The 115,343-nt window shown below is 68.8% G+C and carries 91 protein-coding genes, 3 rRNA genes and 5 pseudogenes (1 of these 99 running past the window's edge); 55 read left to right on the forward strand and 44 right to left on the reverse strand.

Going from position 1 to position 115,343, the window contains the following annotated elements:
- Positions 1–5: 5 nt before the first annotated feature.
- From rrf to RPX00_RS00015, 3 genes are all read right to left on the reverse strand, one after another.
- A 5S ribosomal RNA gene (gene rrf, locus RPX00_RS00005) occupies positions 6–122 on the reverse strand.
- Between the two features lie 86 nt (positions 123–208).
- Positions 209–3,326, reverse strand: a 23S ribosomal RNA gene (locus RPX00_RS00010).
- A 286-nt stretch (positions 3,327–3,612) separates the two neighbouring features.
- Positions 3,613–5,132 (reverse strand): 16S ribosomal RNA (locus RPX00_RS00015).
- Together the 16S, 23S and 5S rRNA genes form the textbook arrangement of a ribosomal RNA operon.
- Before the next feature lie 622 nt (positions 5,133–5,754).
- Between RPX00_RS00015 and RPX00_RS00020 the strand changes: the two genes are divergently transcribed.
- The 5 genes from RPX00_RS00020 to RPX00_RS00040 all read left to right on the forward strand — a co-directional run bounded on the left by RPX00_RS00020 (position 5,755) and on the right by RPX00_RS00040 (position 10,117).
- On the forward strand, positions 5,755–6,147 hold the full coding sequence (locus tag RPX00_RS00020; RefSeq protein ID WP_406636171.1) for a YciI family protein: 393 nt from the start codon (positions 5,755–5,757) through the stop codon (positions 6,145–6,147).
- A gap of 4 nt (positions 6,148–6,151) precedes the next feature.
- The gene (locus tag RPX00_RS00025; protein ID WP_406636173.1) at positions 6,152–7,372 is read left to right on the forward strand and encodes an RNA polymerase sigma factor; all 1,221 of its coding nucleotides are present in this window, start codon (positions 6,152–6,154) and stop codon (positions 7,370–7,372) included.
- A complete protein-coding gene (locus RPX00_RS00030; RefSeq protein ID WP_406636175.1) occupies positions 7,365–8,480 on the forward strand; it encodes an epoxide hydrolase family protein in 1,116 nt (371 codons plus the stop codon). The genes RPX00_RS00025 and RPX00_RS00030 overlap by 8 nt, the downstream gene beginning before the upstream one ends.
- Positions 8,481–8,546: 66 nt before the next feature.
- The gene (locus RPX00_RS00035) at positions 8,547–9,356 is read left to right on the forward strand and encodes an alpha/beta fold hydrolase (RefSeq protein ID WP_406636177.1); all 810 of its coding nucleotides are present in this window, start codon (positions 8,547–8,549) and stop codon (positions 9,354–9,356) included.
- Positions 9,357–9,364: 8 nt separating this feature from the next.
- On the forward strand, positions 9,365–10,117 hold the full coding sequence (locus tag RPX00_RS00040) for an SDR family NAD(P)-dependent oxidoreductase (protein WP_406636179.1): 753 nt from the start codon (positions 9,365–9,367) through the stop codon (positions 10,115–10,117).
- 64 nt (positions 10,118–10,181) lie between these two features.
- On the opposite strand, the gene RPX00_RS00045 is transcribed toward RPX00_RS00040, so the two are convergent.
- Entirely contained in the window at positions 10,182–11,786 is a 1,605-nt protein-coding gene (locus RPX00_RS00045) for a transposase (RefSeq protein WP_406636181.1), read from the reverse strand.
- 144 nt (positions 11,787–11,930) lie between these two features.
- Here RPX00_RS00045 and RPX00_RS00050 point away from each other — a divergent pair, with 144 nt between their 5' ends.
- Positions 11,931–14,528 (forward strand): bifunctional FO biosynthesis protein CofGH, encoded by a 2,598-nt coding sequence (locus RPX00_RS00050; RefSeq protein ID WP_406636182.1) that lies wholly within the window; start codon positions 11,931–11,933, stop codon positions 14,526–14,528.
- On the opposite strand, the gene RPX00_RS00055 is transcribed toward RPX00_RS00050, so the two are convergent.
- The 3 genes from RPX00_RS00055 to RPX00_RS00065 form a co-directional block, all read right to left on the reverse strand.
- On the reverse strand, positions 14,529–15,494 hold the full coding sequence (locus tag RPX00_RS00055; RefSeq protein ID WP_406636184.1) for a helix-turn-helix domain-containing protein: 966 nt from the start codon (positions 15,492–15,494) through the stop codon (positions 14,529–14,531).
- Between the two features lie 23 nt (positions 15,495–15,517).
- Positions 15,518–16,483, reverse strand: a complete 966-nt coding sequence (locus tag RPX00_RS00060) for an alpha/beta hydrolase fold domain-containing protein (RefSeq protein WP_406636186.1) — start codon at positions 16,481–16,483, stop codon at positions 15,518–15,520.
- A 98-nt stretch (positions 16,484–16,581) separates the two neighbouring features.
- The gene (locus RPX00_RS00065) at positions 16,582–17,643 is read right to left on the reverse strand and encodes an FAD-dependent oxidoreductase (protein ID WP_406636188.1); all 1,062 of its coding nucleotides are present in this window, start codon (positions 17,641–17,643) and stop codon (positions 16,582–16,584) included.
- A gap of 111 nt (positions 17,644–17,754) precedes the next feature.
- Between RPX00_RS00065 and RPX00_RS00070 the strand changes: the two genes are divergently transcribed.
- Complete coding sequence (locus RPX00_RS00070; protein ID WP_406636190.1) at positions 17,755–18,687, forward strand: TetR/AcrR family transcriptional regulator C-terminal domain-containing protein; 933 nt, start codon at positions 17,755–17,757, stop codon at positions 18,685–18,687.
- 178 nt (positions 18,688–18,865) lie between these two features.
- On the opposite strand, the gene RPX00_RS00075 is transcribed toward RPX00_RS00070, so the two are convergent.
- Positions 18,866–20,164, reverse strand: coding sequence for an LVIVD repeat-containing protein (locus tag RPX00_RS00075; protein ID WP_406642712.1), 1,299 nt, complete (start codon positions 20,162–20,164; stop codon positions 18,866–18,868).
- A gap of 134 nt (positions 20,165–20,298) precedes the next feature.
- On the opposite strand from RPX00_RS00075, the gene RPX00_RS00080 reads away from it, so the two are divergent.
- On the forward strand, positions 20,299–21,768 hold the full coding sequence (locus RPX00_RS00080; protein ID WP_406636192.1) for an ABC transporter substrate-binding protein: 1,470 nt from the start codon (positions 20,299–20,301) through the stop codon (positions 21,766–21,768).
- Here RPX00_RS00080 and RPX00_RS00085 read toward each other — a convergent pair.
- Entirely contained in the window at positions 21,765–22,643 is an 879-nt protein-coding gene (locus tag RPX00_RS00085; RefSeq protein WP_406636194.1) for a LysR substrate-binding domain-containing protein, read from the reverse strand. The two genes, RPX00_RS00080 and RPX00_RS00085, sit on opposite strands and share 4 nt — an antisense overlap.
- Positions 22,644–22,714: 71 nt before the next feature.
- Between RPX00_RS00085 and RPX00_RS00090 the strand changes: the two genes are divergently transcribed.
- Positions 22,715–23,746, forward strand: coding sequence for an SDR family oxidoreductase (locus tag RPX00_RS00090; protein WP_406636195.1), 1,032 nt, complete (start codon positions 22,715–22,717; stop codon positions 23,744–23,746).
- Here RPX00_RS00090 and RPX00_RS00095 read toward each other — a convergent pair.
- Positions 23,730–24,467 (reverse strand): SDR family oxidoreductase, encoded by a 738-nt coding sequence (locus RPX00_RS00095; RefSeq protein WP_406636197.1) that lies wholly within the window; start codon positions 24,465–24,467, stop codon positions 23,730–23,732. The two genes, RPX00_RS00090 and RPX00_RS00095, sit on opposite strands and share 17 nt — an antisense overlap.
- A 58-nt stretch (positions 24,468–24,525) precedes the next feature.
- Between RPX00_RS00095 and RPX00_RS00100 the strand changes: the two genes are divergently transcribed.
- The gene (locus tag RPX00_RS00100; RefSeq protein ID WP_406636199.1) at positions 24,526–25,158 is read left to right on the forward strand and encodes a class I SAM-dependent methyltransferase; all 633 of its coding nucleotides are present in this window, start codon (positions 24,526–24,528) and stop codon (positions 25,156–25,158) included.
- A gap of 49 nt (positions 25,159–25,207) precedes the next feature.
- Here RPX00_RS00100 and RPX00_RS00105 read toward each other — a convergent pair whose 3' ends face one another.
- Positions 25,208–27,109 carry a S8 family peptidase gene (locus tag RPX00_RS00105; protein ID WP_406636201.1) on the reverse strand — a complete coding sequence of 634 codons (1,902 nt, stop codon included), beginning with the start codon at positions 27,107–27,109 and terminating at the stop codon, positions 25,208–25,210.
- A gap of 162 nt (positions 27,110–27,271) precedes the next feature.
- Here RPX00_RS00105 and RPX00_RS00110 point away from each other — a divergent pair, with 162 nt between their 5' ends.
- Together RPX00_RS00110 and RPX00_RS00115 are read left to right on the forward strand one after the other, a co-directional pair.
- The gene (locus RPX00_RS00110; RefSeq protein WP_406636203.1) at positions 27,272–28,465 is read left to right on the forward strand and encodes an MFS transporter; all 1,194 of its coding nucleotides are present in this window, start codon (positions 27,272–27,274) and stop codon (positions 28,463–28,465) included.
- A 37-nt stretch (positions 28,466–28,502) separates the two neighbouring features.
- Positions 28,503–29,003, forward strand: a complete 501-nt coding sequence (locus RPX00_RS00115) for a GNAT family N-acetyltransferase (RefSeq protein WP_406636205.1) — start codon at positions 28,503–28,505, stop codon at positions 29,001–29,003.
- Here the strand turns inward: RPX00_RS00115 and lpdA are convergent.
- The 3 genes from lpdA to pip all read right to left on the reverse strand — a co-directional run bounded on the left by lpdA (position 28,993) and on the right by pip (position 32,847).
- Complete coding sequence (gene lpdA / locus RPX00_RS00120; RefSeq protein WP_406636207.1) at positions 28,993–30,378, reverse strand: dihydrolipoyl dehydrogenase; 1,386 nt, start codon at positions 30,376–30,378, stop codon at positions 28,993–28,995. The genes RPX00_RS00115 and lpdA overlap by 11 nt on opposite strands.
- A 215-nt stretch (positions 30,379–30,593) precedes the next feature.
- Positions 30,594–31,373: a lysophospholipid acyltransferase family protein gene (locus tag RPX00_RS00125; RefSeq protein WP_406636209.1), complete on the reverse strand. Its 780-nt coding sequence runs from the start codon at positions 31,371–31,373 to the stop codon at positions 30,594–30,596.
- A 55-nt stretch (positions 31,374–31,428) separates the two neighbouring features.
- On the reverse strand, positions 31,429–32,847 hold the full coding sequence (gene pip / locus RPX00_RS00130) for a prolyl aminopeptidase (protein ID WP_406636211.1): 1,419 nt from the start codon (positions 32,845–32,847) through the stop codon (positions 31,429–31,431).
- Between the two features lie 91 nt (positions 32,848–32,938).
- Between pip and RPX00_RS00135 the strand changes: the two genes are divergently transcribed.
- From RPX00_RS00135 to RPX00_RS00160, 6 genes and pseudogenes are all read left to right on the forward strand, one after another.
- Positions 32,939–33,625: a response regulator transcription factor gene (locus tag RPX00_RS00135; RefSeq protein WP_406636213.1), complete on the forward strand. Its 687-nt coding sequence runs from the start codon at positions 32,939–32,941 to the stop codon at positions 33,623–33,625.
- Between the two features lie 5 nt (positions 33,626–33,630).
- Positions 33,631–34,895, forward strand: a pseudogene (locus RPX00_RS00140) (sensor histidine kinase).
- Positions 34,896–35,800: 905 nt separating this feature from the next.
- Positions 35,801–37,183, forward strand: coding sequence for an amino acid permease (locus tag RPX00_RS00145; RefSeq protein WP_406642713.1), 1,383 nt, complete (start codon positions 35,801–35,803; stop codon positions 37,181–37,183).
- Positions 37,180–37,956: a carbon-nitrogen hydrolase family protein gene (locus RPX00_RS00150; RefSeq protein WP_406636215.1), complete on the forward strand. Its 777-nt coding sequence runs from the start codon at positions 37,180–37,182 to the stop codon at positions 37,954–37,956. Before RPX00_RS00145 ends, RPX00_RS00150 begins: the two co-directional genes overlap by 4 nt.
- A complete protein-coding gene (locus tag RPX00_RS00155) occupies positions 37,953–39,677 on the forward strand; it encodes a flavin monoamine oxidase family protein (RefSeq protein WP_406636217.1) in 1,725 nt (574 codons plus the stop codon). The genes RPX00_RS00150 and RPX00_RS00155 overlap by 4 nt, the downstream gene beginning before the upstream one ends.
- A 76-nt stretch (positions 39,678–39,753) precedes the next feature.
- Positions 39,754–40,383, forward strand: a complete 630-nt coding sequence (locus tag RPX00_RS00160) for a TetR/AcrR family transcriptional regulator (protein WP_406636219.1) — start codon at positions 39,754–39,756, stop codon at positions 40,381–40,383.
- A 204-nt stretch (positions 40,384–40,587) separates the two neighbouring features.
- On the opposite strand, the gene RPX00_RS00165 is transcribed toward RPX00_RS00160, so the two are convergent.
- On the reverse strand, positions 40,588–41,298 hold the full coding sequence (locus RPX00_RS00165; protein ID WP_406636221.1) for a TetR/AcrR family transcriptional regulator: 711 nt from the start codon (positions 41,296–41,298) through the stop codon (positions 40,588–40,590).
- A 69-nt stretch (positions 41,299–41,367) separates the two neighbouring features.
- On the opposite strand from RPX00_RS00165, the gene RPX00_RS00170 reads away from it, so the two are divergent.
- The 3 genes from RPX00_RS00170 to RPX00_RS00180 all read left to right on the forward strand — a co-directional run bounded on the left by RPX00_RS00170 (position 41,368) and on the right by RPX00_RS00180 (position 43,004).
- Positions 41,368–42,234, forward strand: a complete 867-nt coding sequence (locus tag RPX00_RS00170) for an alpha/beta fold hydrolase (RefSeq protein ID WP_406636223.1) — start codon at positions 41,368–41,370, stop codon at positions 42,232–42,234.
- Positions 42,235–42,327: 93 nt separating this feature from the next.
- Positions 42,328–42,747 carry a hypothetical protein gene (locus RPX00_RS00175; protein WP_406636225.1) on the forward strand — a complete coding sequence of 140 codons (420 nt, stop codon included), beginning with the start codon at positions 42,328–42,330 and terminating at the stop codon, positions 42,745–42,747.
- A 71-nt stretch (positions 42,748–42,818) separates the two neighbouring features.
- Positions 42,819–43,004, forward strand: a complete 186-nt coding sequence (locus tag RPX00_RS00180; RefSeq protein ID WP_101433981.1) for a DUF5302 domain-containing protein — start codon at positions 42,819–42,821, stop codon at positions 43,002–43,004.
- Positions 43,005–43,243: 239 nt separating this feature from the next.
- On the opposite strand, the gene RPX00_RS00185 is transcribed toward RPX00_RS00180, so the two are convergent.
- The 4 genes from RPX00_RS00185 to RPX00_RS00200 all read right to left on the reverse strand — a co-directional run bounded on the left by RPX00_RS00185 (position 43,244) and on the right by RPX00_RS00200 (position 47,234).
- Positions 43,244–44,317 carry a Glu/Leu/Phe/Val dehydrogenase dimerization domain-containing protein gene (locus RPX00_RS00185; protein ID WP_406636227.1) on the reverse strand — a complete coding sequence of 358 codons (1,074 nt, stop codon included), beginning with the start codon at positions 44,315–44,317 and terminating at the stop codon, positions 43,244–43,246.
- Positions 44,318–44,464: 147 nt separating this feature from the next.
- Positions 44,465–45,664, reverse strand: a complete 1,200-nt coding sequence (locus RPX00_RS00190) for a kynureninase (protein ID WP_406636229.1) — start codon at positions 45,662–45,664, stop codon at positions 44,465–44,467.
- On the reverse strand, positions 45,661–46,452 hold the full coding sequence (locus tag RPX00_RS00195) for a tryptophan 2,3-dioxygenase (RefSeq protein WP_406636231.1): 792 nt from the start codon (positions 46,450–46,452) through the stop codon (positions 45,661–45,663). Before RPX00_RS00195 ends, RPX00_RS00190 begins: the two co-directional genes overlap by 4 nt.
- An 8-nt stretch (positions 46,453–46,460) precedes the next feature.
- Positions 46,461–47,234, reverse strand: coding sequence for a PaaX family transcriptional regulator C-terminal domain-containing protein (locus RPX00_RS00200; protein WP_406642715.1), 774 nt, complete (start codon positions 47,232–47,234; stop codon positions 46,461–46,463).
- An 88-nt stretch (positions 47,235–47,322) separates the two neighbouring features.
- Here RPX00_RS00200 and RPX00_RS00205 point away from each other — a divergent pair.
- Together RPX00_RS00205 and RPX00_RS00210 are read left to right on the forward strand one after the other, a co-directional pair.
- Positions 47,323–48,026: pseudogene (locus RPX00_RS00205) on the forward strand (SDR family NAD(P)-dependent oxidoreductase).
- Positions 48,023–48,850, forward strand: a complete 828-nt coding sequence (locus RPX00_RS00210) for an enoyl-CoA hydratase family protein (RefSeq protein WP_406636233.1) — start codon at positions 48,023–48,025, stop codon at positions 48,848–48,850. Before RPX00_RS00205 ends, RPX00_RS00210 begins: the two are co-directional and overlap by 4 nt.
- Here RPX00_RS00210 and RPX00_RS00215 read toward each other — a convergent pair whose 3' ends face one another.
- From RPX00_RS00215 to RPX00_RS00230, 4 genes are read right to left on the reverse strand one after another with little or no spacing between them, the layout of a single operon-like run.
- Complete coding sequence (locus tag RPX00_RS00215) at positions 48,851–49,672, reverse strand: MerR family transcriptional regulator (protein WP_406636235.1); 822 nt, start codon at positions 49,670–49,672, stop codon at positions 48,851–48,853. It abuts the gene before it with no gap.
- Between the two features lie 49 nt (positions 49,673–49,721).
- Positions 49,722–50,642, reverse strand: coding sequence for an SMP-30/gluconolactonase/LRE family protein (locus tag RPX00_RS00220; protein WP_406636237.1), 921 nt, complete (start codon positions 50,640–50,642; stop codon positions 49,722–49,724).
- A 9-nt stretch (positions 50,643–50,651) separates the two neighbouring features.
- The gene (locus RPX00_RS00225; protein WP_406636239.1) at positions 50,652–51,308 is read right to left on the reverse strand and encodes a histidine phosphatase family protein; all 657 of its coding nucleotides are present in this window, start codon (positions 51,306–51,308) and stop codon (positions 50,652–50,654) included.
- A gap of 14 nt (positions 51,309–51,322) precedes the next feature.
- Positions 51,323–52,078, reverse strand: coding sequence for an SDR family oxidoreductase (locus RPX00_RS00230; RefSeq protein ID WP_406636241.1), 756 nt, complete (start codon positions 52,076–52,078; stop codon positions 51,323–51,325).
- Between the two features lie 475 nt (positions 52,079–52,553).
- Between RPX00_RS00230 and RPX00_RS00235 the strand changes: the two genes are divergently transcribed.
- Together RPX00_RS00235 and RPX00_RS00240 are read left to right on the forward strand one after the other, a co-directional pair.
- On the forward strand, positions 52,554–53,495 hold the full coding sequence (locus tag RPX00_RS00235; RefSeq protein ID WP_406636243.1) for a hypothetical protein: 942 nt from the start codon (positions 52,554–52,556) through the stop codon (positions 53,493–53,495).
- Positions 53,492–54,160, forward strand: a complete 669-nt coding sequence (locus tag RPX00_RS00240; protein ID WP_406636245.1) for an ATP-binding cassette domain-containing protein — start codon at positions 53,492–53,494, stop codon at positions 54,158–54,160. Before RPX00_RS00235 ends, RPX00_RS00240 begins: the two co-directional genes overlap by 4 nt.
- Positions 54,161–54,166: 6 nt before the next feature.
- Here RPX00_RS00240 and RPX00_RS00245 read toward each other — a convergent pair whose 3' ends face one another.
- Entirely contained in the window at positions 54,167–55,792 is a 1,626-nt protein-coding gene (locus RPX00_RS00245; RefSeq protein WP_406636247.1) for an acyl-CoA synthetase, read from the reverse strand.
- Between the two features lie 198 nt (positions 55,793–55,990).
- Between RPX00_RS00245 and RPX00_RS00250 the strand changes: the two genes are divergently transcribed.
- Both RPX00_RS00250 and RPX00_RS00255 read left to right on the forward strand, forming a co-directional pair.
- Positions 55,991–57,685: a bifunctional 3'-5' exonuclease/DNA polymerase gene (locus RPX00_RS00250; protein WP_406636249.1), complete on the forward strand. Its 1,695-nt coding sequence runs from the start codon at positions 55,991–55,993 to the stop codon at positions 57,683–57,685.
- A gap of 152 nt (positions 57,686–57,837) precedes the next feature.
- Positions 57,838–58,236 (forward strand): hypothetical protein, encoded by a 399-nt coding sequence (locus RPX00_RS00255; RefSeq protein WP_406636251.1) that lies wholly within the window; start codon positions 57,838–57,840, stop codon positions 58,234–58,236.
- 3 nt (positions 58,237–58,239) lie between these two features.
- On the opposite strand, the gene hrpA is transcribed toward RPX00_RS00255, so the two are convergent.
- The 3 genes and pseudogenes from hrpA to RPX00_RS00270 form a co-directional block, all read right to left on the reverse strand.
- The gene (gene hrpA / locus RPX00_RS00260; protein ID WP_406636253.1) at positions 58,240–62,115 is read right to left on the reverse strand and encodes an ATP-dependent RNA helicase HrpA; all 3,876 of its coding nucleotides are present in this window, start codon (positions 62,113–62,115) and stop codon (positions 58,240–58,242) included.
- A 75-nt stretch (positions 62,116–62,190) separates the two neighbouring features.
- Positions 62,191–63,383: pseudogene (locus tag RPX00_RS00265) on the reverse strand (cation:proton antiporter).
- Between the two features lie 40 nt (positions 63,384–63,423).
- The gene (locus tag RPX00_RS00270; protein ID WP_406636255.1) at positions 63,424–63,741 is read right to left on the reverse strand and encodes a hypothetical protein; all 318 of its coding nucleotides are present in this window, start codon (positions 63,739–63,741) and stop codon (positions 63,424–63,426) included.
- A gap of 288 nt (positions 63,742–64,029) precedes the next feature.
- On the opposite strand from RPX00_RS00270, the gene RPX00_RS00275 reads away from it, so the two are divergent.
- Positions 64,030–64,878: a chitosanase gene (locus RPX00_RS00275; RefSeq protein WP_406636257.1), complete on the forward strand. Its 849-nt coding sequence runs from the start codon at positions 64,030–64,032 to the stop codon at positions 64,876–64,878.
- Between the two features lie 24 nt (positions 64,879–64,902).
- Here RPX00_RS00275 and RPX00_RS00280 read toward each other — a convergent pair whose 3' ends face one another.
- From RPX00_RS00280 to RPX00_RS00290, 3 genes are read right to left on the reverse strand one after another with little or no spacing between them, the layout of a single operon-like run.
- Entirely contained in the window at positions 64,903–65,898 is a 996-nt protein-coding gene (locus tag RPX00_RS00280) for a PHP domain-containing protein (protein ID WP_406636259.1), read from the reverse strand.
- An 18-nt stretch (positions 65,899–65,916) separates the two neighbouring features.
- The gene (locus RPX00_RS00285) at positions 65,917–66,420 is read right to left on the reverse strand and encodes a metallophosphoesterase family protein (protein ID WP_406636261.1); all 504 of its coding nucleotides are present in this window, start codon (positions 66,418–66,420) and stop codon (positions 65,917–65,919) included.
- Positions 66,421–66,424: 4 nt separating this feature from the next.
- Entirely contained in the window at positions 66,425–67,078 is a 654-nt protein-coding gene (locus RPX00_RS00290; protein WP_406636263.1) for a GntR family transcriptional regulator, read from the reverse strand.
- 119 nt (positions 67,079–67,197) lie between these two features.
- On the opposite strand from RPX00_RS00290, the gene araD reads away from it, so the two are divergent.
- Positions 67,198–68,916, forward strand: a complete 1,719-nt coding sequence (araD, locus tag RPX00_RS00295; RefSeq protein WP_406642717.1) for an L-arabinonate dehydratase — start codon at positions 67,198–67,200, stop codon at positions 68,914–68,916.
- 124 nt (positions 68,917–69,040) lie between these two features.
- Entirely contained in the window at positions 69,041–70,819 is a 1,779-nt protein-coding gene (locus RPX00_RS00300) for a VanW family protein (RefSeq protein WP_406636264.1), read from the forward strand.
- Here the strand turns inward: RPX00_RS00300 and RPX00_RS00305 are convergent.
- Positions 70,800–71,477, reverse strand: coding sequence for a TetR/AcrR family transcriptional regulator C-terminal domain-containing protein (locus RPX00_RS00305; protein WP_406636266.1), 678 nt, complete (start codon positions 71,475–71,477; stop codon positions 70,800–70,802). The genes RPX00_RS00300 and RPX00_RS00305 overlap by 20 nt on opposite strands.
- Positions 71,478–71,556: 79 nt before the next feature.
- Between RPX00_RS00305 and RPX00_RS00310 the strand changes: the two genes are divergently transcribed.
- From RPX00_RS00310 to RPX00_RS00335, 6 genes are all read left to right on the forward strand, one after another.
- Positions 71,557–72,114, forward strand: a complete 558-nt coding sequence (locus RPX00_RS00310; RefSeq protein WP_406636267.1) for an ester cyclase — start codon at positions 71,557–71,559, stop codon at positions 72,112–72,114.
- Between the two features lie 42 nt (positions 72,115–72,156).
- A complete protein-coding gene (locus RPX00_RS00315; RefSeq protein WP_067582806.1) occupies positions 72,157–72,927 on the forward strand; it encodes an ABC transporter ATP-binding protein in 771 nt (256 codons plus the stop codon).
- Complete coding sequence (locus RPX00_RS00320; RefSeq protein WP_406636270.1) at positions 72,903–74,267, forward strand: hypothetical protein; 1,365 nt, start codon at positions 72,903–72,905, stop codon at positions 74,265–74,267. Before RPX00_RS00315 ends, RPX00_RS00320 begins: the two co-directional genes overlap by 25 nt.
- Complete coding sequence (locus RPX00_RS00325; RefSeq protein WP_406636273.1) at positions 74,267–74,485, forward strand: hypothetical protein; 219 nt, start codon at positions 74,267–74,269, stop codon at positions 74,483–74,485. The genes RPX00_RS00320 and RPX00_RS00325 overlap by 1 nt, the downstream gene beginning before the upstream one ends.
- Positions 74,486–74,729: 244 nt before the next feature.
- Entirely contained in the window at positions 74,730–74,927 is a 198-nt protein-coding gene (locus tag RPX00_RS00330; protein ID WP_406636275.1) for a YciI family protein, read from the forward strand.
- Entirely contained in the window at positions 74,924–76,114 is a 1,191-nt protein-coding gene (locus RPX00_RS00335) for an RNA polymerase sigma factor (protein ID WP_406636277.1), read from the forward strand. The genes RPX00_RS00330 and RPX00_RS00335 overlap by 4 nt, the downstream gene beginning before the upstream one ends.
- A 772-nt stretch (positions 76,115–76,886) precedes the next feature.
- Here the strand turns inward: RPX00_RS00335 and RPX00_RS00340 are convergent.
- On the reverse strand, positions 76,887–78,239 hold the full coding sequence (locus tag RPX00_RS00340) for a TrpB-like pyridoxal phosphate-dependent enzyme (RefSeq protein ID WP_406636279.1): 1,353 nt from the start codon (positions 78,237–78,239) through the stop codon (positions 76,887–76,889).
- 208 nt (positions 78,240–78,447) lie between these two features.
- Here RPX00_RS00340 and RPX00_RS00345 point away from each other — a divergent pair, with 208 nt between their 5' ends.
- The gene (locus RPX00_RS00345) at positions 78,448–79,227 is read left to right on the forward strand and encodes a PIG-L family deacetylase (protein ID WP_406636281.1); all 780 of its coding nucleotides are present in this window, start codon (positions 78,448–78,450) and stop codon (positions 79,225–79,227) included.
- 905 nt (positions 79,228–80,132) lie between these two features.
- Here RPX00_RS00345 and RPX00_RS00350 read toward each other — a convergent pair.
- From RPX00_RS00350 to pucD, 3 genes and pseudogenes are all read right to left on the reverse strand, one after another.
- Positions 80,133–80,615: a (2Fe-2S)-binding protein gene (locus tag RPX00_RS00350; protein WP_406636283.1), complete on the reverse strand. Its 483-nt coding sequence runs from the start codon at positions 80,613–80,615 to the stop codon at positions 80,133–80,135.
- Positions 80,606–81,484 carry an FAD binding domain-containing protein gene (locus RPX00_RS00355; protein WP_406636285.1) on the reverse strand — a complete coding sequence of 293 codons (879 nt, stop codon included), beginning with the start codon at positions 81,482–81,484 and terminating at the stop codon, positions 80,606–80,608. The genes RPX00_RS00350 and RPX00_RS00355 overlap by 10 nt, the downstream gene beginning before the upstream one ends.
- Before the next feature lie 83 nt (positions 81,485–81,567).
- A pseudogene (gene pucD, locus RPX00_RS00360) lies at positions 81,568–83,867 on the reverse strand (xanthine dehydrogenase subunit D).
- 92 nt (positions 83,868–83,959) lie between these two features.
- Here pucD and RPX00_RS00365 point away from each other — a divergent pair.
- Complete coding sequence (locus RPX00_RS00365) at positions 83,960–84,955, forward strand: LacI family DNA-binding transcriptional regulator (protein WP_406636287.1); 996 nt, start codon at positions 83,960–83,962, stop codon at positions 84,953–84,955.
- Positions 84,956–84,979: 24 nt separating this feature from the next.
- On the opposite strand, the gene RPX00_RS00370 is transcribed toward RPX00_RS00365, so the two are convergent.
- Positions 84,980–85,963, reverse strand: coding sequence for an amidohydrolase family protein (locus RPX00_RS00370; RefSeq protein ID WP_354747751.1), 984 nt, complete (start codon positions 85,961–85,963; stop codon positions 84,980–84,982).
- Positions 85,964–86,302: 339 nt separating this feature from the next.
- Here RPX00_RS00370 and RPX00_RS00375 point away from each other — a divergent pair, with 339 nt between their 5' ends.
- The 6 genes from RPX00_RS00375 (at position 86,303) to RPX00_RS00400 (ending at position 93,639) form a co-directional block, all read left to right on the forward strand.
- Positions 86,303–87,703 carry an amidohydrolase family protein gene (locus RPX00_RS00375; RefSeq protein ID WP_406636289.1) on the forward strand — a complete coding sequence of 467 codons (1,401 nt, stop codon included), beginning with the start codon at positions 86,303–86,305 and terminating at the stop codon, positions 87,701–87,703.
- Between the two features lie 31 nt (positions 87,704–87,734).
- Entirely contained in the window at positions 87,735–89,093 is a 1,359-nt protein-coding gene (locus RPX00_RS00380; RefSeq protein ID WP_406636291.1) for a nucleobase:cation symporter-2 family protein, read from the forward strand.
- A gap of 211 nt (positions 89,094–89,304) precedes the next feature.
- On the forward strand, positions 89,305–90,657 hold the full coding sequence (locus tag RPX00_RS00385) for a nucleobase:cation symporter-2 family protein (protein WP_406636293.1): 1,353 nt from the start codon (positions 89,305–89,307) through the stop codon (positions 90,655–90,657).
- A 9-nt stretch (positions 90,658–90,666) separates the two neighbouring features.
- Entirely contained in the window at positions 90,667–91,272 is a 606-nt protein-coding gene (locus RPX00_RS00390) for a UbiX family flavin prenyltransferase (RefSeq protein WP_406636295.1), read from the forward strand.
- Positions 91,269–92,630, forward strand: coding sequence for a UbiD family decarboxylase (locus tag RPX00_RS00395; protein WP_406636297.1), 1,362 nt, complete (start codon positions 91,269–91,271; stop codon positions 92,628–92,630). The genes RPX00_RS00390 and RPX00_RS00395 overlap by 4 nt, the downstream gene beginning before the upstream one ends.
- Before the next feature lie 13 nt (positions 92,631–92,643).
- The gene (locus tag RPX00_RS00400) at positions 92,644–93,639 is read left to right on the forward strand and encodes a CobW family GTP-binding protein (protein WP_406636299.1); all 996 of its coding nucleotides are present in this window, start codon (positions 92,644–92,646) and stop codon (positions 93,637–93,639) included.
- Here RPX00_RS00400 and RPX00_RS00405 read toward each other — a convergent pair.
- Positions 93,600–93,998 carry a RidA family protein gene (locus RPX00_RS00405; RefSeq protein WP_406636301.1) on the reverse strand — a complete coding sequence of 133 codons (399 nt, stop codon included), beginning with the start codon at positions 93,996–93,998 and terminating at the stop codon, positions 93,600–93,602. The two genes, RPX00_RS00400 and RPX00_RS00405, sit on opposite strands and share 40 nt — an antisense overlap.
- A 61-nt stretch (positions 93,999–94,059) precedes the next feature.
- On the opposite strand from RPX00_RS00405, the pseudogene mtnA reads away from it, so the two are divergent.
- A pseudogene (gene mtnA / locus RPX00_RS00410) lies at positions 94,060–95,009 on the forward strand (S-methyl-5-thioribose-1-phosphate isomerase).
- Between the two features lie 228 nt (positions 95,010–95,237).
- On the opposite strand, the gene RPX00_RS00415 reads toward mtnA, so the two are convergent.
- Both RPX00_RS00415 and RPX00_RS00420 read right to left on the reverse strand, forming a co-directional pair.
- Entirely contained in the window at positions 95,238–95,453 is a 216-nt protein-coding gene (locus tag RPX00_RS00415) for a ferredoxin (protein ID WP_406636303.1), read from the reverse strand.
- A 4-nt stretch (positions 95,454–95,457) separates the two neighbouring features.
- Positions 95,458–96,648: a cytochrome P450 gene (locus RPX00_RS00420; protein WP_406636305.1), complete on the reverse strand. Its 1,191-nt coding sequence runs from the start codon at positions 96,646–96,648 to the stop codon at positions 95,458–95,460.
- Positions 96,649–96,771: 123 nt separating this feature from the next.
- Between RPX00_RS00420 and RPX00_RS00425 the strand changes: the two genes are divergently transcribed.
- Both RPX00_RS00425 and RPX00_RS00430 read left to right on the forward strand, forming a co-directional pair.
- The gene (locus RPX00_RS00425; protein ID WP_406636307.1) at positions 96,772–97,503 is read left to right on the forward strand and encodes a class I SAM-dependent methyltransferase; all 732 of its coding nucleotides are present in this window, start codon (positions 96,772–96,774) and stop codon (positions 97,501–97,503) included.
- Between the two features lie 51 nt (positions 97,504–97,554).
- Positions 97,555–98,307, forward strand: a complete 753-nt coding sequence (locus RPX00_RS00430; protein ID WP_406636309.1) for a maleylpyruvate isomerase family mycothiol-dependent enzyme — start codon at positions 97,555–97,557, stop codon at positions 98,305–98,307.
- Positions 98,308–98,310: 3 nt separating this feature from the next.
- Here RPX00_RS00430 and RPX00_RS00435 read toward each other — a convergent pair whose 3' ends face one another.
- Positions 98,311–98,709, reverse strand: coding sequence for a hypothetical protein (locus RPX00_RS00435; RefSeq protein WP_406636311.1), 399 nt, complete (start codon positions 98,707–98,709; stop codon positions 98,311–98,313).
- A complete protein-coding gene (locus RPX00_RS00440) occupies positions 98,706–99,218 on the reverse strand; it encodes a MarR family winged helix-turn-helix transcriptional regulator (protein WP_406636313.1) in 513 nt (170 codons plus the stop codon). The genes RPX00_RS00435 and RPX00_RS00440 overlap by 4 nt, the downstream gene beginning before the upstream one ends.
- Positions 99,219–99,305: 87 nt before the next feature.
- On the opposite strand from RPX00_RS00440, the gene RPX00_RS00445 reads away from it, so the two are divergent.
- From RPX00_RS00445 to RPX00_RS00470, 6 genes are all read left to right on the forward strand, one after another.
- Entirely contained in the window at positions 99,306–100,745 is a 1,440-nt protein-coding gene (locus RPX00_RS00445; protein ID WP_406636315.1) for an FAD-dependent monooxygenase, read from the forward strand.
- Positions 100,746–102,164 carry an MFS transporter gene (locus tag RPX00_RS00450; protein WP_406636317.1) on the forward strand — a complete coding sequence of 473 codons (1,419 nt, stop codon included), beginning with the start codon at positions 100,746–100,748 and terminating at the stop codon, positions 102,162–102,164.
- A gap of 127 nt (positions 102,165–102,291) precedes the next feature.
- A complete protein-coding gene (locus RPX00_RS00455; RefSeq protein WP_406636319.1) occupies positions 102,292–103,518 on the forward strand; it encodes a cytochrome P450 in 1,227 nt (408 codons plus the stop codon).
- Positions 103,519–103,590: 72 nt separating this feature from the next.
- A complete protein-coding gene (locus RPX00_RS00460; protein WP_406636321.1) occupies positions 103,591–104,157 on the forward strand; it encodes a TetR family transcriptional regulator in 567 nt (188 codons plus the stop codon).
- A gap of 40 nt (positions 104,158–104,197) precedes the next feature.
- Positions 104,198–105,124 carry an aminoglycoside phosphotransferase family protein gene (locus RPX00_RS00465; RefSeq protein ID WP_406636323.1) on the forward strand — a complete coding sequence of 309 codons (927 nt, stop codon included), beginning with the start codon at positions 104,198–104,200 and terminating at the stop codon, positions 105,122–105,124.
- 131 nt (positions 105,125–105,255) lie between these two features.
- Entirely contained in the window at positions 105,256–105,510 is a 255-nt protein-coding gene (locus RPX00_RS00470) for a hypothetical protein (RefSeq protein ID WP_406636325.1), read from the forward strand.
- A gap of 15 nt (positions 105,511–105,525) precedes the next feature.
- On the opposite strand, the gene RPX00_RS00475 is transcribed toward RPX00_RS00470, so the two are convergent.
- On the reverse strand, positions 105,526–106,152 hold the full coding sequence (locus RPX00_RS00475) for a YigZ family protein (protein ID WP_406636327.1): 627 nt from the start codon (positions 106,150–106,152) through the stop codon (positions 105,526–105,528).
- A 559-nt stretch (positions 106,153–106,711) separates the two neighbouring features.
- Here RPX00_RS00475 and gltB point away from each other — a divergent pair.
- Positions 106,712–111,244, forward strand: a complete 4,533-nt coding sequence (gltB, locus tag RPX00_RS00480) for a glutamate synthase large subunit (protein ID WP_406636329.1) — start codon at positions 106,712–106,714, stop codon at positions 111,242–111,244.
- A complete protein-coding gene (locus RPX00_RS00485; RefSeq protein WP_406636331.1) occupies positions 111,237–112,688 on the forward strand; it encodes a glutamate synthase subunit beta in 1,452 nt (483 codons plus the stop codon). Before gltB ends, RPX00_RS00485 begins: the two co-directional genes overlap by 8 nt.
- A 464-nt stretch (positions 112,689–113,152) precedes the next feature.
- Here RPX00_RS00485 and RPX00_RS00490 read toward each other — a convergent pair whose 3' ends face one another.
- On the reverse strand, positions 113,153–114,817 hold the full coding sequence (locus RPX00_RS00490; RefSeq protein WP_406636333.1) for an amidohydrolase: 1,665 nt from the start codon (positions 114,815–114,817) through the stop codon (positions 113,153–113,155).
- Positions 114,814–115,343 carry the end of an MFS transporter gene (locus RPX00_RS00495; RefSeq protein WP_406636335.1) on the reverse strand. 781 nt of this gene lie beyond the right edge of the window, so only the last 530 of its 1,311 coding nucleotides appear in the window; the start codon falls outside the window, past its right edge; it ends in the stop codon at positions 114,814–114,816. The genes RPX00_RS00490 and RPX00_RS00495 overlap by 4 nt, the downstream gene beginning before the upstream one ends.

Here is a 115,343-nt window from a genome sequence, read left to right on the forward strand (position 1 = left end):
GTTGAGTTCGGCGGTGTCCTACTCTCCCACAACCCTTCGGTTGCAGTACCATCGGCGCAGTCAGGCTTAGCTTCCGGGTTCGGAATGGGACCGGGCGTTTCCCTGACGCTAAAACCACCGAAACACTCCGAAACAACACACACCCCGTCACTTGTCGTGACAGCCGGTGTGGTGTTTCAGAACCGTAGAGTGGATGCGTAACATCTTCGTGGGCAAGTCCTCGGCCTATTAGTACCAGTCAACTCGACAACACATTACTGTGCTTCCATTTCTGGCCTATCAACCCAATCGTCTCTTGGGGGCCTTAACCCACAAAGGGGTGGGATACCTCATCTTGGAACAGGCTTCCCGCTTAGATGCCTTCAGCGGTTATCCCTTCCGAACATAGCCAACCAGCCATGCCACTGGCGTGACAACTGGCACACCAGAGGTCCGTCCGTCCCGGTCCTCTCGTACTAGGGACAGCCTTCCTCAAGTATCCTGCGCGCGCGGCGGATAGGGACCGAACTGTCTCACGACGTTCTAAACCCAGCTCGCGTGCCGCTTTAATGGGCGAACAGCCCAACCCTTGGGACCTACTCCGGCCCCAGGATGCGACGAGCCGACATCGAGGTGCCAAACCATGCCGTCGATATGGACTCTTGGGCAAGATCAGCCTGTTATCCCCGGGGTACCTTTTATCCGTTGAGCGACACCCCTTCCACCAGGAGGTGCCGGATCACTAGTCCCGACTTTCGTCCCTGCTCGACATGTCTGTCTCACAGTCAAGCTCCCTTGTGCACTTGCACTCGACACCTGATTGCCAACCAGGCTGAGGGAACCTTTGGGCGCCTCCGTTACCCTTTAGGAGGCAACCGCCCCAGTTAAACTACCCATCAGGCACTGTCCCTGAACCAGATCATGGTCCGAGGTTCAGATTCCCAATCCGACCAGAGTGGTATTTCAACAACGACTCCACCCGAACTAGCGTCCGAGCTTCACAGTCTCCCACCTATCCTACACAAGCCGAACCGAAAACCAATACCAAACTATAGTAAAGGTCCCGGGGTCTTTCCGTCCTGCCGCGCGTAACGAGCATCTTTACTCGTAATGCAATTTCGCCGGGCCTGTGGTCGAGACAGCCGGAAAGTCGTTACGCCATTCGTGCAGGTCGGAACTTACCCGACAAGGAATTTCGCTACCTTAGGATGGTTATAGTTACCACCGCCGTTTACTGGCGCTTAAATTCTCAGCTTCACCCCCGAAAGGAGTTAACCGGTCCTCTTAACGTTCCAGCACCGGGCAGGCGTCAGTCCATATACATCGTCTTGCGACTTCGCATGGACCTGTGTTTTTAGTAAACAGTCGCTTTCCGCTGGTCTCTGCGGCCAACCACCGCTCCACCCGCAAGGGGTATCACAGCGCTTGGCCCCCTTCTCCCGAAGTTACGGGGGCATTTTGCCGAGTTCCTTAACCACAGTTCACCCGATCGCCTTGGTATTCTCTACCTGACCACCTGTGTTGGTTTGGGGTACGGGCCGTGCATGCACTCACTAGAGGCTTTTCTCGACAGCATAGGATCACCCGCTTCGCCTCAAACGGCTACGCATCACGTCTCAGCCTGTATGGAACACGGATTTGCCTATGTTCCGGCCTACGCGCTTGCACCAGGACAACCATCGCCTGGCGGAGCTACCTTCCTGCGTCACCCCATCGCTTGACTACTACGGAATCAGGTCCCACGCTCCACACACAGACTCCGTCCGAAGACATTGCCTGCGGCTTCGGGTGGTTAGTGTCAACCGCCTCGCCATGGGCGCACATGCTCGGGTACGGGAATATCAACCCGTTGTCCATCGACTACGCCTGTCGGCCTCGCCTTAGGTCCCGACTTACCCTGGGCGGATTAGCCTGGCCCAGGAACCCTTGGTCATCCGGCGGCAGAGTTTCTCACTCTGCATTCGCTACTCATGCCTGCATTCTCACTCCCGCACCCTCCACGACTCGCTTCCGCGGCCGCTTCCCTGGATGCAGGACGCTCCCCTACCCATCCACACCACTGGACTGCCTCCGAAGAAACAGTCGATGTATATGTGTGAATGACACAGCTTCGGCGGTGTGCTTAAGCCCCGCTACATTGTCGGCGCAGGACCACTTGACCAGTGAGCTATTACGCACTCTTTCAAGGGTGGCTGCTTCTAAGCCAACCTCCTGGTTGTCTGGGCAATCCCACATCCTTTCCCACTGAGCACACACTTAGGGGCCTTAGCTGGTGTTCTGGGCTGTTTCCCTCTCGACGACGAAGCTTATCCCCCGCCGTCTCACTGCCGCGCTCTCACTAACCGGTATTCGGAGTTTGGTTGATTTCGGTAACCCGGTAAGGCCCCTAGACCATCCAGTAGCTCTACCCCCGGCAAGAAACACGCGACGCTGCACCTAAATGCATTTCGGGGAGAACCAGCTATCACGGAGTTTGATTGGCCTTTCACCCCTACCCACAGCTCATCCCCTCAGTTTTCAACCTAAGTGGGTTCGGGCCTCCACGACGTCTTACCGTCGCTTCACCCTGGCCATGGGTAGATCACTCCGCTTCGGGTCTAGACCACGCGACTCATTCGCCCTCTTCAGACTCGCTTTCGCTACGGCTACCCCACCCGGGTTAACCTCGCCACGCAGCACTAACTCGCAGGCTCATTCTTCAAAAGGCACGCCATCACCCCAAAGGGCTCTGACGGCTTGTAGGCACACGGTTTCAGGTACTCTTTCACTCCCCTCCCGGGGTACTTTTCATCTTTCCCTCACGGTACTCGTCCGCTATCGGTCTCCAGGAAGTATTTAGGCTTACCGGGTGGTCCCGGCAGATTCACAGCAAATTCCACGAGCTCGCTGCTACTCGGGAACACCAGACAAACACACACAACGTGTTTTCGCGTACGGGACTCTCACCCACTCCGGTCCGCCATCCCAAGCGGTTCCACTAACACGCGCGCACATTCCGAGGACTGTCAGATCCTCGACGCTGGGTCCCACAACACCGCCCGCACAACGCCTGACAGCTTGACATGCAAACGGTTTAGCCTCTTCCGCTTTCGCTCGCCACTACTCACGGAATCACTTTTGTTTTCTCTTCCTGCGGGTACTGAGATGTTTCACTTCCCCGCGTTCCCTCCACGCCGGCTATATATTCACCGGCGGGTAACACCACATCACTGGTGCTGGGTTTCCCCATTCGGAAATCCTCGGATCACAGCTCGGTTGACAGCTCCCCGAGGCATATCGCAGCCTCCCACGTCCTTCATCGGCTCCTGAAGCCAAGACATCCACCATGTGCCCTTAACAACTTGACCACAAAGATGCTCGCATCCACTCTACAGTTCTCAAACACCACACCAGAAACAACGTGTGTTGCCTCAGGACCCAACAGTGCGCAGCGAACAATCCGCGACCCGGCTCCGCGACCGGCGTTCCACGCAGAGACCCGAAAGCCCCGCAGTACTGACCGGCGGCATCACCACCGCCGCGAACCCTAACCAGTAGTTCCACAATTCCTTGAGCAACCGTCGCAGAGATACAGTCGACCTCTAAGTGACGGCCACTCCCAGCACGATGACCGGGATGTGTTGTGCTCCTTAGAAAGGAGGTGATCCAGCCGCACCTTCCGGTACGGCTACCTTGTTACGACTTCGTCCCAATCGCCAGTCCCACCTTCGACCACTCCCTCCCTTGCGGGTTGGGCCATGGGCTTCGGGTGTTACCGACTTTCATGACGTGACGGGCGGTGTGTACAAGGCCCGGGAACGTATTCACCGCAGCGTTGCTGATCTGCGATTACTAGCGACTCCGACTTCACGCAGTCGAGTTGCAGACTGCGATCCGAACTGAGACCGGCTTTAAGGGATTCGCTCCACCTCGCGGTATCGCAGCCCTCTGTACCAGCCATTGTAGCATGTGTGAAGCCCTGGACATAAGGGGCATGATGACTTGACGTCATCCCCACCTTCCTCCGAGTTGACCCCGGCAGTCTCCCACGAGTCCCCGCCATGACGCGCTGGCAACGTAGGATAAGGGTTGCGCTCGTTGCGGGACTTAACCCAACATCTCACGACACGAGCTGACGACAGCCATGCACCACCTGTACACCAACCACAAGGGAAGCCCCATCTCTGGGGATGTCTGGCGCATGTCAAGCCCAGGTAAGGTTCTTCGCGTTGCATCGAATTAATCCACATGCTCCGCCGCTTGTGCGGGCCCCCGTCAATTCCTTTGAGTTTTAGCCTTGCGGCCGTACTCCCCAGGCGGGGCGCTTAATGCGTTAGCTACGGCACGGACAACGTGGAATGTCGCCCACACCTAGCGCCCAACGTTTACAGCGTGGACTACCAGGGTATCTAATCCTGTTCGCTCCCCACGCTTTCGCTCCTCAGCGTCAGTATCGGCCCAGAGACCCGCCTTCGCCACCGGTGTTCCTCCTGATATCTGCGCATTTCACCGCTACACCAGGAATTCCAGTCTCCCCTGCCGAACTCAAGTCTGCCCGTATCGACCGCACGCTCCACGTTAAGCGTGGAGATTTCACGGCCGACGCGACAAACCGCCTACGAGCTCTTTACGCCCAATAATTCCGGACAACGCTCGCACCCTACGTATTACCGCGGCTGCTGGCACGTAGTTAGCCGGTGCTTCTTATCCAGGTACCGTCACTCTCGCTTCGTCCCTGGCGAAAGAGGTTTACAACCCGAAGGCCGTCATCCCTCACGCGGCGTCGCTGCATCAGGCTTGCGCCCATTGTGCAATATTCCCCACTGCTGCCTCCCGTAGGAGTCTGGGCCGTGTCTCAGTCCCAGTGTGGCCGGTCACCCTCTCAGGCCGGCTACCCGTCGTCGCCTTGGTAGGCCATTACCCCACCAACAAGCTGATAGGCCGCGGGTTCATCCTGCACCGCCAGAACTTTCAACACCCCTGGATGCCCAAGAGTGTGATATCCGGTATTAGACCCCGTTTCCAAGGCTTATCCCAGAGTGCAGGGCAGATTACCCACGTGTTACTCACCCGTTCGCCACTCATCCCCGGCCGAAACCGGTTCAGCGTTCGACTTGCATGTGTTAAGCACGCCGCCAGCGTTCGTCCTGAGCCAGGATCAAACTCTCCAACAATGTCTTCAAGTTCGATCGAGACTACTCTCAATCAATCATTCTCAAAGGAAACCCCGACGAGGGGGTTTCATATAAGCTCTACTGGCTTAGTTCACTAGCACACTGTTGAGTTCTCAAGCAACACACCCCGCATCAACCTCCACCCCCACAAGGGCGAGCCTGACCGAAGCGGTCATTCCTAGCAGTTTTTGGTGGGACACCCACTCAATCACCCTAGAGGCGAGAGCTTGGTTCGCGTCCCGGCGGCCGCCCGGTTTCCCTGGCGACCTGGAGAACATTACACGGCTCAAAACGGCCTCAAACAGGGGGGTCCCTTAAAGCGATCTTCGCAGGTCAACCCCCCGAATGGGCCAGTAGCGGCCGATCCGGCCGGGAGTCGGCGGACCGAGCGCCCGGGGAATCCCGGCGGGGGAAGACGCAATCCGGGGACATGGGTACCGCGCAATACCGGGGAATGGCGGGAGCAGCCCGGCAACAGAGAGAGCAGGACAGTTCCGCCAGGAGCATCATGACCGCCTAGCCGGTGACCCGGGTCACCCGATCAGGCACCGAGGCGATGTCCGGTCCGGCGGGGCAGCTTCGTTCTCTTCGCGACTGATGGCCAAGCAACTGGGAGGACCCCATGAAGTACCTGATCCTGGCGTACGGGAACCAGCAGGACTACGACCACCTCGGCGGCAAGGACGGCGCGGCGACCGCGGCGGAGATGGCGGCCGTCGAGGAGTTCCTCACCGGGTTCACCGGCGCGCTGGCCGAATCGGGCGAGCTGGTCGAGACGCAGGGGCTCGCCGCTCCGGTGCTCGCCCGCCGCCTCGATCTGCGGGACGGGGTCCCGGTCGTCACCGACGGGCCGTTCGGCGAGACCGAGGAGGTCATCGCCGGGTACTGGATGGTCGACTGCGCCAGTTTCGACCGGGCGACCGAGATCGCGGCGGGGCTGCTCACCGCCCCGGGGCGGTTGTCCGAGGCCGGGGTGGTGGTCCGGCCGGTGATGGGCGGGGAAAGCGACGTCTGAGCCGGTGAGCCGAGAAGAGACCGAGCCGGTCAGCGACACTTTGCGCAGGCTCGCGCCGCAGGTGCTGGGTGCGCTGGTCCGGCGCTACGGGCGGTTCGACCCGGCCGAGGACGCGGTGCAGGAGGCCCTGCTCAAAGCCGCCCGGCAGTGGCCGGACACCGGGATCCCGGAGCGCCCGTTCGGCTGGCTGCTGCAGGTCGCGAGCCGGAAGCTGATCGATCTGCTCCGGGCGGACCAGGCGAGACGGGAGCGCGAGGTCCGGGCAGCCCGCGAGGACGTCGGCGGGCCGGTGGGCGACGCCGATGACACGTTGATCCTGCTCTTGCTCTGCTGCCATCCGTCGTTGTCGGCGGCGTCGCAGATCGCGCTTACGTTGCGGGCCGTCGGCGGGCTCACGACCAAGGAGATCGCGCGGATGTTCCTCACTTCCGAGGACTCGATGACGCGCCGGATCTCCCGGGCCAAACGGACCGTTCAGGACAGTGGCGTGCCGTTCCGGATGCCTCCGGAGGAAGAGCGGAGCGAGCGGCTCGGCGCGGTGCTGCACGTGCTGTACCTGATTTTCACCGAGGGGTATTCGGCGACGTCGGGGCCGGACGTGCGGCGGGGCGATCTGGTCGCGGAGGCGATCCGGCTGGCGGGGCTGACCGCCGCGTTGCTGCCGGACGACAGCGAGGCCGCGGGGCTGCTCGCGTTGATGTTGCTGACGGACGCGCGGTCGCCGGCGCGGGTGACCGAGCAGGGCGAGCTGGTTCCGTTGCACGAGCAGGACCGGACGCGGTGGAAGGCCGAGTCGATCCGGCGCGGGGTGGAGCTGGTGACGGCGGCGTTGCCGCGCGGACCGGTCGGTCCCTATCAGTTGCAGGCGGCGATCGCGGCTGTTCACGACGAGGCACCTAATGCAGAAGAGACCGACTGGCGGCAGATCGTCGGGCTTTATCGGCTGCTGCTCAAGGTTTCGGCGAGTCCGGTCGCGAAGGTGAGTCACGCCGTCGCGGTCGGGATGGCGGATGGGCCGGCGGCGGGGCTCGAAGTGCTTGAAGCGCTGGAGAACCGTGATCGACGGTTCTACGCGGCGCGAGCACATCTTCTGGAAAAGGCGGGCGAGCGCGAAAGAGCCCGGGACGCGTACCTGCGCGCGGCCGAACTCGCCACCAACATCCGTCAGGTGCGGTATCTCAACGCCTGCGCCCGGCGGCTCTCCGAAGGAGCTGGACATGACTGAGATTCGGCCGTATCGGCTCGACATCCCGGAAGCGGACCTGGTTGACCTGCGGGAACGGCTCGATCGGGCGAGGTGGGCACCCGAGCCCGACGGCGGTGACAGGGGGTACGGCGTCAGCGTCGGCCGGGTGCGCGAGCTGGCCGAGCATTGGCGGCATCGCTTCGACTGGCGGGCTTTGGAGCGGCGGTTCAACGAGTATCCGCAGTTCACGATGACGATCGACGGCAGCAACGTCCATTTCCTGCACGCCCGTTCGCCCGAGCCGGACGCGATCCCGTTGGTCCTCAGCCACGGGTGGCCGGGGTCGGCTGCGGAGTACCTGGCGGCGGTCGGGCCGTTGAGCGATCCGCGGGCGCACGGGCTCGATCCGTCGATCGCGTTCGACGTCGTGCTGCCGTCGTTGCCGGGGTTCGGGTTTTCCGGTCCGACGGCCGACACCGGCTGGGGTCCGCGGCGGATCGCGCGGGCGTGGGCGGAGCTGATGCGCCGGCTCGGCTACGAGCGCTACGGGACGGCGGGCAACGACTGGGGTTCGGGGATCGCGCCGGAGGTCGGCCGGGTGGCACCGGAGCAGGTGATCGGTGCGCACGTGACGCAGACCTGGGACCCGCCGCCGGACGACGATCCACAGTGGATCGCCGAACTGTCGCCCAAGGACAAAGCCGCGTGGAACGCGTTCCACCACTACTTCACCCACGAAGCCTCGTACGGCATCGTCCACGCGCAGCAGCCGCAGACTCTCGCGCACGCGCTGTCCGACTCCCCGGTCGGGCTGCTCGGCTGGAACGCGCAGGCGATGCACGACCACGGCCTCGACGCGGACGGGATCCTCGCCCACGTCACGATCCACTGGCTGACCGGCACCGCGGGTTCGGCGATCCGGATCTACGCCGAGGAAGCGAGGGAAACACCCGCAGAGGGACGCAATCCGGTGCCGCTGGGGGTCGCGCAGTTCCCCGGCGACCTGCCGTCGATCCGGACGTTCTCCGAACATCACCGGAACCTCGTGTCGTGGCACGAGTACGACCGCGGCGGGCATTACGCGGCGCAGGAGGTTCCGGAGCTGTGGGTCGGCGACGTCCGGCAGCTCTTCGCGGAGCTGCGTTGAAAAACATTGCTCCGACTACATTGCGCCTTATTGCACTGAGAAATCGCCCCGATTAGCGTCGGGGACATGCAGACAGTCCTCCTTCCCTCCGGCGCGCGGATCGCCTACTCCGACCAGGGGCCGCAGTCGAAGCTCCCGGTGCTTCTCGTGCACGGGCACCCGTTCGACCGGTCCATGTGGGGTCCGCAGGCCGAGTACCTCGCGCGAAACGGGCACCGGGTCGTCGTTCCTGACCTGCGCGGATACGGGCAGAGCACCGGTCCCGAGGTGACCGGCCTCGACAGCTTCGCCGAGGATCTGATCGGACTGGCGGATCACCTCGGGTTCGGCCGCTTCGCGCTGGGCGGGCTGTCGATGGGCGGGCAGATCGTGATGCAGACCGTCCGGGATTACCCGGAGCGGATTGCCGCGCTGCTGCTCGCCGACACGTTCGCCGAACCCGAGACCGACGAGGGAAAGGCGGTCCGGAACAAGGCGGCGGACCGGGTGCTCGCGGAAGGAATGACCGGATACGCCGACGAGCTGGTGCCGAAAATGGTGTCGCCGACCACCTTCCGCGAAAACCCCGAGGTGACCGCGCATGTGCGGAAGATGATGCGCGACGCACCCGCGGCCGGCGCGGCGGCGGCGTTGCGGGCCCGGGCGAAACGCCCCGATTACCGCGATTCGCTGCGGGAGGTCAGCGTGCCGACGCTGGTCGCGGTGGGCAGCGAGGACGAGTTCACCCCGGTCGCCGACGCGCAGTTGCTGCACCAGCTTGTGCCCGGCTCGAAGCTGGTGGTGCTCGACGGCGCGGGACACCTGCCTAACCTGGAACGCGTGGCCGAGTTCAACGACGTGTTCGGCCGCTTCCTCGACCACGCAGAAGAACGGTGACGCACTCCATGAAGACCGTATTGGTGACCGGCGCGAGCGCCGGGTTCGGTGCCGCGATCACGCGCCGGTTCGTCGCGGAAGGCGCGCGAGTCGTCGCCGCGGCCCGCAGTGGCGACCGCCTGAAGACGCTCGCGGACGAACTGGGCGACGCGGTGTACCCGCTGGTGCTCGACGTACGCGACGCCGCCGCGGTCGCGGACGTTGTCGCGGAGCTGCCCGAGGAGTGGGCGAAGATCGACATCCTGGTCAACAACGCCGGCCTCGCCAAGGGCCTGGAACCCGCGCACGAGGCGAAGCTGGACGACTGGGACCAGATGATCGAGACCAACGTGACCGGTCTCGTCCACCTCACCCGCGCGGTCCTGCCCGGAATGGTCGAACGCGGCGCCGGGCACGTGATCAACATCGGCTCCGTCGCGGGCAGCTACCCGTACCCCGGCGGCAACGTCTACGGCGCGACCAAGGCGTTCGTCCACCAGTTCAGCCTCAACCTCCGCTCCGACCTGCGCGGCACCGGCGTCCGAGTGACGAACATCGAGCCCGGCTTGGTAGGCGGCACCGAGTTCTCGACCGTCCGCTTCGACGGCGACCAGGACAAGGCGGCCAACGTCTATGCCAACACCACCCCACTCACCGCGGACGACGTCGCCGAATCGGTGTACTGGGCCAGTTCGCAGCCGAAGCACGTGAACATCAACGTCATCGAGCTGATGCCGGTGGTGCAGACGTTCTCCGCCCTGAACATCGACCGCGACTCCTGAGCCGACTGTCCGTGAAGGACTCCTTGCGGGAATCAGATTCCCTCATGGAGTCCTTCACGGACCTTTAGCCAGGCGCAAACCGATCCAACCCGAACAACTCGAACAACGCCTGCTGCCGCCCAGTCCGATCCGACAAAATCCTCCGCGTCCGCGGCCGCCCCCCAGTAGACCGATGCCGCAGCACCGTCTCCCCGATCCCCCTCAACTGATCCAGCAACTCAGCCACCGACAGGTTCATCCCAGCCCGGTCCGCCTCCCGCCGCATCAAATGCGTAACCGTCGCCGCCAGCACGGACACCAACGTATGCACCGCGATCCGATGCGAAGTCCAATCCCACCGCGGTGACGGCCCCGCGGCAGCCGGACCGGTCAGCCACCGGAACGTCGACTCCAGGTGCGTCCGAGCCCGGTAAGCAGTGACCACCTCCGCCACTGGCCAATCCCGGTCAGTCACCAGAATCTGCTTCCCGAAGAACTCCTCCGCCAGCCGAGCCACCGCGGTGTCATCCACCCGCCGCTCCAGCCGAAGCTCCCCAGCCCGGGTCCCGGTGAGCGTCGTATTCAAGACCCGCTCCACCCGACGCCCACGGATGATGCGCGACATCTCCGCATGCACCTGCGTCCGGTCTCCACGATGAGTCCCTGCCTCCAGTGCGGCGGCCAGCCCGTCCAGCTCCCGCACCGTCGTGCTCAATTCGCTGGTGAACGCCCGGTACTGCGCCGCGTGCAGCGTCGCGGAATGGGTCAGAATCACCCGCCGATGCGCACCGTCCACAGTCGCCACGGTGTCGAACGCGGTCAGCCCAGCGAACCGTTCCGGATCCACCCGCCGACGCACCGACGCTGGCCGCGCGAGCAACTCCGGATGATCAGCCAGCGGAAGCGAGCCGACGAACCCGCTTCGCGCGCCAAGGTCGAGCTGCGCGGCCTGGCCAGCGTGGAAAATCAGCGTGACGTCCGTGGTCGGATGCCGCTCCCCCAACTCGGCGGCCAGTGCGCCGAAAGTCGGGGCGTTTTCCCTTCGATAGACCCGAGAAGCGAGCGGTATCGCCCCATCCCGCGTGACGACCAGACCGAGCCCAGCCAACACGTCCTGACAGGCCGAAGGCAGCGTGCAGTCCGCAGCGGTGAACGCGGCGAACTGCGCGACATCGACGGCTAGCGCTTCCGTCCCGTCGTCCCCCAACAACTCCAGAACCGCTTCCGCGACAACGGTTTCAACCCCCGCGATCCGTTCCGGGCTGAGCCGCTGCAGCGCCCGCCAGTGGCTCGCCGTGGTGATCGATCCCTTTGGCGGCCGCGGCCGGACGAGGTCCTGCGCCAGGCAGCCGGTCCACCATTCCTCGAAGTCCGTCTCTGGCGCGGTCGCCCGGTGCAGCACGGCGAGCGCGACGTGGAGGCCGAGCGTCGGGCGGGCGCGTTGCGGTCCGGCGACGGCGTCGACGCGCCGGACGAGGTCCAGCCGTTGCAGCGTCCCCCACACGGCGGAAACATCGCCGAACGACCGATGCCGTGCCCCCGCCGCCTCCGTACCGCCGCCGGCCACCGCGGCCGCGATGTCCTCGGCCGTCCCGAGATAACGCTGCCCCACCACGCGCGGCTTGCCGTCGACCCGCGCGGACTCGGCGAAGTAGTAGTACGTCCGCCCGCCGATGCGCTTCCCGATCACTGACGCCACCCTTTAGGTAATACCGGCGCGACCGACCGTCGACAAGCCCTCAACCTGCGTCGATGATCACCTCGGACCGGCTCGGCGCGCATCGGCGGGCTAAGAGCTGGCTGGTCGCGGCGGCCGGGTCCTAGCGTGGCGGGAATGGAGCCCGAAGCTGGCGTGACCACGCCCACCCCGTCGGCCATGCGCCGTGCGCTCGCGCGGGCGCGAGACGGGAAGACGCTCGACGCAGCCGAAGCGGCCGTGCTGCTGCACGCGCGCGGCGACGACCTCAAGACTTTGTCCGACCACGCCTCCCGCATCCGCGACGCGGGCCTCGAAGAAGCCGGTCGCGCGGGGATCATCACCTACAGCCGCAAGGTGTTCATCCCGCTGACCCGGCTGTGCCGGGACCGGTGCGGCTACTGCACGTTCGTCACCGTCCCCGGCAGGCTCGAATCCCCGTTCCTGTCGCCGGACGAGGTGCTCGACATCGCCCGCAAGGGCGCGGAAATGGGCTGCAAGGAAGCCCTTTTCACGCTCGGCGACCGGCCGGAGGACCGCTGGAAGGCCGCGCGCGAATGGCTGGACGCGCACGGCTACGACGACACCCTCTCCTACGTCCGCGCGATGGCGATCCGCGTGCTCGAGGAGACCGGTCTGCTGCCGCATCTCAACCCCGGCGTCCTGAGCTGGCAGGACTTCCAGCGGCTCAAGCCGGTCGCGCCGTCGATGGGCATGATGCTGGAGACCACCGCGCGCCGGCTGTGGAGCGAGAAGGGCGGCCCGCATTACGGTTCGCCGGACAAGGATCCCGAGGTCCGGCTGCGCGTGCTGAAGGACGCCGGGCGCAGCTCCGTGCCGTTCACCACCGGCGTGCTGATCGGGATCGGCGAGACGCACGAGGAACGCGCCGACGCGCTGTTCGCGATCCGCAAGACCGCGCGCGAGTACGGCGGCATCCAGGAAGTCATCGTGCAGAACTTCCGGGCCAAGCCGGACACGAAGATGCGCGCGACCCCGGACGCCGACCTCGAAGAACTCGCCGCGAACATCGCCGTGGCCCGGCTGGTGCTGGGTCCGCGGATGCGCATCCAGGCGCCGCCGAACCTCATCGGCGACCAGTACGACCTGATGATCCGCGCGGGCATCGACGACTGGGGCGGCGTTTCGCCGCTCACCCCGGACCACGTGAACCCCGAGCGCGCGTGGCCGCAGATCGACCTGCTGGCGCGGCAGACCGAGAAGGCCGGCTACGCGCTGCGCGAGCGGCTCACCATCTACCCGGAGTACGTGAAGCGCGGCCAGCCGTGGCTCGACCCGCGCGTCACGCGGCACGTCGCGGCGCTGGTCGACGGGGAGACCGGGCTGGCCCGCGACGGCGCGATGCCGGTCGGGATCCCGTGGCAGGAGCCGGACGGCGGCTGGCAGGAGTCCGGCCGCACCGATCTGCACACCGAGATCGACACCACCGGCCGCACCGAGGACCGGCGCGGCGACTTCGATTCGGTCTACGGCGATTGGAAGGAAATCGGCCGCAAGATCAAGACCGGGCCGCAACGCTTCGACACTGACATCCGGGACGCGTTGCGCAGTGCGGAAAAGGACCCCGCCGGGTTGTCCGACGACGCCGCGCTCGCGCTGTTGCACGCGGACGGCCCGGAGCTGGACGCGCTCACAAAACTGGCTGACGACCTGCGGCGCGAAGTGGTCGGGGACGACATCACCTTCGTCGTCACGCGGAACATCAACTTCACCAACGTCTGCTACACCGGGTGCCGGTTCTGCGCTTTCGCGCAGCGGAAGACCGACGCGGACGCGTACACGCTGTCGCTGGAACAGGTCGGCGACCGGGTGGACGAGGCGTGGGCCGCGGGCGCGACCGAGATCTGCATGCAGGGCGGGATCCACCCGGATCTGCCGGGCACCGCGTACTTCGACCTCGCGGCCGAGGTGAAGCGGCGGCAGCCGGACATCCACCTGCACTCGTTCAGCCCGATGGAGGTCGTGAACGGCGCGTCGCGGACGAATCTGTCCATTCGCGACTTCCTGATCCGGGCGAAGGAGTCCGGAGTGGACTCGCTGCCGGGCACCGCGGCGGAAATCCTCGACGACGACGTCCGCTGGGTGCTCACCAAGGGCAAGCTGCCGACAGACGCGTGGATCGAAGTGGTCACCACGGCGCACGACGTCGGGCTGCCGACCACCGCGACGATGATGTACGGCCACGTGGACAACCCGAGCCACTGGGTCGGTCACCTGAAGCTGCTGGCCAAACTGCAGCGCGAGGGCGTGGAACGCAACGGACGGCGCGGGTTCAGCGAGTTCGTGCTGCTGCCGTTCATCCACCAGAGTTCGCCGATCTACCTGGCCGGCCTCGCCCGCGCGGGCACGACGCTGCGCGAGAACCGCGCGGTGCACGCGCTGTCCCGGCTGCTGCTGCACGGCACCTTCGACAACATCCAGAGTTCCTGGGTGAAGCTCGGCGAGGAAGGCAGCCGGGCGGTGCTGCAGGGCGGCGTCAACGACATCGGCGGCACGCTGATGGAGGAGACGATCAGCCGGATGGCGGGCGCGGCGAACGGGTCGTACAAGACGATCAGCGACATGCGCGCGATGGTCGAGCCGCTCGGGCGTCCGCTCCGGCAGCGGACCACGTCCTACGGCACGCCGACGGACGAGCGGATCGCGGCGGCGAACGAGTCCGACGGGGTCGCGACGGCGGTGCGGAAACCGTTGCTGCCGCTGCTCACTCCGTGATCAACCATTGCGGTGCAGCCGCCACAGCGCGATAGCCAGCTGCAACCGCAACCGCCCTGCGGGATCGCGCACTGGCCAGCCGAGCAACTGTTCGGCGTGGGCCAGGCGCTCCTGCAGGGTCGAATGATGCACGACCAGCGTGTTCGCGGCGGCGCGCAGGCTCGGAGCGCCCGCGACGGCGACCAGCGTGGGCAACACCCACGGGGCCGTCGCGCGGGCGTCCTCCAGGCGATTGACGTCCGCGACCGGCTTGGTGCCCGGGCCGACCGTTTCGGCGAGCACGGCCAGGCCGCCGAGTTCGCCGTAGTCCACAACGGACGGTCCCGGGTCTTCTTCGGTGGCAGTGAACCGGAAAGCGGTCCGGGCCTGCTCGCCGGACAGTGGCAGGTCGACGAGCTTCACCACGGTCCCGAACCCCATCCGCGCCCGCTCCGGCGGAGTCCACTGTGGAGGGACGACCTGCTGGTCGGTGTCGCTGACCACGGCGCGCGCGGTGGTGCCGAGGCCGAGCCGATGCGCGGCGAGGAGCCGGGTTTTCTCGTCCGCTGACGCGTCGAGCACCACCTCGACGGACGCCGGGTCCACGATGCGGCCGCGCGTGCGGTCCAGCACCGACCGGGCCGCCGCGGACGCACGCTCCAGCACCATCGCGTCCACCGGACTCGCCGGACCGGACCGTTCCAGCCACAACGCGGGCGGACCGTCCCGGCGCACCGGTGTCGACAGCCATTCCGGATCGGGCGGCTCGTCCGACGGCACCACGCGCCCGTCCGGTTCGACGCGGACGCGCACCCGGCGTTCGTCGTCGGCCAGCCGCGCGGGGCAGCCGGACAGCACCGCCGCGCCGCGCACGATCGGCTCCAGCCCGGCGCGGCCCTCGACCAGCCGGTCGAAGTACGCGATGACCTTGACCGTTTCGGCCGCGCCGGGATCGAGCGCGCTCAGATGCGTGACCAGCTCCCTCATCGGTCCATCATCGCGCGTCCGGTTCAGCCGAGCAGCCTCCGCAGCCACGGCGTCCGTTCGGCCCGGGCCTGCTGCGACAGCGCCGCCTGCGGGGCCGAACCGTCGAAGCCGTGGAAGGCGCCGGGCCAGACGTGCAGTTCCGCCTGCACCCCGGCCAGCCACAGCCGGTTCGCGTAGGCGATGACCTCGTCGCGGAAGGTTTCGGTGCTCCCGACGTCGAGGAACGCGGGCGGGAGGCCGGACAGGTCTTCGGCGCGCGCGGGCGCGGCGTACGGCGACACGTCCGGGCCGCCGCGTGCGTCGCCGAGCAGCGCGGTCCAGCCGACGTTGTTCGCGGTGCGGTCCCAGCTGCCCATCTCGGCCATCTGGATCGCCGACGGGGAGTCGTTGCGGTCGTCGAGCATCGGGTACACCAGCAGCTGTCCGATCAGCTCCGGGCCGCCGCGGTCCCGGGCGAGCAGCGCCGTCGCCGCCGCGAGCCCGCCGCCCGCGCTCGCCCCGCCGATCACGACGCGGGAGGCGTCGAAGCCGTACTCGGCGGCGTGTTTGACCGTCCATTCCAGACCGGCGTAGCAGTCCTCGACCGGGGCCGGATGCGGGTGTTCGGGCGCGACCCGGTAGTCGACGCACACGAAACCGAGGCCCAGTTCGGCCGCGTACTCCTTGAGGAGGTACAGGTCCCCGCCCTTGTGGCCGCCGATGATCATGCCGCCGCCGTGCAGCCAGTACAGCACCGGGACGTCGACCGCCCCGGCCGGCCGCGCGACGATCAGCGGGATCGGGCCGCGCGGTCCCTCGGCGTCCACTTCGGACAGTTCGAGGGCGCCGTCGGCGGTGATCTCGTCCAGCGAAATCTGCCGCTTCGCCGCGGACGCGCGCACCGCCGGGATCGACTCGAGCGTCTTGATCGGCGGACGCTCGGCCTGGAGCGCTTCGAGTGCCGCGGCTAGCTCGGGGTCGAACGGGAGCTGCGGGTAGCTGGCGGTCATCTCGGGTGCCTCCAAGGTTCGGGTACTGGCCCCATCCTCGCCGCCCGGGGGCCGGACGGGGCCAGCCGGGCGGCGGGAAACTCCCGCCAGGTGGCGGGTCACCGGGTCAGGCTGATCGCGTTCTTAGCCCGTTCGACGGACTCCTCCGGCGCGGGCCCGGCCGCGTTTTCCGTGGCCAGGGCCTGGTTCAGCTCGACGAACGGCCGCATCCGGGTCTCGTAGTTGCCGGGGTCGTCGGCCAGGATGTACGCGCCGACCAGGGCGAGGCTCGTGCCCTGGCCGGACAGCACGGACGCGCAGTACCCGGCGTCGCCGACCAGCGCGACCCGGCCGGTCGTCCAGCGGTCGAGGCGGATCTGGAGCATCGCGTCGAAGAAGAACGTCCGAGCCTCCTCCATGGCTTTGACCAGGTCCGGCACCGGACCGCCGACCTCGGCCAGCCGCTCGGCGACGAGCTTCTTCTGCTCCGCGACGTCCCGGATTTCGCGGTACTCCGGCTCGCCGAAGCCGAGCGTCACCCGGATCTCCTCGTTGCCGGGCACCGGGTAGACCGCGCCGCCGGACCCCTCGCCCTGGAACCAGATCTGCCAGTCTTCGAGGCCGAGGGTGTTGGCCGTCGGGAAGATCGCCAGGTACTGGCCGAGGTAGCGGCGGAACTGGTCCTCGGGGCCGAACGCGAGCCGCCGGACCGCCGAATGCACCCCGTCCGCGCCCACGATCAGGTCGAACGTGCGGGGCTCGGCCTTGGCGAACTCGACCCGGCCGGACTCGGCGTCCAGTGCGGTCACCTCGTCCCCGAAGCGATACTCGGCCTCGGTGTGGTCATGCAGCAGCTGGACCAGGTCGTCGCGGAGGATCTCGATGTCCGCGCTGTCGAGCCGGCCGCTGCTGAAGGTGCGTTCCTCGGAACGGAACACTTCGTTGCCGGCCGCGTCGAGCATCGACATCCCGCGCATCCGCGTCCGCGCCGCGCGGACCTGCTCCCCCAGACCCATCCGCTCCACGACCTCGAGCGCGACCCCGCGGATGTCGATCGCCTGACCCCCATTGCGCAACCTGTCCGCGCGCTCGACGACCGTGACGTCGTAGCCACTGCGGCGCAGCCAGTAGGCCGACGCGCACCCGGCGACTCCCGCGCCGCAAACCAAAGCTTCAGGCATTTCCTCACCCCTCGATACAGTGCTGATTTACCCTGAAGAATCTGCCCTGACCTGGTTCTCACTACCAAAACTGACCTAGTACAGCTGACTCACTGAGCTAGTACAGATGGGATGCCGATGCCAACCGAACCGCCGTACCTCCGCATCGCCGCCGCGCTGCGCGAGGAGATCGCGCAGGGAGACTTGCCGCCGGGCGCGAAGGTGCCGTCGACCCGTCAGCTGGCTTCCGCACACGGTGTCGCGACCGCAACCGCAGCCAAGGCGCTCGACGTAGTGCGCCGCGAAGGCCTGGTCCGCGCCGAACCGCGATCGGGCCACGTCGTCGCCGGTCAGCACACTGCGACCGAGGCGAAGCGTCCAGTGCTGACCCGGGATCGGTTGGTGCACACGGCAATCGCGATCGCCGATGCGGAGGGCGTGGCCGCGCTGTCGATGCGCGGCCTCGCGGCGCGGTTGGGTGTTCCGGCGATGGCTCCGTACCGCTTTCTGTCCGGAAAGGACGAACTGATCTTCCTGATGGCCGACACCGCCTACGGCGAAATCGGTTACCCGGCCAGGGAACCAGAGGGGTGGCGGGCGCAGCTGGAACTGTCGGCGCGCACGTTGTGGTCGGTGCATCGACGGCATCCGTGGCTCGCGCATCTCGTGCCGCTCACCCGGCCGTTGCCGCTGCCGAACCTGGCCGCGCACAACGAACGCGCGCTCGCCGCGCTGTCGGCCTTCGGGGTGAACTCGGCTGAGCTGTGCGATCTGAATGTGTTGTTCTTCAACCACATCCAGGGCACCGCGATCCACCTGGAGCGCGAGCGGCACGCGAGGGGCGCGACGGGGATTACCGAGGACCAGTGGATGGAGACACAGGAACGGGGATACGCGGCGCTGACCGGGTCCGAGAGGTATCCGGTGCTGGCGCGGATGGTGGCAGATCTCGCGGAGGGGTACGACCTGGATCTGGACCATCTGTTCGAGATCGGACTGCAGGCACTGCTGGACGGACTGGCGGCCCGATATCCGGTTGGCGGCGCGGCTTCCGGGCGGGCGTGAACCGCTGACCACGCTCACGACTCGCCGCACTTAGCCGACGCGCTCGTCAGGGCTCCGGGCGCTCCTGTCCGCCCGCACTAAATGCCAAGACGTTGAGCGCGGTGCCATTGCCGCGAAGGTTGCGAGTCGACCTCGTCATCCGGCGAGATCTCCGCGCGCGAGTTCCGCCGCGAACTCCCTAAGCCGTGAGCTTCAAAATGTCGATCCCCCGCTTGTTATCCGCCACATACGCGTACCCGTCGTGCCAGTACGGCGCCCACGAAGCCGCGTCCGCAGGCCGGAAGTACGCGATCTGGGTCGGGTTCGACGGGTCGCTCACGTCCAGGAACCGCGTCCCCTGCGCGTAAAACGACTGCACCAGCACGTCCCCGTGCAGGTCGAAGTAGTGCGCCGAGCAGTCGTCGGACACCGGGTCGCTGCCTTCCTGCCCGGCGACGCTCCAGGTGCCGACGCTCCGCATCCGGAACGGTTTCTCCGGCGTCGACCGCCAGCCTTCGCCCTGGTACGAGCCCTCCAGCGACGAAATGGTCAGCACGCCGTCGCCCGCGCAGCCGGGGAGGAAGCTTTCCTCGGTGGCGTACACGAGGTCGTGGCCGCGCCAGGCTCCGTCGTCGCGCGGGCCGACCGGGTGGAAGCTGTTGTGCAGGAACTTCGACGGCGCAGCGGTTTCCGAGACCCCGCCGCCCGCGTACGGCACCGGCTTGAGCGCGGTCGCCACGCGGTAGCGCTTCTGCACCGGGTCGTGGTGCATCCCGGACGTCCAGTAGCCGCGCACGCCGCCCGCGCCGGACACCCACGCGACGCCCATCTTGTCCACCTGCACGTCGTGCACGTAGTCGGTTTTGCCGTCGTTGCGGGCGAGTTCGATCGGGTCGGGGTGCACCTTGGGGGCACGCGGATTGCGCACGTCGGTGACCCAGATCGGCCGGCCGCCCCAGTCCGCGGGCTGGTTGTCGGCCTTCGCCGGGCCGCCGGTCCAGAGGTAGCGGCAGTCGTCGACGCAGCTGGTGGTGTGGCCCGCCGGAACCTTGACGTAGCTGAGGATCTCGGGCTTCTCCGGATGCGAAACGTCGACCACGTAGATCCCGGACTCGCCGGTGTGCGTGTTGCCCTTGAACGCTCGCGGGTCGCGGGACAGGAACACCAGCTTGCGCTTCGCGTCCACCTCGGTGTCTTCGGTTTCCCACAGCCCGGGCAGGCTCAGCTCGCCGATCGCGCGCGGCTTCGCCGGATTGTCCGTGAGGTCGTAGACCTTCAAGCCGAACTGGCCGGACACGACCATCACGTCCCGCTTGCCGTAGCTGAGGAAGTTCGCCGAAATGGCCCCTTGCGCGTCGGGCACGTTGCCGACCGGCTCCACGCCCTTGGTCGCGCCCGGGTCGCCGAGCGTGTGTTTCGCTTCGGTGACCGGCTTGTCGTCCTCGCAGGCCGCCGCGGGCAATCCGGTGGCGACGAGAGTCGCCGCCGCGGTAGCCATCGCCAGCCCGGAACGAATCCACCAACGGCGCACGCGAAACCTCCAGGAGACCCCAGTGTGACTGAAGTACTTTAAGACGGTCCCTAACCGGACACAACCGCCTTTCGTTGCTTTCCACCTGGTAGTAAGACACCATGCGATCGCGTCCGCTGGTCCCGCTCACGCTCGCCGCCGTCGTCGCGGCGGCCGGTCTCGCCGGCTGTTCGTCGTCGGCCGAACCCGTCCAGCCCGGCGTGCTGTCGGTCGGCCTCGCCGAACCCGGCACGCTGCTGCCCGCCGACGTCACCGATCCCTCCGGCAGACTCGTCACCGGCGCGCTGTGGACGCCGCTGGCCGACTATGACCCGGCCAGCGGGAAAGTCACGCCGCGCGCGGCCGAATCGATCAGCAGCACGGACCGGGTGACCTGGACCGTGCGGCTGCGTCCCGGCACATTCCACGACGGCACACCGGTCACCGCTCAGTCCTATGTGGACACCTGGAAGGCGATCGCGGGCCTGCACTGGGCGAGCACGCCGGTGCTCACGAAGTCTTTGCGCGCGAAGGAAATCACCGCGGTCGACGCGAAGCAGCTGCGGATCGTGCTCGACCGGCCGTCGAATCAGGTGCCGGCGTGGCTGTCCGCGCCCGGGCTGGTTCCGCTGCCCGCGTCGGTGCTGAAATCGCGCGACTGGAACGGGTTCGCCCGCCATCCGATCGGCAACGGCCCGATGCGGCTGGAAGGCGACTGGCAGTACGGTTCCGGCGGCAAGCTCGTCCGGGTCGCTCCGGATCCGGGGCGGGCCAAGGAAATCATGTTGCGCGTCGGCAATCCGGCGGAGCAGTATGACGATGTCAAAGAAGGCAGCCTCGACGTCGCCACCACAGTACCTGGCGAACGGCACGACGCGATGCACACCGATTTCCCCGACCGGCACGCCATGTGGGCGCTCCCGCGCAGCGGGTACCTGGTGTTTCCCGCCGAGGCGACGCGGTTCGCCGATCCGACGGTGCGGCACGCGTTCGCGCTCGGCACCGACCGCGGCGCGCTGGAGTCCGGGCCGCTCGCGCATCAGGCGGACCCAGCCAAAGGGCTGCTGCCGCCGATCGTCGCGCCCGGCGAACGGTCCGGGACCTGCCGTCCGTGCACGTTCGACGGTCCGGCCGCCAAATCCCTGTTGAGCCAAGCGGGATTCTCCGGCGGCGCGTCGGTGTTCTACGACAGCTTCGACGGCACGTGGCCGCAGGCGTTGGCGAACGGCCTGGCGAAGAACCTCGGAATCCCGGTCACCGCACAGCGAAAGGCGAACGGAGGCAAGCCGACCGGGCCGTCCGCTTTGGAACTCAAGGCCGTGTCACCGAGCCCGTCCGACATCCTCCACGCCCTCGCCGAAGCCGCCGGATACACCGACGCCGGGTTCGCCGCCGACCTCAACGCCGCCGAAACTACCGCGTCGCCGGAGGAATCCGCACAGCTGTTCCGGATCGCGGAGAACGAAGCCCTGCGTGACCTCCCGGCGATTCCCGTGTGGACCGGACACGGCCACGCCGTCTGGTCCGCCCGGGTCCACGACGCGGTCACGACGCCGTTCGCCGGAATCGACCTGGCCCGGCTGCGCGACTAAACCCGCGCGTACTGCGCCAGCACCTCGCCGAACGCAGCGGTCAACGGATCCGGCTCGCTCCGGCCATACGCGACCAGCTCCCGGCGGATTGGCTTGCCAGGACGCAAAACCCGGCCGCTGAACTCGGCGGGCAGCACGTTCGCCGGGACCAGCGCCGGTCCCAATCCAGCCGCCGCGAGCAACGGCGCGGCGGCGGTCTGTTCCGTGCGCACCGCGGGCCGCGGCCGGAATCCCGCTTCCGCGCAGGCAGCGTCGAGAAGCTCCGCCAAACCGTGGCCCGGCGCGTAGTGCACCCACGCGCAGTCGGCGAGATCGGCCAGCTCGACCGTACCGTCCGAAGTGGACTCGGTAGCGCCGTCCGCCGGCAGCACCACGACGAACTCCTCGGTGCCCAGCGACCGCACCGGGCCGGTCCAGCCATCCGGACGCGGTCCGATCGCGAGATCCGCTTCCCCGGCCAGCATCGCGTCGCGCAGTTCGTCGGCGTGGCGGTACTCGAAAAGCCGCACGTCGACGTCCGGCCGCTCGCGCCGCCACACCCGGAGCGCGGGCGGCAGCACGCCGAGGCTCACCGAGTAGACCGTCGCGACCAGCAGCTCCCCGGCGACCTGACCGGACGCCTGCCGGGCGGCGCACCGGGCGCGTTCGGCGTCGGCGAGCGCGGCGCGAGCGTGCGGCAGCATCGCGCGGCCCATCGGCGTGAGCCGGACCGCACGCGGCAGCCGTTCCAGCAACGGCCCGCCGACGCTGTGCTCCAGCGCCCGCATCTGGTGCGAAAGCGCGGGCTGCGTCACATGCAGCTGCTCCGCCGCCCTGGTGAAGGAACCGGTGTCGACCACCGTGACCAGGTACTCGAGCTGCCGCAGGCTTGTCATAAATCCAGTTTATCGAAGCCGTAAGAAGTAAGCCTTGGATTTATCCTCGCAGCGAGATCAGGATCGAGGACATGAGCAGCACACGCGTGGCCCTCGTGGCCGGGGCCAACGGGATCATCGGCCGGAAACTCATCTCCCACCTGCGCACTCTCGACGGCTGGGAGGTGCTCGGGCTGTCCCGTCGCGGCGGACCCGGCAGCATCGCGGTCGATCTGCTCGACCCGGCCAGCACGCGAGCGGCGCTGGCCGGCGTCGGCGCGACGCACCTGTTCTACGCGGCTTATCAGGACCGGCCGACGTGGGCGGAACTCGTGCCGCCGAACGTGGCGATGCTGGAGAACCTGGTGAACGGCCTCGACGAAGGCCCGCTGGAACACGTCAGCCTGATGCAGGGCTACAAGGTCTACGGCGCGCATCTCGGCCCGTTCAAAACGCCGGCCCGCGAAGCCGACGCCGGACAGCACATGCCGCCGGAGTTCAACGTGGACCAGCAGAAATTCCTGGAGCGCCGGGCCGCGGCGGGCGGCTGGTCGTGGTCGGCGATCCGGCCGTCCGTGGTCGGCGGGACCACGCTCGGCAACCCGATGAACCTCGCGCTCGTGATCGCGGTCTACGCCTCGATCTCGAAGGAACTCGGCCTGCCGCTGCGGTTTCCCGGCAAGCCCGGCGCGTACGACAGCCTGCTGGAGATGACCGACGCGCAGTTGCTCGCCGAAGGCACTGTGTGGGCGGCGACGTCAAGCCGCAACGAAGCGTTCAACATCGCCAACGGCGACCTCTTCCGCTGGCGCGAGCTGTGGCCGAAGCTGGCCGCGTACTTCGACCTTGACGTGGCACCGCCGCTGCAGCTTCCGCTGACCACGGTCATGGCGGACAAGGAACCACTGTGGACGGAGATGTCGGCGAAGCACGGGCTCACCGCGTCCTACGCCGACGTCTCCTCGTGGGCCTTCGGCGACTTCGTGTTCTCCTGGGACTACGACATGTTCGCGGACACCTCAAAGTCGCGCCGCGCCGGTTTCCACTCCTATGTGGACACTGAGCAGATGTTCTACCGGCTGTTCGACGAGTTCCGCCGCGACCACGTCATCCCCGGCCGATGAACGGCATCGTGGTGGCGGTGATGGTGAGGAACTGGACATTGGCGTCCAGCGGCAATCCCGCCATGTAGAGCACCGCGTCGGCGACGTGGCCCGCGTCGAAGGTCGGCTCCGCCATGAGCCGTCCGTCGGCTTGCGGGATGCCGGCGGCCATCCGTTCGGTCATCTCGGTGGCCGCGTTGCCGATGTCGATCTGTCCACATGCGACATTCCACGCGCGGCCGTCGAGGGAGATCGACCGGGTGAGGCCGGTGACGGCGTGTTTGGTGGCGGTGTAGGCGACGCTCGCCGGACGGGGCGCGTGTGCGGAGATCGAGCCGTTGTTGATGATCCGGCCGCCCTGCGGATCTTGGTCGCGCATGAGCCGTACGGCCTGCTGCGCGCAGAGGAACATCCCGGTGAGATTCGTGTCGACGGTGCGCCGCCAGTCGTCGACGGAAAGATCCGCGATCGTGCCGCCGAGCGACACTCCGGCGTTGTTCACGAGCAGGTCCAGCCGCCCCCATTCGCCGTGCACCGCGGCGAACAGCTCCGCCACCGAAGCGGGATCGGCGACGTCCGTGGGCACGACCAGCGCGTTGGCGTCCGAACCGGCCGTCTCGCGCAGGGCGTCCTCGCGGCGTCCGGCGAGCGCGACCCGGTATCCGGCGCCGAGCAGCGCCCCGGCGATCCGGCGGCCCAGCCCGGAACCGGCCCCGGTGACCACAGCAGTCTTCTCGGACATATCGGCCTCCTCGAAATCCGTTCGCCCGCACGGTGCCATATCGCGGCACACTGGACGCATGGGACCACGTGACGCACTGCTCGCCGGGTTCGCCAGACAGCTGGGCCACCCGAGCGGCCGAGCCGGACAGGCGGTCGTCGGACTGCTCAACAAGGTCAACCGCACAGAGGTCTCCGGCGCGGTCGACGCGCTCGAGATCCGCCCCGGCGAAACCGCGCTCGACCTCGGTTTCGGCGGCGGGCTCGGCCTCGACCTGCTGCTTCGCGCCACCGCGGGCGGCACGGTCCACGGCGCGGAAATCTCCGAGACGGCGCTGGCCAAGGCGCGGCGGAGGTTTCCGAAGAACCTCGCCGCCGGACGGCTGGTGCTGCACCAGGCCGGAATGGCGGAGCTGCCGCTGGACGACGGGACGGTCGACGCCGCACTGACCGTCAACACGGTCTACTTCATCCCCGACCTGACGCCCGCGTTCGCCGAGGTCGCCCGGGTGCTCGCGCGCGGCGGCCGGTTCGTCGTGGGCCTCGGCGATCCCGAGATGATGCGCAAAATGCCGTTCACCAGCCACGGATTCCGGCTGCGCCCGCCGGAAGAAGTCACGAAAGCGCTGTCCGACGCGGGTTTCGAACTCCGCCGCCACGACCGGCTCGGCAGCGGACCGCAGGCGTCGCACCTGCTGGTCGCCGGACGGTGAAAGGGGCGGGTTCCCCTCCCTCCGAGGAACCCGCCCCTTCGCCGTACCGCTACTTCTTCGGCACGCCCAGCGCGGCCAGCGCCGGACCCGTCATGATCACGCCCTTGCCGGTCACCGCGTCGAACCCGGGCGCGCCGAGGTCGATCGCGCTCGACTCCAGCGCCGTGCGGACCTCCGCCGGGGTCGCGGACGGCTTGCCGGACAGCAGCAGCGCCGCGATCGCCGCCGCGTGCGGGGCAGCCGCCGAGGTCCCGAAGAACGGCTGGAAGCCGCTGACCGAGGTGGCCACGCCGTCCGCCGCGGTGATGTCCGGCTTCGCGCGGGTCGCGCCGCCGGTCGAGGACACGTTGCCCGGGGTCAGCTCAGTGCCGTCGGCGTTGTAGAAGAGGTGCCGCTGGCCGTCGGAGGTGAAGCGCTCCCACTTGCTGGCCGAGGTGAACAGGCCGGGGTACGGGCCGGCCGGGTTCGCCGGGTCGCCGGTCTCCAGCGGACGGCCGAACGCGGTCGCCGCCGGAGCCGCGGCCACTGAGAACGCCGCGGCCGCCGCCGAGTGGCCCGAGGTCACGCCCGCCGTGCTGAACGCCTTGAGCGAACCGGAGTCGACGAACCGGCCGCGGACGACGTTGAGCGCGAAGAACCGGTCCGCGCCGCTGTACTTGACCACCGCGAGGCGGTAACCGGAGCCGGACGTCGGCACGGTCAGGCTCTCGTACGGGTTCTGCGAACCGTCCTGCGGGTTGGCGCTGGAAGCGACGACGCTGCCGGAAGCGTTGAGCAGGAACAGGTCGTAGTCGTTGGCCGAGTGGCCCCACGGGTCGGACCAGAACAGCGTGACCGGCCTGCCGAGCGAGCCCGGCGACAGCGGGTCGGTGGTCTGCACGCCGCTGCCGGGGTCGAAGTCGTGCGGGGTGCCGGTGACGCCCGGCAGCGTGGTGCCGGACGAGCGGAAGTCGCCCTCGTAGTAGCCGCTGGTGCCGTCGGTGAGGTTGCCGGAGTTGCCCGCGGAGGAGAAGTAGAGCGCGCCGGCCGCGGTCACGTCGTTGACCGCCTGCGCGACCTGCGTGTCCTGGAACGGCGACTCGTCGAAGTACGCGACGTCGTCGACGATCACCGTGCACTTGCCGGTGGTGCGCAGCGCGCGGATGTTGTCCGCGAAGCTCGACTCGCTGGTGAACGCGGTCGCGAAGCCGAGCGCCGCGCCCGGGGCGAGATCGTGGACGATCTCCAGCATCGCGGTGCCTTCGTCGCCGCTGCCCGCCTGGCCCGGCAGCACGTCGACCGCGGGGAGTTCGCCGGCGTCCTGCGACTTCTTCAGCGAGTTGACGCCGTCGGAAAGCACGCAGACCTTCACGCCGGTGCCGTTCACGCCGTACTGCGTGCGGGCGGTGTCGGCGCCGTGGGCCTTGTCCCCTTCGGACACCTGCACCGCGGCGACGGCCTTCTTGGCCAGCCGCTGCCGCTGCGCGTCCGGCTCGTTCCAGGTCATCGCCTGCGTCGCGGGCTGGACCTGCTGAACGTCGCCGCGCGCCGCGATCCGGTCCACCGCGTTCAGCGGCAGCTGGGCGCGAACCGAGCCATTGGCCGATGTGGACTGAACGGTGCCGCCCGCGGCGCGCACGGCCTTCGCGATCGCCGCGCCCGCGGTGCCGGCGATGTCCACCGACACCGTGCCAGCCTGGTTGACCGGCAGGCCGGTGCGGTAATCCGGCAGCAGCGCGGCGAGCCCGCGGTCGGCGCGCAGGCGCTTCTCGACGACGAGCTGGCTGGACTGCTTCCGCTCAGCCGGGCTGAGCGTCTTCTTGATCTCCTGCAACGCGCTGATCCCGGCTCCGGAGCGCGCGTTCGCCGTGTCCGCGGCGGACGGCTGGGCGGCCGCGACCCCGCTCCCGGCGAGCAGCACCCCGACCGCCAGCGGCGCGGAGTACGCGACCACCCGGCTCGTTCTTCTCATGACAACTCCTGTCCTCGCCCCCGGCCACCGACTGTGGTCACGTGAATCTAAATAGCGACACCGACAAAGACCACCGACCAAAGTGGTATCTGCCCGGATGGCCCATCTGGTGAGACTCCGACGGCCCTTCCCGGCCCGAAACGGAGCTGGCACTCTGCTCTGGTGGCGAACCTGGGGAGGGATTTCGCGCGGCTGTGGGCGGCGTACGCGATCAGCACCGCAGGCAGCACGGTCGGCGCGGGCGCGCTCGGGCTCGTCGCGGTCCTCGTGCTCGACGCGCCCGCGTGGCAGGTCTCCCTGATCACCGCCATCTCGGCCGCCGCCAGCGCGGTGCTCGCCTTCCCGCTCGGACCGCGCGTCGAGTTCGCCCGGAAGCGTCCCACCATGATCGTCGGAGACCTGGTCCGGTGCGCCGCGCTGGCGAGCGTGCCGTTGGCGGCCGCACTGCACGTGCTGAGCATGCCGCAGCTCTATGCCGTCGACATCGTCGTCGCGACGGCGGCCGTCATCTTCTCCGCGGCCAGCGGCGCACACCTCAAAGCCCTTGTCACGCCGGACGAGCGGGCTGCCGCGTTGAGCCGCTTCGAGAGCACCGATTGGGTCTGCTGGTCGGCCGGTCCCCCGTTGGGCGGCGTCCTGATCAGCGCGCTGGGAGCGACCGCGACGATGCTCATCGACGCATTCTCGTTCCTGCTGTCCGCGCTCGGAATCCGTCGGTTGCGTACGCCGGAACCGCCTCCGGTGGTCGCTTCTGCCCCTTCGCGACGCGGCTTTACCGACGGATGGCGTTACCTGCTGCGTAGTCCTGCACTACGGCCGCTGTTCTTCAACTCAGTGTTGTTCAGCGGCGCGGTCCTTTGGGTCACGCCGCTGCAAACCGTGTTGATGCTGCGGGATCTCGGCTTCGCACCGTGGGAATACGGACTCGTGCTCGGCGTCCCCTGCCTCGGCGGGCTCATCGGCGCCCGGCTCGCCCCGATGCTCAGCAGTCGGTACGGCGCGCAGAAAGTGTTGTGGTGGACTGGTTTCGCCCGCACCCCATGGCTGTTCGCCGCTCCGTTCGCCTTCCCCGGACCGGCGGGAATCGCGCTGCTGATCGCCGGGGACTTCGGGCTGCTGTTGGTCGCGGGCATCTTCAACCCGACCTATTCGGCGTACCGGCTGACGATGATCGACGACTCCGTCTTGACGCGAACACTCACCGCCTGGTCCACCGGAACCCGTACGACCAAACCGCTTTTCATCACTTTGGGCGGGATCGCCGCCGGGGTCTTCGGCGTGCGCTTCTCGCTGGGAATCGGCGCCGTGCTCTGCCTGCTCAGCGCTCTCGCGCTTCCTGCCCGCCGGGTGCGCTGATCAGTTTTTGTCGGTGGTGCCGGTTACCGTTGCTGCCATGTTCAAGATCGACCGCGCGACCGCTGCCGACGCCGCCGCGCTCACCGACCTCATGCACTCGTCCTCGGCCTACCAAGGCCAGTACGCCTCGATCCTGAAGGGATACGCCGTCACCCCGGATTACCTTCGCCAGCACCAGGTTCTGGTCGCCCGCGGGCCTGCCGGGCCGCTCGGGTTCGCCGCGCTCACCGATGCCGAACTGGACCTGCTGTTCGTCGCCGACGAAGCGCAGGGCACCGGGTTGGGTGCTCGACTGGTACGGCAAATACTAGATTTGGCATGCGAAATCGGGCTGTCCGAGGTGCGCGTGGTGTCGCATCCGCCCGCGGTGAAGTTCTACGAACGCATGGGTGCCCGGCAGGTCGGGACAGTCCCGCCGAAACCGCCGCGGATCTCCTGGTCCCGGCCGGAACTGGTGTTCTCCCTGTCCGAAACCGACAGCGCCCCGGCCCGCGAAACCACTGCGGGCCAGGGCGACCGTCGAAGAATCAGAAGTTGATCATATATCCAGCCAGTCCGTGCACCGCTTCCTTCACCGCTTCGCCCAGTGTCGGGTGGGCATGCACGTTGCGCGAAATCTCGTGCACCGTAAGGTCCCACTGCTGCGCCAGCGTCAGCTCCGGCAGCAGCTCCGTCACGTCCGGGCCGATGAGGTGCGCGCCGAGCAGTTCGCCGTACTTCGCGTCGCTCAGCACCTTCACGAAGCCCGCCGCGTCGCCGAGGCCGTGCGCCTTGCCGTTCGCCGTGAACGGGAACTTCGACACCTGAACGTCAAAGCCCTTCTCGCGCGCCTGTTCCTCGGTCCAGCCGAAGCTCGCGATCTGCGGCTGACAGTAGGTCGCGCGCGGGATCATCACGAAGTCCAGCTCCATGGTCTCCGCGCCGGCGATCGTCTCGGCCGCCACGATGCCCATCGACTCCGACGCGTGCGCCAGCATCAGCTTCGCCGTCACGTCGCCGATCGCGAACAGGTGCGGCACGTTCGTCCGGCCGCGGCCGTCGATCGCGATCGCCCCGCGCTCGGTCAGCGCGACGCCGGTGTTCTCCAGGCCGTAGCCCTCGACGTTCGGCCGGAACCCGATGGCCTGCAACACCTTGTCGGCCTCGAGCACCTGCTGCTCGCCGTTCTTCGACACGGTCACGGCCACCTTGGCCCCCGAGTCGTCGATCGACTCGACCTTGGTGCCCAGCAGCACCTTGATCCCCAGCTTGCGGTAGCGCTTGGCCAGCTCGGCCGACACCTCGGCGTCCTCGAGCGGCACCATCCGGTCGAGGAACTCGACGATCGTCACGTCCACGCCGTAGTTGCGCAGCACGTACGCGAACTCCACGCCGATCGCGCCGGCTCCGGCGATCACGATGCTGCCCGGCAACTCGCTTTCGAGGATCTGCTTTTCGTAGGTGACCACGCGCTCGCTGCGCTGCGTCCCCGGCAGCAGCCGCGCCGTCGCACCGGTCGCGATGATGCCGTAGGTGAAGGTGATCCGCTCGCCGTTCACCTCGAGGGTGTTGGCGTCCACGAAGGTGCCGCGCCCGTTGTACTCGGTGATCTTGTTCTTCTTCATCAGGAAGTGCACGCCCTTGACGCGCCCGTCCGCGACCTTGCGGCTGCGCTCGTACGCCGCGGTGTAGTCGAACCGGATCTCCCCGTCGGAGGAGATGCCGTAAGTCTTGGCCTCCTCCTTCACCGTGTGCGCCAGCTCGGCGTTGCGCAGCAGCGCCTTCGAAGGGATGCAGCCGACGTTGAGGCACACCCCGCCCCAGTACTTCTCTTCCACGACCGCCACGCTCAGGCCCAGCTGCGAAGCCCGGATCGCCGCGACGTACCCACCGACTCCGGCCCCGAGGACCACCACGTCATAGTCTGCGCTCATACCGTTGAAACTACCCGCCACGCCCGCGCGGGGCGGCGTGACGGCGCCCGCTTTCCGACGAGCGGCCGCCCCGTGCACAGCCCGCTCCACCGCGCGAAGATCGAACCGGGCACATCCCCCACACCGGGGCAGCGCTCAGTTCCCAGACGGGCATCCACGTCAGCACCAGCGCCGTGCCGCCGCAGTGTCCACAGTGGCCGCCTCGAAGCCGCCGTTCAGACCGGCGGCCGTACGCCCCGGATCCCGGCCAGCAGTTCCGTCACCGCGGCCATGATCCGCGTCGTCGCCTCGTCCAGCACGTCCCTGGTCAGCTCGCGCCCGCGCAGATCGTCGAGGTCCACCGGCGCTCCGGCGACGAACTCGATCGTCGGCCGGGGCAGGACGCGCGGCAGCCACGAGCCTGCGGGCAGCAGTGCGTGCGTGCCCCAGTTCGCGACCGGGATCACCGGCACGCCGGTCTCGAGCGCGATCCGCGCCGCACCGGTCTTGCCCTTCGTGGGCCAGCCGTCCGGATGGGCGGAGAGCCCGGCCTCCGGGAAGATCGCCACGCATTCGCCCGCCCGCACCGCGGCGACGGCGTCGCGGTACGCGCCCGCGGCGGTCGGCGCGCCGCGATGCACCGGGATGTGTTTGCCCGACCGCATCACCGACTTGATCACCGGCGCGTTCCACAGGCTCGCCTTCGCGAGGTACCGCGGCACCCGGCCGGAGCCGAGGCAGAACGCGGTGAGCGTCGTCGGGTCGGCGTTCGACAGGTGGTTGGAAGCCACCACGACCCCGCCCGATTCCGGGATGTTCCGCGCGCCGCGCACGCGGAACCTGCTCGTGAGCGCGAGCAGCTGCCACACGACCTCGATCGCGAAGTGGTACCAGGCTCCCCGGCCGGACCGGGCGAACCGCCTCCCGTACCTCTGCATGCCGCGGAAGCCGAGCAGCTCCCCTTCGAGCGGGGTCCAGTTGTCCCGGGTCCGGGTGCGCAGCGCCATGAGCGTCATTCGTAGCGGAAGACGCTCCGGTTCGGCGCCGCGCGAACCCCGGACGCGGCACGGATCACACTCGCTCGAGCACCACCACGGGGATCTCGCGGTCGGTCTTCTTCTGGTAGTCGTTGTAGGCGGGCCACACGGCGGCGAGCTTGTCCCACAGCCGGGCGCGTTCCTCGCCGGTCGCGGTCCGGGCGCGCGCGGTGAACTTGTCCGCCCGCACCTGCACGCGGACCTCGGGGTTCGCCTGCAGGTTCAGGTACCAGCCGGGGTGGTTTTCCGCACCGCCCTTCGAGGCGACGATCACCGGGTTGCCGTCGTCCTCCTGGTAGATCAGCGCGAACTTGCGGTCCTGCCCGGTCTTGCGGCCCTTCGTGGTGAGCACCAGCGTCGGGACGCCTTCCTGCCAGTCGTGCCCGACCTCCCCGTCGGTCTCCTCGTAACGGCGAACGTGCTCGTCACCGAACAGCATGCGGATTTCCTTTCGTTCGACTTCCGCGCTCGACAGCCCGGACGTGCCCTCCCACCCTGCCGCGAACCGGTCGGTCGCGCTGATCAGCTCGTGCAGCGTGCCCGGTTCGTCGAAGGCGTGCCCGGCGTCGCCGATCATCTTCAGCTCGGCGCCCGGCAGCACCTGCGCGAGTTCCCAGGCGGTGGTGGCGGGAGTGACCACGTCGTACCTGCCCTGCACCAGAACGCACGGGATGCCCGACAGCTTCCCGGCCCCGCGGATCAGCTGGTCCGGGGCGAGCCAGCCGCCGTGGCGGAAGTAGTGGTTCTCGATCCGCGCGATCGCGAGCGCGAACTCCGGCTCGGCGAACGCGGCCACCACCTCTTCCTGCGGCGTGAACTTCACCGTCTCGCCCTCCCACCGGCTCCACGCGAGCGCGGCGGGCCCGTGCACGTTCGGGTCCGGGTGATTCAGCAGTTCGTGGTACACCTCGAGCAGGTCGCCGCCGCGGCGCGCGTACGGCACCGGCGCGAGGAACCGCGACCACGCCTCCGGGAACATGCACGCCGCGCCCCCGCCGAAAAGCCACTGCACTTCCTTCAGCCGCAGCGTCGCGACGCCGCGCAGGATCAGCTCGGTCACCCGCTCCGGATGCGTTTCGGCGTAGGCGAGCGCGAGCACGCTGCCCCACGAGCCGCCGAACAGCTGCCAGCGGTCGATGCCCCGGTCCTCGCGCAGCTGTTCCATGTCGGACACCAGGTGCCAGGTCGTGTTCACCGACAGGTCGACGTCCGGCTCGCTGCAGTGCGGCGTGCTCCGGCCGCAGCCGCGCTGGTCGAACAGCACGATCCGGTAGCGCTCCGGGTCGAACAGCCGCCGGTGCCGGGCGGACGCGCCGCCCCCGGGACCGCCGTGCAGGAACGCGACCGGTTTGCCCTCGGGATTGCCGCATTCCTCCCAATACAGCGTGTTGCCGTCGCCGACCGGCAGCATCCCGTGGTCGTACGGATCGAGTTCCGGGTACAGACCGAGCATGCAGCCACTATGCCCGACCTCGGCCGCATCCCGCTGGGGGTCCACTGTGGACGCGCGGACGCGGCCGGGAGGCTCCGGTTAGGCTTGCCTCATGGCGAAGGTACTGGTGGTGGAGGACGACGCGGCGATCGGCAGCGTCCTCGACTCCGCGCTGCGCGGGCACGGCCACACAGTGCAATGGTGCCGGGACGGACGGAGCGCGCTGCGCGAGACCGCGGCGGCCGATCTCGTGCTGCTGGACCTGGGCCTCCCGGACGTCGACGGCGTCGAGGTGTGCCGGCGGCTGCGCTCGGCGCTGCCGGGCGCGGTCCTGGTTATCCTCACCGCGCGGGCGGACGAGATGGACGTCGTGGTCGGGCTGGAGGCCGGGGCCGACGACTACCTCACCAAGCCCATCCGGCTGGCCGAACTGCTCGCCAGGGTGCGCGCGCACCTCCGCCGCGGCGCGCCGGCCGCGCCGTCGACGCCGGTCGTCCGGATCGGCGCGCTGGAGGTCGACATCGCGAGCAGGCGGGTCAGCCTGAACGGCCGGGAGGTCGCGCTGCGGGCGCGGGAGTTCGACCTGCTCGCGCGGCTGGCCGTCCAGCCGGGGCAGGCGGTGAGCCGCGACACGCTGATGTCCGACGTGTGGGATTCGCACTGGAACGGCTCCACCAAAACGCTCGACGTGCACATCGCCGCGCTGCGCCGCAAGCTCGCGTCGGCCGCCGAGTCGCCGTACGAGGTGCCGAGGATCGCCACCCTGCGCGGGCACGGGTACCGGCTGGAAGGGGACTGACCGGGGTGCGCCGCCGGATCGTGACGCTCACCGTGCTGGCCGCGGTCCTGGCCACGAGCCTGTTCGGGCTGCCGCTCGCCGTCGGGGCGCTGTGGTACTTCCGCACGCACACCACGTCCGCGCTGGAACGGGCCGCCGACGGCGTGGCCGTCGAGGTGTCCGACGCGCTCGCCGCCGGCCAGCCCTTCGAGATCCCGGAGAACGAGGACGGCGCCGAGGTCGGCGTCTACGACCCGTCCGGCAAGCTCCTCGCCGGAGACGGCCCGGCCGTCGCGGACGACGTCGTGCGCGGAGTCGCCTCGACGCGCGACGACATGGTCAACCAAAAAGTCGGCGACGAGGATGTGCTGGCCGTCCCGGTGCTGACCGGGGCGCGCCTGACCGGCATCGTGCGCGCGGCGCTCCCCGCTCCGTGCTGACCCGCGACGTCGGCATCACCTGGCTGGTGATGGCAGGCTGCGCGATCGGCGCGGTCCTCGCGAGCTGGCTGGTCGCCCGCCGCATCGCCGCGCGGCTGACCCGCCCGCTGGAAGACCTGGCCTGCGCCGCGACCCGGCTCGGCGAAGGCGACTTCTCCGCGCGCTCGCCGCGGTCCGCGATCCCGGAAATCGACCGCGTGGGCGCTGCCCTGGACGTCACCGCGACCCGCATCGGCGAAACACTGGAGCGAGAACGCGCCTTCTCCGCTGAAGCCTCCCACCAGCTGCGCACCCCGCTGGCCGGGCTGCGCCTGCAACTGGAGTCCGCCCTGGAAACCCCCGGCCGGGACCCCTATGCCGCGGTGCGCGCCGGAATCACCGCCGCCGACCGGCTGGAACGCACCGTCGAAGACCTGCTCGCGCTGTCCCGGGAACGCCGCGCCCCTCGCGACGAACTCGACCTGACCGCGCTCCTGGAAGAACTGACCGACCCCCCGCTTCCAGGCGACCGGCAGCTGCGCCTGGAAATCACCGACCCGCCCCCGGTCCGCGCGTCGGCCCCCGCCGTCCGGCAAGTTCTCGCCGTCCTGCTGGACAACGCACTGAACCACGGCGAAGGCACCATCACCGTCCGAGCCCGCGACGCCGGCGGCGCGCTGGCCGTGGACGTCGAAGACGAGGGCCCGGACCTGGGCGAGCGCGACCCGTTCGCCGACCACACCCCCGGCGGGCACGGCATCGGCCTCCGCCTGGCCCGAAGCCTGGCCGAAGCCGAAGGCGGCCGGTTACGCCTCTCGCGCCCCGACCCGCCGACGTTCACGCTGCTGCTGCCGGAAGCATCCGCCCCCTGACCCACCGCCGCACCGACAGCTGTGGTGCGCGACCGACGACACCGCCCGAGCAGGAGATTTCCGGCCTCGCCGCCCTGGCAGCTGCCCCCTCGGCATCGAGCCCGTGACCACGCGTGCCCGGCCGACCGCCATGGGCTCGCCCGCACCCCCGCGCACACGGCAACCGGCCTCACCTCGGCCCGCATCGCTGACTCCGGAACCCCGCCGAACGCGCCCGTCCCACCAGCGCTCTCCACGAAACGACGCCACGGCACCTCGCCCGTAACCGATCCCGGCCCGCGCGCACGACACCGCCTCGGCCCGCATCGCTGACTCCCGCAACCCGCCGAACGCACCCGGCAACCACCGACCTTCGCGCACGACCGGTCCTCGTACCCGCGTGCACGGCAAGCGACCTCACTGGCTCCGGCATCCCGCCAGTCCTCGCCACAACCGATCCCCATGCCGTGCCCACGACAACCGACCCCACACCAGCTCCCACATCCCGCCGAGCGCGCCCAGCCGACCACCGCCACCCCGCTCCACGAGCCGACACCCCCGCCCTCACCCACGACGGGCCCGCGCGTACGGCTACCGGCCCCCTCTGCCCACCACCCGCAGGTCCAGACCACCCTCCCCGCCCCTGACCAGCCCAGCCAAGCCCGCCGCCGAAGGCCCCCGTCCCCGATCACTTACAGTCAGGACCGACCCGAACCAGGCCTAGGCCGCCACCACCCCGCGGAAACCGATACCGAGAGCGCAATGAATCACCCATCACCGCCAGCAATCCACAACAGATCTCGGTTTTCAGGGCAGTTGCCGATCGATACCGTGGCTCGAAATCGACATCGGCGTCACAATTCGCTAGGAGCCGCCCGGTGAGCACCACCTCCCCCAGTCCCGCACGCGGGCGGCTCGGCGCCGCGATGCTCCGCCGCAAACCGGTCACTGAGCTGGTGGCCGAGGCGGATCACGGGCCGTTGAAGCGGTCGCTCGGGCTCAGTCAGCTGACCATGCTCAGCATCGGCGCGACGCTGGGCAGCGGGATCTTCGTGGTGCTCGGCGAGGCGGTTCCGGTGGCCGGGCCCGCGGTGGTCGTTTCGTTCGTGCTGGCGGGGATCACCGCGTTGTTCTCCGCGCTCTCCTACGCCGAACTGGCGGGCATGATCCCACTTTCCGGCTCCTCCTACTCCTACGCGTACGCGACGCTCGGCGAGCTGGTCGCCTGGGTGTGCGGCTGGTGTCTGGTGCTGGAGTACGGCGTATCCGTCGCGTCGGTCGCGGTCGGGTGGGGGCAGTACGTCAACGAGTTGCTGCACTTGGCGTTCGGCGTCGCGTTGCCGGAGGCGCTCAGCGGGCCACCAGGAGAAGGTGGGCTGGTCAACCTTCCGGCGATTGTCGTGGTGCTGCTGGCGATGGTGCTGCTGCTGTCCGGCGCGAAGGAGAGCGCGCGGGCCAACGCGATCATGGTCGTGGTGAAGATCGGCACGCTGATTCTGTTCTGTGCCATCGCTTTCACCGCCGTCCGGGCGCAGAACTTCACTCCGTTCCTGCCGCTCGGGCTGGCCGGAATGAGCGCGGGCGGGGCGAAACTGTTCTTCTCCTACATCGGGTTCGACGCGGCTTCCACCGCCGGCGAGGAGGCGCGCAACCCGCAGCGTGACCTGCCGCGCGCGATTCTGTTGTCGCTTGGCATCGTCACTGTCCTGTACTGCCTGGTCGCGATCGCGGCGATCGGTGCGTTGCCCTGGCAGGAGTTCGGCGACCAGCAGGCCGCGCTGTCGCACGTGCTGACCACCATCACGAGCAACCCGCTCTGGGCGATTCTGCTCGCGATCGGCGCGATCGTGGCGATCTCCAGCGTCGTGCTGACCGTTCTCTACGGACAGACGCGAATTCTGTTCGCCATGTCCCGCGACGGGCTCGTGCCGAAGGCTCTGTCCACAGTGCACCCGAAGAGCGGTGTGCCGCGCACCAACACGCTCGTGGTGTCCGGTTTCGTCGCGGTGCTCGCCGCCTTCATCCCGCTTGGCAAGCTCGCTGACGCCACCAGCATCGGGACGCTGTTCGCGTTCGGGCTGGTGAACGTCGCTGTGCTGATCCTGCGCAAGCGCCGTCCTGAAGCCGAGCGCACGTTCCGGGTGCCGTTTTCGCCGGTCACGCCGATTCTCGGGGTGCTCTGCTGTGCCTACATGATGTTCAGCCTCGACGGGGCGACCTGGATCGTGTTCGGCGCGTGGATGCTGCTCGGCCTCGTCATCTACTTCGGTTACAGCATCCGTCGCTCGCGGCTCGCGGAGGTCCGATGATCATCGCTGTCCACCAAGGACCGCACGAACGGCTGCCCGAGGCGATGGCCGCCGCGGCGGAGCGCGGGGCCGAGGTCGTCGTGACCGCGGAGATGGGCACCACCGGGTACAACATCGGCGCGGAAGCGGTCGCCGAACTGGCCGAACCTGCGGACGGACCACGGGCAGCAGAGCTGGGTGCGTTGGCTGCCGAGCACGGGGTCGCGTTGGTCTACGGCTATCCCGAACGCGACGGCGACACGGTGTACAACTCAGCGCAACTGCTGTCCGCGCAAGGGGAACGGCTCGCGAACTACCGCAAAACGCACCTTTTCGGCGACCTCGACCGCGACCAGTTCTCGGCTGGGGACGAGCCGGTGGTGCAGGCCGATCTCAACGGTCTCCGCGTAGGCATGCTGATCTGTTACGACGTCGAGTTCCCCGAACTGGTCCGCGCGCACGCGCTCGCGGGTACGCAGGTGCTGCTCGTGCCGACGGCGTTGATGCGGCCGTACGAGCGCATTGCCGACCTGCTCATTCCGGTTCGCGCACACGAAAGCCAGCTGTACGTCGTGTACGCGAACCGCTGTGACACCGAAGGCGAGCTGAGCTACTGCGGACGCTCGACAGTCGCGTCGCCGGATGAAGTCGTCGCGAAGGCCGGGCCGGGCGAAGAGCTGCTGTTCGCCGAACTCGACCCGGCCGTGCTCACTCAAGCGCGGGCCGAAACCCCGTACCTGGCCGACCGAAGGCCGTCGCTGTATCGCTCTCTCACCGAAGGACCCCGGGCATGACCTCCGCAGTTCCCGCCGCGATCCACGCCGAGGAACCGGCCGGGCGGCCGATCACGATGTTCGGCCCCGATTTCCCGTTCGCCTACGACGATTACCTCGCCCATCCGGCCGGGCTCGGCACCGTGCCGGAGCAGGTGCACGGCACCGAGGTCGCGGTGATCGGCGGCGGTCTTTCCGGCATCGTGACCGCCTACGAGCTGATGAAACTCGGGCTGCGGCCGGTCGTGTACGAGATCGACGGGATCGGCGGACGGCTGCGCACGCACCACTTCCCCGGGCTGCCCGACGACGTGGTCGCCGAGATGGGCGCGATGCGGTTCCCGCCGTCCTCGACGTCGCTGTTCCACTACATCACCAAGACCGGACTGGAAACCACGCCGTTCCCGAATCCGCTTTCGCCGGCGACGCCGAGCACGGTGGTCGATCTCAAAGGCCAGAGCCACTACGCGCGCACGCCCGAGGATCTGCCCGACGTATACGGCGAAGTGGCGAAGGCGTGGCAGCGCACGCTGGACGAGAACGCGTCGTTCGCCGAGATGCAGACCGCCATCCGCAATCGCGACGTCGCGACGGTCAAAAAGATCTGGAACGAGCTGGTGCCCCGGCTCGACAACCAGACCTTCTACGGATTCCTGTGCGATTCCCCGGCATTTTCCTCATTTCGGCATCGAGAGATCTTCGGGCAGGTCGGATTCGGCACCGGCGGCTGGGATACCGACTTCCCCAACTCGATTCTCGAAATCCTCCGGGTGGTCTATACCGGCGCGGACGACGAGCACCGCAGCATCGTCGGCGGCAGCGGGCAGCTCCCGCGCCGGCTGTGGGAACGCGTCCCGGAACGGCTCGCGCACTGGCCGTCCGGCACGAATCTGGCTTCCCTGCACGAAAACGGCCAGCCGCGGCCCGGGGTCACGCGGCTGCACCGCACCGCGCCGAACAACGTCACCGTCACCGACGCCTCCGGCCACATCCGCACGTTCGGCGCCGCGGTGTTCACCGCGCAGAGCTGGATGCTGCTGTCGAAGATCGAATGCGACGAGGCGCTCTTCCCGATCGACCACTGGACGGCCATCGAGCGCACCCACTACATGGCGTCCTCCAAGGTGTTCGTGCCGGTGGACCGCCCGTTCTGGCTCGACCCGGACCCGGCCACCGGCCGCGACACGATGAGCATGACGCTCACCGACCGGATGCCGCGCGGCACCTATCTGCTCGGCGACGACCCGGACCGGCCCGCGGTGATCTGCCTGTCCTACACGTGGGCCGACGATTCGCTGAAGTGGCTGCCGCTTTCCGTGTCCGACCGGGTCGAGGTGATGCTGCAGTCGCTGCGCGAGATCTACCCCGGCGTCGACGTGCGGCGGCACATCACCGGCGACCCGGTGACCGTGTCCTGGGAGGCCGAACCGCATTTCATGGGCGCGTTCAAAGCGAATCTGCCCGGGCATTACCGGTACCAGCACCGGCTTTTCACGCATTTCGTGCAGGATTCACTGCCGGAGCGCTACCGCGGTTTGTTCCTCGCGGGCGACGACATCTCGTGGACGGCCGGCTGGGCCGAGGGCGCGGTGCAGACCGCGCTCAACGCGGTGTGGGGCGTGCAGCGGCACTTCGGCGGCGCGAGCGATCCGGCGAATCCCGGTCCGGGCGACCGGTTCGCGGACCTCGCCCCGCTCGAACTCCCGGACTGGCCGGAGTCGTCAACCCATACCGCGCGGTAGCAGCCGAACGTGTTTCCGCGGCGACATTCGGCCCGATTAATCCACCGCACTGAACCGATCATGCCAAACTGATGCCATGAGCACCGATCCGGCGCCGAAGTGGCGGCGACTCGAACCGGACGAACGCAAAGAGCAGATCTACGCCTGTGCGGCGAGACTGTTCGGCGAACGACCGTATTCGGAAGTGTCCACTTCGGACATCGCGGCCGAGGCAGGCGTGGCCCGCGGACTGATCAATCATTATTTCGGAACCAAAAGGGAGTTGTACCTCGAAATCATTCGGCGCGCGCTTACCGTGCCGCGGATTGCGGTGCAGATACTGCCGGACGGCCCGCTGGAAGTACGCGTGGACGCCGCCATCAGCTGGCTTCTCGACATGGTGCGCGAGCAGGAGAAGCTGTGGCTCGCCGCGATCGCGCCGGAGGGCATCGGCCGCGATCCGGAGGTGGACCGGATCGTCGCCGAGGCCGACCGCGCGTCGGCCGACCGCGTGCTGGAGGCGGTCGGGCTGTCCCGCGAGAGCGCGCACGGCGAGGAGCTGAACGCCGCGGTGCGCGCGTTCGCCGGCATGGTGAAGGCGGCGGGCCGGGAGTGGCTCGTGCACCGCTCGCTGGACCGGCACCAGGTGCACACCCTGCTGAGCATGTCGCTCGTGACCGTGATCGGCAGGGTGTTCCCGGCGATCCAGCATCCGCCCCAGCACTGAGGAGACCGGAAGGAGAGCCCCCGGCACCACGAGGGGGAGGAAAGTGCCGGGGGCCCCTTCCGGAGGCGAGGCCCCCGGTAGCTGTCCACGCTACGCCGGGAAAGCGTCGAATCGGTGTCGGTCGGCGCAGCGACAGCCCGACTTTTCACCATGACCACGCGGACGGACCAGTGCATCCGCTCGAGCGGAGCAATTTCGCGAATTTCAGGCGCGCAACTGGGCCAATCGGCACGTGAGCCCGTCGAGGCAGCGGCGGATCGCGAAGTCGAACAGGTACGGATGGTAACCGGCCGCGGCTTCCGGGTCGGTGAGCAGCTCGTGCATCGCGCGGCCGTGCGCGGCCATGCCGGGCAGGTCCTCGCGGTCGCGGTAGGAGGCGTACTCCTCGGTGTTGTCCAGGCGCAACGCGAGGCTGCAGTCCCGGTCGTCCTCGATCGCGACGTACTGGCACGCCGTGGCGGTGAGCATCGTGTAAGCCAGCGAACTCTCCTCGCCGAAGCCCGCGTCCAGCAGGATCTGCACCCCGCGGTCGAGCGTGGGCGTCGCCGCGGCCACTGACGGGCCGAAGGACGCCATCCGGCGTGCGGTGCCGGGGTGCTTGCGCAGCACCTCGCGCAGGCCGGTCAGCAGTTCGACGAACCACTCCTGCCACTCCAGCCCGTCGTCGGGCAGCCGCAGCTGGCCGACGACCCGGTCGAGCACCGCGCACACCACCGCGTCGCGGTCGCCGACGTGGTGATAGACGACCGCCGGGTACGCGCCGATCGCCGCGGCCAGCTGGCGCAGCGTCCAGTTCTCCAACCCGCGCTCGACGGTCAGCTTCACCGCCGCGTCGATCACCTTCTTCGCGGTGACCGCGGGCAGCCCGGCGGCCGAACGGGACCGGGCTCGCTGTCCGGCACGCGAAGTCGGCATGCCGTGCACCGTAACCGGCGACCGCCCGGCTCGGCCACACACGGTTCCGCGCTGCGGCATGATCGGGGCATGCCACGCGCACAGGCCAACGGCCTCGAACTCGAGTACGACACGTTCGGCGATCCGGCCGCCCCGCCGATCGTCCTGGTGATGGGTCTCGGCGCCCAGATGATCACCTGGGAGGAGGGTTTCTGCGAACTGCTCGCGAGCCGCGGCTTCCACGTCGTCCGTTTCGACAACCGGGACGCCGGCCTGTCCACCTGGTTCACCGAACTGGGCCCGCCGGACCTCGCCGCGGTCACCGCGGGCACGGCTCCGGCCCCGTACCTGCTGTCGGATCTCGCGAACGACGTCGTCGGGCTGTTCGACGCGCTCGGCTTCGCGAAGGCGCACGTCGTGGGCGCGTCGATGGGCGGAATGGTCGCGCAGCAGCTCGCGATCGACCATCCGGACCGGCTGCTGAGCCTGACGTCGATCATGTCGACGACCGGCGACCGGTCGGTCGGCCAGGTCTCGCCCGCCGCGCTCGCGACGCTCACCGGGACGGCGCCGGAAACGCGTGAGGCGCAGATCGAACAGAGCATCGCGAACTACCGCGTCACCGGGTCGCCGGGCTATCCGGCCACCGAGGAGTACTTGCGGCGCAAGGCAACCCGGAACTACGACCGGGGACGCAACCCCGCCGGGATGCACCGGCAGGCCGCCGCGGTCGTCGCGTCGGGCGATCGTACTGAACGACTGCGCGACCTGCGGCTGCCGACGGTCGTGCTGCACGGCGACTCCGACGTGATGATCGATGTCAGCGGCGGAAAGGCCACCGCGGCGGCGATCCCGGACGCGGAGCTGGTCATCATTCCCGGCATGGGACACGACCTCCCGGAACCGCTGTGGCCGGAGATCGTGGCCGCGATCGTCCGGGCGACCGCGCGCGCCTGAGCCAGGTCAAGAAGCCGTCAAAAACGCGCAGCGCGGCGTACGGAACTTGTCCGCGCCTCCTGCTTTACGCGCCCGCGCGGGATGCCATGGGGCATGCGTACTGAACGGCTGTCCGGCGGGTTCGGTTTCCCGCTCGGCTGTGTGGCGGTAGTGGCGGCGGCGATCGCGGCGGATCTCGCCGGGGCCACGGTGCATCCGGCCTACGCCGTGGCGGCCGTCGCGCTCGCCGTCGGCGCAGTGGCAGTGATCACGGCCCCGCTCGCCGCGGCCGGGGTCTCGGCGGTGGGATGGGCGGTGCTTTCGGGCTTCGTCTACGGCCGGGCCGGCGACCTGCTTTTCACCCCGGCGACCGGCTGGGTCGCGGCGATCTTGGCTGGTGCGCTGGTGTTCGGGCTCCTCGCCGGTACCGGATGGCGAGCGGCGCAGCGGGTTCGCCCGGTCGCCGCGGAGGCGGTCGTGCCGCTGCCGCGCCGGGCCGCCGAACCAAGCCACCAGCGGGTGGCGTCGCTCTGAAATAGCTCGCCAAGGTGCGCGGATGGTGCCAGGCTGACGGGGTATCACGTCGTCACCTTCGGAGGTCAGCCATGAGTGAAGCGCAACCGGCACCCAGCGACGGGGAGGGCGACGTCAAGCGGAAGTTCCGCGAGGCGCTGGAACGGAAGCAGGCCAAGGCGCGGGAGGGGGCCGCGCACGAGAACGCTGGGCAGCAGAGCCAGCATGCGCATGGGCCTGCGGCTAACAAGCGGACTTTTCGGCGGAAGAGTGGTTGATTGTTTTGGGGGCTTGGGGCACCCCGAAGTTTGAGTGTGACTACGGTCTGGGGCTGCTTGTCAAGGCGGGAAAGATGCCTTGACAAGCAGCCCCAGACCGCGTTTTGGCTTCGTATCGGGGTGCGGGGGTGGTGTGGGTGCCTGGATGCGTGGGGTGCACCGGCGGCGGTTGTGGTCCGTGAAGGACTCCTTGAGGGAATCTGATTCCCTCAAGGAGTCCTTCACGGGCGTTTGCGTTGTTACACCGTGAGGATCGAGCGCAGGCGGCCTACGTCGGTCATGCGGCGTTCGGCTAGGCGGTCGGCTGCGGCGGCGGGAGGTACGCCGTCGGCCTTCGCCAGGTCGTAGACCGCTTTCGTGGTGTCGAAGATGGCCGCCGTTTTGCGCTGGGCGCGGGCGAAGTCGAAGCCGTGGCGTTCGTCGTCCACCTGGATCACGCCGCCCGCGTTGACCAGGTAGTCGGGGGCGAACAGGATGCCTCGGTCGTTCAGCAGCTTGTCGACGCCGGGGTGGGCTAGCTGGTTGTTGGCCGCGCCGCACACGATTCGGGCCTGCAAAGCGGCGACGGTCTCGTCGGTGAGCACGCCGCCCATCGCGCAGGGGGCGAAGACGTCCAAGTCGGTCCCGATCATGGTGTCCACATCGGACACCACCTCGACGCCGGGGTAGGCCGCGCGGGTGCGGTCCACTGCTCCGCGGGCGACGTCGGTGATCACCACGTGCGCGCCTGCCTCGACGAGGTGGCCGACGAGGATGTGGCCTACCTTGCCGACTCCGGCCACGCCGACGCGGCGGCCAGTCAGTTCCGGCACGCCCCACACCTGCTCGGCGGACGCGCGCATGCCCTGGTACACCCCGAAAGCAGTGAGCACGGACGAGTCGCCGGCGCCACCGTCCTCAGGGGAGCGACCAGTGACGTGCCGGGTCTCGCGGGCGACCACGTCCATGTCTCGCACGTACGTGCCCATGTCGCAGGCGGTGATGTAGCGGCCGCCGAGCGACTCTACGAACCGGCCGTACGCGCGCAGGAGCGCTTCGGACTTGAGCGTGTTCGGGTCGCCGATGATGACGGCCTTGCCGCCGCCGAGGTCGAGGCCGGCGAGTGCGTTCTTGTACGCCATTCCCTTGGAGAGCGCGAGAACGTCGTCCAGTGCGGCGTCCTCAGTGGCGTAGGGGTAAAACCGGGTACCGCCGAGGGCCGGGCCCAACGCGGTGGAGTAGATGCCGATGATGGCTTTCAGCCCGCTGGCCTCGTCGTGGCAGAACACGACTTGTTCATGGCCGCTGTGCCGGCCGAACACGCCTTCGGTCACGGTGGTGACTCCTTTGTCTCCCACGCGGCTCGTGGCCGCGCAATCGTGTGAACGGTGTGCACCGGGGAAACGAGGGTTGCCCGTTCCGCGGTGCACACCGTCAACCTACTTCGCCGTTCTCCGGGCCACCACCCGCATCCCGGGTCTTCACCCCAGATCCGCGACAGCTTCCCGAAGCGTGGAAATCGCCGTCTCGAGCTGTTCATCGGAGAGGTAGGGCGCGGGGCCGAACCGCAGGTACTGACCCCGGCTGTCGGTCCGCACGCCGCGCGCGGCCAGTCGTTCGCAGAGCTGTCCGGCGAACGGGCTGCGCAGGGAGAGGAACCCGCCGATGCCGTCGAGCGGGGTCTCGCGGTCGCGGGTGACGACGTCGTCCGGGAGGCCGAGGTCGTCGAAGCAGCGGGCGAGCAGGCCGACCTGGTGCTGCGACACCTCGCGCAGGAACTCGGCGGTGAGTCCTTGTTCAGCGAAGAACTGCTGTACCCGTACGCCGCGGTAGTGGCTTGACGGGTCGTAGGTGGCTCCGGCGAACCGGTCGCCGCCGGGTGCGTACGCGACTTCGTCGGGGCGACGTTCGTCGGCGAGGGCACCGAATTCCGCGTACCAGCCGGTAATCACCGGGCGCAGCTCCTGCGCGTGCGCGGGCAGCCGCAGGAAGCAGTTGCCTTCGCCGAGCTGGAGGTACTTGTAGCCGCCGCCGAGCACCCACGCGTTGGTGAGGCCGAGGTCGTGCAGCGGGAACGGGACCGCGCCGATCGCGTGGTAGGCGTCGACGACCAGGTCGACCGAGCGGCTCCGGCACGTTTCGGCCAGGTGCGCGAGGCCCGGCACGATCCAGGACGTCTCGAACAGCACGGCGGACGTGAACACCGCGGCAGTCCGGTCGTCGACCTGCTCGGCGAGCCGTTCGGCCAGCGTGGCGACTGGCGCGGCAGGCACGCGGACGACCTCGACGCCCTCCTCGGCCAGCCGGGTGAGCTGGCGGCGCAGGGTGTGGAATTCGCCGTCCGTGGTCACCAATCGCGGCCGCTTCCGCAGCTCGATCGCGGACAGGAATCGCAGCACGAGTTCGTGCGTGTTCTGGCCGAGCGCGTAGTCGCCATGCGGATCGGACAACCACTGCCGGAACCCGTTCCGCAGCTCGTCGGCCTTCGCGAACGCCCGGCCCCACTTCTCGTCCACGTCCCGCGCGGCGTCGGCGAACGCTTCGCGCAGACCTTCCTCGGCGACGTCCGGCCAGGCCTGGTGCGAGTGCGCGGACAGCAGCAACCGGTCGGCGACGCGGAACCGCGAGTAGAGCGGGACGAGCGCGTTGTCCTTGGCGCGCAAGGAATCCACAGTGGTCACAGCCGGCTCCGGACGGCCCACAGGTCCGGGAACATCGGGTTGAACAGCGTGGTGCGCAGGTAAGTCGCGCCGGACGAACCGCCAGTGCCGGTCTTGTCGCCGATCGTGCGTTCGACCATTTTCACGTGCCGGTAGCGCCATTCCTGCAGGCCCTCGTCGAGGTCGACCAGCGCCTCGGCGAGCACCGACGGACCGCCGTCGTCGTGGTAGACCTTCAGCAGCACTTCCTGCAGCTCCGGCGACGCCTCCAGCGGACGGGTCACGTCGCGGTCGGTGGCGACCGGGTAGCCCTTCCCGGACAGATAGGTCAGGAACGAGTCGAACACCGACGGCCGCCGCATCGCGTCGGCGATCCGGGTGCGCTGCTCGCCGCCGTCCGGGTAGTGCGCGAACACGCGCTCGTCGCGGCGGCCCAGCACCGCTTCCAGCTCGCGGAACTGGCCGGACTGGAAGCCGCTCGAAGCGTCGAGGCGGGCGCGGAAGCTGGTGAACTGGCTGGGCGTCATCGTCTCCAGCACGTCGATCTGCGCGACCACCACCTTCAGCACGGTCAGGATGCGGCGCAGCGTGCGGATCGAGTGCGCGGTGTTGCCGGCTTCCAGGTTCTCCTGCAGGAACGCGGCCTCGTGCAGGATCTGCTTGAACCACAGCTCGTAGACCTGGTGGATCACGATGAACAGCAGTTCGTCGTGTTCGTCCGAACGCGGACGCTGCGCGGCCAGCACCTCGTCGAGCGCCAGATAGGACGTGTAGCTGAGCGCGGCTTGGGTGTCGTCGGGTCCGGTCATCGGGTTCCTCATCTCGTGGACAGGGTTCGGTCGAAGTGGCGCTGAGCGGGTGGCGCGAGCGCCGAGTACAGGTCGTGGAACAACTCGACCGCCGCCGCCCGGGTCTCGGGCGCGGGGATCAGCTCAGACGGTAGCTCCGGGTCCAGCGAAGGGAATTCGCGGTAGGTGTGCACCAGCCTGGTCCGCACGGCAAACGCTTGCGCGTCGCCGAGGTCGCGCGGGCAGCCGCCGAATTCGGCGACGAACGCGGCGTATCGGGCGGACAGTCCGTCGAGGTCCCAGGCCCGCCCGGCGAGCCGGCGCACGTCCAGCGCGGCCGACGGGGTGCCGAGCATCAGGCCCGCGTACTCGGCGACCTCGAGTTCGGTGAGCAGCGCGAGCACCTCGGCCTCGCGGTCGTGCGGGGCGAGCCAGGTGCCGTCCTGCACCGGGCCGAAGCCGAGGAACCGCAGCCGCCGCACCAGCCGTTCGCGGGACTGGCGGCGGGTTTCCGGGATGTTCTGCCACAGCACGGTCCAGGTCCCGGCCGGTTCGTCGCGGCGGCCGAGGCCGAAGATCCGCCGGTCGCCGTCGTCGAGCAGGGCGACCGTGCGCGGGGTCAGCGAGTAGTGCACCAGCCGTCCCTCGCGGTGCCGGGACAGCAGGCCGCGGCGGACCAGCCGGGTCAGCGCGATCCGGGCCGCGCCGTCGGAGAAGCCCAGCTCGTGCAGCAGCGCGACCAGCCCGCCGGACCACACGCGCCTGCTCTCGCGCGGGCGCACGTAGCTGCCCAGCAGCGTCATCACCAGCTCCTGGGGCGTACGGGCGGGTTCGGGATCGGGCACGAGACAACTCTATACACCCCAGCCCGCTGCAGTGTAGCTTTCGGGAGTGAGCAGTTTTTCCGACCGAGTCGTCGTGGTCACCGGCGGCACCCGCGGCATCGGCGCGGCCGTCGCCGAACGGTTCCGCGCCGCCGGAGCGACGGTGCACTCCCCGGCCGCGCCGAGTGCGACGTCACCGACGAGGCCGCCGTGCAGGCGTACTTCGCCCAGCTCGGACCGGTGGACGTGCTGGTCAACAACGCTGGCGTGTCGTCGAGCGCGCCGCTGGCGAAAACGGGCCTCGACGACTGGCGCGGCCAGTTCGAGGTGAACGCGACCGGCGCGTTCCTGTGCACCCGCGCGGTCCTGCCCGGCATGCGCGAACGCGACTACGGACGGATCGTCACGGTCGCGTCGACTGCGGGCCTGGCCGGCGCTCGCTACACCTCGGGTTACACCGCGTCGAAGCACGCGGCGGTCGGCTTGATGCGCGCGGTGGCGGCGGAGGTGGCGGGCACCGGCGTCACATCGAACGCGGTGTGCCCGTCGTTCGTGCGCACGGACATGACCGCGACTTCGGTCGCCCGGATCCGCGAACGCACCGGCCGCGACGAGGCCGACGCGGAAGCCGCGCTCGCCGCTGCCTCCCCGCTCGGCCGACTGCTCGAACCGGGCGAAATCGCTTATGCCGTGGAGTTTTTCGCCGCTCCGGAAGCGGCCGCGATCAACGGACAGACCCTCGTACTCGACGGTGGAGGAATTCAGAAATGAGCCCGTTCCGCGCCAGTGCCCCGCTGACGAAAACGTGGGAGCACTTCGAGTTCACCGTGGACGACGGGGTCGCGACGGTGACCTTCGACCGTCCGGAAAAGCTCAACGCGCTCACCTTCGACGTTTACGCCGATCTGCGCGACCTCGTCGCCGAATTGCCGCACCGCGGCGACGTGCGGGTGCTCGTGCTCACCGGAAAGGGCCGCGGCTTCTGTTCCGGCGGCGACGTCGAGGAAATCATCGGCGAGCTGCAGAAAATGGACACCGCGGAGCTGCTCGAATTCACCCGGATGACCGGCGCGGTGGTGAAAGCCATGCGCGAAACGCCGATCCCGATCATCGCGGCGATCAACGGCGTCGCGGCGGGCGCCGGTTCGGTGCTCGCGCTGGCGAGCGATTTCCGGCTGCTGGCCGAGTCGGCGAAGTTCGCGTTCCTGTTCACGAAGGTCGGGCTGGCGGGCGCGGACATGGGTTCGGCGTACCTGCTGCCGCGCCTGGTCGGCCTCGGGCGCGCGACGGAATTGCTGATGCTGGGCGACAAACTCCCCGCCGCGCGCGCCGAGGCGATCGGACTGGCGAACCGGGTGGTGCCCGACGCGGAACTGGCCGCGGAGGCCACCGCACTGGCCCGGCGGCTCGCGGACGGCCCGGCGCTGGCGTACTCCACCACGAAGGTGTTGCTGACCCGCGAACTCGACAGCGACCTCGGCAGCTCGATCGAGCTGGAAGCCATCACGCAGGCGTTGCTGATGACTGCCAAGGACCACAAGGAGTTCTACGCCGCGTGGGCCGCCGGGCGCAGTCCACAGTGGACCGGCCGCTGATCAGGCCCGGGTCACCGCGGCCTGGAGTTCCGTCACCCAGTCGTCGCGGTTTTCCGGGCACTCCAGGTTGACCTCGCGGGGGTAGCCGGTCGACTGGTAGCCGTTGGCGTCGATCCACCGGGCCAGTGTCTGGGCCGCAGGATCGACGGTCTCCATGGAACCGCGGTGCACGACGGTCGCTGCCTGCTCGACGGGCGGCAGGTCGAGGACCCGGACGTCGCCGTCCCGCAGCGGGGCGGAAACCTGGACGGCGGCGTGGACGACCACCTTCCCGTCCCCCTCCGGGACGTCCTCGTAATATGCGACCCCGGGGCCGGTGCACGCGATTCCCGCCGCCTCCATCCGCCGGAAAAGCTCGTCGTAGAGCGGTCCGATGACCGGACCGATGTCCTCGGGTTCGAAACTGGCGGCGACCGCGGTCAGCTCCGCCACCCGCACGGCGGGGACGTTCTTGATGACGACGTCGTTCTCGGGCATGTGCCCCTCGCTTTCGATCGCTCGGAGCCTCGCCTCGACCCGGATCAGCCGAGCCGCCGCGGCCGCCATCGCCGCCGCCAGGTCTGCCCGCCGAAGCCGCAGCATGGCGCCCAGCTGCTCGGTGGTGACCTTCTCGTCGAGGATCTCCTGGACCTGCTGCAGCGTGAAGCCGAGATCCTTGAGCGCGACGACGCGGTTGAGGTGCGCCAACTGAGCGGCGGCGTAGTAGCGGTAGCCGGTTACGGGGTCGACATGGGCCGGGCGCAGCAGTCCGGTCGCGTCGTAGTGCCGCAGCATGCGGACTGAGACGCGGCCGTGCCGGGCGAAGTCTCCGATACTGAACATGACGCCTTCGAGTTGACCGCCTGACACGGTGTGAGAGTCAAGAAGCCGATCAGAGGTCGGTGTAAGCGATCGCGTTCTCTTCCAGCGAGCCGAACCACAACCGCCCGTGATACTCGCGGATCCCCACCAGCAGGTGGAACCCCGGGATCTCGCCGCGCAGTTCCCGCACCACCGAACCCTCCGGGGTGACCGCGACCGCGCCCACCCGGCGTTTCGGCGCAGGCTGCAAGGAATCCGGCAACGCGCGCACCGCCGTCCGGACCGGTGTGGGAAGCCGGCGCACGACGTCGAGGGCACGGAGACGCGGGCTGGCCTCGGTGATCCAGATCAGCCCGTCCGAACCGGTCGCGATGTTGTCCGGGAAGCCCGGCAGGTCGTCGACCAGGACGTCGCGGTCGCCCGCGCGCGGGCCGGTCAGCCAGACCCGGCTGACCCGGCACGCGCCGGTTTCGGCGACCGCCACGAAGGATTCGTCCGGCGGCAGCGCGACGCCGTTCGCGAACTGCAGGCCGTCGGCGAGCAGGTCGATCTCGCCGTCCGGGGTGCGGCGCAGCAGGCGCCCGCCCGCGGTCTGCTCGATAAGGTCGTCGCGCCAGTTGTCGATGCCGAAGCGGCGCGAGGAATCGGTGAAGTAGACCGTTCCGTCGGCGGCGACCGCGGCGTTGTTGCAGAACACGAAATCCAGTCCGGCTCCGGACGTCGCGAGCGTCGTGGTCTCGCCGCCGGCCAGCGGCATGGTCAGCAAACCGGCGCGGGCGTCGCAGATCAGCAGTTCGTCGTCGCCGTACAGCTCCAGGCCGAGCGGGCGGCCGCCGGTGTCGCCGATGAGGTCGATCCGCCGTCCGTCCGGCGAAACCCGCAGGATCCGGCCGTCGTCGACGCCGGTGTAGACCCGACCCTCGACGTCCACGACCACGTCTTCCGGACCGTGCCCGTTCACCGGGACGATCGTGACCGCACCGAACCGCACGACAGCCTCCTACCGGTAGCTGAGCAGCCGCGCCGTCTCGCCTTCGAGATGCGGATGCTCGTTGAAGGACAGCAAAGTGACCCCGCCGCGACCGGACGTCAGCTTGGTGATGCCGGTGTTCACGGTGACGCGGTTGAGCTTCAGCAGCCCGGGCCCTGGCGTGCCCAGCAATGCCCCGGCGACCGCGCCCAGCACGCCGCCGGAGGTGAACACGAGCCCGTTCTCGCCCTTGCCCAGCGATCCGGCCAGCTCCGCCAGCGCCGCCGTGCAGCGGCCGAGGAAGGCGGGCCAGCTTTCCGCGCACGGACCGTCGTCGCCGGACTCGACCCACGCGGTCAGCGCACTGTCCAGCAGCCGTTGATACTCACGCGGATCTTCTTGCGGCGCACCACCCGCGTAGTGCCGTCCAATGTCGACGTGGTCGTACTCGTTCCAGCGTTCGTCCTCGACCACCGGCACGTCGCAGCCGAGGGTTTTCAACGCCGTCGCCGCGGTGTCCCGCTGGCGGGCCAGCGTTCCCGAGCGCACCTGCGCGAACTCGACCCCACGCCGCTTCAGCTCCGCACCGACCAAGGTGGACTGTTCGAAACCCAGCGGCGACAACGCGTCGTAATCCGCCGCGCCGAACGACGCCTGGCCGTGCCGGATCAGGTAGATCGCACCCATTTATGCCCGTCCCGTCAGGAAAACTTCCGCAGCAGCCGGCCAGGCGCCAAGCGTACCGCGACACTCAGCGGCACCCAGGGCCACGAAGGCACGTACGCGCGCTTCGGTTCCGCTTCGATCGCCTTGACCAGCGCGTGCGTACCTGCTTCGGCCGACACCATGAGCGGGTTGCGTTTCGTCGAGCGCGCGGTCATCTCCGAGCTGATGTAGCCGGGCCGTACGTCGGTAACTGTGACACCGTGACCGCTCAGCTCCAGCCGCGCTCCTTCGGCGAACGCGGAGATCCCGGCCTTCGACGCTGCGTACGCGGTGAGGTTACGCGGAAAACCGCGCAGCGCCATGAAGGAAGAGATCACCGCGAGGTGCCCGTCGCGCTGTTCGCGGAAGATGCCCGCGGCCGCCTCGATTTGCGCCACCGCGCCGACGAGGTTGGTCTCGAGGGTCTGCCGGTTGGCGTCGAACCGCCCGGACCCGACCGGCTGTCCCTTGCCGAGCCCGGCGTTGACGATCACGCGGTCGAGCCTGCCGAGTTCGGTCCGGAATTCCTCGAACACCGTGAAGACGCGGTCGTGGTCGGTGACGTCGAGCGCGCGCGTGACGACGGTGATCCCGGGGTAGGCGGCGCGCAGCTGCGCGGCCAGTGCGTCGAGCCGGTCGGTGCGCCGGGCGCACAGCGCGAGGTTGCGGCCGCGAGCGGCGAACTGCCGGGCCATTCCCTCGCCGAGCCCGGAGCTGGCTCCGGTGATCAGGATGTTCTGCCGCAGGACCATGCCCGGAGCCTACCCGCTGGTAACCATTCCGGCGGCCCCGTGTGACCACGCCGGGTCCCGGCTGCCGGGAATCGGCCGGAAAGGAATTCCCGGAGAAGAAACCGAAGGAATTTCGCCATTCCGGAGCCGCCCGCCGCGAGGGACGCGCTCGCGGCGGGGAGGCATGCGGCTCCGGCGCGGATGACCGGTGGCCCGGCTTCTGGGGGCATGCCGGGCCACCGGTTCCGGGCACGGCCGCCGGCCGGGTGCGGGGCGCGGTCCGCGAAGCCGGGGCCGAGGCTCCGGACGCGCCGGGGGCGGCGCGTTCCGTCCTGGCCATGGAAGCGCGACCGCGCAGGTCACGGCAATGGTTCCCAGTTGCCAGTACTAGCCCGGTCGGCCGAGTGGCGCGGGCGGTGCGCCTGGTCCGGCGGCTGCTACCGTGCCTGTGTCGGACTCGGCACGGTCGGTTACCAGTGGGGGCGGTCGGCGGGACATGACGCAGCGAGAGCATGCGGACCACGCCGGTCCGGACGCCGGCAGAGGTGCCCGGACCGCGTTCGCGAGCGCGCTGCGCGCCGCGATCGGAGCGAGCGGCCTTTCCCTCGACCGGATTCAGGCGCGGCTGCGCGCCCGCGGCGCGACGGTCAGCGTCACCGCGCTCAGCTATTGGCAGTCGGGCAAACGCCAGCCGGAGCGGGCCGGATCGCTGTCCGCGGTCCGCGTGCTGGAGGAAATCCTCGACGTCCCCGACGGCGCGCTGCTCGGCCTGCTGCCGCCGCCCCGTCCGCGCGGCGCGAGCAAGCGTGACCGAGCGGGCGAGGAACCGGTCACCTTCACGCGCGAGATCCTGCAGCCGCTGCTGGACCGCGTCGGCGCGCCCGACGCGCTGGACCAGCAGCATCAGCTGCGGCTGGTCGGCCTGCACGACCGGTGCGACATCGCGGCCGACGGCGGCCAGCTCGCGGTCACCTCGCGCGCGGTGTTCCAGTCCGGTGCGGACGGTCAGGACCGCTGGCTGCTGGTGTACGCGCAGGGCGACGCGACGGCGGTGCCCGACTTGCATCCGGTGCGCAACTGCCGCGTCGGACGCGCCGAAGTGGACGACGACCACGGCATCCTGGTGGCCGAACTGCTCTTCGACCGCGCGCTGGAACGCGGCGAGACGCACCTCATCGAGTACACCCTGCGCAACGCCGGGCCGCCGTATCCGCACTGCCGCTCCACGCACTACCGGGAATTCCGCCGTCCGGTCCGCGAATACCTGCTGGAGGTCCGCTTCGATCCGACCGCGGTGCCCGCCCGGTGCTGGCAGTACGCGAACGCCACCGACGAAGCCCCGTCGCGGCGGCGCCTGCGGCTCGACAGCGGCAACGGCGTGCACGCGATCGCGCTGGACTTCGGGCCGGGGATCTTCGGCATCGGCTGGGGTCCGTGATCCCGGGCGCCGAGCTGCGCGACCTGACTGTCCAGGTCGACACGGGACGGTGGAGCGAGCGGGTCCTGGACTCAGTGCGGCTCGTGGTGCCTGCGGGGCGGATCACCGCGTTGCTCGGCGAATCCGGGTGCGGCAAATCCATGGCCGCGGCGGCGTTGACGGGTTCGCTTCCGTCGGTCGCGCGCAGTACTGGGGACGTGTACGTCAACGGCACCGTCTGTTTGGTGCCGCAGGCCGGGGTCACGGCGTTCGCCGCGGAGCGAACCGTCGGCGAGCAACTGCGTGGCCGGGGTGTCGAGGAAGCCTGCAAGGCAGCGGTCTACCCGATGGAGGCGCTGGACCTTTATCCGCACCAGCATTCGAGCGGGCAGATCCAGCGGGCCGCGCTCGCCTTGGCCCTGCTGTCCGAACCGGACGTGCTCGTCGTCGACGAACCCAGCGCCTCCCTCGACCGCGGCACCGCCTACGAGGTGTGGGCCGCCCTGCGCGCTTATGCCGATGCGGGTGCCGCCGTGCTGACCATCACGCACGACGGCGCGCTGCTGGCCGAGACCGGGTTCGCCGACGCGATGACGTTCCTGCGCGACGGCCGCGTCATCGCCGCCGGGACGCCCGCGGAGATCCGCGCCCTCGAAGATCCTTACGTGGAGGGCTTTTTTCAGTGACCCCGCTCAGCTCAGCTTGGTGCGCAACACCTTCCCGGTAGCGTTGCGCGGCAACTCGTCCAGGAACTCCACATCCCGGGGCACCTTGTAGCGCGCCAGATTCGCCTTCACGTACTCGCGCACGCCGTCCTCGTCCAGCGTGGAGTCTTTGGTGCGCACCACGAACGCCTTGAGCCGCTCTCCGAAGTCCGGGTCCTCGACGCCGATCACCGCGGCTTCGAGGACGTCTTCGCGCTCCACCAAGAGGTTCTCCACCTCGATCGGGAAGACGTTCTCGCCGCCGGAGACGATCATTTCGTCGTCGCGGCCGTCGATGAACAGCAGGCCGTCCTCGTCGAAGTGGCCGACGTCGCCGCTGGAGAGCAGGCCGTCGATGATCTCTTTGTTGCGGCCGTCGGTGTAGCCGCCGAAGCTGAGCCCGCTGCCGACGAACACCCGCCCGGTCACGTGCGGCTCAGTGATCTTGGTGCCGTGCTCGTCGTACAGCGCGACGCGACAGCCAACCGGCGCGCGTCCGACCGTGCCGGGTGCGCGTTTCCAGTCCTCCGGCGTCGCGACTGTCGCCACCGCGACCTCCGTGGAGCCGTACAGGTTGTGCACCACGTCGCCGAATTCCTCGTTCGCCCGGTTGCCGAGATCGGGCGACAGCGCGGAGCCGGCGACGAAGATGATCCGCAGGCACGAGGTGTCGTACCGGTCGCGGACCTCCTTCGGCAGGTCGACGATCCGCTGCAGCATCGTCGGGACCAGCACGAGCGCGGTGCACCGGTGCTTGGCGACGCCCTTCAGCGTGGCCTCCGGGTCGAACTTCCGGCGCATCACCACCGTGCAGCCGAGCGCGAAGCTGAGGATGAACTGCGACAGCCCGGTGCCGTGGAACAACGGCGCGCCCATGAAGGTCGCCTCGCCGGAGCGCAGCGGGATGCGGTCCAGGAACTGCGCCGAGGCCAGCGCGGACGTGTGCGGCCGCGGCGCGCCCTTGGGGGTGCCGGTGGTCCCGCTGGTGAGCAGCACGAAGCCACCGGGTTTGGCGGGCGCGGGCAGCGGCCGGTCGTCGGTGCTGGCGATGATCTCGGCGAGCACCGGGATCTCGTGCCCGCCCGGTTCGTCGACCCAGGCCAGGTAGCGGTCGACGTCCCCGTCGATCGCGTCGAGCAGGCCGGTGAACTCCTGGTCGTAGACGAGCGCGGTGACGCCCTCGCGCTTCGCGACGTCGGCGAACTGCGGTTTGGCGAACCCGGTGTTCATCAGCAGCAACCGCGCGCCGAGCTTGCCCGAGGCGGCCATCGTGAGCACCAGCCCGCGATGGTCGCGGCACAGCGCGGCGATCACCGAACCGGGGCCGAGCCCGCGCTGCGACCAGGCGCGGGCGAGCGCGTTGGACTGGTCGTCGAGCTGTTTGAAGGTGAGCGGGCCGAGGTCGTCGACGATCCCGACGGCCGTCGAATCGCGCCGGGCCGCGATGTGGTTCGCGCCGGCGAACGGACCGTACTTGCGGATCGCGACGAGGGAGCGCAGGCCCTCGTCGAGGCGGGGAAACGGCACCAGCCCGGCGCGGCGCATCACCTCGACGCTGCGCACGGTCTCGCTCAGCTTGCCGGCCACCTGGCCGGCCAGCTCGGCCACACTCATCCGGGCACCTCCATTGCTGCGGCGGGGAGCGCCCACGCCGACGGTCTCCGTACCGCCGGTATGGGAGTTACTCGACAGTAAAGCAAGGCCCGGCCGCGCACCAGTGCCCGGCCGGGGAGGAAATTCCCGGCGCTGGTCACGGACCGTCGGGGCGCCGGGTGCGCGGAAATTGTCGGTGCTGGTCCGCACAATGTGACGGTGCAGGTGATCACCGGCCTGGAGGAAGACTCCGGCTACACGATCGAGGGCCCCTCGGGGACCCTCCGCGGGCTGTCGCGCGCCGACTGGGCCGACGAGATACGTCGGCTGGAGGCGGCCGAGAGCCCGCGCTGGGTGCTGCCCTCGGCCGAGGAGATCTACCCGGTGCTGGTCAAGGCCGGGGTGCGGCTGGGCCGGTGCTACGACCTGTCGCTCGCCGAAGGGCTGCTGCTCGCCTACGAGGGCCGGGAGGGCGAATCGCGCAGTTTGCGGGCGGCGTGGGCCCGGGCGAACGGGGAGGAACCGCCCGACGACGGCCCGGCCTTCGGCGAGGACGCGCAACCCACGCTGTTCTCCCCACGCGGCCCCGGCCTTCCACCGGGAGTCACCGTCGTCGCCGCTGCCCGCCGGGTCCTGGCTGAGCAGGAGAAACGCGTCGCCGCCACCGAGGCCCCGGCCCGGATGCGGCTCCTGCTCGCCGCCGAATCAGCCAGCGCACTGGCCGCCGCCGAAATCTCGGCAGCCGGGCTGCCCTGGCGCGCGGACCGGCACCTGCAGTTGCTCGAAGAACGCCTCGGCCCGCGCGTACCCGCTGGCCAGCGGCCGAAAGCCCTGGTCGACCTAGCGGCGAAGATCTCGGCGGCGCTGGGCGGACGGCCGGTCAACCCGGACTCGTCAGCCAGCGTCGTACGCGCGCTGGCCAGGGAGGGCATCGAAATCCCGTCCGCGCGGAAGTACCTGCTGCAGGACATCGACCACCCCGCGGTCGCGCCGCTGCTGGAGTACAAGGAACTGTCGCGGCTGCACTCGGCCAACGGCTGGGCGTGGCTGGACGAATGGGTCACCGACGGACGCTTCCGCCCGCACTACGTGGTCGGCGGCGTAGTGTCCGGCCGCTGGGCCACCCGCGGCGGCGGGGCGCTGCAGATCCCGCGCGCGCTGCGCTCGTGCGCTTCGGCGGACCCGGGCTGGAAACTCGTCGTAGCCGACGGCGCGCAACTGGAGCCACGCGTCCTCACCGCGCTTTCCGGCGACCGCCGCCTGGCCGAAGTCGCCGCGGCCACCGACCTGTACGCGCGGCTGGCGGAAGCCCTGTTCTCCGGCACCCGCTACGTCCCGCTCCGCCCCGGCGACACGCGAGACGACCGTTCCCGCGCGAAGATCGCCATGCTGTCGGCGATGTACGGCGGGACTTCCGGGGAGGCTGGTCCGCTGCTTGCCTTGCTGCGCCAACGTTTCCCGGACGCGGTGTCCTATGTGGAGCATGCCGCGGCCGCTGGCGAACGGGGCGAGCGAGTCCGGTCCCGGCTCGGCCGGACGTCCCCCGCTCCGTCCGCTGCCTGGCGAGCTTTGACGGGTGGCCTCACCGAGGACGAGGCAACGGAAACCCGCGCGCGCCGTGCGTCACGGAGCTGGGGGCGGTTCACGCGGAACTTCGTGGTGCAAGCCAGCGCGGCCGACCTGACGGCGGTGTTGCTGGCCACCCTGCGCGGCCGGCTGCCGGAACCGGCGCATCTGGTGTTCTTCCTGCACGACGAGGTGATCGTGCACGCGCCCGCCGAACTGGCGGACGAGGTCGCGGCGATCGTGGAGACGTCGATCCAGGAAGCGGCCCGGCTGGTGTTCGGAGAGGCTTGTCCGGTGCGATTTCCGATGGACGCGAAATCGGTGGACAATTATGCGGAGGCGAAATGATCAGCTGACTCAGCTTCCCCACCAACCACATGGGCGAGGCCGGGAAATCCGTTTGGCGGAGCGCAATGTTGCCGTCGGTGGTGCTCACCGCGCCGCATTCCACCGCAAAGGCGCTATCCGCCAGGCGACGATGATCAGTACCTTCGTGCTCCATGGCGGGGAGAAAAAGGAAAAAGAAAACCGGCAGCCTCTGGAGCTTTCTGGCCTTTATCGCGGTCATCGCCCTGTGGGCGATCCCGGCGATCGGGCCGGGCGTCATCGCTGTCTTGTCTGCCTTCGTGGTGCTGTACGGCCTCTTTCAAGCACCGACCTGGTGTTGCGCGCCCACCCGGAAAAACGAGTTCTGCCGCAACAACGCCAACGGCATCCTGCTCGGCTGCCATCTCCGGCAGCACAAATGGCAGAAGCTCAAGATGGCGTTCAAGGAGCAAGCACCGGCGAAAGCGCTCCGAAGAATGCTCAGCAACGTGAACGGAGTGGCGGCCTCGCTGTCCGCCGTCGCGGGCACGGTTTCCGCCAGCGCCGCCACCGTTACGCTCCTGGTGAAGTGATCCTCAAGCCAGCGCGTCGTCCAGCGCCTTCGTGATCCGCTTCAACGACACCGGATGCGCCGTCCCCAGTGTCTGCGCGAAGAAGCTCACTCGAAGCTCCTCGATCATCCACCGCACCTCCGCCAGCGCGGGCGACGACGTCCCCGGCGGCAACGCGGCCACCGCGTCCTCGTACTCCTTCGTGATCCACGCGACGTCAGCCATGCGCTGCAGGTCCCGCGTCTGCTCCAGCGGCAGCTTCTCCAACCGCCGCTCGATGCCGCGCAGGTACCGGACCACGTTCGACAGCCGGCCAGCGCCCGTTTCCGTCACGAAGCCCGCGTGCACCAAGCCGTCCAGCTGACGCCGGATGTCCGCCAGCGACTCGGCCGGGCCGCGGGTGTCCGCCAGGCGCGTCTCGACGTCGATGGCCGCGCGCAGGATTCGCTCGACCTCCGTCAGCACTTCCAGCACCTTCGGGTTCAAGCCCGCGCGCACCTTTTCCAGCAGTGCGGCGAAACCCGCCTCGTCCCAGACCGGACCGCCCGCGGAGGCCATCAGTGCGTCGACCGCGCAGTCGACGCAGTCCTCCAGCAGGCCCGCGACGCTGCCGTGCGGGTTGCGGTTCAGCACGAGCTTCGACGAGTTCGACAGTGAGCGGGTAATGAACTTCATCGGCGAGTTCAGGTTCAGCCGCAGCATCCGCCGCGTGCCTGCCCACATCGCGTGTTGCTGTTCGGCGGGGGTGTCGAGCAGTCGCACGGCCACCGACTTGCCCTCGTCCACCAGCGCGGGATACGCCTTGACGTCGTGGCCGCGCCGGGTGGAGGCGAACACCTTCGGCAGCTCGCCGAACGACGGCTGCACCAAGCCTGCCTTCTCAATACTGTTGGCAGCCTTGGAAATCGTCTCCCGCACGCGCGGGGCGAGACGGCGCTTCAGCTCGTCCAGATCCTTGCCCTCGGCCACTCGCTTGCCGCGCTCGTCCACCACGCGGAAGGTCATCCGGAGGTGATCCGGCACCGTCGAAAGGTCCCACGCCGAATGCGGGATGTCGATGCCGCGCATCGCGTGCAGCTCGTCGCCGAGGATGTCGAGCAGCGGACCGTCCGAAGGGGACATTCGCGTCAGCGCGTCAGCGGCCGTGTCGGGAGCTGGGACGAAGTTGCGCCGCAACGCTTTCGGCAGCGATTTGATCAGCTGCGTCGCCAGTTCGCCGCGCAGGCCGGGCACCTGCCAGTCGAAACCGTCTGGCGTCACCTGGTTCAGCACCGGCAGCGGGATGTGCACGGTCACGCCGTCGGCGTCGGCACCGGGCTCGAACTGGTAAGTCAGCTTGAAAACGTGCGTGCCTTGCGTCCACGAGTTCGGATAGTCTGATTCCCGGACCGCACCCGCGATCTCGTTGATCAGCATGGACTTCTCGAACGACAGCAGGTCCGGCTCGGTCCGCCGCGCCTTCTTCCACCAGCTGTCGAAATGCCGCACGGACACGACGTCCTCGGGCACTCGCGCGTCGTAGAACTCGAACAGCGTCTGGTCGTCCACCAGGATGTCGCGCCGCCGGGCCCGGTTCTCCAGGTCTTCGACCTCGTCCAGCAGCGCGCGGTTCTCGGCGAAGAACCGGTGGTTCGTCTGCCAGTCGCCCTCGACCAGCGCGTGCCGGATGAACATCTCGCGCGAGGTCTCCGGGTCGATCCGGCCGTAGTTCACCCGGCGGTCGGCGACGAGCGGCACGCCGTACAGCGTCACCTTTTCGGTGGCCATCACCGCACCTTGCTTGCGTTCCCAGTGCGGCTCCGAATACGAACGCTTGACCACGTGCTGGGCGAGCGGTTCGACCCAGTCCGGCTCGATCCGCGCGTTGACCCGGCCCCACAGCCGCGAGGTCTCCACCAGTTCGGCCGACATCACCCAGCGCGGCTGCTTCTTGAACAGCGCCGAACCGGGGAATACCGAGAACCGGGCCCCGCGCGCGCCGAGATAATCGCCCTTGGCCGGGTCCTTGAGCCCGATGTGCGACAGCAGCCCGGAAATCAGCGCCGTGTGCACGTGCTGCGGTTCGGCGGGCGTGGTGCTGAGCGTGATGCCGAGCGGTTTGGCGAGCTGGCGCAACTGCCCGAAGATGTCCTGCCACTCGCGGATCCGCAGGTAGTTCAGGTACTCGGTGCGGCACATCCGGCGGAACTGGTTGCCGGTCAGCGTCTTCTGCTGTTCGCTGACGTACTCCCACAGTTTGAGGTAGGAGAGGAAGTCCGACGTCGGATCGGCGAACCGGGCGTGCTGTGCGTCCGCGGCCTGCTGTTTCTCCGCCGGCCGCTCGCGCGGGTCCTGAATGGACAGTGCGGCGGCGATGATCATCACCTCGCGCACGCAGCCGTTCCGCGCGGCCTCCAGCACCATCCGGCCCATCCGCGGGTCGACTGGCAGCAGCGAGAGCTTGCGGCCGATCTCGGTCAGCTTCGAGGAATCGCCGGTCTCGAACGCGCCGAGTTCCTGGAGCAGCTGCACACCGTCGGTGACCTGGCGGCGGTCCGGCGGCTCGACGAACGGGAACGCGGCCATGTCGCCGAGCCCGAGCGACGTCATCTGCAGGATGACCGACGCCAGGTTCGTCCGCAGGATCTCCGGATCGGTGAACTCCGGCCGCGATTCGAAGTCCTCTTCGGAGTACAGCCGGATGCAGATGCCGTCCGAGGTACGCCCGCAGCGGCCCTTGCGCTGGTTCGCCGACGCCTGCGAGATCGCCTCGATCGGCAGCCGCTGCACCTTCGTGCGGTGGCTGTACCGGGAGATCCGCGCGGTGCCCGGGTCGATCACGTACTTGATCCCCGGCACGGTCAGCGACGTCTCGGCGACGTTCGTGGCCAGCACGATCCGCCGTCCGGTGTGCCGCTGGAACACCCGGTGCTGATCGGCCGCGGACAGCCGCGCGTACAGCGGCAGCACCTCGGTGTTGCGCAGCTCCAGCCGGTTCAGCACGTCCGCGGTGTCGCGGATCTCGCGTTCGCCGGAGAGGAACACGAGGATGTCGCCGGGCCCCTCGCCGGACAGCTCCTGGACCGCCTCGGCGATCGCCTGCGTCTGGTCGCGGTCCGGATCGCCCTCGGGGTCGTCCGGGTCCACGAGCGGGCGGTAGCGCACCTCGACCGGGTAGGTCCGGCCGGAGACCTCGACGATCGGCGCGTCGTTGAAGTGCCGCGAGAACCGCTCCGGGTCGATGGTCGCCGAGGTGATGATCACCTTCAGGTCGGGACGGCGCGGCAGCAGCTGCTTGAGATAGCCGAGGATGAAGTCGATGTTGAGGCTGCGCTCGTGCGCCTCGTCGATGATCAGCGTGTCGTACTGGCGCAGCATCCGGTCGGTCTGGATCTCGGCCAGCAGGATGCCGTCGGTCATCAGCTTGACCAGGGTGTCCTGGCCGGACTGGTCGGTGAACCGGACCTTGTAGCCGACGGTGTCGCCCAGTTCGGTCTTCAGCTCGCTGGCGATCCGGTCGGCGACCGTGCGCGCGGCGAGCCGGCGCGGCTGGGTGTGCCCGATCTGCCCGCGCACGCCCCGGCCCAGCTCCAGGCAGATCTTCGGCAGCTGCGTGGTCTTGCCCGACCCGGTCTCCCCCGCGACGATCACCACCTGGTGGTCGCGGATCGCGTCGCCGATCTCGTCCTTGAGCCTGCTGACCGGCAGCTCGGCGGGGTACTCGATCTTCGGCACGCTTTCGCGGCGCTGCTGCACGCGCAGCAGCGCCGTTTCGACGTCGGCGGCGATGCGCTCAGCCGTCTGCTGCTTGTCGCGAGACCGGCGCGCGCCGTCGATCCGGCGGCGGAGCCGGTGCTCGTCGCGCAGCATCAATTCGGGCAGCTGGGCGCGCAGCTCTGCGAAGGGAGATGGAGTGGACATACTTGGGCCAAGGATAGCCGTGCGTGACCGTGCTGGCTTCCGAATATGCCGCGAGTGACAGCCCGGCGCCCCGGCTCAGGACACCGGGGCCGGGCGCGGCCGGACGAGCTTGGCCGGAAGCAGCCAGGTCAGCCGGTCCGAGCGGAGCACGGCGAGCGGTCCGATCACCGCCAGGAGCAGCACGTACCCGGCGACGAACGGGGCCACTCGCGCGTCGAGCCCGGCGGTGGTCGCCATCGCCGCCAGAACCAGCGAGAACTCGCCCTGGTGAGCACGGTCAGCCCGATGTTCACGCCCTCCTGCCGGTCGAAGCCGTGCAGCCGGGCGGCGAACGCGCCGGCGGCGAGGTTCAGCACCAGCGTCAGCACGACCGCGGCGAGCACCGGGAGGACGACCGTGCCGACCGCGCCCGGGTCGATCGACAGGCCGAAGATGAAGAAGAACAGCGCGCCGAACGCGTCCCGCAGCGGCAGCACCAGCTTGTGCACCCGTGGCGCGACCTGGGAATTGCCGAGCATCATGCCGACCATGAACGCGCCGATCGCGTCGGAAACGCCCACCTCCTCGGCCACCGCGGCGCCGAGCACGGCCACGCCGACGAAGCAGACGGTGAGCAGTTCGTCGTCCGCCGAACCGAACAGCCGCGACACCAGCCGCCCGCCCCAGCGGGCCAGCGCGGCGAGCACGAGCAGGAAGCCGAACGCCTTGCCGAAGTCGGCGAGCGCCGCGCCGAAGCCGTCCGCGCCGGACAGCACCGGCTGCAGCAGCGCCAGATACAGCGCGAGGAAGAGGTCCTCCAGCACGATGATGCCCATGATCAGGCGGGATTCCCGGTTGTTCATCCGCCGGGTTTCCAGGAGCAGCTTGGTGACGATGGCCGAGGACGAGATGCCGATCGCTCCGGCGATCACCAGGGCCTCGCGCGCGCCCCAGCCCAGCGCGAAGCCGAACGCGAGCCCGCCGCCGACGTTCAGCACCAGGTACGCCAGCCCCGCGCCGGCGAGTCTGGCCCCGCCGCGGGCGAGATCGTCGAGCGAGAACTCCAGTCCGAGGTAGAAGAGCAGGAAGACGAGACCGAGCCCGGCCAGTACGCCGAACTCGGCCGGGTCGTCCACAAGGGACAGTCCGGGAGTGTGCGGGCCGAAGACGAAACCGGCCAGCATGAACAGGGGGATCGTGGGCAGCCCGATCCGGGCGCCGACGCGGGCGAGGGCGCCGGCAGCGAGAAACGCGCCGCCGACGGCCAGCAAAGCATGACCGTTGCTCATAGTGTCCTCTTGAGAGCCGGGTACAGGGGGAACCGAGTACTCAGCAGTCAGGAGGGGCCCGCGCCGCGGCGGGTACCGGCGCGCGATCCAGTTCGACCGGCGGCGCGCCGAGACACGGGACGGTGCACCCATCGGGCCGGGCGAGGCGGATCTCGCCCGGGGCATCGGCGAGCGGCAGCGGGTGCGCGGCGACGAGATGCGGGCCCTGTTCCTGCACCAGGGCCGGTTCGGGATCGTGCGGACGCGGGCCCGCCGGACCGGGGCCGGGCACGGCGACGCCGAGCAGCAGCAGGGCGGCGAGCACCACGACGAGGATGGACCGGTGCCGCGGCGCGGGAGCGGCGGCAGGAGTCGTCATCTCGATCCGAGTTTACCATGTCTTTAACCTGCACCGACGGCTCTCTTTTCGTCCACAGTGGACGATCTGGAGCCGACTCTCGCGGACCTGACCGCTTTTCGGCCGCCTTCAGGCAATCTTCAACGTCCATAGTGGACTCCCGACGTTCACATCCGTGAAACCTCGGCGCATCCCTTGCCCTGCCGCTTCACGCTCGGTTATCGTGGCGCTACGCCGCAGCAGTACCCGGAACCGGTCATTCGCCGGTCCGGCCGCCTTGCCCACGTACCGCGGAAAGGGATTCCCCTCATGCGCAAGACGATGCGGCCCACGCTGGTCGCCGGTCTCACGGCTGCCTCGGCCCTCGCCCTCGTGTTCAGCACCCCCGCGCTCTCGGCCGCCGCCGTGCCCGCCCCGCTCGCCGCCTCGGCGTCCGTGCTCGGTTCGGGCGGCGACCTCGCGTCTCCGGAGAAGAAGGAGATCGCGATGCAGCTGGTGTCGAGCGCGGAGAACTCCTCGCTCGACTGGAAGAAGCAGTACTCCTACATCGAGGACATCGGCGACGGCCGCGGCTACACCGCGGGCATCATCGGGTTCTGCTCCGGCACCGGCGACATGCTCGAACTGGTGCAGGCCTACACCAAGTCCGTTCCGGACAACCCGCTGGCGAAATTCCTGCCCGCGCTGGAAAAAGTCAACGGCTCCGATTCGCACGAGGGTCTCGGCTCGGCCTTCGAAAGCGCGTGGAAGGAGGCCGCGGGCACCGAGGAATTCCAGGCCGCGCAGAACAGCGAACGCGACCGCGTGTACTTCGATCCGGCGGTGAACCAAGGAAAATCCGACGGTCTCGGCGCGCTCGGCCAGTTCATCTACTACGACGCCATCGTGATGCACGGACCCGGCACGAGCAGCGACAGCTTCGGCGGCATCCGCGACGCCGCGCTGTCGAAGGCGAAGCCGCCGGCACAGGGCGGCGACGAAACCGCGTATCTCAAGGCATTCCTCGACGCGCGCAAGGTCGTCATGAAGCAGGAAGAGGCGCACGCGGACACGTCCCGGGTGGACACCGAACAGCTGGTGTTCCTCAACGACGGCAACCTTGATCTGCACACGCCGCTCAAGTGGAAGGTCTACGGCGACCCGTACGAGATCAACTGACCGTCGTGAGTGGCAATCCCGGTTCTAACCGGGGTTGCCACTCACGAGACCCTCAGCGGTCCGCGTATTGATCACCCGCTCCGCCCCAATCCCCGCTTTCTCCGCCCGCTCGCACCCGTAGACCTGCCAGTCGAGCTGGCCCGGCGCGTGCGCGTCGCTGTCGATCGCGAACTCGCAGCCCAGCTCCACCGCCTGGCGCAGCAACCGCGTCGGCGGGTCGAGCCGGTCCGGCCGCGAGTTGATCTCCACCGCCACCCCGTGCTCCCGGCAGGCGGTGAACACCTTCTCCGAGTTGAACTGCGATTCCGGCCTGCTGCGTCCGCCGACGAGGCGTCCGGTGCAGTGGCCCAGCACGCGCACGTGCGGGTTCTCGACCGCGGCCAGCATCCGCGGCGTCATCTCCCGTGCTGGCATCCGCAGCTTCGAGTGCACACTCGCCACCACGAAGTCCAGTTGTCCCAACAGTTTCTCGGTCTGGTCGAGCGAGCCGTCGTCAAGGATGTCGACCTCGATGCCGTGCAGCACGCGAAACGGTGCCAGCTGCTCGTTCACTCGCGCGACTTCGTCCATCTGCGCGCGCAGCCGCTCGGCGGACAGGCCGCGCGCGACCGTCAACCGCGGTGAATGGTCAGTGAGCACGATCCACTCGTGCCCCAGCTCGCGAGCCGTCTCGGCCATCTCGGCGATCGGGCTGCCGCCGTCAGACCAGTCGGAATGCGCGTGACAGTCCCCGCGAAGCGCCGTACGCAGCGCACCGCCGTCCGGCAGCGTGCTCTTGGGCAGCTTCGCCACGTACGCAGGCGTACGGTCGTGCCACGCGTCCTCGATGACTCCCGCAGTGGCTTTGCCGATCCCCTTCAACGCCTGAAGCGTCTTCGCGCCGACGCGCGACGCCAGCTCGTCCTCGGACAACCGGTCGACCACTGCCGCGGCCTGACGGAACGCGCGCACGCGGTAAGTCGGTTCACCGGCGCGTTCGAGCTGAAAGGCGATGTCGCGCAGCGCGCGGGCCGGGTCCATGCCTCCTGTTTTACCCGCTCAGCCGCGCCGGGGCAGCTCGTGCAGCTCCACGTCGCCGAGACGGCCGTCGCGGATCTCGGCGGTCTGGTAGGTGCAGAATGGCTGCCGCCGCCGGTCGGTGGGCGAACCGGGGTTGAGCAGCCGCAGCCCGCCGGGCGTCACCGAATCCCACGGGATGTGACTGTGCCCGAAGATCAGCACGTCGACGTCCGGATACGCCGCGTCGCACCGGGCCGGGCGGCCCTTCGCGTCGCCGGTCTCGTGCACCACCGCCAGCCGGACGCCTTCCAGCGTCTCCCTGGCCACCTCCGGCAGGCGTTTCCGCAGTTCGGGGCCGTCGTTGTTGCCGTAAACGCCGATCAGCCGGGTGCTTCTGTCGGAAAGCTCGTCGAGGGTGGCCACGTCGACCCAGTCACCCGCGTGCACCACGATGTCCGCTCGCTCGACTTCGTCCCAGACCTGCGCGGGCAGTTCCTTCGCCCGTTTCGGCAGGTGAGTGTCCGCGAGAAGCAGCAACCGCACGCCGTCACTCCTCCCCGATCGCCTCGAGCACGTGGTCGAGGAACGCCGCGATGTGCGCGCGCAGCAGCTCGGCCGCGCCGTCCTCGTCGCCCTTCTTCGCGGCGGCGAGCACCGCCTTGTGCTCGTTCCATTCCTTGCGCCAGCTGGGGTTCGCGTCCCAGCCGACCACGGTGATCAGCGCCGCGCGGTCGCGCAGATCGTCCAGCATCGACACCATCAGCGGATTACCGCAGCCCGCGTACAGCGCGCGGTGGAACCGCCGGTTCAACAGGCTCAGCGTGGTCTGGTCGGCATCCGCGGCCGACGCTTCCTTGAGGATCTGCGCGGCCTCGTCGAACGACGCGCGGTCCGAAGCGCGTACGGCGCGGCGCAGCGCTTCCGGCTCCAGCACCATCCGCACGTCGTAGACCGATCGCGCCAGCTCCGCGTCGACCACGCACACCGACGCGCCCTTGTACGGGCTGAACGTGACCAGCCCGGTGTTGGACAGCACCTTGAGCGCCTCGCGCACCGGCGTCTTCGACACCCCGAGCCGCGCGGCCAGCTCCGCCTCCACGAGCTGCTGACCGGGCACCAGCTCGCGGGCGAGAATGCCGCGCCGGATCTCCTCCAGCACCACCTCGGTGCGGGAGGCGGGGAGGCTGAACGTGGACGGCATGCCGACCCTCCTGGCTTTCGCGCTCGTCCCCGCACATTCAACCAGGCGGGCGTCTCCGAGCGTCGACACGTACGATCATATATCAGATGCCATCCGCCGTCGAAAGGACCGAAGCCGCGATGAAGGCACCCGAGGACCTGCGCAGCCACCGCTGGTTCGGCGGCGACGACCTGCGGAATTTCAGCCACCGCACCCGCGCCCGGCAGCTCGGCTACGAGCCGGAGGAACACCTGGGCAAGCCGGTCATCGGCATCCTCAACACCTGGAGCGACATCAATCCGTGCCACCAGCACCTGCGCGAACGCGCGGAGCAGGTCAAGCGCGGAGTGTGGCAGGCGGGCGGATTCCCGCTGGAATTCCCGGTCGCGACGCTGTCGGAGACCTATCAGAAGCCGACGCCGATGCTGTACCGGAATCTGCTGGCGATGGAAACCGAGGAACTGCTCCGGTCGTATCCGGTCGACGGCGCGGTGCTGATGGGCGGCTGCGACAAAACCACCCCCGCGCTGCTGATGGGCGCGGCGAGCGCCGGGCTGCCGTCGATTTTCGTGCCCGCCGGGCCGATGCTGCGCGGAAACTGGCGCGGCGAGGTGCTCGGCAGCGGCACCGACATGTGGAAGTACTGGGACGAACGGCGCGCGGGCACGATCGGCGACCGCGAGCTGGCCGAGCTGGAACGCGGCCTCGCCCGCTCCCCCGGCCACTGCATGACGATGGGCACCGCGTCGACCATGACCTCAGCCGCCGAGGTGCTGGGGCTGACGCTGCCCGGCGCGGCGTCGATCCCGGCGGTCGATTCCGCGCACCACCGGATGGCCGCGGCGAGCGGCGCACGAATCGTGGACATGGTGTGGGAAGACCTCACGATCACGAAGCTCCTCGACGAACGCGCGTACGCCGACGCGATCACCACCGTGCTGGCGCTCGGCGGGTCGACCAACGCGGTGATCCACCTGATCGCGATGGCCGGACGCAGCGGGATCTCCTTGTCCCTGAAGGATTTCGACGCGATCGCGCGCCGAGTGCCGGTGCTGGCGAACATCCGGCCGGGCGGCGACTGGCTCATGGAGGACTTCTATTACGCGGGCGGCCTGCCCGGATTGCTGTCCCGCCTGACCGATCTGCTGCACCTCGACCGCGTCACCGTCACCGGGCGTCCGCTCGCCGACTCCCTCGCCGAAGCCCGCGTCCACAACGACGACGTGATCCGTCCGCGCGACAATCCGGTGGCCAGCGAAGGCGGCGTGGCCGTGCTGCACGGCAACCTCGCTCCCGGCGGAGCGGTGATCAAGCACATCGCCGCCGACCCCGCCCTGCTCACGCACACCGGTCCGGCAGTGGTTTTCGACAACTACGCGGACCTGAAGAAGCGCATCGACGATCCCGCGCTGGGCATCACCGCGGATTCCGTGTTGGTGCTGCGCGGGTCCGGTCCGCTCGGCGGCCCCGGGATGCCCGAGTACGGCATGCTGCCGATCCCGGCGCATCTGCTGGAACAAGGCGTGCGGGACATGGTGCGGATCTCCGACGCCCGGATGAGCGGCACCAGTTACGGCGCGTGTGTGCTGCACGTGGCGCCGGAATCGCACGTCGGCGGGCCGCTCGCGCTCGTCCGCGACGGGGACCTGATCACCTTGGACGTGCCGTCCCGGACCTTGCGGCTGCGGGTAGACGACGCTGAACTGGAGCGTCGTCTCGCTTCGTGGGCCGCCCCTGCGCCGCGGTTCGAGCGGGGCTACGGTGCCCTCTACGCGGAGCACATCACGCAGGCGGACGAGGGCTGCGACTTCGACTTTCTCGCCCGCGCCGGGGCCAATCCGGAACCGGACGCAGGGTGACCCCCGGGCCCCGCCGCGCACGACACAGGGTGACCGGTTTGTTCCGCTGGGGGCAGTAGTCCGGCATGTCCGGCTCGGCCCGTACGCTGTGCCCTTGACCGCAGCGAATCGAAGGGGTCGTGAGGTGCAGTACGAACCGCGCTGGCCGGAAACCGACAGCGACCAGACCGAGATCCTGCCGGTCGTGCCGCCGGAAGAACCTCCTCCCCCGCCGCGCGGACGCGGCCTGCGCAAAGCGGGCTGGATCAGCGGCGGCGTGCTCGGCGTGCTGGTCGTCGCCTACCTCATCGACCTGCTGACCAGCCAGGGCCGGGTGCCGCGCGGCGTCGTCGTGGCCGGCGTGGACGTCGGCGGGCTGGAGCGGCCGGTCGCCGAACGCGAGCTGCGCGGGAAGATCGAGCCCCGGCTCACCCAGCCGCTCACCGTCACCGCGGGCAACGCGCACACCAAGCTGTCGCCGACCGAGGCCGGGCTGCGGCTCGACTGGAGCGGCACCCTGGACCAGGCAGGCGACCAGCCGATCAACCCCTTCACCCGGCTCACGTCGTTCTTCAGCACCCGGGAACTGGGCGTCGTGTCGCACGCCGACGACGCCAAGCTCGACTCGGCGCTCGAGGAGCTGCGCGGCCGCGTCGACCGCGCTCCGGTCGAGGGCACGATCCGGTTCGACGGAGCCAACCCGGTCGCGGTCCCGCCACAGCCCGGGCAGAAGCTGGATGTCGCCGCGGCTCGCGCGAAGGTGTTGAGCGGCTGGGCTTCCAGCAGCGAACTCACGCTTCCGGTCGCGTCGGCACCGGTGCGCACCACCGCCGAGGGCGTCCAGCGGGCGCTCGCCGAGTTCGCCAAGCCCGCCGTGTCCGCGCCGGTCGTGGTCAAGGGCGAAGGCGCGGACGCGACGCTGACGCCGGAGCAGATCGCCGGCGCGCTCACGTTCGTGCCCGGCGACGGCGGCAGCCTCGCCCCGCAGATCGACCCGAAGAAGATCACCGACGCGCTCGCGCCGCAGCTGAAGTCCACCGAGCAGGAGGGCAAGGACGCGGCGATCGCGTTCTCAGGCGGCAAACCGGTCGTCGAACCGTCCGCGGACGGCAACACCGTGGACTGGGAGCAGAGCCTCAAGCCGCTGCCGAACACGCTCAAGCAGACCGACGCCCGCGAGCTGAAGGCGATCTACAAGAAGACGCCCGCGAAGGTCACCACCGAGCAGGCGGACAAGCTGGGTGTCAAGGAAGTCATCGGCGAATTCAGCACCGGCGGGTTCGCGCCCGACTCCGGAACGAACATCCGCGTGGTCGCCGAGAAGGTGAACGGCGCGATCGTGAAGCCGGGAGAAACGTTCAGCCTCAACGGGTTCACCGGTCCGCGCGGGCGTCCGCAGGGGTACGTCGAGGCGGGCGTGATCGAGAACGGCGCGCCTGCCCGCGAGGTCGGCGGCGGCATTTCGCAGTTCGCCACCACGCTGTACAACGCGGCGTACTTCTCCGGGATGAAGGACGCCGGGCACAAGGAACACAGCTACTACATCAGCCGCTACCCGGCCGCGCGCGAGGCGACGGTGTTCCAGAATCCCAATGGCGCCAGCGTGATCGACCTGAAGTTCACGAACGACTCGGACACCGGCGTCGCGATCCAGACCGTCTGGACGCCGTCGTCGATCACCGTGAAACTGTGGGGCACCAAGCGGTACACCGTCGAATCGGTTCCCGGCGAGCGGACGAACCCGACGCCGCCGCCGACGAAACCGGGCCCGGCGGAGAACTGCCACGCGTCCAACGGCGCGCCCGGGTTCACTGCGACCGACACCCGGATCCTGCGCGACGCGGCGTCGGGCCGGGAGGTTTCGCGGCACACGCGGTCGGTCCGCTACAACCCGCAGCCGAAGATCACCTGCGGGGAGCAGTAAGCCGCCGCACCACGGCGGAAACCGCGAGGTCGACGGCGAAAGCGAACTCCGCTTCGTGATCGCACCGCGCCAGATGCGGCGCGGATTCGACGACGGCGGGCAGTTCGGTCTGCTCCAGGTCGGCGCGGCGGCGGGCGATTCCGTCCTCGTCGGTGACGCCGAACGCCGGCCCCGCGCCTGCCTCGCGCAGAAGAGAGCCGACCACGACGGCCAGGAGCGAGCGCAGCAGGTGCACCGCTTCGTCGGGAGCAGCGCCTGCCTTGCGCAGCACCGAAAGCACCGCCTCGACCGGCGCGAGCGCGGCGAGCGACGGCAGCTGTCTGGTGAGAACCAGCGCGGCGGCCTGCGGATGCGCTCGCGTCGCGGTTCGGAAGGATTGGGCGATCGCGCGGAGGTCTTCCTCGGGCTGCCCGGTCAGCTCCGGTAGGTCGATCCCGCCGAGCACGTGCCCGGCGACCGCGTCGAGCAAGCCCTCTTTGCCGTCGATGTGGTGGTAGAGGCTCTTCGCGTCCACGCCCAAGCGCTGCCCGACGGTCCGCATGCTCACCGCTGCCGCTCCGTCGGCGTCGACCACTTCCAGCGCGGCCGTCAGGATCGCCTCCCGCGTCAGCCGGGCGTCGCCCTTGCGCGGGCGTCCCCGGCGCGTCGTGGTGTTCACGGTTCCATCATGGCGTACTTGCGTTAAACCCACGATGTGGATTAAATTGCGGCGTCGCTCTCCCGGCTTGGAGGAACCCGTGGACCCGTTGGCCATCCCCGCGCCGGAAGTGCTGCGCGCCCGGCAAAAGCTCGTCCTCGACCACTTCCATGACGAGGTGCGCCAGGACTGGGACGACGTGCTGGCGACGTTCCCGCATCCGCACTACGAGATCGTCCCGACGATGACCGTGCACGACGGCGAGTCCGCGGTACGCGGCTATTACGACGAAACGCGCCGCGCTTTTCCCGACCAGGACCACGAAATCATCGCGCTGCGGCACAGTGCCGATGCGGTAATCGTCGAGTTTTGGCTCCTCGGCACCCATCGCGGGCCGCTCGGTAAGATTCCCCCGACCGGACAGCGATTCCGGGTCCGGATGACCGCGTACTTCCTCTTCGACGCCGGCGAACAGCTGGTGTGCGAACGGATTTACTTCGACACGCTCACCATGCTGCGCCAGCTGCTGCGCGCGTACGACGTCCGGAAACCCGCTTCCTGGCCGAAGCTCGTTCGCGCGGTGCGCGGGCTGCTGGCGATGTCCGGCGACCCGGATCCGCGTCTTTCCGACACCACTCCGCCCGCTTTTTGTCGGTGACCCCGCGTACAGTCGGGCGCACACCACGGGAAGGGGGAACCGGTGTCCGACGACGCGGCCATGGGGCTTTACGGACTCACCAAACGGTTCGGGACCACGCTGGCAGTAGACGACGTGCGGCTGGAAGTGCCACGAGGGTCGTTCTTCGGCCTCGTCGGCCCGAACGGCGCCGGGAAAACGACGTCGCTGTCGATGGCGGTCGGCCTGCTGCGGCCCGACGCCGGCGAGGCGCGCGTGTTCGGAGTGGACGTCTGGCGGGAGCCGGAACGGGCGAAAAGCCTGATCGGCGTTCTTCCGGACGGATTGTCCATTCCGGAGCGACTGACCGGGCGGGAGCTGCTCACGTACATGGGCCTGCTGCGCGGGCTCGCGCCGGACACGGTCGCCGAACGTGCCCAGGAACTGCTCGGCGTACTGGAGCTGACCGACGCCGAGCGCACGCTCGTCATCGACTACTCCGCGGGGATGCGCAAGAAGATCGGCCTCGCGACGGCGTTGCTGCACGGGCCGCGGCTGCTCGTGCTGGACGAGCCGTTCGAGGCGGTCGACCCGGTGTCGGCGTCGACGATCCGCACGATCCTGCAGCGGTTCGTCGCTTCCGGTGGTGCGGTCGTGCTGTCGAGTCACGTGATGGCGTTGGTGGAACAGCTGTGCAGCCACGTCGCGGTGATCACGCGCGGCCGGGTCGTCGCCGCTGGCGCGGTGGCCGACGTGCGGGGCGAAGGCACGCTGGAAGACGCGTTCGTGCACATTGTCGGCGGGCGGACCGGTGGAGCGGAGGGGCTGGCGTGGTTGGCGTCCTCGTCCGACTGAAGCTGCGGGTCCTGCGCAATTCGCTGCGCGGGCGGCAGATCGCCGGAATGATCGTCGGCGGCGTCTTCGGTCTGCTGGCAGCCCTGTTCACCATCGGTGTCGCGGTGGTCCCGGTGCCGGAAGCCCGGATCACGGTCGACCTGCTCACCTCGCTCTACGCGGTCTGGATGGCGGGCTGGGTGCTCGCCCCGATCGCGACCGGCGGCGGGGACGACACCCTGCGGCCGGAACACTTCGCGCTGCTGCCGATCGGCCGTCGCAAGCTCGCGGTCGGCCTGCTGGCGGCGAGTTTCGTGGGCGTCACCGCGTTGGTGAGCCTGCTGGCGTTCCTCGGATTGGTGTTCTACGGGCTGCGCTTCGGAGCCGGCGCAGCGCTCGTCGGGCTCGTGTTCACCGTGCTGCAGCTGGCGTTCGTGGTGTTGCTGTACCGCGTGGTGATGGCCGCGCTCGGTGCGCTGCTGACGTCGCGCAAGGGCAAGGAACTGGGCATCATCCTGGTGGCGCTCACCGGGTTGTCCGGCGTCGCGGTGAACTACGTGATGAACAGCCTCGGCCCGGCGATCGTCTCCGGCCGGATGCCCGGCTTCGTCAGCGTCGTGCACGCACTGCCGTCCGGCTGGGGCACGCTCGCGGTGCACGCGGCCGGGGTCGGCGAATGGGGCACCGTCGGCGGCCTTCTCGCCGCGTTGCTCGGAGCCGTCGCGGTCTTGGTCGTGCTGTGGGGCGCGCTGCTGGCCCGCCAGGTCACCACGCCCTCGTTCCGCGGAGCCTCGCGCACCCGCGCGAAACGCACCCGCGCGCGCCGCGGCCTGCTGCCTCCGACTCCGGTAGGCGCCGTGGCACGCAAGGAGCTTTACACCTGGTGGCGAGACGCCCGCCGACGCGTCGCCCTCCTGTCAACGCTGCTCATCGGCTTCGTCATCACCGTGGTGCCATCCTTTTCCCATGGCCCGCAGTCGGTGATGCTGCCGTACTTCAGCGTCGCCGTAGTGATCTTCGCGTCCATGCAGTCCGGCAATCTGTACGGAATGGACGGCAGTTCGCTGTGGCACACGCTGGTCGTCCCCGGGGCCGAACGCGCTGACATCCGCGGCCGTCAGCTGGCGTGGGCACTGATCGTCGCCCCGTTGGCCGTGGTGCTGGCCCTCGTCCTGCCCGGCGTCACCGGCGTGCCAGGTGCGTATCCGTGGGTCCTCGGCCTGGTCCCGGCGACGCTGGGCGCGGGAGCCGGGGTCTTGATGCTGCAGTCCGTCTTCCTCGCCTTCCCCTGCCGGATCAGCGCCGCAGCGGCAGCCCGTGGTCGTCCGGCGGCCGCCCCGGCTGCGCCCGAGCCGCCCTGATGCTGGCGACGACGCTGCTCATCGTGCTCGGCGCGCTGCCGGTGGTGGCGCTGTGCGTGGCCGGGGAGCTGGCAGACCTGCCGGTGCTGCAGTGGCTGGGCATCCCGGCCGGGATCGCGACCGGTGCCGCACTGGCGTGGTGGTGGGGTTCGCTCGCGCAACAACGGCTGGTGGCCCGGGGCCCGGAACTGCTGGCGACGGTCTCCAAAGAACGGTGACGTTTTTCTTGCCGAGGTGTCGAATGGCGTCCAGCGCGTTCGTAGCCAAGGTAAGAGACCCCCGCGTTTGAGGAGTTCGCCATGAAGCAGTACCTGCTGGCCGTCCAAGCAGACGAAACCACTCACGAGACCGGTGCCGAGCTAACCGCCCAGATGGCCCGCACCACCAAGGTCACCGACGACATGAAGGCCGCCGGCGCCTGGGTGTTCGTCGGCGGCCTGCGGCCTTCTGCACGCCACCACGGTGGTCCGCCCCGCGAACGGCGGCGTCACGATGACCGACGGCCCGTTCGCCGAAACGAAGGAGCAGCTGGCCGGCTTCTGGGTAATCCAGTGCGCGGACCTGGACGAAGCCCTATCCTGGGCCGACAAATGCGCCCAGGCCTGCGGCCGCCCCATCGAAGTACGCCCGTTCGCCGACGGCCCGGAGGACGTCGCGTGACACTGGCCGCGGTCTACCGAGCCGAGTACGGCCGCTGCGTCGCCACCCTGACCCGCCTCCTCGGCGACATCGGACTAGCCGAGGAGGCCGTTCAGGACGCCTTCGCCACCGCCGTCACCGCGTGGTCCGAGTCGCTGCCAGCCAACCCCGGCGCCTGGATCGTGACCACCGCCCGAAACCGCGCGATCGACCGCCTGCGCCGGGAATCCACCCGCGAAGCCCGCCACGCGCAAGCCCTGCTCCTCCACCAGCCCGACGAACCAGCCGAGGTGGGCCCCGTGCGCGACGATCAGCTGCGGATGATCTTCACCTGCTGCCACCCGGCCCTGTCCCCGCTCGCACAGACCGCCCTGACCCTGCGCCTGCTGGGCGGCCTGGAAACCGCCGAAATCGCGCGAGCGTACCTGGTCCCGGAGCCGACGATCGCCCAGCGCATCGTCCGCGCCAAAAAGAAGATCCGCGACGCCGGCATCCCCTACCGAGTCCCCGACGAGGCCGCCCTGCCAGACCGCCTGGCGTCCGTCCTGACTGTGCTGTACCTGGTCTTCAACGAGGGCTACACCTCGACTTCCGGCACCCTGGTGCGGACAGACCTGTGCCTGGAAGCCGTCCGCCTGACCCGCGCACTGGCCGACCTGATGCCCGACGAACCGGAAGTCCAGGGTCTGCTGGCCCTGCTCCTCCTGACCGAAGCCCGCCGCCCAGCCCGCGTCGATGCCGCTGGCCACCTGGTCGTCCTGGCCGCCCAAGACCGCTCGCTCTGGAACCAGGACCTGATCGCCGAAGGCCACGCCCTGGTACGCCAATGCCTACGCCGCGGACAGCCCGGGCCGTATCAATTGCAAGCCGCCATCAACGCCGTCCACACCGACGGCGCGACGACGGACTGGCCGCAAGTACTGGCCCTCTACGACCAACTCCTAGCCCACACTCCGACCGCCGTCGTCGCGCTGAACCGAGCCGTCGCCGTCGCCGAAGTGCACGGCCCGGAACTGGCCCTGGCCATCGTGGACACCCTGGAACTCCCCGGCTACCACCTGCTACCCGCCACCAGAGCGGACTTCCTGTCCCGCTTGGGCCGCATCACGGAGGCCGATGCCGCTTATACCGAGGCGATCGCGTTGGCTACCAACGAGACCGAACGGGCTTTCCTGGAAACCCGCCGGTCCCGCCTCACTGACGGCTGAGCCCGGCCTCTCGCCTGCTGCCACTACGCGGGTCCCGCCCAGTTCCCCTGCGACGGTCCGGTTCGGCTTCTACCGCTAGGCCCGGCTGATCCCGCTCGCGCCACTGCTTGCGGAGGTCGGGCCGCTGGCGCAGCGCCTGCACGCATCAGCCCCACCAGCGCGGCACTACCCGGGCACTTCAGCCCGCCAGCACGACGCTATCCGCACACGCCAACCCATCAGCGCTGCGTCGCCTGTGCAGACGAGCCCTCAAGCACGACAGCGTCCGCACATCACGACCCGCCGACACAGCACCACCCGCATCGGCCAGGCCTCGACAGGGCAGCGTCACCCACACCAGCCTGCCAACCCAGCGCCGCCCGTACCGGCCAGCCCCTCAACGCGACTTCGTCCGCACCAGCCAGCCCGTCAACGGCACTGCCCGCACAGGTCAACCGTCAGCGCGGCACCACCCGGCGAAGGTCAGCCTCTCCAACACGGCACCGCCGACACAAGCCAGCCTTCGCCAGCACAACACCACCCGCACAGGTCAGCACGCCAGCGCAGCGTCACCCACACCGGCCCACCACCCCAGCGCCGCCCGCGCAAGCCAACCCACCAACACAGCGCCGCCCGCACACACCGGCCCGCCAACCCAGCGCAGCGTCGCCCACACCAGCCCGCCGACACAGCGCCGCCCGCACACATCAGTCCGCCAGCACAGCATCGCCGCCATCTAATTCCCTCAGCCGCTCCTCTCCCTCCGCCAACCTCCATCCACCAACGCACCCACCTACGGAAGCGCCGCCAACGATTCCTCCAGTGCCGTGTCCGGAAGTTCGTTGTCCACCATCTCCCCGGCCAGGTACGCGCCGTACGCGGGCAGGTCGAGGTGCGCGTGCCCGCACAGGGCCGTCAGAATGACCTTCTCCTCTCCAGTTTCCTTGCAGCGCAACGCCTCTTGAATACACGCCGCCAAGGCATGCGTCGGTTCCGGCGCGGGGATGATGCCTTCCGTGCGGGCGAACTGCACTCCCGCGGCGAAACATTCCTGCTGGCCGATCGCGAGCGCCTCGATGAGACCCAGTTCGTAGATGTGCGAGATCAGCGGCGACATCCCGTGGTAGCGCAGGCCGCCGGCGTGGATCGGGTCCGGGATGAAGCCGTGGCCGAGCGTGTGCATTTTCAGCAACGGGGTGAGACCCGCGGTGTCGCCGAAGTCGTAGGCGTAGCGGCCGCGGGTGAGAGTGGGGCACGCCGCTGGCTCGACCGCGCGGATCACCGGGTTCATCCGGCCGGCCAGTTTCTCCCGCAGGAACGGGAAAGCGAGCCCGCCGAAGTTGGAGCCGCCGCCGGTGCAGCCGACGAGGACGTCCGGGGTGTCGCCGGCCATCTCGAACTGCCGGAGGGCTTCCTCGCCGATCACTGTCTGATGCAACAGCACGTGGTTGAGCACGCTGCCCAGCGCGTACCGCGCGCCCGGGTCCGCCGCGGCCTGCTCGACCGCCTCGCTGATCGCGATGCCGAGGCTGCCCGTCGACTGCGGATTCTCCGCCAGAATCGCCCGGCCGGCCGCCGTGCGGTCCGATGGACTCGGGTATACCTGCGCGCCGAACGTCTCCATCATCAGCTTGCGGTACGGCTTCTGGTCGTACGACGCCCGCACCTGCCAGACCTCGCAGGACAGCCCGAATGTCGCGCACGCGAACGCCAGCGCGCTCCCCCACTGACCGGCGCCGGTTTCGGTGGTGAGCCGCGTGACGCCTTCAGCCGCGTTGTAGAACGCTTGCGGCACAGCGGTGTTCGGCTTGTGCGAGCCGACTGGGCTGACGCCCTCGTACTTGTAGTAGATCCGCGCCGGCGTGCCGAGCGCCTTCTCCAGCCGGCGGGCGCGGTAGAGCGGCGACGGCCGCCAAAGCCGGTAGACATCCCGGACTTCCTCGGGGATGTCGATATACCGCTCGCTCGTGACTTCCTGCTCGATGAGCGCCTGCGGGAACAGCGGAGCCAGGTCCGCCGGCCCGACGGGCTCGCGCGTTCCCGGGTGCAGCGGCGGAGGCGGCGGCTCGGGAAGGTCCGGCACCACGTTGTACCACTGCGTCGGGAGATCGGCCTCGTCCAGGATGTATTTCGTCCGTTCCGCCATTGACGCCTCCTCGGTCGCGGACCCCAACGTAAGCCGGGCAGCGGAAGAAGCCAAGGCCAGGACCGCGCGAGGGGACCCCTCGTGCGGATAAACCGGCAGGTCCACCCATGTGGGCGACCTGTCCACAGTGGAGGGTGTGACCGGTTTTCCGGAAGCGGTTTCCGGCGGGCGCCGGTTTTTGTCGGTGGGTGCCGGTAAGTTCGGTGGCATGGCGACACTAGTGACGTTTCACGCTCATCCCGACGATGAAGCCATCATGACCGGCGGCGTGATGCGCAAGGCGGCCGACGAGGGGCACCGGGTGGTGCTCGTGGTGGCGACGCGCGGGGAAAAGGGCGAGATCCCCGAAGGACTTCTCGACGACGGCGAGCAACTCGCGGAACGGCGGGTCAAGGAGACGCAGGCGGCGGCCGAGGTGCTCGGCGTCTCGCGCGTGGAGTTCCTGGGATACCAAGACTCCGGAATGATGGGCGACCCGGCGAACGACGGCCCGGACACCTTCTGGAGCGCGCCGGTCGAGGAGGCGGCGGAACGGCTGGCGACGATCCTGCGCGAGGAGTCGGCCGAAGTGCTCACCGTGTACGACGACTTCGGCGTCTACGGCCACCCGGACCACATCCAGGTCCACCGCGTCGGCATGCGCGCGGGCGAACTCGCGGGCACGCCGCGGATCTACCAGGGCTCGGCCAACCGCGACCGGATTCGCCAAGCCGCCGAAACCGCCCGGGCGACGGGCGAGGACAGCGTTCCGGACGAGGAGATGACCATCGGCAAACCGGAAGCCGAACTGACCGCGGAGGTGGACGTCACGGCGTACCTGAAGGTCAAGCGAGCGGCGATGCGCGCGCATCAGAGCCAGATCAGCGAGGAGTCGTTCTTCCTGGCCCTGCCGGACGACAAGTTCGGACAGGCCTTCGGAACGGAGTGGTTCATCCGGGAAGGACAGGGGCCGGGGGTGACGGAGACGGATCTGATGAAGGGGCTCTGATTGGGGGCGCACCGTTGGCGCGGGTGCCCGGCGCGGGTCCGCAGGCCCGGGGTGGGTCGGCGGGGTGGCGCGGGCACGAAGAGACCGACAGGCCAACGCAGCTCGGATGCCCGAAGCGGAACGGCGAGGCAGCTCGCGTGCCGAAGGAACCGCCAGCCCAGCGCAGGTCGCACACCCGAAGCGGAACGGCGAGCAGCGCGCCGAGGGAACCGCAAAGCCAACGCAGCCCGCGCGCCCGAAGCGAGACGGCGAAGCAGCGCGCGTACCGAAAGAACCACCAGCCCAGCGCAGCCCGCACACCTGAAGCGAGACGGCGAAGCGGCGCGCGCCGAAGGAACCGCCAAGCCAACGCAGCTCACACACCCGAAGCAGGACGACGAAGCAGCACGCGTACCGAAGGAACCGACAGGCCAACGCAGCTCGCACCTCCGAAGCGAGACGGCAAGGCCGCGTGCGCCGAAGAGACCGCCAGGCCAACGCGCGCTGCGGATCCGGCCCTGACGGCTGGTCGGTGCGGGCGGCGAGCCCGAGGCGGTTCGGCGCGAGCCAGTGGCGGCTTGCGTCGTCGGGCGTCCGGAAGAAGCCGCCGGGGCTTGCCGACCGGGGCGATGGGTCCAGGACAAGGCGGGTGGTCCGGGATGGACGAGACCGCTCGCCAGGCGTGGACCGACGGGCCGAAGCAGGTGCGGGCTGGGTTGAGTCAAATGGCTGGCGCGCGTCCACGAGCATGACCACAGGCCTCCAGACCGCCGTTACCGAGCCGCGGGGAACGGTCGGATGGGCAGGCGCGCCCAGGATCACGCCAGTGCATGCCCAAGGGCCAGCAATAACCACATAACTCAGGCAGGCACTCCGAACGCGGGGACCGGGTGAGTCGGCAGGAGCGCCAACTCACCCGGCGGGCATCACGCAGGGAGGCCCGTCTCCCCCACCCGCTCCGCGGCCACACGCACCGCGTCGAGGATCTTCTCGTATCCGGTGCAGCGGCAGAGGTTTCCCGCGAGAGCCTCGCGGATTTCCGGGTCTGTTGGCGCGGTCCCCCGGTGCACCAGTTCATGCGCGGCGACGATCAGGCCCGGCGTGCAGAAACCGCATTGCACCGCGCCGGCGTCGATGAAGGCTTGTTGCACCGGGTCCAGCTGATCGCCGTCCGCCAAGCCCTCTACCGTGCGGACCTCTCTGCCCTCGGCTTGGCCTGCGGCGACCAGGCACGAACACACTGGGGTACCGTCCAAATACACTGTGCACGAACCGCATTCGCCTTGTTCGCAGGCGTTTTTCGAGCCGGGCAGACCCAGCTGGTCGCGGAGCACGAACAGCAGGCTTTGCCCTTCCCAGACCTCGTCGACGGTCCGGTTCTCGTCATTGACAGTGAGGTTCAGGCGCATTTCGGCTGCCCGCCTTTCCGATAGTCTTCCCAGGCCCAGCTCAACGTCCGGCGGGCCAGTACGGCGATCGCGTGGGTGCGGTAGTCCGCGCTGCCCCGGACGTCGTCGATCGGGGACGCGGCGCTCGCGGCTAGGTCGCCGAAGCGGCGGAGCACTGGGTCCGGCAGTGGGGAGCGGGAGGCCCAGCTGTCGGACAGGGCGTCGCGGAGGAAGTCTTCGGCTGCGGTGGCTCGGCGCGGAGTCGGGGCGGCCGAACCCACCGCCGCGCCTACCCAGCCGGTTTCTGGGGCCAGGTCCAGTGCGAACGAGCACACTGCGATGACCATCGCGTTGCGGGTGCCGACCTTCGCGAACTGCTGCGGGCCGGTCGCGACGGGGAGGTGGATCGCGGCGATCAGCTCGTCCGGGGCCAGTGCGTTGCGTTTGACGCCTTGGTAGAACTCGGTCGCCGGGATCATCCGGACGCCGCGTACGGACTCCACCTCGATCGTCGCGTCGCAGGCCAGCAGCGGCGGGTGGGTGTCGCCGGCTGGGGAGGCCGCGCCTAGGTTGCCGCCGACGGTGCCTCGGTTGCGGATTTGCGGGGAGCCGACGGTGCGGCTCGCCATCGCCAGGCCGGGGAGGCGGGTGCCCAGTTCGGTGATGATCCGGGTGTAGGGCACGCCTGCGCCCAGCCGGATCCGGCCGTCCCTTTCAGTCCACTCCGTCAGGGCGCTGATCCGGGTGAGGTCGAGGAGCGCGGCGGGGCGGCGGTGGTCGAAGTTCAGTTCGACCAGGACGTCGGTGCCGCCTGCCAACGGGACGGCGTCGGGGTGTTCGGCTTTGGCGGCTAGGGCTTCTGCCCAGGTCACGGGGGTCAGGAAATCCACGGGAGTACCTCCGGGAGGCGGGGGTCGCGCGCCGACGGGCTGGGTGGAGGACAAGCGGCCAAACCTGCGAAGCCGCGTGGCGATCAGGGAGTGGCGGACAGGGCGATGTCGTCCGGACGGATCGGGGCCTTCGGCAAGGGCAGGCCGGTCGCGGCGCGGAGGGCGTTCAGGATTGCCGGGGTCGAGGACAGCGTCGGCGGTTCTCCGACTCCGTTCAACCCGTACGGCGAATCCGGATGCGGGAATTCGAACAGGCTGATCGGCATCGGCGGCACGTCCAGCACCGTCGGGATCAGGTAGTCCGTGAACGACGGGTTCCGCACCCGTCCCTCGGCGTCGACCAGGATTTCCTCCATCAACGCCAAGCCAAGGCCCTGTACGCTGCCGCCTTCGATTTGGCCTTCTACGGCCAACGGGTTCATCGCCTTGCCGACGTCTTGGGCGGTGGCCAGTTCGACCACCTTCACCAAGCCCAGTTCGACATCCACGTCCACCACGGCTCGGTGGGCGGCGAAGGCGAACGCGATGTGCGCGGCGCCCTGGCCGGTTTCTGGGTCGATGCCTTCGGTCGGGCGGTGGTGGTACTCGAAGGTGTGCTCGACGGTATCCGCGCCCACCAGGTCGGCGATCGTGCAGACCGAATCTCCAGCGGTGTTCAGGACTTGGTCATCGCTCAACGAAAGCGCTGAGGCAGGGAGGCCCGACACGTCGGCGGCGCGGCGCAGGAGTTCGCGGGCGATGTGGCGGCACGCGCCTTGCACGGCACCGGTCGACATCCACGTCATCCGGGAGGCGGACGCGGAGCCGGCGTCGCCGATTTGGGTGTCGGCGGGGAGGACGACCACGCGGGATACGCCTAGTTCCGTGCTCGTCACCTGCGCTTGGACAGTCGTGACGCCCTGTCCGCATTCAGCGGCGGCGGTGTGTACGGAAGCCACTGGGGCGCCGTTCACCACAGCCAGTGCGACTCGAGCCGTTGAGATGTCGTCGACGCCGCCCGAATAGCCGATCGCTTTCACCCCGACCGCGTAGCCGACGCCGCGGCGCACCCCTCGCCGTGCGTCGTGTTGGCGGCTCCGCCGGGCAGGGAAAGCAGGTCTGTGCCCGCGGCGGGCGGCAGTGGACGGTCGCGGAGGGCTTGCAGCAGTTCCGCGACGGGGGCTGGGCCGTCGACAGCTTGGCCGGTCGGCAGGACGGTGCCGGTGGTCATGGCGTTGCGCAGGCGTAGTTCCATCGGGTCCATGCCTAGCGCGTGGGCTAGTTTGTCCATATTGGACTCGCAGCCGTAGGCCGATTGGACGGCACCGAAACCGCGCATCGCGCCGCAGGGCGGGTTGTTGGTATAGACCGCCAGGCCGTCGATTTCGGCATTCGGAACGTCGTAGGCACCGGTGACGAAATAACAGGCGTTGGCGATTACTACCGGCGAGGTTGAAGTGTAGGCACCGCCGTCTAGGACCAGGCGGGCTTTGACGTAGACCAGGCGACCGTCCTTTGTGGCCCCATGTTCGTAGCGCATCTTCGCGGGGTGACGGTGTACGTGGCCGAAGAAGGACTCGTAGCGGTTGTAGGACATCTTCACCGGACGGCCTAGGCGCAGGGCGAGCATGCACGCGTGCACGTGGACGGAAAGGTCTTCCCGTCCGCCGAACGCGCCGCCGACACCGGCCAGAGTCAGGCGTACTTTTTCGGGCGGCAAGGCCAGGCAAGGGGCTAGCTGTTCGAGATCCTTGTGCAGCCATTGCGAGGAGACATAAAGCTCGACGCCGCCGTCTTCAGAAGGGATTGCCAAGCCGGATTCCGGGCCTAGGAAAGCCTGGTCCTGCATGCCGACTTCGTATTCTCCGGTTACCACGACGTCCGCCTCAGCGTTGTCCACGTCCCCGTGTCGGATCTTTACGTGCCGCACCAGGTTTCCGTTTGGATGGATGGGGCGGACGCCGTCGTCCAAGACCGTCATCGGGTCGGTGACCGGGGTCAGCGGCTCGTAGTCGACCATGATCAGCTTTGCCGCCTGGCGGGCGGTTTCCGGATCATCGGCGGCGACTAGCGCGACGGGTTCGCCGTGGTAGCGGACTTCGTCCACCGCTAGAACCGGTTGATCGGCCGACTTCATTCCGTAGGTTTTCGCGCCGGGCACGTCCTCGTGGGTCAGCACGGCGTGCACGCCCGGTTGAGCGAGGGCTTTGCTCGTGTCGATGGACCGGATCCGTGCGGCCGCGTATGGGCTGCGCAGCGTGGTCGCCCAGACCATGCCCTCGATCCACAGATCGGACGAATAAGCGAACCGACCGGTCACCTTGGCGGTACCGTCCGGACGGAGGGCGCTTTCGCCCACCCCGGCGGCTTTTCCGGTTTCCGCGGCGTGTACCAGCGAGTCCACAGTGACCACCAGCTTTCCTGCGTTGCCGACTGCACGGGATTCAACACGTGTAGATTCGGACTGTCAACGGCTCTTCGGGTATCGTCTGGCGCATGCAGCGGGTCACCCGGGACGATGTCGCACGGCGGGCGGGCACCTCGCCTGCCGTGGTCAGTTACGTGCTCAACAACGGCCCGCGCCCGGTCGCGCCCGCCACGCGAGCGCGGGTCGAGCAGGCGATCGCCGAACTCGGTTACCGGCCGAATCTCGTCGCGCGGGCATTGCGGTCCACGCGCAGCAATGTGCTCGGGCTGGTCGTTCCGGACAGCAGCGAAGGCTACTTCACCCAGCTCACCCACGCGGTCGAGCGGGCGGCTTTCGCGCGCGGATCCCTGGTGCTGCTCGGGAACTCGGCATTCTCCCGGGAACAGGAGCTGCGGTACGCCGAATCGCTGGCGAACATGCGCGTGGACGGTCTGCTGCTGGTCCGCGCCGAGATCGCCGGAGCGGCGGCGACGCATTCCACTTTGGACGTCCCGGTCGTCTACCTGCACCACCACGCCCCGGCCGGTGCCGCCGCGCCGTCCGTGGTGCTGGACAACAAGGCGGGCGGGCGGCTGACCACCGAACACCTGCTCGGGCACGGCTACCGGGAAATCGGGTGCCTCACCGGAACCGCGCGGTCCGGGCCGGTGGCCGATCGGGCTCGAGGGTGGACGGAGGCGATGCGAGCGGCGAAGCGAAGCGCGGGCAATGTCGTTCGCACCGGCCTGGACCGGCATGCCGCTCGCGCGGACATCCGTCGGTGGCTGCGCTCGCCGGAGCGTCCGCGAGCGATCATGGCGACGGCCGACGGGCTGGCGCTCGATACGCTTACGGTCGCGGCGGAACTCGGCCTCAGCGTTCCGAAAGACCTTGCGGTGATTGGCTTCGGCGGCACAGACGCAGCCGCGCATAGCTGGCCGACGCTGTCCACCGCCGGACATTCCTTCGACGACTTCGCGGACGCCGCGGTGTCCACTCTGGACAAGGTCAAAGAGGGCACCCAGCCAAAAGACCGTATCCTCGACGTGCACCTGACCGCGCGCGCCAGCTGCGGGTGCGACTAAACCCGCAGCCGGCGCGGCTTAGCCTCAGGAGTTCGCGGTCTCCGCCCACGCCGAAGGCGTATAGCCGAGATAGTGCGACGCGTGCGTATTCGCCGCGGAAGCCTGCGGAATGTCCCCGCGCAAATACGCTTCAGCTTCCGCCTTGTCCTTCGGCGGCGGTGTCGGCGCGAGGCCGAGCAGCTTGGCCATATTGTTGCCGAGGTAGCCTTCCAGGTCGTCCTCGGACAGGTTCAGGCCCTGCGGCGGCTGGTGGCACAGCACTTCCAGCTCCCGCGCCCACATGCCAGGCTCGTTGGGCGGCGAATCGGTGCCGAAGACCAGGTCGCTCTTCTTCATTTCCTTGGCGAATTCGACGATCCGCGACTGCAGCAGCCAGCCCGATTCGCCGATCACGTTCGGCGAGTCCTGGATCATCCAGAACGCCTCGAAACAGTAGACGCCGCCGGTCTGGATGCCGAAGTGGCCGAGGATGAACGTGACGTTCGGGAACTCGCGGATGATCGGGTAGAACTGGGTCGGGATCGAGTACGGCCCGTCCCCGGTGTGGATCAGCACGATCACGCCGAGTTCGTCGCACACCCGCATCACCGGCCGCAGCCAGTCCAGCGCCCGGTCCGGCCGGTAGGAATGCATGTTGGCGTGCAGTTTGAGCATCTTGTAGCCGTATTCCTTCACGTGGAAGGCCAGCTCCGCCGCGCCGTTTTCCGGGCCGAACCGCGGGTTGTACATGAAGTTTCCGACGAACCGGTCCGGATACCGCTGCACGAGCGAGGTCACGTACGCCTGGTATTCGCGGATGCCCTCGCGGCCGGTTTTGTTGCCCTCGCGCCAGGTCGTGTTGCCCGGCGGCGGCATGATGCAGCTGACGTCCACGCGCCGCGGCTTGCCGTTGATCCAGAATGGACCGTCCATCATCTCCAGCGTGCGCTCGCCGGTGAACGGGGTTCCGGTGTGCCGCCAGGCTTCGTCGACGAGATTCGTCGGATGGACATGGGTATCGATAATCACCGGATGTCTCCTTACGCAAGACTTGAGTAAAGGACTCCCCGGCCGCGCTTCACCGCACCTACGGGACCCGGAAGCACGATCCGCGCTTCCGGCGCAACCGAGTGCAGCACCTTCGCTGCCCGCTGTCAACACATGATCGCCGAATGCCTTGCGCGGCAAGACTTTTCCGGAGCCCGCTCTTGACACCGGACGCGGAAGGGCTTTGCATTGAACGACCCGGCGGCGCTGCCGGGCGCCGGTGACCTCCCTTCTGGGCCAACCGTTCGGCCAGCTGCCTCCAGCCGTGCGCTGGAGCCGAACGCCGGGCCGGGTCCGCCCCGCCCGGGGAAGGGCGGCCCGATGTCGGCTGCGGAACCCTGCGACCTCCTCCTGACCGGCGGTGCCGTGGTGACCGTCGACGACCAGCGCACAGTCCACCAGCCCGGCCACGTCGCGATCACCGGCGACCGGATCGCCGGCGTCGGACCGGGCGCCGGCACCGAACGCTGGCAGGCCGGGGAGGTCGTCGACTGCCGGGGCAAGGCGGTGCTGCCCGGCCTGGTCGACGGGCACAATCACCTCTACCAAGCGCTCGCTCGCGGCCTTGGCGAAGGCATGTCGATCGTGCCGTGGCTGTGCGAATTCATGTGGCCGTATTCGATCGCCATCACCGGGCCCGAGGCAGTAGCCGGGGCGCGGCTCGGCGCGGTGGAAGCGTTGCGCGCCGGCATCACGACGGTGATCGACAACCATTACGCACCAAGTGATCTTGAAACGACGCTCGCGGTCGCCGACGTCATTGAGGAGGTCGGGTTACGCGGCGCGGTCGCCCGCGGCATGCTGGGCGAACGCACCGAAATCGCCGACCGCCGCGGCCAGCCGAGCGAGCTGTTCCGGTATTCGAGCGAGGACGAATTCGCGATCACTCGCGAGGCGATGCAACACCGGCCGCCGTCCTCGAAGGTCGCGGTGTGGCCAGCCGCGCTCAACCTCTGCTACGTGGACCAAAAACTAGTCCGCCGGACGGTCGAACTCGCCCAGGAATTCGGCACTCGCTGGCACACCCATTGCTGCGAGAGCGCCACCGATCCGGTCAGCTACCTCGAAACCCACGGGGTCCGGCCGGTGGAATGGCTCGCGCGGGAAGGGCTCCTCGACGAACGGGCCACCCTCGCGCACGCGATTTGGCTCGACGAGGCCGAAATCGAGCAGGTCGCGGCCGCCGGTGCCGGGATCTCGCACAACCCCGCGTCCAACGGTTACCTCGCGTCCGGCACCGCGCGGATCGCGAGCATGCGGAAACAAAATGTTCCGGTCGCCCTTGGCACCGACGGTCCCAGCTGCGGCCACCGGCAAGATCTTTTCGAGGCAATGAAACTCAGCGTCTTCGGCCAGCGAACGGCCACTTTGGACCCGACCGCGCTGCGGGCCGAGGACGCGCTGGAAATGGCTACCCGCGAGGGAGCCCGATACGCCGGAATCGACGCGGGATCCCTCAGCGAGGGCAAACTCGCCGACGTCATCGTCACCGCGCTCGACCGTCCGCACGTGCGCCCGGTGCACCGGGCTGTCGCCGCCCTCGTCTACTCCGCCCGCGGGTCCGATGTGGAGCTGACGATCGTGGGCGGCGAGATCGTCTACCGCGACGGACACTGCGTCCGCGTGGACGAAGCGGCCGCCGCCGACGAGGCGGAACGGCATGCGGCCCGGCTGCTGAAGCGCAGCGGCATGGGCGGCCTGCTCACTCCCTGGGCGCGGTGATCCGCGCCCCTGTCCCGCTGTGGAGGAAACCATGCGATTCCGTCCGCGCCCCACCCGAGCCGAAACCACCCGCGACGCCGTCGACACCGTCCCCCGGCTGCGGCAGCTGCTCCCGCTGGGCGTGCAGCATCTGCTGGTCGCCTACTCCGGAATGGTCACCGTGCCGCTGCTGATCGGGATCGGCGTCGGCCTCTCCACCGCGCAGATCGCCACGCTCATCACGGCGAACGTGCTGGTCAGCGGGGTCGCGACGCTGCTGCAGACGCTCGGGATCGGCAACGTCGGGGCCCGGCTGCCGATCGTGATGGGCTCGACCTTCACCGGCATCACCCCGGCCATCATCGTCGGCAAGGAGGCCGGGCTGCCCGCGGTCTTCGGCGCGACGATCGTCGCCGGGCTGCTGACCTGGCTGATCGCGCCGTGGTTCAGCAAGCTGATCCGGTTCTTCCCGCCGATCGTCACCGGGACCATCATCGCGATCATCGGGTTCTCGCTGCTGCCCTCCACCGCGACGCTGATCGCCGGGTCCAATCCGGACGCCGCCGACCACGGTTCGGCCGGACGGCTGATCCTCGGGCTCGGCACCATCGTGCTGACTGTCTGTTTGGAACGGTTCGCCCCGCCCGCCGTGCGCCGGTTCGCGATCCTGATCGCGCTGGCCGCCGGCACGCTCGTGGCGGTTCCGCTCGGCATGGCGGACTTCAGTTCGGTCGCCAAGGCGGAATGGGTCGGCGTGGTGCAGCCCTTCGAATTCGGCCTGCCGACTTTCGCCTTGTCCGCGTTGCTGCCAATGATCATCGTGCAGCTGGTGAACATGGTGGAATCGACCGGCGACACGCTCGCCATCGGGCAGATCGTGGGCCGCGACGTCGGCCCGCGCGAGATTTCCCGGGCCTTGCGCGCGGACGGGATCGGCACCGCGTTCGCGGGCGTTTTCGGCTCGTTCACCGTCGTCACCTTTGGCGAGAACGTCGGACTGGTCAGCATTACCCGGGTGATGAGCCGGTTCGTGGTCGCCACCGCGGGCGCGGTGCTCGTGCTCATGAGCCTGGTGCCGAAGCTCGGCGCGGCGGTCGCGTCGCTGCCCGGTCCGGTGCTCGGCGGGGTCGGAGTGGTCATGTTCGGTACCGTCGGGGCGGTCGGGCTGCGCATCATGGGCCAGGCGGATCTCAGCAACGGCCGCAACATCCTGATCGTCGCCATCTCGTTCGGCTTCGGCCTGCTGCCGGTCGGCGCGCCAGAGTTTTACCAACATCTGCCCGTGGTGGTGCAAACGGTACTGACGAGCGGGATCGCGGCCGGCGGCATCGCGGCCTTCCTGCTGAACCTCGTGCTCAACCGCCGCGAGCGCGCCCCGCGCACCGGGCCGGAAGCCGCGCCCGGGTATTGACCCTCGGCGGCTTCCGATGCACCATAGTCGAAACTCCTTGCAGGGAAGGAAAAATCTTCGATCATCCCATAACCCCGTAGGTGCGGCGGCAGGATTCGCGCGCGGCCGGGGGTCTTCGACGCCGGCCACGCCCGTCCGGCTCCGGCGACGACCCACGATCCGCCCGGCCGGCCGCTTTCCGGTTCCGCCGGCCCAACGAGGTGAGGGAATCATGGCCAGTCCCCTGTCCCCAGTGGACGAACGTCCCCGATTCGGTCCGTTGGTGCTGCTGGGTTTGCAGCACGTGCTCGTGATGTACGCCGGTGTCGTCGTGGTGCCGATCGTGGTCGGCGCCGGGCTAGGGCTGCCGCAGGCGCAGATCGCCGACCTGGTCAGCGTCGACCTGGTGCTCGCCGGGATCGGCACCCTGCTGCAGGCGCTCGGCGTCTGGAAATTCGGCATCCGGATGCCGCTCGTGGTCGGAGCCGCGTCCAACGGAATCGTCCCGATGGTGCTGATCGGCAGCACGCAGGGGCTGTCCACAGTGTATGGCTCGCTGCTCGTGGTCGGCGTGCTCTGGGTGCTGATCGCACCGTTGTTCAGCAAACTGCTCAAGCTGTTCCCGGAGGTCGTCACCGGAACCGTCATCACCTTGATCGGCTTGACGCTGATTCCGGTCGGGCTGAAACTCATCGCCGGTTCCAATCCGTCCGCGCACAACTACGGTGCGCCAGCGAATCTCGCGCTTGCCGGGTTCACGCTCGCGTTGATCGCGGTGTTCTACCGGGTCTTCCGGGGATTGCTGGGCCAGCTCGCTATGCTGATCGCGCTGACCGTCGGGGCGATCGTCGGCTGGCTCACCGGGCTCGGCAGTCTCGCCGGAGTCGCCAACGGTCCCGTTTTCGGACTGCTGAAACCACTGCACTACGGAGCGTTGCATTTCGACATCCCGTCGATTCTCCTGTTCCTGGTGATCGTTTTCGTGCTCATGGTCGAGGCGTCCGGACAGGGGCTCGCGGTCGGGCAGGTGGTCGGGAAGAAGGTCGGACCGCGCGACGTCGCCAACCTGCTGCGCGTTGACGGCCTGCTCACCGCGCTCAGCGGCGTGTTCAACGGATTTGCCTACACCACCTTCGGCCAGAACATCGGGCTGGTCGCGCTGACGAAGGTGCGCAGCCGGTATCCGGTCGCGGTCGGCGGCGTGATTCTCATTGTTTTCGGGGTGGTGCAACCGATCGGCCGGGTGATCGCGGCGATCCCGCAACCGGTGATCGGCGCGGCGGCCGTCGCGACCTTCGCGGCGCTGACGGTCTCCGGTATTCAGCTGCTGTCCCGAGTGGACTTCAACAAGACCGGCAACCTCGTGATCGTGATGCTTTCGCTCGGGGTCGGGCTGATCCCAGCGGGCGCGCCGGACTTCTACAAGCAGTTCCCGTTCGCCGCGCAGGTTTTCCTGAAGAGCGGCGTCGCTACGGGCACTGTCCTGGCGGTGCTGCTGAACCTGCTTTTCTTCGCCCGCCGGAAACAGCGACCAGAAGAGCCGCTCGTACAACCGGAACCCGCCGCTAAGCTTTCCCAGTCCTGAAAGGACGTCATGGGCACCGAACCGCAGCGGCCCCGGCTGATCGTCGGCATCACCGGGGCCAGCGGCCCGCACCTGGCCGTCCACCTGCTCACCGCGCTGCGCAAGCTCGGCACGGTGGAAACGCATCTGGTCATGTCCCGGGCCGCGCACCGCACCATTGAACTGGAAACCGGAATGCCACCCGCCGAAGTCGCCGAACTGGCCGACGTCCACCATTCGCGTGGGGACATCGCCGCGTCGATCGCGTCCGGTTCCTTTCGCACCATGGGCATGGTGGTCGTGCCGTGCTCGATGAAAACCGTCGCCGGGATCGCGCACGGCTACAGCGACGACCTGCTCGTCCGCGCGGCCGACGTCACGTTGAAAGAACGCCGTCCGCTCGTGCTCGTGGCCAGGGAAACCCCGCTGAGCCTCGTGCACCTGCGCAATCTGGTGGCGGTGACCGAGGCGGGCGCGACCGTGCTGCCCCCGGTTCCCGCCTTCTACCACCAGCCCGAGTCCATTGAGGACATCCTCGCCCACCTGACCGGCAAGGTGCTCGACCAGTTCGGCATCGACCACGAACTGTTCGCCCGCTGGCAGGGACCGCCCGTCTCGCAAGGAGTTTCGCGGTGAACCACCGGCAAGATCCCCATGCCTTCCTCGACCAGTACCGCCGCGAGTTTCCCGAGGATGTGCTCGTCCTCGACGATCCGGTCCCGGCAGACGAGGGCGTCACCGGGGTGATCTACGAACTCGCCGCGGCCGGACGGCACGAGATGGTGCAGTTCCGGAAGGTGACCGGGCTCGACGTACCGGTGGTCAGCAACATGTTCGCCTCGCGGCAGCGCATCGCCCGCATGCTCGATACCAGACCGTCCGGTTTGCACAGTGCCTACCAGGAGCGGGCACGACGCGCGGTACCGCCGAGGGTGGTCGACAGCGGACCGGTACTGGACAACGTGACCACCGAGATCGACTTGGCGACCATCCCGATGCTGCGACACTTCGCCAGCGATCGATCCCCTTATGTCACCAGCGGAATCATCGTCGCCGAGGACCCGGACACCGGCGTCGGCAACCTCAGCTACCACCGCGCGATGCCGCATTCCCAAACCGAGTTGGCGACCAGCCTGCATTCGCGTGGCGACCTGTGGCGGATGCTGCAGAAGTACGCCGAGCGCGGCGAACCGATGCCGGTCGCGATGGTACTCGGCGGGCATCCGCTGTTCATGCTCGCCGCGTCCGCCCGGGTCGGCTACGACGTAGACGAGCGCGCGGTCGCCGGCGGGTTGCTCGGCGAACCGCTGGAAGTCGTACGCACACCGCGGCACGGCATCGGCGTACCGGCCTGGTCGGACTTCGTACTGGAAGGCACCATCGACGCCTCCGAACACGCCGAGGAAGGCCCATTCGGCGAATTCTCCGGCTATTCCTCGAACCGCTCGACTAACAACGTGCTCCGGGTGCAAACGATCCTGCGCCGCTCCGACGCCATGCTCATCGACGTCGTCGGCGGCAACACCGACGAGCACCTGAATCTCGCCCGCGTGCCACGGGAATCCGAAATGGCCGAGAAACTCAAGGCCCGATTCCCGGACGTCACGGCAGTGCACTACCCGACGTCCGGAACGCACTTCCACTGTTACGTCGCACTACGCCAGCGACGCCCCGGTCAAGCCCGCCAGGTGATGCTCGGCCTGCTCGGCTGGGACCCGTACGTAAAGACGGTGATCGCGGTGGACGAGGACGTCGACGTCACCAGCGACAGCGACGTCCTCTGGGCACTCGCCACACATTTCCAGCCGCACCAGGACTTGTTCACAGTGGACGGTCTGCCCGGCTCGCCGCTCGACCCGTCCTCGGGATCCGACGGCACGACCTCGCGAATGGGCCTGGACGCCACCCGCGGCCCGCACTTCGACGGCAATCGCATCGTCGTCTCCGAAGAAGCACGTCAGCACGCTCGCCGGATTCTCGGCGCGAATGGTTAAGGAGGGCATCAGCATGACCAAAATCCCGGTGACGGTACTGACCGGCTTTCTCGGCTCCGGCAAAACCACGCTCGTCAACCACATTCTCACCGCGAACCACGGACACCGGATCGCGGTTATCGAAAACGAGTTCGGCGACATCCCGATCGACAACGCGCTGGTGCTCGGCGGCGACGAGAAGATCATCGAAATGAGCAACGGCTGCTGCCTGTGCTGCACCGCACGCACCGATCTGATCGAAATCCTGCAGTCGCTGCTGCGCCGCCGCGAACGGTTCGACCGGATTCTCATCGAGACCAGCGGCATGGCCGACCCGAACCCGGTCGCGCAGACGTTTTTCGTGGACGACGAGGTGTCCGCCGCCTTCGCACTGGACGCGATCGTGACGCTGGTCGACGCGCGGCACGTCGGCAGCCACCTCGAAGAGGGCGAACACGACGGCGTCGGCGGCCAGGTGAGCAACCAGATCGCGTTCGCCGACCGGATCGTGCTCAACAAGATCGACCTGGTCACCGAGCCGGAAATCGAGGAGCTGCGCGCTCAGCTCCGTTCGGTCAACGCGACCGCGGACATCATCCCGTCCAGCTACGGCAGCGTCGACCTGGACGACATCCTCGGCATCAACGCCTTCGACCTGAACCGCACCGTCGCCGCCGACCCGGACTGGCTCGAGGACGAGTCCCACCACCACGATCCGACGCTGGAATCCGTCTCGCTGGAACTCGACTACCCCCTGGACCGCGCCGCGTTCGAGCAATGGCTCACCGCCCTGCTGGCCGAACGCGGCGACGATCTCTACCGCTTCAAGGGAATCCTCGCCTTCGACCGCCGCACGGTGCTGCAAGGCGTGCACCGGATCTACGAACTAACCGACGCCGGCGACGGGGATGCCGCACCACCGATCAGCAAGCTCGTCCTCATCGGCCGAAACCTAGACCGCGCGGAGCTGACCGACACAGTGTCCCGCTGTCAAGCGAGCGCTGCGGTCACATCCAGTTCGACAAGCTGACCCGAAAACCCCAGACAGGTCACGCCGACGAGCGTGCTTGCCGTGGTGAACGCCGCCGCGATCGAGGAGTTCACGAACCGCTGCCACACCGCGGAGAGGGTCGGCTCGTCGGAGGTGGCCACGTAAATCACCGTGCGCACCACGTCCTCCGGGGTCGCGCCAGCGTGTGCGAGCGCGACCTCGGTGTTGGCGACGACCTGGTCCACCTGGGCAAGCACGCCGCCCGGCACGACCTCGCTGTCGACCGTCAGCGGACATTGCCCAGCAAGATGCACGGTGCGGCGCGCGTCGACGGTGGTCACGTGGTGATAACCGGGTGTCGGATGCAGGGAGGGCGGGTTCTGCCGTTGAATGGTCACGGGCGGATCGTCGCTCATCGCGGCGGCGGATCGCCACGGGATTTTTCGACCGGGAGGGCGTATGCGCAGAACCATCGACTGGGCCGACGGGGCGATCGTGATCGTGGACCAGGTCGCCCTTCCAGCCGAGTACCACACCCTGACGCTACGCACCGTGACCGAACTGATCAACGCGATCCAACGGCTCGCCGTACGCGGGGCACCAGCCCTGGGCGCGGCCGGAGCACTCGGAGTCGCACTAGCTGCCTACCAAGGCGGAGATGTCCAAGCGGAGGCCACCCGAATCGCACACGCCCGGCCAACCGCAGTCAACCTGGCCTGGGGCGTTTCCCGAGCACTAGCCCAGCTACCCCACGGCCCTGACGCGGTGCTGGCCGAAGCACAGGCGATGCTCGACGAAGACGAACAACGCAACCGAGCCGCATCAGCACACGCAGCGGAGATCGTGCTGGACTCATGCCCACGCAGGCCATTGCGGCTGCTCAGCCACTGCAACACCGGCCACCTGGCGACGGTCGCCTGGGGAACGGCACTCGGCGTCGTCTGGCACCTGCACGCCCGAGGCTTGGTGGAATCGGTACTGGTCGACGAAACCCGGCCGTTGCTTCAGGGTTCCCGACTCACCGCATGGGAACTAGAGCAAGCCGGAGTGCCATACCGAGTACAAGCGGACGGAGCAGCAGCCGCAGCAATGGCACGCGGACTGGTGGATTGCGTCCTGGTAGGAGCGGATCGAATCGCCGCAAACGGGGATGTGGCCAACAAAATCGGCACCTACGGACTAGCCATCGCAGCCGCACACCACAAAATCCCGTTCGTAGTAGTAGCCCCAACATCCACAGTGGACACATCACTGGCCACCGGCGCAGACATCACCATCGAAGAACGAGCAGCCACCGAGCTGACGGAATTCGCACCCCCGGCGCAGCAGCCTTCAACCCAGCCTTCGACGTAACCCCCAACGCACTAATCACCGCAGTAGTAACCGAAAACGGCGTGTTCCGCCCGTAGCCGGTCCGTGAGGGGCCCCTTCACGGACGTAGATTCCCTCAAGGAGTCCTTCACGGACCGAAACCGCCGCCGATGCACTCACCTAGCGAGGCACCCAGCCCCTCCCCCGCACCCCGATACGAAGCCGCCCTGCGGTCGGTGGGTGTTTGTCAAGGCATCTTTCCCGCCTTGACAAACACCCACCGACCGTCAGCACAATCAGGCTTCGGGGTGCCCCACGCAACGCCCCTACGGCCGAGGCCCCACCACCTCAACACCATCCCGCACCAAAATCGCCATAGCCGGACAAGAATCCGCCGCATCCAACACCGTCTCATCCGGCTCAACAGAGCCGACGACAGCACGCGCCGCGGAACCATCCAACACAAACACCTCAGGCATCAACGAAGCACACATCCCACTCCCAATGCACACCCCGCCATCAACCTCAACAGTCCAACTCATCAACTCACCACCCCACCGGCATAGACCGAGGCCCCCGAACCAACATCTGCGTCTTCCACTCAATATCCCCAGCCAACCGCAACCCAGGCAATTCCCGAGTCAACGCCCGCAACGCCTCCTGCAACTCCAGCCGAGCAAGCGGCGCCCCCAAACAATGATGCACCCCGTGCCCAAACCCAAGATGATGATTCTCCCCCCGATCCAGCACCAGCTGATCCGCCGCACTGAACTGCAGCCGATCCCGGTTAGCCGCCCCCACAGCCACCAGCACCGGCTCCCCTTGGCGCACCAGCACGTCGCCGACCTGGACATCCTCCACCGCATACCGGGCAAACCCGGCCCCAGCCCCCAGAGGCACGAACCGAAGCAATTCCTCCACCGCGGTCGGAATCAACCCAGGATCAGCACACAACCGCTCCCACTGCTCATGCTCATCCAGCAACGCATACACAAAGTTGGGAATCTGGCTGGCAGTAGTCTCATGCCCGGCGACCAAAATCCCGACGCACAGGTCGACCAGCTCCAGCTCAGTAAGCCGATCCCGAACATCCCGAGCCTCGATCAGCGCAGTCATCAAATCGTCCTGCGGCTCGGCACGGTGCTCAGCGATCAACCCAGCCATGTACGCCCGCAGTTCCTCACGGCTGCGCTCTGACTCCTCCGGCGTAAGCCGCGTAGTCGACAAGGCAGCATCGCTCCACTCGCGGAACTGCGGCCGGTCCCCGACCGGGACGCCAAGCAGTTCGCAGATCACCGCGACCGGAATCGGCAGCGCATACAGGTCGACCAGGTCAGCCGGCTGGCCATGCTCGCGCAGCTGGTCGATCAGCTCGTTGGCCAGCCGCGCGACCCGGGGCCGCAGTTCCTCGACCCGCCGCGCGGTGAACGCCTTCGCGACGAGCGTGCGCAGCCGGGTGTGATCCGGCGGGTCCATCGACAGGATGCCGCCCGGACGGCGGTAGTCCGACATCCGCGGCTCGTCGCTTTCCTGTGCCAGCGCACGGGAAAACCGCCGGTCGCCGAGCACCAGACGGGCGTCGGCGTAGCGCGTTGCGAGCCAGGCGGCCTCGCCGTGCGGCATCTGGACGCGGATCATCCCGGCGCTCTCGCGAGCGGCGGTGTAGGCCTCGTTGAGCGCGAGACCCGCCTCCTCGTTGAACGGGTAGGCGAGCGGTTCGGTGTGCGTGGTGGTCATGCCAACGACTCCCCGGGTCCCTTTGTAAGCAGGTGCTTACATGCCTACACCCGGGGTTGGCTGCCCGTCAATCCGCCAAGAGCTTCCGGAAAACCCCGCGACATCCGCTCTAGGCTCAACCCAATGACTTCCTCGTGGACGAACGAAGCCGCTATCCAGCAGTGGGACACCGCCAGCACCCGGGAATCCATGGAAGCGACCGCCGAGCGCGGCGACTTCGCGAAGCAGCATCTGGTCAACCCCGTCCTCCTCCGACTCCTCGGCGACGTGCGCGGCCGGAGGGTGCTGGACGCGGGCTGCGGCAACGGGTACTTCAGCCGGATTCTCGCCGCGCGTGGGGCCGAGGTGACCGGGGTCGAGCCCGCGACGAGCCTGATCTCGTTCGCACGGGAGAAGTCTGGGGACGATATTTCTTACCTGCAGGCGGATCTCACCCAGTTGCCGAAGCTGGAACCGTTCGACGCGGTCGTGTGCAGCATGGTGTTGATGGCGATTCCCGACTGGAAGCCCGCGATGCGCGCCTGCGTCGAGGCGCTGCGGCCGGGCGGGCTGTTCGTGTTCGCGATCGTCCACCCGGCTTTCGAGGAGTTGTTCGGCACCTGGCGCGAGTACGGCGAGTACCGCCGGAAGGAGTACCTGGCGGAGTACGAGATCGTCGGCGGCGACGCGTCCGACTTCCATCGGCCGCTTTCCGCGTATCTCAACGAGGCGGCCGCGCTCGGCTGCCGGGTGCGCGAGGTCGTCGAGCCGGGGCTGGATCCCGAGGTGGCCGAGGCGAACGGGATCGAGAGTTATGTGCGGATGCCGAACTTCCTGATCGTCGCTGCGGAAGCCGGCTGCCCGTCCGGCCTATAACCGGTTCCCGAAAGGCCCAGCCGCGGCCGCTTTGTCGATAGCGTGGGTCGTATGCTCGATTACGGCCTGGATTTGTCCGAAGTAAACCGCGAAGTCGCATTGACGGATCTGCTCGCCGAAGGCGACGACCTCGACGCGGTGGCAGCCGCGGAACCCGACTGGTCGAGACCGACCCCAGCGAAGGGCTGGACGATCGGCCACCAGATCGCCCACCTCGCGGCGGCCGACGCGAACGTCCTCCTCGCCATCCGGACGCCGGAGAAGTTCGCCGCGGTCCTCGACGAGGACGCCGACGTCGTCGCGGCCGAGGGAGCAGCACGGCCGCGCGAGGAACTGCTGGACCAGTGGCGCGGCGGACGGGCCGAAGTGGCGGCGGTGCTCGGCGAGATCCCGCTGGACCAGGCGTTTCCATGGTACGGATCGGAGGCCACCGCAACGCTCCTGGTGCCGCTTCGGCTGTTGGAAACGTGGGCGCACGGGCAGGACATCTACGACACCGTCCGGGTCGAGCACCGGCCGACCGACCGGCTCAAGCACATTGCCGCGCTGGGTGTGGCCGCGCGCGGGCTTTCGTTCTACGCCGCCCGGCTCCCGCTGCCAACCGAGCCGATCCGGGTCGAGCTGACCGGCCCGGACGGCACCGTCTGGACGTGGGGCCCGGAAGACGCCGGGCAGCGGATCCGGGGCAGCGCAAGGGATTTCTGCCTGCGCGTCACCCAGCGTCGCGCCCTGTCCGAGACCGCGCTGGCCGCGGTCGGCGAGGACGCGAAGACGTGGCTGGAGAACGCGCGGGTCTTCCTCTGACGGCTAGCGACGTTTGGGCCGGAGCAACGCGACGCCCACCGTCAACGCACTCGTCGACGCCACGTGGATAGCCAGCGCCTTCCGGTTCGGCGCCCACACCCCGGTCGTCGGGCCGCCCGACCACATCGCCGCCACGAAACCGCCCGCGGCACAAGCCATCGCACGCCACAACGCCGGCGACCGACGCGCTCCGGCCGCCAATCCGCTGCCCACCGCACCGAACGCGCCCGCGGTGATCAACGCTTCGCGCGCCATGTGGTACTGCACGTGACCTTCGCCGTGGCGGACCTCCGGTGCGCGGTAGCTCGGGTCGGTGATGTGCGTGACCGTCTGCCACACCGAAGGCATCGCGGCGGCCACGCCCGCGATAACCGCCGCCGCGCCAAGGGTTTCCCGCTTCATTGAGATTCCTTCCCCTTGAGGTGATGCGAAACCCGCCGCAGCGCGTCGTTCACCACGTCGATGGTTTGCTGGTCGAGAACGTTCGCGATCTCGCGTTCGATCTCGGTCTTGAGCGCGAACGACGCGAGCGCCTGCCGTTTGCCCTCCTCGGTGAGCGACACGAACACCGAGCGCCGGTCGCCGGGGTCCTTGTCGCGGCGGACCCAGCCGCGCGATTCGAGCCGGGTGATCCGGTGCGTGACCGAACCCGAGGTCAGCTCGACCGCGGTCATCACCTGCCCCGGCGTCAGCCGGTGCTCGGGCGCGCGCTTGAGCGCGGCGAGCATTTCCAGCTCCCACAGTTCGATCCCGTGCGCGGACAGTTCGCGGCGCATCGCGAGTTCCAGCTGGTGCGCGACCCGGCGCAGCCGGTAGGACAGCGATTTCGCGCCCAGCACGCTCTCGTCGCCGCCACCGCGCCGGACGGCGTCGACCAGGTCGTCGACCGCGTCCCGGGAGGGAGTGTTCACCGGCACGGCCCTTTCTCTCGACATCAAGACAGTGAGATAATACCTTGACGTCAAGAGAGTTCGCGAGGCGAGCGACGGAGGGGAACCATGGAGATCGAGGTCGCAGTGATCGGCGCCGGGCCCGTTGGCATGGCGGCGGCCGCGTTCCTGCACCGGGCCGGGGTGGCGGTCCGGGTGTTCGAGGCGAATCCGGACCGGGTGTGGCAGTCGAGGGCGACCACGATCCACCCGCGCACCCTCGAACTCTTCGATGCGCTGCCGGACGAGCGAGGGTCGCTGGCCGCGCGCATGGTCGCCGAGGGAAACCCGGTGCCCGCCACCCATTTCGCCGCTCTGCCGAACCGGTTGAACTACACCCGGCTCGACACTTCGTTCCCGTTCGTCCTCCTGCTCCCGCAGCCGGAGACCGAGCGGCTGCTCGCCGAGCATCTCGCCGAACAGGGCGTCGTGATCGAGCCCGGGTGGAAACTCGCTGACCTGACGCAGGACGAACAAGGCGTCACCATCGTCTCGGAATCCGGCGACACCCAGCGGGCCGGCTACGTCGTGGGCGCGGACGGCGCGCACAGCGCGACCCGGCACGCGCTCGGTCTGGCTTTCCCCGGGACTCCCGCGTCCACCATGGGTTTCCTCGCCGACGTCCGCCTCGAACGTCCACCCGCGCAGCCGCACAACTGGGACCACGAACGCGGCTCGTACAGCGCGCTTCCGCTGCCCGGCGGCATCTACCGCATCTTCGGCCACGAGCCCGGCGACACCGGCCTCACGCCGGAAGAAGCCGCGCGCCGCCAGGCCCGCATCCCGGACGAAGCCGAGCTGCGCGAAACCCTCAAACGCCTCGCCGGCGACGATTTCGGCATCACCGAGGTGATCTGGGCGTCCCGAACCGGCGACACCACGCGGCACGTCGAGCAGTACCGCGCCGGCCGGGTGTTCCTCGCTGGCGACGCCGCGCACGTCCACCTTCCGGCGGGCGGCCAGGGGCTCAACGTCGGCGTGCAGGACGCGGCGAACCTCGCGTGGAAGCTCGCCGCGGAGGTGCACGGCCGCGCGCCGCGCCGGATCGTCGACGGCCCGCAGTCCTACGACGCCGAACGCCGCCCGATCGCGGCCCGGCTCGCGGCGAACACCCTCGCCCAAGCCGCGCTCATGGTCACCTTCACGCCGGGCGGAAAAGCGTTGCGCGACTTGATGTCCGACCTCATCGGCCGCGACGGCGACACCGCGGACGAGCTGCGCGGCTGGCTGTCCGGGCTCGATGTTTCCTACGCCGAGGACGACGGTCTCGTCGGCCGCCGCGTGCCCAATCTTCCGCTCGCCGACGGCCGCACGCTCCACCGCGCGCTGTCGCCGGACCGTCTCACTCTCGTCCTTTTCGGTACCACCGTCGCGCCGGAGGCCGAGAACGTCGTGCGCTCCACCCGAGACTGGCACGGCTTAGCCGCCGTTCTCGTCCGCCCGGACGGGCACGCCGCCGAAGTGTGGACAACGGACGAAAACCTCACCACCGACTGGACGGAGCACTGAATGGGAGCCGACACCGCACGCGGACGCTTCGGGATTCTCGCGATCCTGTGCTCCAGCATCCTCGTCGTCGCGATGGACAACACCATCGTCAACGTCGCGCTCCCGGTCATCCGCACCGATCTCGACGCGTCGATCAACGGTCTGCAGTGGACGATCGACGCGTACACGCTCGTGATCGCCTGCTTCCTGATGCTCGGCGGGGCCACCGGAGACCGGTTGGGGCGCAAGCGAACCTTCATGGCCGGGTTGGTCCTTTTCGGACTCGGCTCGCTGCTGTGCAGCCTCGCCCCGTCGATCGGCTGGCTGGTCGCCGCGCGGATCGTGCAGGCGCTCGGCGGCGCGATGCTGAACCCGGTCGCGATGTCGATCATCACGAACGTCTTCGCCGACCCCGGCGAGCGGGCGCGGGCGATCGGGGTGTGGGGGTCGATCGTCGGCATCTCGCTGGGCGTCGGCCCGGTGCTCGGCGGCGTGCTCACCGAGAGCATCGGCTGGCGGGCGATCTTCTGGGTCAACGTCCCGGTGGTCGTCGCCGCGCTCGTGCTGACCGCGCGCTACGTGCCGGACTCGCGCGCACCACACCCGCGTCGGTCGGATCCGGTCGGCCAAGTGCTGGTGGTGGTGCTGCTCGGTTCGGTGGTGACCGCCGCGATCGAAGGCGAGCGGCTCGGCTGGGGTTCGCCGGTGATCCTCAGCTTCGCCGGAGTCGGCGTGCTCGCCTTGCTCGCGTTGATCCGCTGGGAGCTGCGCCGCCGGGAACCGCTGGTCGAGCTGCGGTTCTTCCGGAGCGTGCCGTTCTCGTCGGCGACCGTGAGCGCGGTGTGCGGGCTCGCCGCGTTCGGCACGTTCCTGTTCCTCTCCCCGCTTTACCTGCAGGACGTGCGCGGGCTGTCGGCGCTGCAGTCCGGCCTGATGCTGCTGCCGACCGCCGTGGCCGCGACGATCGCCGCGCCGCTGGCCGGACGCCTGGTCGCCCAGCGCGGCGCGCGGATCCCGATGCTGACCGCCGGGATCTCGATGACCGTCGTCGCCGTCGTGCTCACCACCGCGTCCGCGACCACGCCGCTGTGGCTGCTCGCGATCGCGTACGGCGTGTTCGGCATGGGGTTCGGGCTGCTGAACCCGCCCATCACCAATGCCGCGGTGAGCGGCATGCCGCGCTCGCAGGCCGGGGTCGCGGCGGCGGTCGCGTCCACTTCGCGGCAGGTCGGGCAGACCCTCGGCGTCGCGGTCGCGGGCACCATCCTCGCCGCCGCGGCCACCCCGCTGACCGGCTACGCCACCGCCTGGTGGACCGTCGCGGGCGGTTCCGCGCTCACCATCGCGCTCGCCGTCCTCGCCACCACCGCGCGGGCGCGCGCGGGAGCCGAACGGGTTGCCCGCCGTTTCGCCGACGAACCGATCGCCGAACCGGTCTAACCGCTGCGGGGAGAATCGGGCAGAGCTGTGGTCCTTCCGTCGCCTATCCGGGGCGATCGCGGCACGGCGGGGCGGACGTCTCCAGAGTGGAAGGTGCCCGCACCGTCGGAGGAAAGGCACCGTCCGCATGCCGCACGAGACCCCGGCACTCCCGACCACCCACCCTCTGGCTCTCCCGACCGAACGCACCGCTGGCTGCCCCTTCGACCCGCCCGCCGGGTACGCCACGCTGCGGGAGGCCGCGCCAGTGTCGCGGATCCGCTGCCCGGCCGGGTTCGACACCTGGCTGGTCACCCGCTACGACGACGTCCGCGCCGTGCTCGCCGACCCGGCATTCAGCTCGCGCGGGGCCTCGTCGGCGCACGTCAAACCCGATCTGGACCCGTACGCCGACGTCGACCCCGGTTCGATCATCCAGCTCGACGGGGCGGAGCATTCCCGGCTGCGCAAGATGGTCGTCGCCGAGTTCACCGTCCGGCGGGTGGAGCGGCTGCGCGAGTACGTCCGCGAGCAGGTCGACCGGCATCTCGACGCGATGCTCGCCAAGCCCGGCCGCACCGACCTGGTGCAGGACTTCGCGCTGCCGATCCCGTCGCTGGCGATCTGCGAGCTGCTCGGCGTCCCGTACGCCGACCGCCAGCTGTTCCAGCACCAAAGCAGCCTGCTGGTCAGCACCGGCCTGGAAGCGGGCGCCTCCGCACAGGCCTACCACGAACTGGCCGGCTACCTGGGGAAACTCTTCGCCGGCAAACAGCAGGACCCGCGGGACGACCTGTTCAGCAAGCTGATCGTCCGGGCCGAGGCCTCCGGGGAACCGCTGGATCTGGACGAGCTGATCATGCTCGGGCTCAGCCTCCTGGTCGCCGGGCACGAGACCACCGCCAACATGATCGCGCTCAGCACGCTTCTGCTGCTGGAACGTCCGGAGCAGCGCGCACAAGCCCTCGCCGACCCGCCGCGCGCGGTCGAGGAGCTGCTGCGATACCTGTCGGTGGTGCAGTTCGGCGTACTGCGTTATGCCACCGAAGAGGTCAAGGTCGGCGACCAGACGGTGGCCGAGGGTGACTGGCTGATTGCCGCGCTGAACTCGGCCAACCACGACGAGGACCGCTATCCGCGCGCCGACCAGCTGGACTTCACCCGCGAATCGCCCCGGACGCACGTCGCCTTCGGGTTCGGCGCGCACCAGTGCGTCGGGCAGCAGCTCGCCAGGGTCGAGATGCAGGAGGCGCTGACCGCGTTGTTCCGCCGGGCGCCGGACCTGCGGCTGGCGGTGCCGAAGGAATCTTTGGCGTACAAGCACAACGCGCTCGTCTACGGCGTCGAGGAGCTGCCGGTCGCCTGGTCCGCGTAGTTCGCCCGGCCAGACCGCGGCCCGCCGGGTTAACCTCGTCGCGCACACCAGCGCATACCAGGGGGAAACCGGATGGCCGCGGACCAGCCTTCGCGCAAACGCGACGCCACGGCCACGAAGGCCGCGTTGCTGGACGCCGCGGCCGATCTGTTCGCCGAACGCGGCTTCGACCGCACCACGGTGCGCGACATCGCGAACCGCGCCGGCGTCAACCAGGCGCTGCTGTTCCGGTACTTCGGCAGCAAAGACGCGCTGTTCGAGCACGTGATGGCGCGCGGCGGGCTGGCCCAGGTCGAAACGACGCCACCCGAGCGGCTGTTCTCCGCGGCGCTGCGCAGCCTCCTCGAGCGCGACGACGCGGCGTCCCGCTCCATCGAGACCTACCTGCGGTCGTCCGGCACCAATCGCGCCGACGAAGCGCTCCGCGGGCAGCTCGACGCCGAGTACACCCGCGCGCTGTCCGGGCTCACCGACGCGCCGGACGCGGAACTCCGCGCCGACCTCGCGATGGCCTGGCTGCTCGGCATCGGCCTGGTCCGCTCGATCACCCGCAAGGAGCCGCTGGCCACCGCGCCCGCGGACGAGATCGAACGGCTCATCGGCCCAGCCGTGCGCACCTTGCTCGAACGCAGCCGGTAATTCGCTACGCCGGGTCGTCGCCCACGGTTACCTTCAGCGCATGTTCCCGCCCGCCGCCACTGCGGCCGAGTTCGACCAGCTGACCCGCGACGGGCTCTTGCCCGCGGTACGTGACCTTCTCCGCACGCTCGGCGAGCCCGGCGAACCGGTGCCGTTCGCCGACGGTTCACTGCCGGTGTACGCCGTCGGCGACCAGCTCGTCCTGAAGCTCTACCCGCCGGTGTACCTCGACGAGCTGGCCACCGAGCGCACGATGCTCGAAGTCCTGCACGGCAAACTCCCCATTCCCACTCCGGGCGTCGTGCACGCCGGAACGCGCGACGGCTGGGGTTACGTCGTGATGGAACGGCTGCCCGGGCGCACGCTCAAGCAGGTCTGGCCGGAACTGTCCACAGCGGACCGGCTGGCGCTCGCCCCGAAGATCGGCGAGGCGCTGTCCACTTTGCACTCCGTACGCGATCCGGCGCTGTCCGTGCTCGGCCCGCCGGACTGGGCCGCGTTCCTTGCCGGGCAACGCGAAAAGCTGGTCGAGCACCACCGCAAGACCACTTTGGACGAACACTGGATTGCCCAGCTGCCGGAGTTCATGAGCACGGTCGACCTGGGCACGCCGGAAACCGTGCCGTTGCACACCGAAGTCATGCGCGACCATCTGATGGTCACCCGCGACGGGGATGGCTGGCGGCTGACCGGCCTGTTCGATTTCGAACCGGCGATGCGCGGCGCGCCGGAATACGAGTTCGCGGCGGTCGGCCTGTTCGTTTCCGGCGGCGACCCGGCATTTCTGCGGCGGCTTCTGCTCGCTTACGGTTACCGTCCCGCCGACCTCGGCCCGGACTTCTCCCGCCGCTGCCTCGCGTACACGCTTCTGCACGTGTACAGCAACTTCCGCTGGTACCTCGACGTGCTCCCGGCGCCGCCGGAACCTACTTTCGTATCCCTGGCGCGGGCATGGTGGGGCGTATGAGGGGTACCCCGAGATTACCCCGCGACATACCCCCGTAAAAAGGAGTGAAATACGCGACAACCCGGCAATCGCGACGGACACTGGAACCGTTCCCGGGGTACACAGGGGCCGGGACAGAAGGAGGGACCGCCGTGACTGCCGAGCTGAACCATCGGGAGCGGGCCACCCTGCGTGCCGTCGCCGAAGGGCACGCGGAAATCAGCTGCAGCTGCGAACCGGACTTGTTCGTCGACGGGCTGAGCTGCTGCGACCAGGGCACCGTCCGCGACCTCGTCCGCAAGGGGCTGATCGCCCGCGCCGAGGACGGAGAATGCGGGGAACGGGTACGCGCGGTGCTCACCGAAGCCGGGGCGCGCGCGTTGGGCGGAAAGCCTGTGGCAGCTTGATCTTCGGGGGCACGGCTACCCGCGCACCCACTCCTCCCCCAGCTCGACCGCGACCGCTTCGCCGCCGGTGAGGTCGGCGAGCCAGCCGCTGAATCGTTCCTCCTCGCCGGGCGTCAGCCCGACCTCGAAGTGCGCCGCCGCCTCGAACCGCGTCTCGTGCAGCACGTACGGCGAGGCGCGGAGGTCGTTCTCGAAACGGCCGGCCCGCGTGTAGTCCATCGTTACGTCGAACAGCCGCAGCCGCCGGTACTCCACCAGGCCTACCGCGTCGAGCGCGTCCGACACCGCCTGCCCGTACGCGCGGATCAGCCCGCCCGCGCCGAGCAGCACGCCGCCGAAATGCCGCGACACCACCGCGACCGTGTCGGTGACCTCGCGGCGGCGCAACACCTCCAGCATCGGCACTCCGGCCGTCCCGGCGGGCTCGCCGTCGTCGCTGGAGCGCTGAGTCCGGCCGTCCGGACCGAGGACGAACGCGTGACAGTGGTGCCGGGCGGCGGGTTCGGCGCGCCGCCGGGCGGAAATGACCTCCCGCGCGGCGGCCTCGTCGGCTGCCGGAGCGAGCGCGCACAGGAACCGTGAACGCCGTATTTCAATCTCGTGCAGCCCGGTTCCTGCCACGGACAGATAACGATCAGTCATCGGCGTTCCCCCTCATGACCCCCAGTCAACCAGGAGCCACCGCGGGGTTGACACCGGGCAGGCAGGCAGGTTTACGCAGGTCAGCGCCTTCGCTGACCGCGGTTCGGGAGAGACGGCCCGACATATGGGAGTACCCCGGAGGCCGTCAACGTATGCGTGGCCTTTCCCACGAGAGCGCGATGACGTATGTCGATCACAGCGAATTCACACTATCGTCATAAGACCCGGCGAACCCGGGAGTCACCACCACGCGCCCGGCCGGCCCCCACCACACAGGCCGACCGACACCGGCGCGTGCGCCTGTACAGCGACGTGCAGAACTTTTTCCGCCGCCCATCGCCGTGCGGTGACAAACCATCCGGCACCCGGCCCGGTCTGCGACCGGCCGCGGTCAGCCACGCATCGCGACGCAGTGCCGCGCCTCGCGAGAGCGAAGGCACCGGATGGTTTCCCTTCTCGACTGACCATCGCGGTTCCGGACCACTTCGTTAACCGGTTCAGTGCTGAACCCCTCTTCGGAGCAACGAAACCGCGCCAACGCCTTGGGAGGCGGCCAGCCGTGACCCACCGTTCGAGCACCCCGGCCAGTGACGGCCTCTATGACCCCGCTTACGAGCACGACGCCTGCGGGGTGGCGTTCGTCGCGGACCTGACCGGTCGCCGAGACCATCAGATCGTGGCGAAAGCCCTTGTCGCGTTGAAGAATCTGGAACATCGCGGGGCACGCGGGGCAGAACCGGACACCGGGGACGGCGCGGGCCTGCTCATCCAGGTTCCGGACGCGTTCTACCGCGAGGTCGCCGGGTTCGAGCTGCCTCCGGAAGGCAGCTACGCCGTCGGCACCGCTTTCCTGCCGAAGGACGGCAAACGCCGCGGCCGCGCCATGACCACCATCGAGCGGATCGCCGCCGAGGAGGACATGCGCGTGGTGGGCTGGCGCGAGCTGCCGGTCGACACCGCGCACTGCGGGCCCACCGCCGCGCAGAGCATGCCGCACTTCACCCAGCTTTTCCTGGCGGGGCGCAAGAACAATCTCGACGGCCTCGCGCTTGAGCGCGCCGCCTTCTGCGTGCGCAAGCGCGCCGAGCACGAGCTGGTCGAGGACGACGTGTACTTCCCGTCGCTGTCCTCGCGCACGATCGTCTACAAGGGAATGCTGACCGAGCCGCAGGTCGAGAAGTTCTTCCTCGACCTCACCGACGAGCGCGTCACGAGCGCCATCGGCCTGGTGCACTCCCGTTTCTCCACCAACACTTTCCCGTCGTGGCCGCTCGCGCATCCGTACCGCTACGTGGCGCACAACGGCGAGATCAACACGCTCAAGGGCAACCGCAACTGGATGGACGCCCGCGAGGCGCTGCTGGAGACCGACCTGATCCCGGGCGACCTCAAGCGCATCTACCCGGTCATCACGCGCGGGGCGAGCGACTCGGCGTCCTTCGACGAGGTGCTGGAGCTGCTGCACCTCGGCGGCCGGTCGCTGCCGCATTCGGTGCTGATGATGATCCCGGAAGCCTGGGAGAACCATCAGGAAATGGACCCCGCGCGCCGCGCCTTCTACGAATTCCACTCCACGCTCATGGAGCCGTGGGACGGGCCGGCGCTGGTGGCCTTCACCGACGGCGCGCAGATCGGCGCGGTGCTGGACCGCAACGGCCTCCGTCCCGGCCGCTACTGGGTGACCGACGACGGGCTCGTGGTGCTCGCCAGCGAGGTCGGCGTGCTGGAGCTGGACCAGGCGAAGATCGTCCGCAAGGGACGGCTGGAGCCGGGCCGGATGTTCCTCGTCGACACCGTCGCCGGGCGGATCGTCGAGGACGAGGAGATCAAGGGCGAACTGGCTTCGCAGCACCCGTACGACGAATGGGTCGACGCCGGGCTGCTCCGCCTGGAGGAGCTGCCCGAGCGCGACCGCGAGGTCCCGCTGCACGCCGCGCTCGTGCGCCGGCAGCAGGCGTTCGGTTACACCGAGGAAGAGCTGGAGACCATCCTCGAGCCGATGGCCCGCACCGGAGCGGAGCCGATCGGGTCGATGGGCAACGACTCGCCGCTCGCGTCGCTCTCGTCGGGTTCGCGTCCGCTGTTCGACTACTTCATCCAGCTCTTCGCCCAGGTGACCAACCCGCCGCTGGACGCGATCCGCGAGGAGCTGGTGACCGCGCTCGGCACGCAGATCGGCGCGGAGCCGAACCTGCTGGCCGCGGACGCGTCGTCGTGCCGCCGGATCGTGCTGCCGTTCCCGGTGCTGGACAACGACCAGCTGGCGAAACTGGTGCACGTCAACGACGACGGCGACCTGCCGGAGTTCCAGGCGGTCACCGTCATGGGCCGGTACAACGTGCACGGCGGCGGCGAGGCGCTGGTCAAGCGGCTCGACGAGATCCGCGCCGAGGTGTCCGAGGCGATCGAGGACGGCGCGCGGCTGATCGTGCTGTCCGACCGCGGGGTCGACGCCGACCACGCGCCGATCCCGTCGCTGCTGCTCACCGGCGCGGTGCACCACCACCTGGTGCGGGAGAAGACGCGCACGCAGGTCGGCCTCATCGTGGAGGCAGGCGACGCGCGCGAGGTGCACCACATCGCGCTGCTGGTCGGCTACGGCGTGGCCGCGGTGAACCCGTACCTGGCGATGGCGACCGTCGAGGAGATGGCGCACCGGGGCCTCATCCCGGGCGTGACTCCCAAGCAGGCCACCACGAACCTGATCAAGGCGCTCGGCAAGGGTGTCCGCAAGACCATGTCCAAGATGGGCGTGTCCACTGTGGCCTCCTACACCGGCGCGCAGATCTTCGAGGCGGTCGGTCTCGGCGCCGAAGTGATCGACACCTGTTTCACCGGAACCACTTCGCGGCTCGGCGGCGTCGGCTTCGACACCCTCGCCGACGAGGTTGCGCGGCGGCACGTGCGGGCGTTCCCCGCCGACGGCGTCCGGGCGAGCCACCGCGAGCTGGAAACCGGCGCGGACTACCAGTGGCGGCGCGAGGGCGAGCCGCACCTGTTCAACCCGCAGACGGTGTTCAAGCTGCAGCACTCCACTCGCTCCGGGAAGTACGAGGTCTTCAAGGAGTACACGAAGGCGGTCAACGACCAGGCCGAGAAGCTGCTGACGCTGCGCGGGCTGTTCGACTTCAAGTTCGGCGACCGCACGCCGGTGCCGATCGAGGAGGTCGAGCCGGTTTCGGAGATCGTGAAGCGGTTCGCCACCGGGGCCATCTCGTACGGCTCGATCTCGATGGAAATGCACCAGACGCTGGCGATCGCGATGAACCGCCTCGGCGGCAAGTCGAACACCGGCGAGGGCGGCGAGGACCCGGAGCGGCTGTACGACCCGGAGCGCCGCAGCGCGGTCAAGCAGGTCGCGAGCGGCCGGTTCGGCGTCACCAGCGAGTACCTGGTGAACTCCGACGACATCCAGATCAAGATGGCGCAGGGCGCGAAGCCCGGTGAGGGCGGGCAATTGCCCGGCGGCAAGGTGTACCCGTGGATCGCGAAGACGCGGCACTCCACGCCGGGCGTCGGGCTGATTTCCCCGCCGCCGCACCACGACATCTACTCCATTGAGGACCTGGCGCAGCTGATCCACGACCTCAAGAACGCCAACCCGGACGCGCGCATCCACGTGAAGCTCGTGTCCGAGGTCGGCGTCGGCACGGTCGCCGCGGGTGTGTCCAAGGCGCACGCGGACGTCGTGCTGATCTCCGGCCACGACGGCGGCACCGGCGCCTCGCCGCTGTCCTCGATCAAGCACGCGGGCGGGCCGTGGGAGCTTGGCCTCGCCGAAACGCAGCAGACGCTGCTGGCCAACCGGCTGCGCGACCGGATCGTGGTGCAGACCGACGGCCAGCTCAAGACCGGCCGCGACGTCATGATCGCGATGCTGCTCGGCGCCGAGGAGTTCGGCTTCGCGACCGCGCCGCTGGTGGTATCGGGCTGCATCATGATGCGCGTGTGCCACCTCGACACCTGTCCGGTCGGCGTCGCGACGCAGAACCCGAAGCTGCGCGAGAAGTTCAGCGGCAAGGCGGACTACGTGGTGAACTTCTTCGAGTTCATCGCGCAGGAGGTCCGGGAGTACCTGGCGGAGCTGGGTTTCCGGTCCGTCGAGGAGGCCGTTGGCCACGCCGAGCTGCTCGACAAGCGCAAGGCGGTGGACCACTGGAAGGCCGCCGGGCTCGACCTGTCGCCGATCTTCCACGTGCCCGAGCTGCCGCCGCGCGCGGTGCGGCACCAGACCGTCAAACAGGACCACGGGCTGGACAAGGCACTGGACAACACGCTGATCCAGCTCGCCGAGGGTGCGCTGGCGGCGGGCGACAAGGTGCGGCTGGAACTGCCGGTGCGCAACGTGAACCGGACCGTCGGCACCATGCTCGGCTCGGAGCTGACGAAGAAGTGGGGCGGCGAAGGCCTTCCCGACGACACCATCGACGTCACCTTCACCGGCACCGCGGGCCAGTCGTTCGGCGCGTTCGTGCCGAAGGGCATCACGCTGCGGCTCTACGGCGACGGCAACGACTACGTCGGCAAGGGCCTGTCCGGCGGGCGGATCGTCGTGCGGCCGCCGAAGGAATCGCCGATCGTCGCGGAGAACCACATCATCGCGGGCAACGTGATCGCGTACGGGGCCACGAGCGGCGAGATCTTCATCCGCGGCCAGGTGGGCGAACGGTTCTGCGTGCGCAACTCCGGCGCGCTGGCGGTCGTCGAGGGCGTGGGCGACCACGGCGGCGAGTACATGACCGGCGGCCGGATGGTCGTCCTGGGCAACATCGGCCGCAACTTCGCGGCGGGCATGTCCGGCGGCGTCGCGTACGTGCTGGACCTGCCGGCGCACCGGGTCAACCCGGAGATGGTCGACATCGACCCGCTCGACACCGCGGACGTCGACTTCCTGCGCGAAACCATCGAAAAGCATTACAACGAAACCGAATCCGCCGTCGCGCGGGCATTGCTGGCGGACTGGGACAGTGCGGTCGACCGGTTCGGCAAGGTCATGCCCAAGGACTACAAGCGCGTGCTCGCCGCCCAGGTCGCGGCAGAGCGGGACGGCCGGGACGTGAACGAGGCGATCATGGAGGCCGCACATGGCTGACCCCAAGGGCTTTCTGACCACCACGCGCGAGGAACCGAAGCGGCGTCCGGTGGACCTGCGGCTGCTGGACTGGCGGGAGGTCTACGAGGACTTCGCGTCGACCAAGCTGGAAAAGCAGGCCGGCCGCTGCATGGACTGCGGGATCCCGTTCTGTCACCAGGGCTGTCCGCTCGGGAACCTGATCCCGGAGTGGAACACGCTGGTGTGGCGGGAGGATTGGCAGCAGGCCGCGGAACGGCTGCACGCCACGAACAACTTCCCGGAGTTCACCGGCACGCTGTGCCCGGCACCGTGCGAAACCGCCTGCGTGCTCGGCATCAACGACGACCCGGTGTCGATCAAGCGGGTCGAGATCTCGATCATCGACCGGGCCTTCGAGGAGGGCTGGGTCACGCCGCAGGTCCCGGTCACGAAGACCGGCAAGAAGGTCGCCGTGGTCGGGTCCGGTCCGTCCGGGCTGGCCGCCGCGCAGCAGCTGACCCGCGCGGGCCACACCGTCGTGGTCTACGAGCGGGCGGACAAGATCGGCGGGCTTCTGCGGTACGGCATTCCCGAGTTCAAAATGGAGAAGTTCCGCCTCGACCGCCGCCTCGACCAGATGCGCGCCGAGGGCACGGAATTCCGGACGTCGGTGAACGTCGGCGTGGACATCACCGTCGAGCAGCTCCAGTCCGAGCACGACGCGGTGGTGCTGGCGGGCGGCGCGACGGCGTGGCGCGATCTGCCGATCGAGGGCCGTTCGGCCGAGGGCATCTACCAGGCGATGGAGTTCCTGCCGCCGGCCAACCGGGTCGCGGCGGGCGAGCTGGCCGAGTCGCCGTACTCGGCCAAGGGCCTCGACGTCGTGGTCATCGGCGGCGGCGACACCGGCGCGGACTGCGTCGGCACGTCGCACCGGCAGGGCGCGAAATCGGTGACCCAGCTGGAGATCATGCCGAAGCCGCCGGAGTCGCGGTCGGAGGCGCACCCGTGGCCGATGTACCCGATGATCTACCGGGTCACGTCCGCCCACGAGGAGGGTGGCGAGCGGCTGTACTCGGTCAACACCCAGGAGTTCCTGTCCGATGAGGACGGCCGGGTGCGCGCGCTGAAGCTGGTGGAGGTGCGCAACGAGGGCGGCAAGTTCGTGCCGGTCGAGGGCACCGAGACCGAACTGCCCGCGCAGCTGGTGCTGCTGGCGATGGGCTTCCTCGGCCCGCAGCGCGAGGGCCTGCTGACCGACCTGGGCGTGGAACTGGACCAGCGCGGCAACGTCGTGCGAGACAAGAACTTCCAGACCACTGTGGACAATGTGTTCGTGGCGGGCGACATGGGCCGCGGACAGTCGCTGATCGTGTGGGCAATCGCGGAGGGCCGCTCGTGCGCGGCCGGCGTGGACGCCTTCCTCACCGGCCGGGGCGTGCTCCCGGCCCCGATCGCGCCGACGGACCGGCCGATCTCCTGAGGACTCGGAGCCAGGCGCGTCAACGTCGCCGCGCCTGGCTCCGTTCAGTTTCGGGGCCAGCGCGTCACTGCCGCCGCGCTGATCCCGGCTGCCGGGCGGGTGCGACAACGGCGTCGCACCCGCCCTTCTTACTGCGCTGGCCAGGGAGGTCCGTGAAGGGCCCCTTGAGTAAATTAGCTTCCAGCGCCCGGGGATTAACGCCGCGCTATGGGTGCCGCACCAGCTCTTGCCGGACCGACGGGGCGGCGGGAGCGGTCGTCCGTGAGGGGAACCCTCACGGGCCTTGATTCCCTCAGGGTTCCCCTCACGGACCTTCGGATACGGCCACACGGGCATCAATCGGACAATTCGACGGGCCTGGCGTCCTTTGTGGATGGTCCAGCAGTCACGAGCCAGCCCCGGCCATTGCCCTCCGCCGTCCGTGAAGGACCCCTTCACGGACCTAGATTCCCTCAAGGGGTCCTTCACGGACTTCCGTGCGCGGCCCCGTCGTTGTAGGCGACCTCGCCGCCCACCACAGTCGCTCCGACGCTGATCTCCCCGATTCGTTCCGGCGCAACGGTAAGCAGGTCATCGCTCAACACCGTGAAGTCGGCCAGCTTCCCCCGGCTCAGCGTCCCCTTGACCGTCTCCTCATGCACCGCATACGCCGAACCAACCGTGTAAGCACGCAACGCTTCCTCCGGGGTCACCGCCTCCTCCAGCCCGATCGGCTGCCCCGACGCGGTCCGCCGGTTGACCATGTCGTGGATGCTCAGCAACGGCGACGCGGCGACCACCGGGGCGTCCGTGCTGCCCGGCAAGACCACTCCGGCGTCGAGGAAGCTCCGCATCCGATACGCCAGTCGGCTGCGTTCCGGACCGAGCGCGGCGAGCAGGCCGTCCCCGATCTCGGACAGGAATCGGCCCTGTGGCACCGGAATCACACCCAGCGCGGCGATCCGAGCGACCGCGGCATCGTCGGCGACCGCGCAGTGTTCGATGCGGTGCCGGACGTCCTCGCGCGGGTACTTCTGCTGCGCTTCCTCGTACGCATCGAGCACGGCACCGAGGGCCGCGTCGCCGATCGCGTGCGTCGCGATCTGCCAGTGGCATCGGTGTGCTTCGAGGATGTAGCGGCGCAGTTCGTCCGGCTCGAACAGCATCAGTCCCTGGTTGCCGGGGGTGTCCTCGTACTCGCAGCACATCGCGGCGGACCGGCCGATCAGCGAGCCGTCGGAGAGGATTTTGACCGGGCCGATGCGCAGCCGGTCGTCGCCGACGCCGGTGCGCAGGCCGAGGTCCAGCCCGAACCAGTCGCCGCCCGGTTCGAACGGGCCGCAGTCGCGCAGGGCGGTGATGTAGGGCATCACCGTCATCCGCACGCCCAGTTTGCCGCGTTCCCGGGTGCGTTGGAAGGAATCGAGGTCCGCGCGGCCGTGGCCGATGCCGTCGACGGTGCCGATGCCGGGTTCGGTGACGCTGGTCAGGCCGTCGGCGAGGGCCGCGTGCGCGCCGGCGGCGATGTTGGCGATGACCTCTTCGGTCGCCTCGGGCCGCAGCAGGTGGTCCACGAGTACGGTCGCGCGTTCCTGCAGCAGCCCGGTGGCGCGGCCGTCTTCGTCGCGCACCACGGTGCCGCCGGGCACGTCCGGCACGCCCAACCGGTCCGGATAACCGGCCAGGGCAAAGGCTTCGGTGCTCGCCACCGCCATGTGCCGCGACGTGTGCGTGAGCCAGACCGGTCGTCCTCCGGCGGCTCGGTGCAGGGCTTCCGCGGTGGGATGTGCGCCGATCTTGTTCTGGTCGTAGCCAGCGCCGGTCACCCAGGCGTCGGCGGGCAGGCCAGCAGCCCGTTCCTCGACCGCGCGGTAGAGCGCATCGAGCGTCGGCGCGGCTTCGGCGGACACGTCCAGTTCGCGGACCCGCTTGCCGCGCATGCTCAAGTGATGATGCGCGTCGTTGAGGCCGGGGACGACCGGGGCACCGCCAAGGTCGACCACCACGTCGGCGGAGAGGCCCCGTACGTCCTCGTCGAAGCCGACGATCCGGCCGCCGATCACGCCCAGTGCGGTCGCGTGTGGACGGTCGCGGTCCAGGGTGGTGAATCGTCCATTGTGGAATAAAGCGTTGAGACGCACTTGGCTCATCCTTGTCGGGTAAGGGTTTTCTCGGCTTCGGCAATGGCCGCGGTCCGGCGGGCCAGCGCGAGCACACAGGTCAGGGTCAGCGTGAGCAGCGCGACGTGGTAGATGACGACCGCCCAGATCGCGCCGTGCGTCGCGTTGAGCAGGGCTTGCGCGATGAACGGCGTGGTGCCGCCGAAGATCGTGCTGCACAGCTGGTAGGACAGCGAGATTCCGGTGTAGCGCAGGTGGATCGGGAACCCACGGGTAAGGAATCCGGCGAGCACCGCGTAATAGCCGGACCCGAACACTGTCGCGACTGCGATGCCGACGAACGCCAGCCCCGCGTTGCCGGACGCGATCAGCAGATACATCGGCACCGTCACCACGATGTTGCCAGCCAGCGAGACGGCCATGAACCGCGTTTCACCAAAGCGTTCGGCCAGCCGCGCCGCGAACGGCTGCCAGCAGAACTGCACGACCGACACGCCGAGCAGCACGTACAGCATCGTCTGACGTCCGATGCCGAGTTCGTTCGTGGACCAGGCGA

Origin of the sequence: Amycolatopsis sp. WGS_07 (assembly GCF_045278895.1) — a bacterium.
GTDB lineage: Bacteria > Actinomycetota > Actinomycetes > Mycobacteriales > Pseudonocardiaceae > Amycolatopsis.

What these genes read in the sequence shown, in the direction of transcription:
- RPX00_RS00020 (WP_406636171.1), top strand. Translation starts at nt 5,755, where the DNA reads ATGAAGTACCTGATCCTGGCGTACGGGAACCAGCAGGACTACGACCAC.
- RPX00_RS00030 (WP_406636175.1), top strand. Translation starts at nt 7,365, where the DNA reads ATGACTGAGATTCGGCCGTATCGGCTCGACATCCCGGAAGCGGACCTG.
- RPX00_RS00035 (WP_406636177.1), top strand. Translation starts at nt 8,547, where the DNA reads ATGCAGACAGTCCTCCTTCCCTCCGGCGCGCGGATCGCCTACTCCGAC.
- RPX00_RS00040 (WP_406636179.1), top strand. Translation starts at nt 9,365, where the DNA reads ATGAAGACCGTATTGGTGACCGGCGCGAGCGCCGGGTTCGGTGCCGCG.
- RPX00_RS00050 (WP_406636182.1), top strand. Translation starts at nt 11,931, where the DNA reads ATGGAGCCCGAAGCTGGCGTGACCACGCCCACCCCGTCGGCCATGCGC.
- RPX00_RS00055 (WP_406636184.1), bottom strand. Translation starts at nt 15,494, where the DNA reads ATGAGGGAGCTGGTCACGCATCTGAGCGCGCTCGATCCCGGCGCGGCC.
- RPX00_RS00060 (WP_406636186.1), bottom strand. Translation starts at nt 16,483, where the DNA reads ATGACCGCCAGCTACCCGCAGCTCCCGTTCGACCCCGAGCTAGCCGCG.
- RPX00_RS00065 (WP_406636188.1), bottom strand. Translation starts at nt 17,643, where the DNA reads ATGCCTGAAGCTTTGGTTTGCGGCGCGGGAGTCGCCGGGTGCGCGTCG.
- RPX00_RS00070 (WP_406636190.1), top strand. Translation starts at nt 17,755, where the DNA reads ATGCCGATGCCAACCGAACCGCCGTACCTCCGCATCGCCGCCGCGCTG.
- RPX00_RS00075 (WP_406642712.1), bottom strand. Translation starts at nt 20,164, where the DNA reads ATGGCTACCGCGGCGGCGACTCTCGTCGCCACCGGATTGCCCGCGGCG.
- RPX00_RS00080 (WP_406636192.1), top strand. Translation starts at nt 20,299, where the DNA reads ATGCGATCGCGTCCGCTGGTCCCGCTCACGCTCGCCGCCGTCGTCGCG.
- RPX00_RS00085 (WP_406636194.1), bottom strand. Translation starts at nt 22,643, where the DNA reads ATGACAAGCCTGCGGCAGCTCGAGTACCTGGTCACGGTGGTCGACACC.
- RPX00_RS00090 (WP_406636195.1), top strand. Translation starts at nt 22,715, where the DNA reads ATGAGCAGCACACGCGTGGCCCTCGTGGCCGGGGCCAACGGGATCATC.
- RPX00_RS00095 (WP_406636197.1), bottom strand. Translation starts at nt 24,467, where the DNA reads ATGTCCGAGAAGACTGCTGTGGTCACCGGGGCCGGTTCCGGGCTGGGC.
- RPX00_RS00100 (WP_406636199.1), top strand. Translation starts at nt 24,526, where the DNA reads ATGGGACCACGTGACGCACTGCTCGCCGGGTTCGCCAGACAGCTGGGC.
- RPX00_RS00105 (WP_406636201.1), bottom strand. Translation starts at nt 27,109, where the DNA reads ATGAGAAGAACGAGCCGGGTGGTCGCGTACTCCGCGCCGCTGGCGGTC.
- RPX00_RS00115 (WP_406636205.1), top strand. Translation starts at nt 28,503, where the DNA reads ATGTTCAAGATCGACCGCGCGACCGCTGCCGACGCCGCCGCGCTCACC.
- lpdA (WP_406636207.1), bottom strand. Translation starts at nt 30,378, where the DNA reads ATGAGCGCAGACTATGACGTGGTGGTCCTCGGGGCCGGAGTCGGTGGG.
- RPX00_RS00125 (WP_406636209.1), bottom strand. Translation starts at nt 31,373, where the DNA reads ATGACGCTCATGGCGCTGCGCACCCGGACCCGGGACAACTGGACCCCG.
- pip (WP_406636211.1), bottom strand. Translation starts at nt 32,847, where the DNA reads ATGCTCGGTCTGTACCCGGAACTCGATCCGTACGACCACGGGATGCTG.
- RPX00_RS00135 (WP_406636213.1), top strand. Translation starts at nt 32,939, where the DNA reads ATGGCGAAGGTACTGGTGGTGGAGGACGACGCGGCGATCGGCAGCGTC.
- RPX00_RS00145 (WP_406642713.1), top strand. Translation starts at nt 35,801, where the DNA reads ATGCTCCGCCGCAAACCGGTCACTGAGCTGGTGGCCGAGGCGGATCAC.
- RPX00_RS00150 (WP_406636215.1), top strand. Translation starts at nt 37,180, where the DNA reads ATGATCATCGCTGTCCACCAAGGACCGCACGAACGGCTGCCCGAGGCG.
- RPX00_RS00155 (WP_406636217.1), top strand. Translation starts at nt 37,953, where the DNA reads ATGACCTCCGCAGTTCCCGCCGCGATCCACGCCGAGGAACCGGCCGGG.
- RPX00_RS00160 (WP_406636219.1), top strand. Translation starts at nt 39,754, where the DNA reads ATGAGCACCGATCCGGCGCCGAAGTGGCGGCGACTCGAACCGGACGAA.
- RPX00_RS00165 (WP_406636221.1), bottom strand. Translation starts at nt 41,298, where the DNA reads ATGCCGACTTCGCGTGCCGGACAGCGAGCCCGGTCCCGTTCGGCCGCC.
- RPX00_RS00170 (WP_406636223.1), top strand. Translation starts at nt 41,368, where the DNA reads ATGCCACGCGCACAGGCCAACGGCCTCGAACTCGAGTACGACACGTTC.
- RPX00_RS00175 (WP_406636225.1), top strand. Translation starts at nt 42,328, where the DNA reads ATGCGTACTGAACGGCTGTCCGGCGGGTTCGGTTTCCCGCTCGGCTGT.
- RPX00_RS00180 (WP_101433981.1), top strand. Translation starts at nt 42,819, where the DNA reads ATGAGTGAAGCGCAACCGGCACCCAGCGACGGGGAGGGCGACGTCAAG.
- RPX00_RS00195 (WP_406636231.1), bottom strand. Translation starts at nt 46,452, where the DNA reads ATGACCGGACCCGACGACACCCAAGCCGCGCTCAGCTACACGTCCTAT.
- RPX00_RS00200 (WP_406642715.1), bottom strand. Translation starts at nt 47,234, where the DNA reads ATGACGCTGCTGGGCAGCTACGTGCGCCCGCGCGAGAGCAGGCGCGTG.
- RPX00_RS00210 (WP_406636233.1), top strand. Translation starts at nt 48,023, where the DNA reads ATGAGCCCGTTCCGCGCCAGTGCCCCGCTGACGAAAACGTGGGAGCAC.
- RPX00_RS00215 (WP_406636235.1), bottom strand. Translation starts at nt 49,672, where the DNA reads ATGTTCAGTATCGGAGACTTCGCCCGGCACGGCCGCGTCTCAGTCCGC.
- RPX00_RS00225 (WP_406636239.1), bottom strand. Translation starts at nt 51,308, where the DNA reads ATGGGTGCGATCTACCTGATCCGGCACGGCCAGGCGTCGTTCGGCGCG.
- RPX00_RS00230 (WP_406636241.1), bottom strand. Translation starts at nt 52,078, where the DNA reads ATGGTCCTGCGGCAGAACATCCTGATCACCGGAGCCAGCTCCGGGCTC.
- RPX00_RS00235 (WP_406636243.1), top strand. Translation starts at nt 52,554, where the DNA reads ATGACGCAGCGAGAGCATGCGGACCACGCCGGTCCGGACGCCGGCAGA.
- RPX00_RS00245 (WP_406636247.1), bottom strand. Translation starts at nt 55,792, where the DNA reads ATGAGTGTGGCCGAGCTGGCCGGCCAGGTGGCCGGCAAGCTGAGCGAG.
- RPX00_RS00255 (WP_406636251.1), top strand. Translation starts at nt 57,838, where the DNA reads ATGGCGGGGAGAAAAAGGAAAAAGAAAACCGGCAGCCTCTGGAGCTTT.
- hrpA (WP_406636253.1), bottom strand. Translation starts at nt 62,115, where the DNA reads ATGTCCACTCCATCTCCCTTCGCAGAGCTGCGCGCCCAGCTGCCCGAA.
- RPX00_RS00270 (WP_406636255.1), bottom strand. Translation starts at nt 63,741, where the DNA reads ATGACGACTCCTGCCGCCGCTCCCGCGCCGCGGCACCGGTCCATCCTC.
- RPX00_RS00275 (WP_406636257.1), top strand. Translation starts at nt 64,030, where the DNA reads ATGCGCAAGACGATGCGGCCCACGCTGGTCGCCGGTCTCACGGCTGCC.
- RPX00_RS00280 (WP_406636259.1), bottom strand. Translation starts at nt 65,898, where the DNA reads ATGGACCCGGCCCGCGCGCTGCGCGACATCGCCTTTCAGCTCGAACGC.
- RPX00_RS00290 (WP_406636263.1), bottom strand. Translation starts at nt 67,078, where the DNA reads ATGCCGTCCACGTTCAGCCTCCCCGCCTCCCGCACCGAGGTGGTGCTG.
- araD (WP_406642717.1), top strand. Translation starts at nt 67,198, where the DNA reads ATGAAGGCACCCGAGGACCTGCGCAGCCACCGCTGGTTCGGCGGCGAC.
- RPX00_RS00325 (WP_406636273.1), top strand. Translation starts at nt 74,267, where the DNA reads ATGCTGGCGACGACGCTGCTCATCGTGCTCGGCGCGCTGCCGGTGGTG.
- RPX00_RS00340 (WP_406636279.1), bottom strand. Translation starts at nt 78,239, where the DNA reads ATGGCGGAACGGACGAAATACATCCTGGACGAGGCCGATCTCCCGACG.
- RPX00_RS00345 (WP_406636281.1), top strand. Translation starts at nt 78,448, where the DNA reads ATGGCGACACTAGTGACGTTTCACGCTCATCCCGACGATGAAGCCATC.
- RPX00_RS00350 (WP_406636283.1), bottom strand. Translation starts at nt 80,615, where the DNA reads ATGCGCCTGAACCTCACTGTCAATGACGAGAACCGGACCGTCGACGAG.
- RPX00_RS00365 (WP_406636287.1), top strand. Translation starts at nt 83,960, where the DNA reads ATGCAGCGGGTCACCCGGGACGATGTCGCACGGCGGGCGGGCACCTCG.
- RPX00_RS00375 (WP_406636289.1), top strand. Translation starts at nt 86,303, where the DNA reads ATGTCGGCTGCGGAACCCTGCGACCTCCTCCTGACCGGCGGTGCCGTG.
- RPX00_RS00380 (WP_406636291.1), top strand. Translation starts at nt 87,735, where the DNA reads ATGCGATTCCGTCCGCGCCCCACCCGAGCCGAAACCACCCGCGACGCC.
- RPX00_RS00385 (WP_406636293.1), top strand. Translation starts at nt 89,305, where the DNA reads ATGGCCAGTCCCCTGTCCCCAGTGGACGAACGTCCCCGATTCGGTCCG.
- RPX00_RS00390 (WP_406636295.1), top strand. Translation starts at nt 90,667, where the DNA reads ATGGGCACCGAACCGCAGCGGCCCCGGCTGATCGTCGGCATCACCGGG.
- RPX00_RS00400 (WP_406636299.1), top strand. Translation starts at nt 92,644, where the DNA reads ATGACCAAAATCCCGGTGACGGTACTGACCGGCTTTCTCGGCTCCGGC.
- RPX00_RS00415 (WP_406636303.1), bottom strand. Translation starts at nt 95,453, where the DNA reads ATGAGTTGGACTGTTGAGGTTGATGGCGGGGTGTGCATTGGGAGTGGG.
- RPX00_RS00420 (WP_406636305.1), bottom strand. Translation starts at nt 96,648, where the DNA reads ATGACCACCACGCACACCGAACCGCTCGCCTACCCGTTCAACGAGGAG.
- RPX00_RS00425 (WP_406636307.1), top strand. Translation starts at nt 96,772, where the DNA reads ATGACTTCCTCGTGGACGAACGAAGCCGCTATCCAGCAGTGGGACACC.
- RPX00_RS00430 (WP_406636309.1), top strand. Translation starts at nt 97,555, where the DNA reads ATGCTCGATTACGGCCTGGATTTGTCCGAAGTAAACCGCGAAGTCGCA.
- RPX00_RS00435 (WP_406636311.1), bottom strand. Translation starts at nt 98,709, where the DNA reads ATGAAGCGGGAAACCCTTGGCGCGGCGGCGGTTATCGCGGGCGTGGCC.
- RPX00_RS00445 (WP_406636315.1), top strand. Translation starts at nt 99,306, where the DNA reads ATGGAGATCGAGGTCGCAGTGATCGGCGCCGGGCCCGTTGGCATGGCG.
- RPX00_RS00450 (WP_406636317.1), top strand. Translation starts at nt 100,746, where the DNA reads ATGGGAGCCGACACCGCACGCGGACGCTTCGGGATTCTCGCGATCCTG.
- RPX00_RS00455 (WP_406636319.1), top strand. Translation starts at nt 102,292, where the DNA reads ATGCCGCACGAGACCCCGGCACTCCCGACCACCCACCCTCTGGCTCTC.
- RPX00_RS00460 (WP_406636321.1), top strand. Translation starts at nt 103,591, where the DNA reads ATGGCCGCGGACCAGCCTTCGCGCAAACGCGACGCCACGGCCACGAAG.
- RPX00_RS00465 (WP_406636323.1), top strand. Translation starts at nt 104,198, where the DNA reads ATGTTCCCGCCCGCCGCCACTGCGGCCGAGTTCGACCAGCTGACCCGC.
- RPX00_RS00475 (WP_406636327.1), bottom strand. Translation starts at nt 106,152, where the DNA reads ATGACTGATCGTTATCTGTCCGTGGCAGGAACCGGGCTGCACGAGATT.
- RPX00_RS00485 (WP_406636331.1), top strand. Translation starts at nt 111,237, where the DNA reads ATGGCTGACCCCAAGGGCTTTCTGACCACCACGCGCGAGGAACCGAAG.
- RPX00_RS00490 (WP_406636333.1), bottom strand. Translation starts at nt 114,817, where the DNA reads ATGAGCCAAGTGCGTCTCAACGCTTTATTCCACAATGGACGATTCACC.